At 42.4% G+C, this 115,343-nt stretch carries 106 protein-coding genes, 13 tRNA genes, 3 rRNA genes, 2 pseudogenes and 1 CRISPR repeat array (1 of these 125 only partly in view); of the genes and pseudogenes, 28 read left to right on the plus strand and 96 right to left on the minus strand.

Going from position 1 to position 115,343, the window contains the following annotated elements:
- Together NST31_RS03325 and NST31_RS03330 are read right to left on the minus strand one after the other, a co-directional pair.
- Positions 1-248 carry the start of a dipeptidase gene (locus NST31_RS03325; RefSeq protein ID WP_339163865.1) on the minus strand. Its footprint begins 691 nt before the window's first position, so 248 of the gene's 939 nt are visible here — the first part of the coding sequence; the start codon lies at positions 246-248; its stop codon lies off the left edge, out of view.
- Positions 249-376: 128 nt separating this feature from the next.
- Positions 377-2,767 (minus strand): heavy metal translocating P-type ATPase, encoded by a 2,391-nt coding sequence (locus tag NST31_RS03330; protein WP_321189683.1) that lies wholly within the window; start codon positions 2,765-2,767, stop codon positions 377-379.
- A 229-nt stretch (positions 2,768-2,996) separates the two neighbouring features.
- On the opposite strand from NST31_RS03330, the gene NST31_RS03335 reads away from it, so the two are divergent.
- Both NST31_RS03335 and NST31_RS03340 read left to right on the plus strand, forming a co-directional pair.
- Positions 2,997-3,089, plus strand: a complete 93-nt coding sequence (locus tag NST31_RS03335; protein ID WP_083717573.1) for a YjcZ family sporulation protein — start codon at positions 2,997-2,999, stop codon at positions 3,087-3,089.
- A 100-nt stretch (positions 3,090-3,189) separates the two neighbouring features.
- Positions 3,190-3,492 (plus strand): hypothetical protein, encoded by a 303-nt coding sequence (locus tag NST31_RS03340; RefSeq protein ID WP_077112219.1) that lies wholly within the window; start codon positions 3,190-3,192, stop codon positions 3,490-3,492.
- A gap of 23 nt (positions 3,493-3,515) precedes the next feature.
- Here the strand turns inward: NST31_RS03340 and NST31_RS03345 are convergent, their stop codons facing one another.
- Positions 3,516-3,860 (minus strand): hypothetical protein, encoded by a 345-nt coding sequence (locus tag NST31_RS03345; RefSeq protein ID WP_077112217.1) that lies wholly within the window; start codon positions 3,858-3,860, stop codon positions 3,516-3,518.
- Positions 3,861-4,388: 528 nt separating this feature from the next.
- Positions 4,389-5,801, minus strand: a complete 1,413-nt coding sequence (locus NST31_RS03350) for a SpoVR family protein (RefSeq protein WP_077112215.1) — start codon at positions 5,799-5,801, stop codon at positions 4,389-4,391.
- Between the two features lie 280 nt (positions 5,802-6,081).
- On the opposite strand from NST31_RS03350, the gene NST31_RS03355 reads away from it, so the two are divergent.
- From NST31_RS03355 to NST31_RS03365, 3 genes are all read left to right on the plus strand, one after another.
- Entirely contained in the window at positions 6,082-6,330 is a 249-nt protein-coding gene (locus tag NST31_RS03355; RefSeq protein WP_077112214.1) for a YhdB family protein, read from the plus strand.
- A 127-nt stretch (positions 6,331-6,457) separates the two neighbouring features.
- The gene (locus tag NST31_RS03360; RefSeq protein ID WP_321189682.1) at positions 6,458-6,892 is read left to right on the plus strand and encodes a disulfide oxidoreductase; all 435 of its coding nucleotides are present in this window, start codon (positions 6,458-6,460) and stop codon (positions 6,890-6,892) included.
- Complete coding sequence (locus NST31_RS03365; protein WP_205179262.1) at positions 6,889-7,359, plus strand: thioredoxin family protein; 471 nt, start codon at positions 6,889-6,891, stop codon at positions 7,357-7,359. Before NST31_RS03360 ends, NST31_RS03365 begins: the two co-directional genes overlap by 4 nt.
- 196 nt (positions 7,360-7,555) lie before the next feature.
- Here NST31_RS03365 and NST31_RS03370 read toward each other — a convergent pair whose 3' ends face one another.
- Positions 7,556-7,957, minus strand: a complete 402-nt coding sequence (locus NST31_RS03370) for a DUF5365 family protein (RefSeq protein WP_077112212.1) — start codon at positions 7,955-7,957, stop codon at positions 7,556-7,558.
- A 121-nt stretch (positions 7,958-8,078) separates the two neighbouring features.
- Positions 8,079-8,912 (minus strand): aldo/keto reductase, encoded by an 834-nt coding sequence (locus NST31_RS03375; RefSeq protein WP_077112412.1) that lies wholly within the window; start codon positions 8,910-8,912, stop codon positions 8,079-8,081.
- 341 nt (positions 8,913-9,253) lie between these two features.
- On the opposite strand from NST31_RS03375, the gene NST31_RS03380 reads away from it, so the two are divergent.
- Entirely contained in the window at positions 9,254-10,552 is a 1,299-nt protein-coding gene (locus NST31_RS03380; RefSeq protein ID WP_077112210.1) for an NCS2 family permease, read from the plus strand.
- Between the two features lie 282 nt (positions 10,553-10,834).
- Here the strand turns inward: NST31_RS03380 and NST31_RS03385 are convergent, their stop codons facing one another.
- The 18 genes from NST31_RS03385 to queG form a co-directional block, all read right to left on the minus strand.
- The gene (locus NST31_RS03385) at positions 10,835-12,253 is read right to left on the minus strand and encodes an NAD(P)/FAD-dependent oxidoreductase (protein ID WP_339163872.1); all 1,419 of its coding nucleotides are present in this window, start codon (positions 12,251-12,253) and stop codon (positions 10,835-10,837) included.
- Position 12,254: 1 nt separating this feature from the next.
- Positions 12,255-13,460 carry a dihydrolipoamide acetyltransferase family protein gene (locus NST31_RS03390; protein WP_339163874.1) on the minus strand — a complete coding sequence of 402 codons (1,206 nt, stop codon included), beginning with the start codon at positions 13,458-13,460 and terminating at the stop codon, positions 12,255-12,257.
- A gap of 17 nt (positions 13,461-13,477) precedes the next feature.
- The gene (locus NST31_RS03395; protein ID WP_339163877.1) at positions 13,478-14,476 is read right to left on the minus strand and encodes an alpha-ketoacid dehydrogenase subunit beta; all 999 of its coding nucleotides are present in this window, start codon (positions 14,474-14,476) and stop codon (positions 13,478-13,480) included.
- Entirely contained in the window at positions 14,473-15,540 is a 1,068-nt protein-coding gene (gene pdhA, locus NST31_RS03400; RefSeq protein WP_339163880.1) for a pyruvate dehydrogenase (acetyl-transferring) E1 component subunit alpha, read from the minus strand. Before pdhA ends, NST31_RS03395 begins: the two co-directional genes overlap by 4 nt.
- A 31-nt stretch (positions 15,541-15,571) precedes the next feature.
- Complete coding sequence (locus NST31_RS03405; RefSeq protein WP_077112200.1) at positions 15,572-16,681, minus strand: Glu/Leu/Phe/Val dehydrogenase; 1,110 nt, start codon at positions 16,679-16,681, stop codon at positions 15,572-15,574.
- 219 nt (positions 16,682-16,900) lie between these two features.
- Complete coding sequence (locus NST31_RS03410) at positions 16,901-17,698, minus strand: ABC transporter ATP-binding protein (protein WP_077112199.1); 798 nt, start codon at positions 17,696-17,698, stop codon at positions 16,901-16,903.
- The gene (locus NST31_RS03415; RefSeq protein ID WP_077112197.1) at positions 17,676-18,725 is read right to left on the minus strand and encodes an ABC transporter permease; all 1,050 of its coding nucleotides are present in this window, start codon (positions 18,723-18,725) and stop codon (positions 17,676-17,678) included. The genes NST31_RS03410 and NST31_RS03415 overlap by 23 nt, the downstream gene beginning before the upstream one ends.
- A gap of 22 nt (positions 18,726-18,747) precedes the next feature.
- Positions 18,748-19,740: an ABC transporter substrate-binding protein gene (locus tag NST31_RS03420; protein WP_077112410.1), complete on the minus strand. Its 993-nt coding sequence runs from the start codon at positions 19,738-19,740 to the stop codon at positions 18,748-18,750.
- A 162-nt stretch (positions 19,741-19,902) separates the two neighbouring features.
- Positions 19,903-20,676: an enoyl-CoA hydratase-related protein gene (locus tag NST31_RS03425; RefSeq protein WP_077112195.1), complete on the minus strand. Its 774-nt coding sequence runs from the start codon at positions 20,674-20,676 to the stop codon at positions 19,903-19,905.
- An 11-nt stretch (positions 20,677-20,687) separates the two neighbouring features.
- A complete protein-coding gene (locus NST31_RS03430; protein WP_077112193.1) occupies positions 20,688-21,464 on the minus strand; it encodes an enoyl-CoA hydratase-related protein in 777 nt (258 codons plus the stop codon).
- Positions 21,457-21,762, minus strand: coding sequence for an EthD family reductase (locus tag NST31_RS03435; protein ID WP_077112192.1), 306 nt, complete (start codon positions 21,760-21,762; stop codon positions 21,457-21,459). The genes NST31_RS03430 and NST31_RS03435 overlap by 8 nt, the downstream gene beginning before the upstream one ends.
- A gap of 57 nt (positions 21,763-21,819) precedes the next feature.
- Complete coding sequence (gene paaB, locus NST31_RS03440; RefSeq protein ID WP_077112190.1) at positions 21,820-22,194, minus strand: 1,2-phenylacetyl-CoA epoxidase subunit PaaB; 375 nt, start codon at positions 22,192-22,194, stop codon at positions 21,820-21,822.
- Between the two features lie 492 nt (positions 22,195-22,686).
- Positions 22,687-23,856 (minus strand): sporulation protein YhbH, encoded by a 1,170-nt coding sequence (yhbH, locus tag NST31_RS03445; protein ID WP_077112188.1) that lies wholly within the window; start codon positions 23,854-23,856, stop codon positions 22,687-22,689.
- A gap of 241 nt (positions 23,857-24,097) precedes the next feature.
- Complete coding sequence (locus NST31_RS03450; RefSeq protein ID WP_077112186.1) at positions 24,098-25,993, minus strand: PrkA family serine protein kinase; 1,896 nt, start codon at positions 25,991-25,993, stop codon at positions 24,098-24,100.
- A 344-nt stretch (positions 25,994-26,337) separates the two neighbouring features.
- A complete protein-coding gene (trmL, locus tag NST31_RS03455) occupies positions 26,338-26,811 on the minus strand; it encodes a tRNA (uridine(34)/cytosine(34)/5-carboxymethylaminomethyluridine(34)-2'-O)-methyltransferase TrmL (RefSeq protein WP_077112184.1) in 474 nt (157 codons plus the stop codon).
- An 80-nt stretch (positions 26,812-26,891) separates the two neighbouring features.
- Entirely contained in the window at positions 26,892-27,758 is an 867-nt protein-coding gene (locus tag NST31_RS03460; RefSeq protein ID WP_077112182.1) for an amidase domain-containing protein, read from the minus strand.
- Positions 27,759-28,034: 276 nt separating this feature from the next.
- Positions 28,035-28,433 carry a general stress protein gene (locus NST31_RS03465; protein WP_077112179.1) on the minus strand — a complete coding sequence of 133 codons (399 nt, stop codon included), beginning with the start codon at positions 28,431-28,433 and terminating at the stop codon, positions 28,035-28,037.
- Positions 28,434-28,730: 297 nt separating this feature from the next.
- On the minus strand, positions 28,731-29,867 hold the full coding sequence (queG, locus tag NST31_RS03470) for a tRNA epoxyqueuosine(34) reductase QueG (protein WP_339163888.1): 1,137 nt from the start codon (positions 29,865-29,867) through the stop codon (positions 28,731-28,733).
- A gap of 110 nt (positions 29,868-29,977) precedes the next feature.
- On the opposite strand from queG, the gene NST31_RS03475 reads away from it, so the two are divergent.
- Complete coding sequence (locus NST31_RS03475) at positions 29,978-30,646, plus strand: phenylalanine--tRNA ligase beta subunit-related protein (RefSeq protein ID WP_077112175.1); 669 nt, start codon at positions 29,978-29,980, stop codon at positions 30,644-30,646.
- Between the two features lie 754 nt (positions 30,647-31,400).
- On the opposite strand, the gene NST31_RS03480 is transcribed toward NST31_RS03475, so the two are convergent.
- The 4 genes from NST31_RS03480 to NST31_RS03495 all read right to left on the minus strand — a co-directional run bounded on the left by NST31_RS03480 (position 31,401) and on the right by NST31_RS03495 (position 36,784).
- The gene (locus NST31_RS03480; RefSeq protein WP_077112173.1) at positions 31,401-32,633 is read right to left on the minus strand and encodes a dihydrolipoamide acetyltransferase family protein; all 1,233 of its coding nucleotides are present in this window, start codon (positions 32,631-32,633) and stop codon (positions 31,401-31,403) included.
- 71 nt (positions 32,634-32,704) lie between these two features.
- Positions 32,705-33,739, minus strand: coding sequence for an alpha-ketoacid dehydrogenase subunit beta (locus NST31_RS03485; RefSeq protein ID WP_077112171.1), 1,035 nt, complete (start codon positions 33,737-33,739; stop codon positions 32,705-32,707).
- Positions 33,740-33,743: 4 nt separating this feature from the next.
- Positions 33,744-34,697, minus strand: coding sequence for a thiamine pyrophosphate-dependent dehydrogenase E1 component subunit alpha (locus NST31_RS03490; protein ID WP_077112408.1), 954 nt, complete (start codon positions 34,695-34,697; stop codon positions 33,744-33,746).
- A gap of 233 nt (positions 34,698-34,930) precedes the next feature.
- Entirely contained in the window at positions 34,931-36,784 is a 1,854-nt protein-coding gene (locus NST31_RS03495; RefSeq protein WP_253191895.1) for a sigma-54-dependent Fis family transcriptional regulator, read from the minus strand.
- A 181-nt stretch (positions 36,785-36,965) separates the two neighbouring features.
- Between NST31_RS03495 and NST31_RS03500 the strand changes: the two genes are divergently transcribed.
- A complete protein-coding gene (locus NST31_RS03500) occupies positions 36,966-38,285 on the plus strand; it encodes a Na+/H+ antiporter family protein (protein WP_077112165.1) in 1,320 nt (439 codons plus the stop codon).
- 134 nt (positions 38,286-38,419) lie between these two features.
- Positions 38,420-39,610 (plus strand): MFS transporter, encoded by a 1,191-nt coding sequence (locus NST31_RS03505; RefSeq protein ID WP_339163892.1) that lies wholly within the window; start codon positions 38,420-38,422, stop codon positions 39,608-39,610.
- Positions 39,611-40,064: 454 nt separating this feature from the next.
- Here NST31_RS03505 and NST31_RS03510 read toward each other — a convergent pair whose 3' ends face one another.
- The 43 genes and pseudogenes from NST31_RS03510 to NST31_RS03720 all read right to left on the minus strand — a co-directional run bounded on the left by NST31_RS03510 (position 40,065) and on the right by NST31_RS03720 (position 76,103).
- On the minus strand, positions 40,065-40,841 hold the full coding sequence (locus tag NST31_RS03510; protein WP_339163895.1) for a sulfite exporter TauE/SafE family protein: 777 nt from the start codon (positions 40,839-40,841) through the stop codon (positions 40,065-40,067).
- A gap of 51 nt (positions 40,842-40,892) precedes the next feature.
- Positions 40,893-41,120 (minus strand): sulfurtransferase TusA family protein, encoded by a 228-nt coding sequence (locus tag NST31_RS03515; protein ID WP_077112159.1) that lies wholly within the window; start codon positions 41,118-41,120, stop codon positions 40,893-40,895.
- Between the two features lie 20 nt (positions 41,121-41,140).
- Positions 41,141-42,268 carry an MBL fold metallo-hydrolase gene (locus NST31_RS03520; protein WP_339163898.1) on the minus strand — a complete coding sequence of 376 codons (1,128 nt, stop codon included), beginning with the start codon at positions 42,266-42,268 and terminating at the stop codon, positions 41,141-41,143.
- A gap of 35 nt (positions 42,269-42,303) precedes the next feature.
- The gene (locus NST31_RS03525; protein ID WP_139345659.1) at positions 42,304-42,537 is read right to left on the minus strand and encodes a glutaredoxin domain-containing protein; all 234 of its coding nucleotides are present in this window, start codon (positions 42,535-42,537) and stop codon (positions 42,304-42,306) included.
- Positions 42,537-43,109 carry a sulfurtransferase TusA family protein gene (locus tag NST31_RS03530; protein WP_077112154.1) on the minus strand — a complete coding sequence of 191 codons (573 nt, stop codon included), beginning with the start codon at positions 43,107-43,109 and terminating at the stop codon, positions 42,537-42,539. Before NST31_RS03530 ends, NST31_RS03525 begins: the two co-directional genes overlap by 1 nt.
- Before the next feature lie 81 nt (positions 43,110-43,190).
- A complete protein-coding gene (locus NST31_RS03535) occupies positions 43,191-43,670 on the minus strand; it encodes a DsrE/DsrF/DrsH-like family protein (protein ID WP_077112152.1) in 480 nt (159 codons plus the stop codon).
- Between the two features lie 114 nt (positions 43,671-43,784).
- Positions 43,785-44,048, minus strand: coding sequence for a metal-sensitive transcriptional regulator (locus NST31_RS03540; protein WP_077112406.1), 264 nt, complete (start codon positions 44,046-44,048; stop codon positions 43,785-43,787).
- Between the two features lie 744 nt (positions 44,049-44,792).
- Positions 44,793-45,836, minus strand: a complete 1,044-nt coding sequence (locus NST31_RS03545) for a response regulator (protein ID WP_339163901.1) — start codon at positions 45,834-45,836, stop codon at positions 44,793-44,795.
- Positions 45,837-46,625: 789 nt separating this feature from the next.
- Positions 46,626-47,306 carry a class C sortase gene (locus NST31_RS03550; protein ID WP_077112148.1) on the minus strand — a complete coding sequence of 227 codons (681 nt, stop codon included), beginning with the start codon at positions 47,304-47,306 and terminating at the stop codon, positions 46,626-46,628.
- Positions 47,296-48,123, minus strand: a complete 828-nt coding sequence (locus NST31_RS03555; RefSeq protein ID WP_077112146.1) for a class C sortase — start codon at positions 48,121-48,123, stop codon at positions 47,296-47,298. Before NST31_RS03555 ends, NST31_RS03550 begins: the two co-directional genes overlap by 11 nt.
- 89 nt (positions 48,124-48,212) lie before the next feature.
- A complete protein-coding gene (locus NST31_RS03560) occupies positions 48,213-49,790 on the minus strand; it encodes a SpaH/EbpB family LPXTG-anchored major pilin (protein ID WP_339163905.1) in 1,578 nt (525 codons plus the stop codon).
- 11 nt (positions 49,791-49,801) lie between these two features.
- Positions 49,802-52,591 (minus strand): MucBP domain-containing protein, encoded by a 2,790-nt coding sequence (locus NST31_RS03565; RefSeq protein WP_339163908.1) that lies wholly within the window; start codon positions 52,589-52,591, stop codon positions 49,802-49,804.
- Positions 52,592-53,225: 634 nt separating this feature from the next.
- Positions 53,226-53,492: a hypothetical protein gene (locus NST31_RS03570; protein WP_339163910.1), complete on the minus strand. Its 267-nt coding sequence runs from the start codon at positions 53,490-53,492 to the stop codon at positions 53,226-53,228.
- 57 nt (positions 53,493-53,549) lie between these two features.
- Positions 53,550-53,819, minus strand: coding sequence for a YesK family protein (locus tag NST31_RS03575; protein ID WP_339163912.1), 270 nt, complete (start codon positions 53,817-53,819; stop codon positions 53,550-53,552).
- Positions 53,820-54,721: 902 nt separating this feature from the next.
- The gene (locus tag NST31_RS03580) at positions 54,722-55,072 is read right to left on the minus strand and encodes a DUF2200 domain-containing protein (RefSeq protein ID WP_077112134.1); all 351 of its coding nucleotides are present in this window, start codon (positions 55,070-55,072) and stop codon (positions 54,722-54,724) included.
- Positions 55,073-55,815: 743 nt separating this feature from the next.
- Positions 55,816-57,099: a glycosyltransferase family 2 protein gene (locus NST31_RS03585; protein WP_205179266.1), complete on the minus strand. Its 1,284-nt coding sequence runs from the start codon at positions 57,097-57,099 to the stop codon at positions 55,816-55,818.
- 516 nt (positions 57,100-57,615) lie between these two features.
- Positions 57,616-57,845: a CRISPR direct-repeat array (repeat unit 31 nt; unit sequence GTTTCAATTCCTCTTAGGTAAGATGTCAACA).
- Positions 57,846-57,906: 61 nt separating this feature from the next.
- Positions 57,907-58,047, minus strand: coding sequence for a hypothetical protein (locus tag NST31_RS03590; protein WP_339163915.1), 141 nt, complete (start codon positions 58,045-58,047; stop codon positions 57,907-57,909).
- A gap of 44 nt (positions 58,048-58,091) precedes the next feature.
- Positions 58,092-58,943 carry a metallophosphoesterase gene (locus tag NST31_RS03595; RefSeq protein ID WP_339163917.1) on the minus strand — a complete coding sequence of 284 codons (852 nt, stop codon included), beginning with the start codon at positions 58,941-58,943 and terminating at the stop codon, positions 58,092-58,094.
- Between the two features lie 45 nt (positions 58,944-58,988).
- Positions 58,989-59,795: a histidinol-phosphatase HisJ family protein gene (locus NST31_RS03600; protein WP_339163920.1), complete on the minus strand. Its 807-nt coding sequence runs from the start codon at positions 59,793-59,795 to the stop codon at positions 58,989-58,991.
- A 30-nt stretch (positions 59,796-59,825) separates the two neighbouring features.
- Positions 59,826-60,656, minus strand: a complete 831-nt coding sequence (locus tag NST31_RS03605; protein WP_339163922.1) for a metallophosphoesterase — start codon at positions 60,654-60,656, stop codon at positions 59,826-59,828.
- A gap of 30 nt (positions 60,657-60,686) precedes the next feature.
- On the minus strand, positions 60,687-61,835 hold the full coding sequence (locus tag NST31_RS03610; protein ID WP_339163926.1) for an ABC transporter ATP-binding protein: 1,149 nt from the start codon (positions 61,833-61,835) through the stop codon (positions 60,687-60,689).
- Positions 61,836-61,847: 12 nt separating this feature from the next.
- Positions 61,848-62,675 carry a carbohydrate ABC transporter permease gene (locus tag NST31_RS03615; RefSeq protein WP_077112124.1) on the minus strand — a complete coding sequence of 276 codons (828 nt, stop codon included), beginning with the start codon at positions 62,673-62,675 and terminating at the stop codon, positions 61,848-61,850.
- Complete coding sequence (locus NST31_RS03620) at positions 62,665-63,555, minus strand: sugar ABC transporter permease (RefSeq protein WP_077112122.1); 891 nt, start codon at positions 63,553-63,555, stop codon at positions 62,665-62,667. Before NST31_RS03620 ends, NST31_RS03615 begins: the two co-directional genes overlap by 11 nt.
- Before the next feature lie 85 nt (positions 63,556-63,640).
- A complete protein-coding gene (locus tag NST31_RS03625) occupies positions 63,641-64,933 on the minus strand; it encodes an ABC transporter substrate-binding protein (protein WP_339163929.1) in 1,293 nt (430 codons plus the stop codon).
- Between the two features lie 192 nt (positions 64,934-65,125).
- Positions 65,126-65,887 (minus strand): DeoR/GlpR family DNA-binding transcription regulator, encoded by a 762-nt coding sequence (locus tag NST31_RS03630; protein ID WP_077112119.1) that lies wholly within the window; start codon positions 65,885-65,887, stop codon positions 65,126-65,128.
- Between the two features lie 1,562 nt (positions 65,888-67,449).
- Positions 67,450-68,216, minus strand: a pseudogene (locus tag NST31_RS03635) (transposase).
- A gap of 194 nt (positions 68,217-68,410) precedes the next feature.
- A tRNA-Leu gene (locus NST31_RS03640) sits at positions 68,411-68,494 on the minus strand.
- Between the two features lie 10 nt (positions 68,495-68,504).
- Positions 68,505-68,578, minus strand: a tRNA-Cys gene (locus NST31_RS03645).
- 7 nt (positions 68,579-68,585) lie between these two features.
- Positions 68,586-68,660, minus strand: a tRNA-Gly gene (locus tag NST31_RS03650).
- A 6-nt stretch (positions 68,661-68,666) separates the two neighbouring features.
- Positions 68,667-68,738: transfer RNA gene (locus NST31_RS03655), tRNA-Gln, on the minus strand.
- 30 nt (positions 68,739-68,768) lie between these two features.
- Positions 68,769-68,844 (minus strand) — tRNA-His (locus NST31_RS03660).
- Between the two features lie 5 nt (positions 68,845-68,849).
- Positions 68,850-68,923, minus strand: a tRNA-Trp gene (locus NST31_RS03665).
- A 5-nt stretch (positions 68,924-68,928) separates the two neighbouring features.
- A tRNA-Tyr gene (locus NST31_RS03670) sits at positions 68,929-69,013 on the minus strand.
- A 36-nt stretch (positions 69,014-69,049) separates the two neighbouring features.
- Positions 69,050-69,122, minus strand: a tRNA-Phe gene (locus tag NST31_RS03675).
- A gap of 77 nt (positions 69,123-69,199) precedes the next feature.
- Positions 69,200-69,275: transfer RNA gene (locus NST31_RS03680), tRNA-Asp, on the minus strand.
- Between the two features lie 6 nt (positions 69,276-69,281).
- A tRNA-Met gene (locus NST31_RS03685) sits at positions 69,282-69,355 on the minus strand.
- A gap of 17 nt (positions 69,356-69,372) precedes the next feature.
- Positions 69,373-69,447: transfer RNA gene (locus tag NST31_RS03690), tRNA-Glu, on the minus strand.
- 20 nt (positions 69,448-69,467) lie between these two features.
- Positions 69,468-69,560: transfer RNA gene (locus NST31_RS03695), tRNA-Ser, on the minus strand.
- Between the two features lie 3 nt (positions 69,561-69,563).
- A tRNA-Asn gene (locus tag NST31_RS03700) sits at positions 69,564-69,638 on the minus strand.
- A gap of 13 nt (positions 69,639-69,651) precedes the next feature.
- Positions 69,652-69,767: ribosomal RNA gene (gene rrf, locus NST31_RS03705) — 5S ribosomal RNA — on the minus strand.
- A gap of 231 nt (positions 69,768-69,998) precedes the next feature.
- Positions 69,999-72,929, minus strand: a 23S ribosomal RNA gene (locus NST31_RS03710).
- A 519-nt stretch (positions 72,930-73,448) separates the two neighbouring features.
- A 16S ribosomal RNA gene (locus tag NST31_RS03715) occupies positions 73,449-74,999 on the minus strand.
- The 16S, 23S and 5S rRNA genes sit together here with 13 tRNA genes alongside, the layout of an rRNA operon.
- A gap of 240 nt (positions 75,000-75,239) precedes the next feature.
- Entirely contained in the window at positions 75,240-76,103 is an 864-nt protein-coding gene (locus NST31_RS03720; RefSeq protein WP_077109561.1) for a nucleotidyltransferase-like protein, read from the minus strand.
- A gap of 133 nt (positions 76,104-76,236) precedes the next feature.
- Between NST31_RS03720 and NST31_RS03725 the strand changes: the two genes are divergently transcribed.
- Entirely contained in the window at positions 76,237-76,590 is a 354-nt protein-coding gene (locus NST31_RS03725; protein ID WP_077109560.1) for a YgzB family protein, read from the plus strand.
- A 36-nt stretch (positions 76,591-76,626) separates the two neighbouring features.
- On the opposite strand, the gene perR is transcribed toward NST31_RS03725, so the two are convergent.
- From perR to NST31_RS03740, 3 genes are all read right to left on the minus strand, one after another.
- Positions 76,627-77,064 (minus strand): peroxide-responsive transcriptional repressor PerR, encoded by a 438-nt coding sequence (perR, locus tag NST31_RS03730; protein WP_139345531.1) that lies wholly within the window; start codon positions 77,062-77,064, stop codon positions 76,627-76,629.
- A gap of 324 nt (positions 77,065-77,388) precedes the next feature.
- Positions 77,389-77,859 carry a thioredoxin-dependent thiol peroxidase gene (gene bcp / locus NST31_RS03735; RefSeq protein ID WP_077109558.1) on the minus strand — a complete coding sequence of 157 codons (471 nt, stop codon included), beginning with the start codon at positions 77,857-77,859 and terminating at the stop codon, positions 77,389-77,391.
- A 66-nt stretch (positions 77,860-77,925) separates the two neighbouring features.
- Positions 77,926-78,348: an ion channel gene (locus NST31_RS03740; protein WP_339163934.1), complete on the minus strand. Its 423-nt coding sequence runs from the start codon at positions 78,346-78,348 to the stop codon at positions 77,926-77,928.
- Between the two features lie 246 nt (positions 78,349-78,594).
- Between NST31_RS03740 and NST31_RS03745 the strand changes: the two genes are divergently transcribed.
- Entirely contained in the window at positions 78,595-78,777 is a 183-nt protein-coding gene (locus tag NST31_RS03745; protein ID WP_077109556.1) for a hypothetical protein, read from the plus strand.
- Between the two features lie 769 nt (positions 78,778-79,546).
- Positions 79,547-80,620, plus strand: coding sequence for an aromatic acid exporter family protein (locus tag NST31_RS03750; RefSeq protein ID WP_077109554.1), 1,074 nt, complete (start codon positions 79,547-79,549; stop codon positions 80,618-80,620).
- Between the two features lie 404 nt (positions 80,621-81,024).
- Here NST31_RS03750 and NST31_RS03755 read toward each other — a convergent pair whose 3' ends face one another.
- The 5 genes from NST31_RS03755 to mutY all read right to left on the minus strand — a co-directional run bounded on the left by NST31_RS03755 (position 81,025) and on the right by mutY (position 86,279).
- Positions 81,025-82,770, minus strand: a complete 1,746-nt coding sequence (locus NST31_RS03755; RefSeq protein WP_339163938.1) for an ABC transporter ATP-binding protein — start codon at positions 82,768-82,770, stop codon at positions 81,025-81,027.
- 96 nt (positions 82,771-82,866) lie between these two features.
- Positions 82,867-83,397, minus strand: coding sequence for a DUF402 domain-containing protein (locus tag NST31_RS03760; RefSeq protein WP_077109552.1), 531 nt, complete (start codon positions 83,395-83,397; stop codon positions 82,867-82,869).
- A 630-nt stretch (positions 83,398-84,027) separates the two neighbouring features.
- Positions 84,028-84,291 (minus strand): gamma-type small acid-soluble spore protein, encoded by a 264-nt coding sequence (locus NST31_RS03765; RefSeq protein WP_139345529.1) that lies wholly within the window; start codon positions 84,289-84,291, stop codon positions 84,028-84,030.
- Positions 84,292-84,403: 112 nt separating this feature from the next.
- Positions 84,404-85,153 (minus strand): enoyl-[acyl-carrier-protein] reductase FabL, encoded by a 750-nt coding sequence (gene fabL, locus NST31_RS03770; protein ID WP_077109550.1) that lies wholly within the window; start codon positions 85,151-85,153, stop codon positions 84,404-84,406.
- A 7-nt stretch (positions 85,154-85,160) separates the two neighbouring features.
- Positions 85,161-86,279: an A/G-specific adenine glycosylase gene (gene mutY, locus NST31_RS03775; RefSeq protein WP_339163941.1), complete on the minus strand. Its 1,119-nt coding sequence runs from the start codon at positions 86,277-86,279 to the stop codon at positions 85,161-85,163.
- 140 nt (positions 86,280-86,419) lie between these two features.
- Between mutY and NST31_RS03780 the strand changes: the two genes are divergently transcribed.
- The 3 genes from NST31_RS03780 to NST31_RS03790 all read left to right on the plus strand — a co-directional run bounded on the left by NST31_RS03780 (position 86,420) and on the right by NST31_RS03790 (position 87,953).
- The gene (locus NST31_RS03780; protein ID WP_077109548.1) at positions 86,420-87,400 is read left to right on the plus strand and encodes a metal-dependent hydrolase; all 981 of its coding nucleotides are present in this window, start codon (positions 86,420-86,422) and stop codon (positions 87,398-87,400) included.
- A gap of 212 nt (positions 87,401-87,612) precedes the next feature.
- A complete protein-coding gene (gene sspK, locus NST31_RS03785; protein ID WP_339163944.1) occupies positions 87,613-87,780 on the plus strand; it encodes a small, acid-soluble spore protein K in 168 nt (55 codons plus the stop codon).
- A gap of 47 nt (positions 87,781-87,827) precedes the next feature.
- Positions 87,828-87,953 carry a YpzG family protein gene (locus NST31_RS03790; protein WP_171973778.1) on the plus strand — a complete coding sequence of 42 codons (126 nt, stop codon included), beginning with the start codon at positions 87,828-87,830 and terminating at the stop codon, positions 87,951-87,953.
- 32 nt (positions 87,954-87,985) lie between these two features.
- On the opposite strand, the gene NST31_RS03795 is transcribed toward NST31_RS03790, so the two are convergent.
- On the minus strand, positions 87,986-88,300 hold the full coding sequence (locus NST31_RS03795) for a YfhH family protein (RefSeq protein WP_139345527.1): 315 nt from the start codon (positions 88,298-88,300) through the stop codon (positions 87,986-87,988).
- The gene (gene recX, locus NST31_RS03800) at positions 88,290-89,102 is read right to left on the minus strand and encodes a recombination regulator RecX (RefSeq protein ID WP_339163947.1); all 813 of its coding nucleotides are present in this window, start codon (positions 89,100-89,102) and stop codon (positions 88,290-88,292) included. The genes NST31_RS03795 and recX overlap by 11 nt, the downstream gene beginning before the upstream one ends.
- Before the next feature lie 367 nt (positions 89,103-89,469).
- On the opposite strand from recX, the gene NST31_RS03805 reads away from it, so the two are divergent.
- The 5 genes and pseudogenes from NST31_RS03805 (at position 89,470) to NST31_RS03825 (ending at position 91,594) form a co-directional block, all read left to right on the plus strand.
- Positions 89,470-89,592, plus strand: a complete 123-nt coding sequence (locus NST31_RS03805; protein ID WP_077109565.1) for a YfhE family protein — start codon at positions 89,470-89,472, stop codon at positions 89,590-89,592.
- An 83-nt stretch (positions 89,593-89,675) separates the two neighbouring features.
- Positions 89,676-89,861 carry a YfhD family protein gene (locus NST31_RS03810; RefSeq protein ID WP_077109544.1) on the plus strand — a complete coding sequence of 62 codons (186 nt, stop codon included), beginning with the start codon at positions 89,676-89,678 and terminating at the stop codon, positions 89,859-89,861.
- 297 nt (positions 89,862-90,158) lie between these two features.
- Positions 90,159-90,467 (plus strand): annotated as a pseudogene (locus NST31_RS03815) (insertion element protein); the annotation flags it as partial.
- A gap of 87 nt (positions 90,468-90,554) precedes the next feature.
- Entirely contained in the window at positions 90,555-90,896 is a 342-nt protein-coding gene (locus NST31_RS03820; RefSeq protein WP_339163950.1) for a helix-turn-helix transcriptional regulator, read from the plus strand.
- Positions 90,893-91,594 carry a permease prefix domain 1-containing protein gene (locus tag NST31_RS03825; RefSeq protein WP_339163953.1) on the plus strand — a complete coding sequence of 234 codons (702 nt, stop codon included), beginning with the start codon at positions 90,893-90,895 and terminating at the stop codon, positions 91,592-91,594. The genes NST31_RS03820 and NST31_RS03825 overlap by 4 nt, the downstream gene beginning before the upstream one ends.
- 216 nt (positions 91,595-91,810) lie before the next feature.
- On the opposite strand, the gene NST31_RS03830 is transcribed toward NST31_RS03825, so the two are convergent.
- From NST31_RS03830 to NST31_RS03855, 6 genes are all read right to left on the minus strand, one after another.
- On the minus strand, positions 91,811-92,680 hold the full coding sequence (locus NST31_RS03830; RefSeq protein ID WP_339163955.1) for a DNA-3-methyladenine glycosylase: 870 nt from the start codon (positions 92,678-92,680) through the stop codon (positions 91,811-91,813).
- Between the two features lie 335 nt (positions 92,681-93,015).
- A complete protein-coding gene (gene pdaA, locus NST31_RS03835; RefSeq protein ID WP_339163958.1) occupies positions 93,016-93,813 on the minus strand; it encodes a delta-lactam-biosynthetic de-N-acetylase in 798 nt (265 codons plus the stop codon).
- Positions 93,814-93,970: 157 nt separating this feature from the next.
- Positions 93,971-94,777: a YfkD family protein gene (locus NST31_RS03840; RefSeq protein WP_339163961.1), complete on the minus strand. Its 807-nt coding sequence runs from the start codon at positions 94,775-94,777 to the stop codon at positions 93,971-93,973.
- A gap of 81 nt (positions 94,778-94,858) precedes the next feature.
- The gene (gene cax, locus NST31_RS03845; protein ID WP_077109538.1) at positions 94,859-95,920 is read right to left on the minus strand and encodes a calcium/proton exchanger; all 1,062 of its coding nucleotides are present in this window, start codon (positions 95,918-95,920) and stop codon (positions 94,859-94,861) included.
- Positions 95,921-95,943: 23 nt separating this feature from the next.
- Complete coding sequence (locus NST31_RS03850; RefSeq protein ID WP_339163963.1) at positions 95,944-96,330, minus strand: OsmC family protein; 387 nt, start codon at positions 96,328-96,330, stop codon at positions 95,944-95,946.
- A gap of 406 nt (positions 96,331-96,736) precedes the next feature.
- Positions 96,737-97,591, minus strand: coding sequence for a YihY/virulence factor BrkB family protein (locus tag NST31_RS03855; protein WP_339163966.1), 855 nt, complete (start codon positions 97,589-97,591; stop codon positions 96,737-96,739).
- 156 nt (positions 97,592-97,747) lie between these two features.
- On the opposite strand from NST31_RS03855, the gene NST31_RS03860 reads away from it, so the two are divergent.
- Positions 97,748-99,127, plus strand: coding sequence for a sodium:alanine symporter family protein (locus tag NST31_RS03860; RefSeq protein ID WP_339163968.1), 1,380 nt, complete (start codon positions 97,748-97,750; stop codon positions 99,125-99,127).
- Positions 99,128-99,234: 107 nt separating this feature from the next.
- Positions 99,235-99,456, plus strand: coding sequence for a DUF1128 domain-containing protein (locus NST31_RS03865; RefSeq protein WP_077109534.1), 222 nt, complete (start codon positions 99,235-99,237; stop codon positions 99,454-99,456).
- Between the two features lie 73 nt (positions 99,457-99,529).
- Here NST31_RS03865 and NST31_RS03870 read toward each other — a convergent pair whose 3' ends face one another.
- On the minus strand, positions 99,530-100,312 hold the full coding sequence (locus NST31_RS03870) for a carbon-nitrogen family hydrolase (RefSeq protein ID WP_339163970.1): 783 nt from the start codon (positions 100,310-100,312) through the stop codon (positions 99,530-99,532).
- A 113-nt stretch (positions 100,313-100,425) separates the two neighbouring features.
- Between NST31_RS03870 and NST31_RS03875 the strand changes: the two genes are divergently transcribed.
- A complete protein-coding gene (locus tag NST31_RS03875) occupies positions 100,426-101,598 on the plus strand; it encodes a pyridoxal phosphate-dependent aminotransferase (protein ID WP_339163973.1) in 1,173 nt (390 codons plus the stop codon).
- Positions 101,599-101,985: 387 nt separating this feature from the next.
- Here the strand turns inward: NST31_RS03875 and motB are convergent, their stop codons facing one another.
- From motB to NST31_RS03905, 6 genes are all read right to left on the minus strand, one after another.
- Positions 101,986-102,771 (minus strand): flagellar motor protein MotB, encoded by a 786-nt coding sequence (gene motB / locus NST31_RS03880; RefSeq protein WP_077109531.1) that lies wholly within the window; start codon positions 102,769-102,771, stop codon positions 101,986-101,988.
- Positions 102,758-103,564 carry a flagellar motor stator protein MotA gene (gene motA, locus NST31_RS03885; RefSeq protein WP_077109530.1) on the minus strand — a complete coding sequence of 269 codons (807 nt, stop codon included), beginning with the start codon at positions 103,562-103,564 and terminating at the stop codon, positions 102,758-102,760. The genes motB and motA overlap by 14 nt, the downstream gene beginning before the upstream one ends.
- A 73-nt stretch (positions 103,565-103,637) precedes the next feature.
- Positions 103,638-104,660 (minus strand): ArsA family ATPase, encoded by a 1,023-nt coding sequence (locus NST31_RS03890; protein ID WP_339163977.1) that lies wholly within the window; start codon positions 104,658-104,660, stop codon positions 103,638-103,640.
- Positions 104,654-104,932, minus strand: coding sequence for a cory-CC-star protein (locus NST31_RS03895; protein ID WP_077109529.1), 279 nt, complete (start codon positions 104,930-104,932; stop codon positions 104,654-104,656). Before NST31_RS03895 ends, NST31_RS03890 begins: the two co-directional genes overlap by 7 nt.
- A 22-nt stretch (positions 104,933-104,954) precedes the next feature.
- Positions 104,955-106,652, minus strand: coding sequence for a carbon starvation protein A (locus NST31_RS03900; protein ID WP_339163980.1), 1,698 nt, complete (start codon positions 106,650-106,652; stop codon positions 104,955-104,957).
- A 218-nt stretch (positions 106,653-106,870) separates the two neighbouring features.
- Positions 106,871-107,251 (minus strand): DUF1992 domain-containing protein, encoded by a 381-nt coding sequence (locus NST31_RS03905; RefSeq protein ID WP_077109528.1) that lies wholly within the window; start codon positions 107,249-107,251, stop codon positions 106,871-106,873.
- Between the two features lie 671 nt (positions 107,252-107,922).
- On the opposite strand from NST31_RS03905, the gene NST31_RS03910 reads away from it, so the two are divergent.
- Positions 107,923-108,699 carry a 3-hydroxybutyrate dehydrogenase gene (locus tag NST31_RS03910; protein WP_339163982.1) on the plus strand — a complete coding sequence of 259 codons (777 nt, stop codon included), beginning with the start codon at positions 107,923-107,925 and terminating at the stop codon, positions 108,697-108,699.
- Between the two features lie 157 nt (positions 108,700-108,856).
- The gene (locus tag NST31_RS03915) at positions 108,857-109,795 is read left to right on the plus strand and encodes a zinc ABC transporter substrate-binding protein (protein ID WP_339165471.1); all 939 of its coding nucleotides are present in this window, start codon (positions 108,857-108,859) and stop codon (positions 109,793-109,795) included.
- Between the two features lie 410 nt (positions 109,796-110,205).
- On the opposite strand, the gene hmpA is transcribed toward NST31_RS03915, so the two are convergent.
- The gene (gene hmpA, locus NST31_RS03920; protein ID WP_077109525.1) at positions 110,206-111,426 is read right to left on the minus strand and encodes an NO-inducible flavohemoprotein; all 1,221 of its coding nucleotides are present in this window, start codon (positions 111,424-111,426) and stop codon (positions 110,206-110,208) included.
- Between the two features lie 213 nt (positions 111,427-111,639).
- Here hmpA and NST31_RS03925 point away from each other — a divergent pair, with 213 nt between their 5' ends.
- Both NST31_RS03925 and NST31_RS03930 read left to right on the plus strand, forming a co-directional pair.
- A complete protein-coding gene (locus NST31_RS03925) occupies positions 111,640-112,077 on the plus strand; it encodes an Rrf2 family transcriptional regulator (protein ID WP_077109524.1) in 438 nt (145 codons plus the stop codon).
- Between the two features lie 71 nt (positions 112,078-112,148).
- Positions 112,149-113,381, plus strand: a complete 1,233-nt coding sequence (locus tag NST31_RS03930; protein WP_339163986.1) for an aminopeptidase — start codon at positions 112,149-112,151, stop codon at positions 113,379-113,381.
- A gap of 602 nt (positions 113,382-113,983) precedes the next feature.
- Here the strand turns inward: NST31_RS03930 and NST31_RS03935 are convergent.
- Entirely contained in the window at positions 113,984-114,181 is a 198-nt protein-coding gene (locus NST31_RS03935; protein ID WP_077109521.1) for a hypothetical protein, read from the minus strand.
- A 192-nt stretch (positions 114,182-114,373) separates the two neighbouring features.
- On the opposite strand from NST31_RS03935, the gene NST31_RS03940 reads away from it, so the two are divergent.
- A complete protein-coding gene (locus NST31_RS03940) occupies positions 114,374-114,889 on the plus strand; it encodes an acyl-CoA thioesterase (protein WP_077109520.1) in 516 nt (171 codons plus the stop codon).
- Positions 114,890-115,343: the final 454 nt, after the last annotated feature.

A 115,343-nucleotide genomic window follows, 5' to 3' on the forward strand; every position in this document is an offset into this window, starting at 1 on the left:
ATATGCTTCATCCCATTCTTTTCAACGATGTTTGAATAAAAATAATGCACTTGATCAAGGGCGGCTTGAAATTTTGCCTCTTCTTTCACTTCGGGAGGGACAAAAATGGCGAAACATTGGACTTTAACCTTCCCTAGTTTCATTTTTTCCCTATTGACATCCAGTTTCGGGGAATGCTCAAAATCCAATTTCCCGCTGCTGTTCCACATTTTCCACAATACGTCACAATGAAGATCCACAATATTCATGTCTTTCCCACCTGTTCTGTGTTTTTAATAAAATGATCAGTGTTCAACCAAAGAGAAGCAAAAAACTTGAAAAGGATCAGCGCTACTTTCATTTGGCTTCAAAAAAAGAAACTATTGGCAATAGGCAGTTATAGATGTATTCTTTTTAAACGCAAAGCATTTGCCACAACAGAAACCGAACTGAATGCCATGGCCGCACCCGCAATCCATGGAGCCAGCAATCCCGATGCCGCAATGGGAATTCCGGCTGTATTATATGCCAATGCCCAAAACAAATTTTGTTTGACATTTTTCATGGTAGCTTTACTGAGCTGGAATGCCTTTGATACAAGCCTTAAATCCCCACCCAAAATTGTTATATCCGCGGCTTCAATCGCCACATCGGTTCCAGTATCAATGGCAATCCCAATGTCCGCCACGGCAAGGGCTGGCGCGTCATTCATACCATCTCCAACCATCGCTACGATTTTTCCATTCTTTTGCAATTCCTGAACCATTTCCGCCTTTTGCTCTGGCAGCACTTCCGCGTATACTTGATCAATTCCCACTGTGCTGGCAATCGTATGAGCAGTCCTTTCATTATCACCTGTAAGCATGATGACTTCCAGCCCTTGTTTTTTTAATTCGTGAATGGCATCACGCGCATGTTCTTTTACCGTATCTGCAACTGCAACAATTCCGGCCAAGCGTCCATTAATGGCTATGAACATAACGGTTTTCCCTTTTTTCTCAAAATTCCGCACCTGTTTCGCCTTTTCTTGGTATAACACGAGTTGGTCCCGCATCAGCTTTCTAGTGCCGATTAAAATTTGTTTGCCATCAATATCCGCTTTAATCCCTTGTCCTTGTATTGCCTCGAAGCTTTTGACTGCTTTCGGTTTGACTCCCTTTTCTTGTCCATATGTTACTATCGCATCTGCAAGTGGATGCTCGGAAACAGATTCAGCCGAAACCAAATACTGTAAGGCATTTTGGTGGAAAAGCTCTATATCGGTAACAACCGGCTTGCCAACTGTAATGGTGCCTGTTTTATCAAAGATAACCGCATTTACTTTATGAGCAATCTCCAAATGTTCGCCACCTTTAAATAAAATGCCCGTTTCCGCCCCCTTTCCCGAACCAACCATAATGGCAGTCGGAGTGGCAAGTCCCAAAGCACAAGGGCAGGCAATGACAAGAACAGTAATGGATGCTTCCAGTGCTTTTTCCAGATTCCCCTGGTCTAAAAGGAACAGCCACGCCAGAAAAGTCGCAATGGAAATCGCCACAACGAATGGAACGAATATGCCTGAAATGTTGTCTGCCACCCGCTGAATGGGCGCTTTGCTTCCCTGGGCAGCTTCCACAACTTGAATGATGCCGGCAAGCGCTGTATCTTTCCCGACTTTTGTTGCCCTTATTTGAATCATGCCGTTTTTGTTTACTGTGCTTCCGATCACAACATCGCCCATTTGCTTTTCTACTGGAATCGCTTCTCCAGTAATCATTGATTCATCGACAAACGTCCCGCCGGAAATGATCTCTCCATCAACAGGTATTTTTTCCCCGGGACGAACTACCAAAATATCCCCCGCCTGGACTTCTTCAATTGGGACTTGCCGCTCAAGCCCATTCGTAAGGATTGTTGCATGTTTCGCCTGCAAGCGCAATAAGTGGGATAATGCCTCAGTTGTTTTTCCTTTCGCTTTCGCTTCCAACCATTTTCCAAACAATATGAGTGTGATTAACACCGCGCTCGTTTCAAAGTAAAGATGTGGTTTATATGTTGGGTAAATGAGTGAACGGATGCTTTCTAAAACACTAAAGAAAAATGCCGCGGATGTTCCGAGTGACACAAGCACATCCATATTGGCGCTTTTGTTTTTTAATGACTTGTAAGCTCCTTCGTAAAACGGCCAGCCAATATAAAACTGGACAGGGAACGCCAATGCAAGCTGTATCCAGGGGTTCGTCAAAACATGTGGAACAGGCAGTGCCAGGCCGCCTGGTAAATGAACGAGCATCGTATAGACAAGCGGCAGGGACAGCAATGCTGAAAGCAACAGTTTTTGTTTCTGTCTAAGGTCATGTTCTGATTTGTTACGTTCCGTATTTTCCTTGTTTTGATGCACCTTCGCCTCATAACCTAATGATTTCATTTTATCAATGATATCGGGAGTGGAAATCATTCCTTCCTCCATGTGGATGGATGCCGTTGCTGCCGCCAGATTCACATTAGCAGATCTGACACCCGCCATTTTATTCAATGTTTTTTCGATTCTGGCAGAACACGCAGAGCACGTCATTCCATAAACATCTAAAAGGACCTTATCTGTTTTAATGTCATAACCCAAACCCTTAATTTTATCAACGACATCAGCGGGTGTTAATGTTGTGCTGTTAATGGAAACAGAAGCTTTTTCAAGAGTCAAATGAACGGTTGCTTCCACACCCTCCATTTGGTTCAGTACTGTTTCAATTCTGTTGGAGCAAGCCGCACAAGTCATACCTTCAATGGAAAGATCAAACCGCGTTTTCACAAAATGGGGTCCCTCCTCGAAAATTAAAATGGAATGGATCACAAAATGGACATGGCCAGTCGCCACACAATACCGCATCTTTATCCCATTAATTCTACATGCTATGTCCGCAATCCTTTTTTACCTGCTTTGTCAATAAAATTAGATATTTCTCTCTATAATCTGTCCAGTCGAAGCCTTGCACCTTTACATATGATGTAGGAGATTCGGCATAAGGAGGTGGCTGTCCATGAGTGGAGGATATGGAATGGGTTTTGCCTTGATCGTCGTGCTGTTCATTTTACTAGTAATTGTAGGAACAGCTTACGGTTATGGCTATTAACGGCTATATGATGTAAAAAGAAGCGTCTATTTAGGCGCTTCTTTTTCATGTTCGAGCTTTTTTGGGACATGATAATGTTAAATTGGTTAGGAGGATCGTTATGGAGCATTTTCCAGTAATACATACAAATTTTTGGGATGCCGTTATCGCCGTTCCCGCTGTTTTGGTCGCAACTCAAATCATCAAGCTTTTGCTCCCGATACCCCGGGTGATTATTCCGACAATCGCCACTATTCTTGGATTGATGTTTTCCCTTTTCATCGCCCACCGTTTCAATTTTTGGGGGGCTGTTTTCATGGGTTTGTTCTATGGGAATGCCGCTGTCGGGACATATGCTTCATTAAAAACGACTTGGGAAACATATAGAGCATCCGGAAATAAATACTCCGGTAAACAAATTTGAAAGGAATACAACATGACATTCGGCTAAGAATGGAAACCGATCAACTTCGTTTCTTTTCCCGCTCCCACCGGACGCAGTTGCGGAAAAGCAATAATCGAATCAATATAATCCCATTTAATCAATAAATTCGTCGGACAATTTTTCCTTGACTGGTTTTCCTTTGGAACAGTAGTACCGTCTTCTTCCTGCACTTTTGTATGCTCATAACAGGGGTTTTCAACCCAAATGCCGATTGGCTCCGTATATACGAGCTTGGCAACACACCATTTTTCCGGAAAATAGATCCCTGTAATGGAGCCAGATAAAGATTCAGGCAAATGTTTAAACTTGATCTGGATTTTTTGATTTACATAATTATCTAAAAACATGATCATCCTCCTTGAAATTGGTTCTTTACTTATTCATTCCTTCATTCAAGGAGCTTAAAACACGAAATAGAGGCTGGGGCATAAGCAAATACGAAATAGCAAAAACCGAACAATTCATTTATAGTTGTTCGGGCTATTTGTGTTTAAAAAATCCCTATCATCGCTACGTCAACCTATTTCGCTTTCCTCAGGTCTCTTCAGCTTCCTCGGAAAGCAAAGGTCGCTTTCCTGCGGGATCTTCAGCTCGAGCTATTCCCGCAGGAGTCTACCTATTTTGACTACGCTAAAAGCTTGCGTATGATATACTGGGACAATTTTTCCCGCATGTAAGGTGCCGTATTGAGTGAATACAAAAGGGCTAAGTGGGAGAAAACGGCACCTAAATGCCCGATTGGTTCAACTAACATTCAGTTAGAGCCCTACTGAATGAAGTTTCACTTTATTGTTCGTTTTTTCATCAGCTGATTTAGCTGTGTTCCAGGCTCTCCATCTCCTTTAGAGAAAAGCCCCCTTAAAAACAGCCCCCGCTCATATGAATTTCCGTTGTACGTTCCTGCCGTCATAACTGAATAACATCGAGCGATTTTCCACTACGCTCTCCAAGTGAACGGTTCTTCCCCACAATTGATAAATATAAGGCAGTACTTTTTCCAAATATTTTAGGTCAAGTTCAACTCCCTCATAAGAATGTTTCAAATATAGCTCCCCATTCTTCATATAGTCGCCGTCATTGACTGTAATGTACGGGAATCCGCCGTTTACTCTCATGCTCACAAGCTGGTCGCGGACCTCGGTCCATTTTTTGTCAACAATTTTATAATCCCTTCCTTGCTTTTGAAATAAATACATATCTTCCCGCAATACAAGATCTTTTGTTAAATAATTTCTTAAAAAGGATATATCGGATTCCAGTTCGCGAACTTCGAACATCTTTTCCCGACCCGAATTAGGCTTAACTCCTTGTTTTTTCATTTCTTCGTCCGGATTATTCCATCTTTCTTCAATATCCTCGAAAATTTTCAAACCAAGATAATAAGGGTTGATACTTGTCCTTGATGGCTGAATAACCCCCGCATTCAATTTGGCGAATTCAATTGCCTCATCGCTCGTCAAATCCAACTCACGGATAATCCGCTGATGCCAATAAGACGCCCAGCCTTCATTCATAATTTTCGTTTCAAGCTGCGGCCAAAAATAAAGCATCTCTTCTCGAACCATTGTCATGATATCCCGTTGCCAATCAGACAGCTCCCGGCTATACTGTTCGATAAATAAAACGATATCCTTTTCCGGCTGGGGCGGGAATTTTTTTCTCCGTTTTTTCCTGGCCGGCTCTTCCTTTTTCTCTTCATCCAAGCCCCATAAATCATCGTATTCCGTTACCGGTGTAGTATCTTCTTCCCACTCCTCCTCTTCATCCATCTCCCAATCCAGCACCGGCCGCATCAAAGACGGGTCAATATGCTCTTCAATCGCGAGCACCGCATCCAAAAATTGCTCCACTTCTTTTTTTCCGTGTTCCATTTCATATTGCCTGATTCTCCCTGCTGTCGCCGCCATGCTTTCCACCATATCCCGATTCGTGTTTTTAAATCGAACATTGTTTTTAAAAAAATCGCAATGAGCTAGAACATGCGCCACAATCAGTTTGTTTTGAATCAACGAGTTGGAATCAAGGAGAAAGGCATAACAAGGGTTTGAGTTGATCACGAGTTCATATATTTTACTTAAACCAAAGTCATAATGCAGTTTCATTTTAAAAAATTGCTTTCCGAAACTCCAGTGGGAAAAACGAGTCGGCATTCCGTAAGCGCCAAATGTGTAGATAATGTCAGCCGGGCATATTTCGTATCGCATCGGATAAAAGTCGAGGCCAAATCCACTGGCAATTTCTGTTATTTCATCAATAGCATATTCTAATGTTTTCTCATCCGCACTCATGAATATTCCCTCCTTTTATCCACAATGTATGAAAGACAAGGAAATAACATGAATTACATCCGCCTTGGCCGCCAAATTATTTTCCTCACCAAAAAGAGTAACTTCTCACCAATGATCTGGCGAACACCCAAATTCGGCTATGTCACGTTTTACACGTATTGGCTGGTTCTTATTTTTTAACCGTGGTTAAACCCAAATCCAACCATGTCAAGATTTACACCCCTATATATCCCGGCTCCGCGGATATAATAAAGGCAACTCCTAAAAAGGAGGAAACCAGATGGATTATGATCGTGCCCTTTACTATACGCATCGGTCGGAATGGGATAATCTGATCGTTTTAATGGTTCGTACAAAAGACCATATGCTGTCAAAAAGAATAGAACGCTTTTTACACGCGTATTATTTTTCCCGCGATTATTCCCTGATTGAGCGTCAACTCTACTCACTGCTTCGTTATCTAGAGCATGCCGTTTCTGTTACGGAAGAGGAAAGCATCTTTGAGAACAGCCCCTTGGTTCCCATTTAACTGGCTGCCGCAAGCAGCCGGTTTTTTTAGTAGCCATTTTGGAAAGATAGCGTTTTCATTTACTTTAAACAGTTTTTTCCATTATAATCAAAGGAATACATAAACGATTTTAAAGGCAGTGATTTATGTGGGGAAAAAAGATCAGCGGGAAAATATGATTTTTTTTGCATGGGCTGTAGCTGTCATAGCGACACTCGGAAGTTTATATTTTTCGGAAATCAAGCAATATGAACCGTGCGAGCTTTGCTGGTACCAAAGAATTCTAATGTATCCGCAAGCCATTTTGCTCGGAATCGCCTTGGTCAAAAAAGATTACAAAGCGGCAATATACACATCCGTACTTTCGGGAATGGGCGTGCTTTTATCTTTTTACCATTATTTAATTCAAAAAGTTGATTTTTTCTCCGCTTACTCCCCCGCTTGCGGGCGAGTTCCATGTACGGGGGAATATATTAACTGGGCGGGATTTGTGACCATCCCCTTTTTAGCCTTTATTGCTTTTACACTCATTTTCTCCGTAAGTTTGATTTTATTGAAACAATCGAAAGGTGATGCACAATGAAAAAAGTAGTTATATTTTTAGTCATTATTATCGGGTTGTTTGTCGCGATCGCCATAGTAACAAAAGTGCAGCAGGAAAAGAAGTCTGAAGGCAACGTATATCAAAAAGAAAGCTTGCATCCCACAACAGTCGAATTGTTGGATGATCCGCTGTACCAAAACATCATTTTGCCGGATGAGTTGGAGAAAAAATTGAAAAATAAGGAAGATGTCACCGTTTATTTCTTTAGCCCGACTTGCTCGCATTGCATAAAGACGACGCCGGTAGTTACACCCCTTGCGAAAGAAAAAAATATTGACCTTGTCCAATACAATTTGAAAGAGTTTGAAAACGGCTTTAAAAAATATGGAATTACCCATACCCCGACGCTTATGCATTTCAAAGATGGGAAAGAAGCAGCACGAATGGTCGGCTCCCATCCAAAAGAAGATTTTGCGGCTTGGTTTGATGAACATGTAAAAAAATAAAAGCGCCCATCCTTTTGGACAAGCGCTTGCCAGAAAAAGATTCCCCTGCACTATTCAAACTGGATTCAGTGCAGGGGAGCCATTTTCATGTTCCTGAGACCGTCAGGTTGGACAATCCAAAACGTGTAAACGGCCTTAGCCCCGTGAAAATAAGCCAAAGCCGTTCGGTTGTCTCAACAGCCGAAAAGTGTATGTTTCAAATTAAAAAATCGTTGTATGCAGGCGTAAAAATGCTTAACGAGTGACTCAGCCCTTTTTGTCGTGTGTACTGTGAATATGTGAAAGGAAATGATATGTCATGGCTTTCCAAAATCTTTTTGTTTTTGTAAAAAATACTTTCCAAATGAGGATTATGTGAGTCGATGTTTCTCAATTCCAATAATGTTTTCATGACTTGCAGCGCCGCAATCACATTCAACGCATCCGATGCGCTATTGGGCCAATCTTCAAAAGAAGGTGTTTTCAATATATTCAGTTCGCAAAACGTGTAAATATCATCGTCTTGAAAATAAGAAGGTAAAATGGATGAATAAAAATCGTCAAGCAAACTGCTTATTGTTTCCTTCTGTTCTTGTGTAGCCGCAAATACAACCTTCATATCCGAAAACCTGCCTTATGCTCTGAATGTTCTCCCCATTAGAATAACATATGAAAAGCCTACAGATCGTTGGGAAAGTAAGGTAATCGATTAACAAGCGGCATAGGCGGCCAATCACTAACTAATCAAAGTTAAAATGATCAGGATGAGGGCCATACCTTTCGTCCAGGTTCAATCCATTTATTTCATTCATATCTTTGAGTGAAAGTTCAAAATCAAAAATTTCCGCATTTTCACGGATACGATTGCTATTGATCGACTTTGGAATAATGATGTTTCCGTTTTGCAAGTGCCAGCGCAAAATAATTTGCGCACTGCTTTTTCCGTATTTTTTGCCAAGCGCAACGAGAGAAGGTTCTTCAAGCAAACGTGCGCGGGCAAGAGGCGACCACGCTTCGACAGCAATATCATGCTCTTGGCAATATTCCCGAAGCGGTTCTTGTGTCAACCGTGGATGCAGTTCAATTTGATTAACGACAGGCTTTTCATTACTGCGGACGGCCAAATCTTCCAAATGATGAATTTGGAAATTGCAAACGCCAATGGCCCGGACAAGCTTTTCATCATATAACCTTTCAAGCGCACGCCACGTGTCCACATACTTATCTTTTACGGCCCAGTGAATCAAATATAAATCCACATATTCCATTTGTAATTGATTCAAACTTTCTTCAAATGCTTTCAAAGTGTTGTCATAGCCCTGGTCCGTGTTCCATACCTTAGTGGTGATAAACAGCTCCTCCCGCGGAATTCCAGAATCCTTTACCGCCTCTCCGACAACATCTTCATTTTCATAAATTTTTGCCGTATCAATCGACCTGTATCCGTATTGTAATGCATATCTTATGGCATTAACCGCTTTCTTTTTCTCCTTCATTAAGTAAACCCCAAGTCCGAGGTACGGCATGTCGATCCCATTATGTAATGTTTTTACACTTTGCAAATGTTGAACCATTTCCATCACCCTTTCTCCCATTTTCTTCATTGTATATTGATCCGTTGTATAGTGCTAACTATTTGTTCACATATTTATTTCGACAGAAGCTTTTAACTTTCCCGCAAATAAGCTAAAATAAGATCGTTTGTTAATTTGTTTTAACTCACGATGAGGCCCTTTCATCCAGAGAGAAATATGGATCTAGGTTCCTTTTTCACCATGAGCGGCGCCACTTATCTTTCTTTCGTTGTTCCTAAAATTGTTTGGCGTAAAAGAAACTGACTACACTTCGTTTATTGTTGTTTATATTAATGAGGCAGCCGATAAAAACGAGCTGCCTGATGCACTGGAGGTCACCTATGTTTAAATTAAAGGAAAATCAAACAAATGTTAGAACTGAAATCATTGCAGGAATGACGACTTTTTTAACGATGGTATATATTATTGTTGTCAATCCGATCATCTTAAAAGATGCCGGCGTGCCTATTGATCAAGTGTTTACTGCAACGATCATCGCGACTGTTGCCGGAACACTTTGGATGGCGCTGGCGGCCAATTACCCGATCGCGATTGCTCCGGGTATGGGATTGAATGCCTATTTTGCTTATTCCGTTGTCGAAACACACGACATATCTTATATAACGGCGTTTGCTGCTGTATTTGTTGCAGGCATCATATTTATTATTTTATCCTTGACACCTTTTCGCAAAGTATTGATCGAAGCCATACCTGCAAACTTGAAACATGGTATTACGGCGGGAATCGGACTTTTTATTGCATTTATCGGAATGAGACTCACCGGTCTGATCGTGGCTCATCCAACTAACCTTGTAGCCTTGGGAGATCTTCACTCTCCTCCTGTCTTGCTTGCACTTTTAGGCTTGTTCGTGACAATCGTTTTACTGGCTTTTCATATACATGGAGCCTTGTTTATCGGGATGGTCATCACAGGTTTAACAGCCTTTTTTACTGGCCAGCTTCATTTTGACCAGGGCTTTGTACAAATGCCATCGCTTCCTGAAGGAATCTTGATTACCAACCCATTGTCCGCCTTTAGCGAAGTGGCGGAACATTTTCTTTTTGCGGTTGTCTTCTCTTTTCTGCTTGTAACTATCTTCGATACCACCGGTACAATGATCGGTGTTGCTCAGCAAGCGGGACTGATGAAGGGCAATACTTTTCCCCGGGCACGGCAGGCACTGTTGGCTGACTCTGTGGCCACTACGATCGGGGCCATGGTCGGTACAAGCCCGACAAGCGCCTATATCGAATCTTCATCCGGAGTCGCTGCCGGCGGCCGTACAGGTCTGACAACTGTGACTGTTTCGCTTTTATTTATCATTGCGGCTTTTTTCGGCCCGCTCGTAAGTGCCGTTTCCGAACTGTCCGCAATTACTGCTCCTGCGCTAATCATTGTCGGAAGCATGATGATGGGGGCTATTTCAAAAATAAATTGGTCACAAATTGATGAAGGATTTCCCGCGTTTTTAATTATATTGAGTATGCCTTTAACCTCCAGCATTGCGACAGGCATCGCTCTCGGATTTATTTCTTATCCAATCTTAAAGATCGTAAAAGGAAAGTGGCGGGATGTCCATCCGTTAGTATATATATTTGCTGTCCTATTTTTCTACCAGTTGGCTTTCCTGCCGCATTAAGCTTGCTCCCGACATTCAGAGCGCAGACAACCAATGTTCTAATCATTTTTGCCAACAGCTTGGCGTTTTGGCAATGCCAAGAGGGTTCGGGTGCAGCAAGTTTGTCAACGTCTTTCCGCTCCTTATGCTCACTCGGGAATACCGCCCTCGCCTTCTCATCAAATAGGCAGCATGCCCGCTTTGTAAGAGATACACTTTCGGAGCCGACCTTCTCCTGCTGAGAGGGCATACTTGGTTCCATCCTAAACTATTGGAACTAAAACAAAAAACCTGATCAAATGATCAGGCTTTTTGTTTTAGTTTTTTTGGCGGCTGGTGAATGGCAAGGCCTTTCATTTGTTCAACAGCTTCCAATAAAGATTCGCTTGTGCTCGGATGTGGATAAAATGGAAATAGAAAGTCTTCATCCCTTGCCCCCATCTCCAAACCGAGTACAGCGCTTGAAATAAGCTCGACTGCCCCTTCCCCAATGAAGTGTACACCTAAAAGCCGGTCCGATTGGTCGTCAAACACAACTTTTGCCATCCCCTCCTTATTTTGCGTCAATGACGCGTATCCGTTGGCGGTTAATGGGAAAACCCCCGTCTTAATTGTAAAACCCGCTTCTTTTGCTTCACTTTCGGTAAATCCTGAAAAAGCGATAGGCGGGTCTGTATGGATGACTGTCGGCATCCATGTCATATCAACCTCACCCGTTTTCCCACATGCTATTTCAGCGGCTGTTTTCCCTTGGCGAATTCCTTTTACAGCAAGTAATGGCGGCCCTGTCACATCTCCAATTGCAAAGATGCCTCCCCTGTTTGTTCGACATTGCTCATCCACGACAATAAAACCTTGATCATCCAACTCCACTCCTAGACGGGACACACCCAAGCCGTCCGTGTTGCCCCTAATCTCTTCCTGAGAATAAATATGAGTTCCGGTCACTTCACGCCGTTCCCCGTTGGCATTATTGAAAGTGCATTCAATTAGATTGTTTGATATATGCCAGCGAATATTCTTTACATCAAGGTGCAGATCAATCTTTCTTTTCTTCAGCAGTCTTATCAACTCTTTTTCAATTTCAGCGTCCAAAAAGCCGCTGTCATCTCTTGTGGCAAGAACCGTCACATCACATCCCAAGCCGGAATAAGCGAACGCAGCTTCTAAAACAAGGTAATTCCAGCCGATAAGAAGTAATTTTCCGGGAAGGTTTTCCGGATTAAACAGCTGATAAGAAGAAAGCATCCGGTTAGTTTCATCTTCCTTGATGTATGCTCCCGCAGCAATGATCGCTTGGGAAAATTTGATTGTCTCGTATTGATGCCCGTTTTCCACTCCGATCCTTTCATGATCAAGGAAATAGGCTTTTCCGGTTATGATCTCAATTTTATGTGCTTTACACAGCGCCATGACGCCTTTTCTGAGATTGTCTATGATATTGTTTTTATATTGATGGTAAGTGGATAGTTCAAATGACGGGTCATCAAACAAAAAGCCCAACTCTTTCATTTTTTGCAAGCGTCCGCTTTGCTTGGCCGCATGAACCAATGTTTTGGACGGAACGCATCCTTTATTCAGGCAGACTCCGCCGATTTTTTCTTTTTCTATTATGACAACTTCTTTGCCGAGCTGTGCCGCTCTAATGGCCGCAGTGTAGCCGGCAGGTCCACCGCCGACTACGACCAATTCTTTTTCTTGAACTAGTTCTCCTACGACCATTCTACATCAACTCCAATAACATTTTAGCCGGATTTTCGATTAAGCGGACGAATCGGTTCGTAAATGCCACTGCCATTGCCCCATCGGCTACACGGTGGTCAAAGGACATCGATATATTCATCATGGACCGGATCGTGATCTCATCATTGACAACGGACGGGCGTTTTTTCGCCTTATGAAAAGCCATCAAACCTGTTTCCGGATAATTAATAATAGGAGTGGCGGCAATGCTGCCGAGCGGTCCTACATTGCTGATTGTGAAAGTGCTGCCGGACATTTCTTTCGGGTTCAGCCGGTTTTCTTGCGCTTTTTGAATAAGTTGCTTCATCTCATCATGAATTTGTTTGATGGATTTACGTTCTGTATGACGGATCACTGGGACAATTAGCCCTTCTTCCGTATCAACGGCAATCCCCATATGGCAATGGTTTTTCATTTTGATTACTTCGTTCTCCTCATCCAGTACAGCGTTGAATACCGGAAAGTCCTGCAACGCAATCTGAACCGCCTTAATGAAAAAAGCTGCGACAGATACATGATCTCCTTCTTCCTTTAGTTGCTGTGCCAGGTTTAGGACATTTGTTACATCTGCTTCTTCAAAATGGGTGACATGCGGAATTGTAAACAGCGATTTTGCCATTTTCTCTGCAATGATTTTTCTCCGGCCTTTAAAAGGAACGATGTTCTCCTCTTCTGTTTCCACCCGCCGCGCAGAAGCGGACGCACTTTCCTGAGACACTTGTCTTTTTCCCGCTACTGATTCGTTCGTAAACCTGTAAACATCTTCATCCGTTATTCTTCCGGCTGGACCCGTTCCGGTTACTTCTTCTATATTGACTCCAAGATCACGAGCTATTTTTCGAGTATAGGGTGCGGCCAAAACCAGTTTCTTATTGGCAGGCTTAGTCACTTGGATTTGCACGCTTTTTTTTGCTTGTTCCTCTTCTTTTCTTGTGTCAACGGTTGCAGATTGGCCTGGATCAATGACAAGCAACGTGGTTCCGACAGTAATCTGTTCTCCTTCGGGAACCTTGATGTCTGTGATAGTGCCTTGAGCCGGCGAAGGCAGTTCAGCAGTCATTTTGTCGGTCTGCACCTCAACAAGTGGCTGGTCCGCCTCCACTTTTTCACCAATTTTAACAAGGTATTGGATCACTTCTCCTTCGGTGATCCCTTCTCCGATATCATGAAATTTCACATCGACCAAAAACACTCACCCTTTTCTTAAAAATTGACTGTTGTTTCAATGGCCTTCATTACACGCTCGGGTGTCGGCAAATAATGTTGTTCCAGTGTATAAAATGGGACAGGTACATCAAAGCCGGTAACTCTTTCAATCGGGGCTTTTAAATATAAAAATGAAGTGTCTTGAATAAGGGTAATGATTTCCGTCCCAAGTCCGCTTGTGGCGTGCGCTTCATGAACAATGACGGCTCTTCCTGTTTTTTGGACAGATTCGGCTATCATGTCTTTGTCAAGCGGATATAGCGTTCTTAAATCAAGCACATCACAATGGACGCCTTGTTCCTTCATTTGTTCAGCCGCTTGAATCGCCACTGGAACCATCGCTCCCCACGCAATGACCGTCACATCATTGCCCTCCATTATCCTCTTTGCTTTGCCGATTTCGACCGTGTACTTTTCAGTAGGAACATCTTCTCGAAACGCTCGATATGATCTCATGGATTCTAGAAACAAAACAGGATCAGGATCCTCGATGCTCGCAATGAGCAAGCCTTTTGCATCATACGGACTGGCTGGACAGACCACCTTGATTCCCGGCATATGGGTAAAAAATGCTTCAACACTGTCAGAATGGATTTCAGGAGCGCGGATACCGGCGCCATACGGTGCCCTTATGACGAGCGGAACGGTAAAATGGCTGTTCGTCCGCATCCGAATCCGTGTAACATGAGTCGCGATTTGTTCAAATGCGGGATAAATGAAACCGAGAAATTGCATTTCCACTACCGGAAGCAGCCCGTTTACCGCCATGCCGATGGCGGTGCCGACAATCCCCGATTCACTAATCGGCGTATCAATGACACGATGTTCGCCGAATTCATCCATTAAGCCGTCTGTTGCGCGAAACACTCCGCCATTCACGCCAATGTCTTCACCCATCATAAGCATCTCATGGCGCTCCCTCAACATCGTGCGCAGCCCATCGGTGACCGCTTGAACCAACGTCAATTTTTGAGTAGCCGGTGCCGATACATTCATGAAGTAACACCTCGCAAAAAGTCAAAGTATTTGTTTTTCTGCTCTTGAATCGTCCATGGATTTTCCTCAAATACGTGATCAAATAAATCATTCACATCGGCAGCAGGGAAGGCTTCCATGTCTTTAACCGCTTTTTCAACCTGATCAGCCGCTTCCATTTGAATACTTGCGGCCCACTGTTCATCCCACAAGTCTTCTTTTTTCATATATCTTTCCAAGCGTAAAATAGGATCGCCTTCTTCCCTCTTCTGTTCGCTCAATGATTGGTCACGGTATTTGCTCGGGTCATCTGCAGTTGTATGTGCACCGTAACGCCATGTAACAGCCTCGATCAATGTAGGGCCTTCTCCATTTCGAGCCCGTTCCAACGCTTTTTTTGTTTCAAAATAAACAGCGAATATATCATTGCCATCAAGACGGATGCCGGGAATATCATAAGCTACGGCTTTTTGGGCAATGGTTCTGGAGTTCATTTGCCTTTCGATCGGGACAGAAATGGCATATTTGTTGTTTTGGTTAAAAAACACCACCGGCGCCTTAAATATGCTTGCGAAATTCATCCCTTCATGAAAATCTCCTTCTGACGTAGAACCGTCCCCGAAGTATACAATAACGGCATTGTTCGTCCCTTTGTATTGTTCAGCCATCGCCGCACCTGCAGCATGGGGAAGCTGAGTTGCGAGCGGAACAGCAGGAGGGAAAATTCTTTTCCCGGAAGGGGGGATACAGCCTTCGGCGCGCCCATTCCAATATAAAAGGACTGTTTCAAGAGGAAGTCCAAAAGTCATTGTAGCAGCATGATCCCGGTATGTCGGGAATATCCAATCATCATTTTGCAGGGCCAAGGCACTGCCTACTTGTGAGGCTTCCTGTCCCTCAAACGGGGCATATGTTCCAAGCCTCCCCTGCCTCTGTAAATTAATAGCCTTTCTGTCGAATGTTCTCATTAAGGTCAACTGCCTATATACCTTTCTAAGAAATTCGTCAGATATTTGGTCCCGTATTTCTTCTTTGACCAGCTTCCCATTACCTTGCAAATAAACGACTTTTTCAAAGTTCTCCATGCTTCTCCTCCTTTAGATGATGACACGGATTTTAATGTTTGATTTGCCACTTGGGCGGAACCTTGCGCGCGAAGAAACTATTTCCAGCTTTTCTTGCCGCCAATTTTTGCTCACAAAACCTATTGGCTGCTTCCACGGTGGAAACGCTATCATTTTCCGAGACAATAAATATTTCCATCAATGAATCGTAGATTGCTTTTGTTTTTTGCAATACCCGCTCTTGATTGACTCCGTACAATTCGTCAGCTACTTGAATCAATCCGCCAGCATTCACAATATAATCCGGAGCATATACGATTCCCTTTTCTTGCAGTGCGGCGCAATGACGCTCCTCCTTTAATTGATTGTTCGCGGAACCGACAACGGCTTTTACTTTTAACATGTCAAGCGTTTCATCGTTCAACACGCCGCCAATGGCGCATGGAACGAAAACATCCGCTTCAACTCCGTAAATATCATTTGATGAAACCACTCGAATGGATGGGTTTCCAATGCTCTTTCCATAATCCACCAGTTTGGTGATCGCTCGCTCGTTCAGTTCTGTCACATATAGATCAGCACCTTTTTCCAGCAGCTGCTCTGCTACCTTTAATCCCACTTTACCAAGACCTTGTATAGCATATGTTTGATTACCCAAGCCACTGGAACCGCTTACAAACTCATTGGTAGCCTGAATGCCGTATAAGACCCCAATCGAGGTTGGCACGGATGAATCTCCGCCTCCTCCATACTCCTTTGGAAGTCCAATGATACAGTTTGTTTCTTTCATCGCATGAACAAAATCTTCCGGGGTTGTGCCCATGTCAGTTCCAGTGTAAAATCGTCCATTCAATGATTCTACAAATCTTCCGAAAGAACGGAATAGTTCCGGTGATTTGTCTTTTGCCGGATCACCGATGATAACCGATTTCCCGCCTCCAAAATCTACGTCGGCGGCAGCACATTTATATGTCATGCCCTTCGAAAGGCGCAGAACATCATCCAGGGCATCTTCAAAGGAACGATATGGATACATTCTGCAGCCGCCGGTTGCCGGACCGAGCGTTGTATTATGGATGGCTATAATCGCTTTCAATCCTGTGTTTGGATCATTGCAAACAACTACTTGCTCATGTTCATGAATCTGTTCAAAAAAACCCATCTTGACCTCCCCTTTTTCCGCAATCTCTTTCTGTAAAAAACGAGGATTTGATCTTTATTTACTTTCATTCTATGAACAGTTATCCACCATTTAGTGCATATAATGGATATTTTTTTGGAAAATAATGGTAAAAATCATGTAAATTGGGTAATAAAAATGAGAGAACATCATAAAGAAGCCTCCCTTTTTTATTTAAAAATCAAGAAACGCAAATATCTCCTAACTCGATAATAGCGCCTTGTCACTTGCAAATTGTTCTCCGCGAATCCGCTGAAACTCTCCAAGCAACTTTTCTATTGTTAAATCTTTTTTCTCTTCTTTGTTAACCTCCAAAATAATTTGACCTTTATCCATCATGATCAAGCGGTTGCCAAGATCAAGCGCCTGCTGCATATTGTGTGTGACCATGAGCGTTGTCAAACGATCCTTTTCAACAAGCTCTTTTGTCAAGTTCGTAATGAGCTCCGCTCTTGCCGGATCCAGCGCCGCGGTATGCTCGTCAAGAAGCAGAATAGACGGTTGAGTGAATGTTGCCATTAAAAGCGATAGAGCTTGCCTCTCTCCCCCTGACAACAACCCCACTTTGGCATTTAAACGGTTTTCCAAGTTTAAATGGAGCGTTTCGAGCGCCGCACGGAAAAAGTCCCTTCTTTTCCTGTCGACACCTCTCCTTAAACCGCGCTTTTTATTGCGTGAATAGGCCATCGCCAGGTTTTCTTCGATCGTCATGGATGGTGCAGTTCCAGCCATTGGGTCCTGAAATACCCTCCCGATTAATCGCGATCTTTTATATTCCGGCAGTTTTGTTACTTTTTTGGAACCAATTTCCACTGTCCCGACATCCGGAGTCAATACACCGGAAATCATGTTCATTAATGTGGACTTGCCCGCACCGTTACTGCCTATCACTGTGACGAAATCGCCTTCTTCCATTTCCAGGTTCACTCGATCCAGTGCTATTTTTTCGTCAGGTGTCCCTTCATTGAAGATTTTGCTAATCTGTTCGAGCTTCAGCAACGGATTCTACCTCCTCTTTTCCGGCCGATTTCAAAGCTGCCATTCGCTGGGTGTGCCACTTGGCCTTCCGCTTGTTTGCTCTTCTTTTTTCGATGATTTGCGGCATGACAAGTGCGGCAATAACAATGACTGCCGTAATAAGTTTCATATCCCCTGTATCAAGCAACTTGATTCGCAGCGCCAATCCAAGAACAATTCGATAGATAATAGCACCAGCTACTACAGCCAACGTTGTTCGAACAATTGTTTTCGTACCAAAAATCGCTTCCCCAATAATGACCGACGCAAGCCCAATGATAATCATCCCGATTCCCATACCAATATCAGAAAATTTTCCATATTGGGCAATCAATGCTCCGGAAAATGCCACAAGCGCATTGGAAATGCCAAGTCCAAGAATGACAAGTGAATCCGTATTTGCGGAGAAACTGCGAATCATTCGTTTGTTGTCACCGGTGGCACGAATCGCAAGCCCCACTTCGGTTTGAAGAAACCAGTCGGCAATCAGCTTGATGATAATTGTTACAATTGCCATAAGGATCAATATTCCCCAAGTGGAAGGGATATGCTGAACGCCAATGGATGACAACATATTGTTCAACGCGGCATCAATTCCCAGGTTTTCCCAAAATACTTGAAATTTTGTAAAGATTGTTTCAGAATTTAATAAAGGTATATTCGGGCGTCCGACCGAGTTATCAGAAGTTAAACCCATAATCCGCAAATTGATAGAATATAGTGCAATCATCATTAAAATGCCGGATAATAGCGGGTTTATTTTTCCTTTCGTATGCAATAGTCCCGTGACACAACCAGCCAAAAACCCGACGACCAAGGCAACAGCCGTTGCCGTTGCCGGATGATACCCGAAGATAATCATCGTGGCGGCAACCGAAGCTCCTGTGACAAAGCTGCCGTCAACCGTCAGATCCGGGAAGTCGAGCACCCGGAATGAAAGATATACCCCGAGTGCCATTATTGCATAGATGATTCCTTGCTCTACGGAGCCAAACATTGCTGCAAACATCTTAGAATCATCTCCTATCTATTTATTTGCCTTCGTAAATTTCAGCTTCCCATTCATCTTTAATTTCTTTTCCAATCTTATCCGCAATTTTCTTGTTGACCATTAATTTCAAGTTTTGCGGAGCCTGTACTGGCATTTCGGCTGGTTTGTCCTCTTCTTTTAAAATCTTCACTGCCATTTGTCCAGCTTCATATCCAATGTCAAAGTATTCAAAACCATATGCTGCAAAGCCGCCCTTTTTTAATGAATCCAATTCTCCCACCACTAGTGGAAGTTCGTTGTCATTGGCAACCGAAATAACAGATTCCAATGCGGAAACGACCGTGTTATCCGTAATAATATAAATAGAGTCAGCCTTTCCAAGCAATGATTCTGTTGCCTGCTTTACTTCGGCAGAGGTTGATACGGGTGCTTCTACAATGTTCAAATCAAGATTTTCTTTTTTGATCGTTTCTTTTACGATATTTACTTGAGCGACCGAGTTTTGTTCCCCTGCGTTATAAACCATTCCCACATTTTTGGATTCTAATTCTTCACTAATAAACTTAACAGAATTCGGAATGGCCTCTGGATGGGTGTCAATGGTTCCAGTAACATTAGCGCCGGGCTTTTCCAATGATTCGACCAATTCAGCCCCGACTGCATCCGTAACAGATGTGAAAACGATCGGAATGTCTTTTGTAGCGCTCGCGACAGATTGTGCGCTCGGTGTTGAGTTGGCAAATATCAAATCAACGCCGGCATTTACAAGGTTCGAGGCAATCGTCGTGTTATTATTTGGATCTCCTTGCGCATTTTGTTCATCATATTCCACCTCTAATCCTGCATCCTCCAAGGCTTTCTTAAAACCGTCGTAGGCAGCATTCAAAGATGGGTGGTCAACGAGTTGCGTAACACCGATTTTATATTTTTTTCCTTCTTCCTGCTTTCCATTATTATCTTCTTCCTTCTCTGGGGCAGATGTATTATTGCCACATGCAGCCAATACAAGGACCGCACCGCCAAACAATGCCATTAAACCTTTTTTCCATTTTACGCTCACCTTTGTTCCCCCTCTATTTAAAATTTTATCGCCTTTTTCACACTATGTAAACGGCAATAATTATCGTAATGGTACACTGGTTATGGTAGATAGTCAATAAGTTTGGCAGGTTAATAAACGTGCGGAAGAAGCTCTTTATTTCCCTTGAAAAGCAGGTTTGCGCTTCTCGACAAATGCTCGTACTCCTTCTAGATGATCCTTCGATCTGCCGGCCAACCGCTGCGCTTCCGCTTCCAAGTCAAGCACCTCTTCAAGAGTTGAGTTCCATGATTTCTGCACATTGCTTTTCATCATGGCGATGGCCTTTGTCGGCATGGACACGATCTTATCCAAAAATTCCGATACTTCATGATCCCACCCATCCGCTGGAATCATTCTCGTGACAAGCCCTAATTGATCAGCTTGTTCAGCACTTATTTTTTCCCCAAGCATCATGAGTTCAAGTGCTTTTGCATGGCCAATCATGCGCGGTAAATAGTAAGTATTTCCAGAATCTGGAACTAGACCGATGTGCACGAACGCATTTAAAAAACTGGCCTTTTTTGACACGAGTCTGAAATCCGCAGCCAAGGCCAGGCTGAATCCCGCTCCTGCTGCCGTACCATTCACTACCGCAACAATCGGCTTTTGGCTTGCGGCCATTTTCAAGATAATCGGGTTGTACCGATTGGTAAGCAGCTCCCCATAATCAAAGGCGGCATCGGCTTCCCCCAAGTCTTGTCCCGCGCTGAAAGCACGTCCCGCTCCCGTAATGACGATTGCCCGCACATCATCATCTTGATCTCCTTTTTCAAAGGCGCTCAGCAATTCGGCGTGCATTTGGGCATTGAAAGAGTTCAATTTATCCGGACGGTTTAACGTAATCCATGCGGCGGATTTCCTAACTTCATACAAAATTGTTTCAAACATGGCAACCTCCATTAATATCCTTTAAAATCAGGTTTTCTTTTTTCCATAAAAGCTTTCATGCCCTCTTTTTGGTCTTGGGAAGAAAATAGCAAATAGAAGTTCTTCCGCTCAAAATACATCCCTTCTTGAAGTGGATAGTCTACCGCTTTGTGAACGGCTTCTTTGATCATTCGAACGGCGAGGGGGGGCTTTTCAGCCAGTTTTTTTGCAAAATTCAACGTTTCTTCAAATACAGTGTCAGCAGGATACAACTTATTGACGACCCCAAAGGATAGGGCTTCTTCGGCTGACATCATGTCGCCGCTCCAAATCCATTCAAGCGCTCTTGTCTTTCCAAGCAATTTAGTCAACCTTTGCGTGCCTCCGGCACCGGGCATAACCGCCAGGTTTACTTCCGGAAATCCAAACTTGGCATCGCTTGCGGCATACATCATGTCGCATAAAAGAGCAAGCTCAAAGCCTCCGCCTAAGCAATAGCCGTGTACTGATCCAATAATTGGCGTTTTAATTTGGGCAAGGCGGTCCCAATCGGCAAATTGATTCAATAATTCCATCGAGATTGTATTCTCTTCCGCCATTTCATCAATATCCGCCCCAGCGGCGAATGCCTTTCCTTTCCCGGCAAGCAAAATAACCCTGATCCGCTCTTTCCGATCAAATCGTTCGAGAGCCTCCAAAATCTCTCGAACCATTACTCTGTTTAGGGCGTTCAATACATTTGGGCGATTGAGCCACACAACCCCGACCGGGCCTACTTCTTCTGTTAAAATATGTTGATAATTACTCATTAACTTCCTCACCAAACATAAATGTGACAAGGTTGCCGGCGAATTTCATGACATCCTTTCCAGAAGCTTTTGATTCCTCTGTTTTGGACGCCTCTTTAAATGCTTCTTTACTATCATAAAACATTTCACACATCAAATAATACGGACTTTCTCCCATCGGCGATCCAGTAAATTTTGTCACGTTGACTTTGCGGAGTCCGGGAATTTTTTCTGTCAAAGGCAAGTGCGTTCCAAAATAGTATTGATCAAACTCCTCAGGGTCTTCCGGCTTTTTGAACAGTGCAACCATTTTAAACATGTACATATCCCCTTTCATAATGTGCTTTTTATTAAAGGCAAAGCCTTTAAAAACGTTTTATGGCTGGCGCTTTTCTTTGTGAGGGCGGTCTTCCGCCCATGACATGATTTCTTTTTCATCGAGCATTTTTTGCTCGTACTGGCGCCACTTCTTTCTTAAATATCCATAACCTTTCGTCAGCCGGTAATCTTTGTTGTCAAGCCTTTGAACAATGTCCCGCTCCTCCGGCTTCATCCTTCGGATGTCCGAGCGCTTTACCACCCATATATCCACTACGGGCTCCCTGCGCATGAAATTTTCCTGAGCCATGATAAATGCCATATCGGCATTCGGGGCCAACAAGCTGAATTGATGCTGAAAGTCCCCTTTATGGCTTCTCTTGCTGAAAACCTCGTATACATCATAAAAATCATCTGTTTTCCCGCTGTCCATAGTTGTTTCTCCTCCTCACGGTGCATGATTTTCGGAAAAGCGATCCTTTTTTGTTTTTTCGGGTATTTCTGCCGTCTGCTTGAGGTGGTGGTTCCCTTACTGGCTGTCTAAGTTGGCTTTAACGGAGGATCCTGCCAAAATGATCCCGAAAAAGGAAATCCACTTCATTTTTGGCAAGCTGTCTTTCATGATTTTTCCAGTAATAAACGTTAGCATGTTTTATATGGGATTTCGTTTGATAGCCAGTTGAGTGTTTATGGGTGGGTCTGCGCCTCTTCCGACTTCATAATATTTTAAATTTACAGTTTTGTAAGCGTTTAACAATTGACACACAGCGAATTGGGTATAACAAAATAATTCAAGTAGCGTGAAATGTCGTTATATTATTTATTTTAAGGATACTTTTTATTTTCTCCGCTGTCAACTACAAAATGGGCATTCCAAAAGAAAAAAGAGGAAACAACATCTTGCTTCCTCTGATGACTTCCATATTTACATATAGCTGTTTTCAGGCTTCTTTCGGAAAAAGCTTTTCATTGCGTGATACACGTCCGCCTTTTGCTTCAAAATATAATAATAAAACTTTTCATTTTTAATATTTTTATAAGCCGACATTAACGTGGAATTGCGCTGATACTGATTTACTTCACCGTACCCAAAAATATTTGACTTCTCCATCAGTTCATTCACGAGCTTTACACATCTTGCGTTATCCGATGTCAAGTTATCTCCATCGGAAAAATGGAACGGATAAATATTGTATCGCTCAGGATCATACTTATCCGATATGACCTCCAATGCCTTTCTATACACGGAAGAACAAATTGTTCCGCCGCTCTCTCCTTTGGAAAAGAAATCTTCTTCGGATACTACTTTTGCTTCCGTATGATGGGCAATAAATTCAATAGAAACCTTTTCATATTTCGTCCGTAAAAAACGGGTCATCCAGAAGAAAAAGCTGCGCGCCATATACTTTTCCCATATTCCCATCGAACCGCTTGTGTCCATCATTGCAATGACAACTGCATTGGATTCCGGTTTTTCAATTTCATTCCATGTCCGGAATTTCAAATCTTCCGGAAATATCGGGTAAAAATCCGGTTCTCCTTTCATGGCATTTCGTTTAAAGGCTGTCATCATTGTTCTTTTCTTATCAATATTGCCCATTAACCCTGTTTTGCGCACATCGTTATATTCAATATTCGTCACTTTGTTGGCATCTTGCTCTTTCCGCTGTAAATTGGGAAGCTCAAGCTCCTTGAATAACGCTTCTTCCAAATCCAGCATGGATACTTCCGCTTCGTAATAGTCTTCGCCCGGCTGGTCACCTGCTCTTTGCCCTCTTCCCGGACCTGATTTTTGTGACCCTCCATCTCTGGCAACAACGTCACCAACTTGACTATCTCCGTCTCCTTGGCCAACATGTTTGTTTTTATCGTAATTATAGCGAATTTTATATTCATCCAAAGATCTGATGGGAATTTTTACAACATCGCTGCCATCGGACATAATGATACTTTCCTCGGTAATCAGGTCGGGCAAATTATTGCGAATTGCTTCCTGTACCTTTTCTTGATGGCGCTGTTGATCATCATAACCTTTCCGATGGAGGGACCAATCTTCTTTTGAAATAGCAAATTGGTGAGACATTGACTCTGACATGATTACGACGCCCCCCTTTAATGGTTTTATTAAACATGTGTACCCGAAAATCCGTGTACAATCATCTTTAATTATTCTATCTTATGCGAAATCGCAAATTTATTTACTGCTAGTTGTAAGAATGGGACAAAGATTTTTCATGCAGGACTGCTTCCTATCAGGTATACGGTGAGTTTGAAATAAAAAGAAAACCCCATCCAGTTATTGAACTTGTCGGTTCATAATGGAAAGGGTTGATGTTTTATCGGTTTAGCAAGCTTCCCACGTAACGAAGAAGTTCGTTGGCCGAAGTTGAGTTATAACCATGTTCGTCTATTAAACGGGCTACGACTTCATTTATTTTCTTCAGTTGCTGTTCATCCGGCGTTTTGGCTGAAGTTGTGATTTTTACAACGTCCTTCAGATCGGCAAACAGTTTTTTCTGAATGGCTTCCCGCAGTCTCGCGTGTGATCTGTAATCGAAGCGTTTGCCTTTCCTTGCCAATGCCGAAATACGTATTAATATTTCCTCCCGGAAAGCTTTCTTCGCGTTTTCGGAAATACCGATCTGCTCCTCAATCGAACGCATTAATTTTTCATCGGGGTTAATCTCTTCTCCGGTAAGTGGATCGCGCAACTTCGATTTATTGCAAAAGGCTTCCACATTATCCAAATAATTATCCATCAATGTTTTTGCGGATTCTTCGTAAGAATATACGAAAGCTTTTTGAACCTCTTTTTTCGCCAGTTCATCATATTCTTTTCTCGCAAGGGAAATGAAGTTTAAATATTTTTCCCTAAGTTCATTTGTGATGGACGGATGTTGATCCAGCCCTTCTTTTAACGATCTCAACACATCCAAAGCGTTAATCGAAGGAATATTTTTGCGGATAATGGCTGATGAGATCCGGTTGATGACATATCTTGGATCGATTCCACTCATTCCTTCATCCTGGTACTCTTTTTTCAGCTCGTTCAAGTCAGATGAGTTATATCCTTCCACATTTTCCCCGTCATACAGGCGCATTTTCTTTAAAAGGTCAATATCTCCTCTTTTTGGCTCCTTTAATCTCGTTAAAATGGTAAACATGGCCGCTACCCTTAACGTATGGGGCGCTATATGAACGTCGGCCACATCGCTTTCACGAATCATCTTTTCATATATCCTTTCCTCCTGGGATACCTTTAAATTGTACGGAACGGGCATGACGATGATCCGTGAATGAAGCGCTTCATTCTTTTTATTTGAAATAAAGGACCGATACTCAGTCTCATTTGTATGGGCAATAATGAGCTCATCTGCCGAGATAAGCGCGAATCTCCCCGCTTTAAAATTTCCTTCTTGTGTTAACGACAAGAGATGCCACAAAAACTTTTCATCACATTTCAGCATTTCCTGAAATTCCATAAGCCCACGGTTGGCTTTGTTCAACTCGCCATCAAATCGATACGCCCTTGGGTCTGACTCTGAACCATACTCTGCAATGGTGGAAAAATCGATGCTGCCTGTCAAGTCGGCAATATCCTGTGATTTGGGATCAGATGGACTGAACGTTCCAATACCAACCCGCTTATCTTCAGAAAAGAATATCCGCTCAACTAGCACATCTTCAATTCTGCCTCCGTAATCTTCCTCCAAACGCATGCTATTTAGCGGGGACAAACTTCCTTCCACCCGAATGCCGTATTCTTTGTAGAAATCTTCCCTTAAATGCTGTGGAATTAAATGGAGTGGATCTTCGTGCATCGGGCACCCTTTGATTGCATATACAGCGCCGCCATCTGTTCTGGAATATGCTTCAAGTCCCCGCTTCAACATCGTAACAATGGTTGATTTTCCACCACTGACCGGCCCCATCAGTAATAATATTCTTTTCCTTACATCAAGACGTTTCGCTGCCGGATGGAAATATTCTTCAACCAGCTTTTCCAAAGCTTCTTCTAACCCGAACATCTCATGGCTGAAAAAGCGGTATACTTTTTGTCCGTTTACTTCTTCGACCCCCGCATCCCTGATCATGTTATATATACGGGAGTGTGCCGACTGAGCAACCCATGGTTTTTCCTTGAGTAGTTTTAAATAATCTGCAAAAGTTCCTTCCCACTTTAGTCTCGCTTCATGAGACCGATATTGTTCAATTTTTTTTAGTATATCCATAAGGACCTCCCTGTTTTGCTTGATGAGGAATGATTAATTAAACCATATGCACCCTGGTGCTTGAACATGCTTAATTAAAGGTATGTCAATAAATGTTCGGTTGTGAATAAACCGTTTCAACATTTCGCCATAAGTTTCATTCACATTACAAAAAAAATGGGATATAATAACGGAAGGACTACTTCTGGAAAAGGAGGCTTACATATATCTTATGAAAACAATTTTGATTTTGGGCGTATGCATCGCATTTTTGGCAGCCATCTTTACTTCAGGTTACGAAGATAAGCCGGGAGTTTACAGAAAGTAAGGTTGAAAAATCCCCCTTCACTTTGAAGGGGGATTTCTTATTGCAAGTTTGGATAGCCCTGCTGCCGAAGTGCTTCATATACAAGAATTGCGGCAGTGTTGGACAAGTTGAGAGCCCGAACATTTTCCGTCATCGGAATTCTCAAGCACCGCTCTTGATGTTGTGCCAACACATTTTTTGGCAATCCGGATGATTCTTTTCCAAAAATAAAGTAATAGTTTTTATGAGGATCGTTATATTTGAATGCGGTATGGGGATGCTTTCCATGTTTCGTTAAGAAAAAATGCTCGCCGTCTTCATTTGCCGCAAAAAACTCTTCCAAAGAATCATAATAGGTGATGTTTACAAACGACCAATAATCAACACCCGCCCGTTTGAGCATCTTGTCATCCGTTGAAAAACCGAGCGGACGGATCAAGTGTAATCGTGCATCGGTAGCGGCACATGTCCGAGCAATATTTCCAGTGTTTGAAGGAATTTCTGGCTGATATAATACAACGTTGATTGGCACTGCTGTTCACCTCAATTTTTGCTTACCGTGACATTATACCACCACTATGAGGACAATGAAAAGGGCTATGACCTTTTGCGCTAACTGTCATCCACAATCGTAAACATTTTATATTGAATGTTTGGCGTATATGCCGAGGAGTCCTCGTATGCCCAATATCTCATCCGGCTGTTATACGTATGGGCGTTTACAAGGGGCATACCCGTTGCGTCTTTTCCCGTCACAATCGTATTGTGGTCAAATCTCCCGTCTCCCTGGAAGTCGTAACAAATGACATCACCAAGCTGAAGTTCAAGGGGATCGTGTACCTCCTTCGCTCGTAATCCGGTCCGTGAATGCTGCAAATACGTTTTTAGAGCGTTTGCCACAGACCAGCTGAAGCTCCAATTTCTGTTGCGATACCACCAGCCATTGCTTCTGTTTGGATAGCCTCTCATCGGTGCTCCACCGGCATGAAGGCATTGGGAAACATAATTTGTACAATCCACTTCAAATTTGATATATGCGGGGTTGTAATCGTTCCACCATCTTTCCGCATAGCGAACAGCCTCTAAACGGTCATAATAATACGGGATCCGTTCGCTTTCCTCTCTTTTCCAACCTTCATCCATATTTAACGTCTCCGCTCTGAACTCAACCGGAACCTCACCATCTTCGCATATGCGGTCATTATAAAATGCGGCTTTTCTTTTTTCCACCTCCTCTTCAATATAAAAGTACCCGCCCTGTTTAATCATGTATTTAAAATGAAAATGATACAGTAAATAATCCATCCCCTGTTCCGATGTTTTCTCCTTTACTTGACCCACCGCATCCACTTTGACGATCTCACATTTGCGGTTTGCCAAAGATTGCAATTTTTGATTCACTTTATCATCCTTTGATTTTTTCCTCCCCGCATACTCCTCTACCCTTTCTTCCAAAATATGCTCTAAACAATTTCTCACTTCATCCCTCCTCGCTCATATATATGGGAGAAACACCTTCTTTTTTCATTTCATTCCACAGAAAATTTACAAGCGCATAGATTACCTTGGACACGAGCATGTTTACTCGTTTTTTCAACGCATAAAAAAAGAAGATGAACTTGAGAAAATACACCTGCATGAAGGTGCTATGTAACAATAAAAAATGGTTCCAACCATCAAAGACCGACGGTTGAAACCATTTCTGCATATTTTTGGCCAGTTATATCTCAACTTCTTTTCATCCTATATATGAATTTACTTGTTGTCGTTTTCACGTTGTTTTGCGCGGGCATTTCCGCCTTTTTCGCCAATGTCTTCATAAAAGCCCCTATCATGATTTTCGGAAGTTGCTTCTCCGCCTTTGCGGCCTATTTCTTCATAGAAGTCCCTGTCATGATTTTCGGAAGTTGCTTCTCCACCTTTGCGGCCGATTTTCTCATAGAAATCCTTGCCATGATTTTCGGAGGTTGCTTCTCCACCTTTGCGGCCTATTTCTTCATAGAAATCTCTGTCATGATTTTCGGAGGTTGCTTCTCCACCTTTGCGGCCGATTTCTTGATAGAATTCCTTATCGTGTGTTCTGGCAGTTTCTTCTCCACCTTTTCTTCCGGCTTCTTCTAGTGTCATTTTGTCACGCTTGTTGTTGTCTGCCATCGAGAATTCCTCCTTGAAAATTTTTTCTCTTACAGTTCTCTATGTTCCCGCTCATTTGAGTATAAAACATTTTTTTCAAAAAGAATCATTTAAGGAGGCAAACATTCAGTGGAACAGTCAAATGTGAATAGGTGGAGCCATTTGCAAAAATGAAAAAGCAGGCAACTGATGCCTGCTTACATGTCATTGATCTAAAAAACACGGCGAGCGCCCAAAAGCATAAGATCAGAAAACTGCCTAGTTGTCCTTATTGCGATAAAGACATGTTCGACGCCTCATCACTTGCCCGCTAATTTGTTATTGTTCATTCAACAAAAGTAAACCTTTTTGTATTTCTTGTTGGACGTCACTGTTTTTTTCATGGTCACGTGCCGTTAAAAGGGCAGTTCTTGCTTTCTCTCCTCCAATTTTCCCAAGGGACCACGCCGCCGTTCCCCTTATTTCAGGACGAACATCTTCTTGTAAGACCTTGATTAAATCATCTACCGCCTGTTCTTCCTTAAAATGGGCGAGCGCCAGTATGGCATTCCGCTGAATGGGCTTTTTTCCTCGCCAAGAGCCTGCCATTTTGCCAAATTTCTCCTTAAACTCACGATTGGATAGTTGAAGAAGAGGCTTAAGAAGCGGCTTGGCTGTTTCGGGATCTGGCTCCATTTTCGGATGGAAACGATTGTCAATCCCTTTATTTTTCGGGCATACCGTTTGGCACGTATCACAACCATACAAACGGTTACCAATTTCTTCCCTGAATTCATCCGGCAAAAAGCCTTTTGTCTGTGTGAGAAAGGCGATACAGCGCTGGGCGTTCAGCTGCCCAGGCCCAACAAGAGCTCCCGTAGGGCATGCTTCCAGGCATTTCGTACATTCTCCGCACTGGTCATGCAGCGGTTCATCCGGTTCAAAAGGCAAGTTTGTAATCATTTCACCCAAATACACGTAAGAACCAAATTCCGGCGTAATAATGGAGCAGTTTTTCCCGCTCCATCCGATTCCTGCCCTTTCAGCCACTGCCCTGTCCACAAGCTCTCCGGTATCAACCATCAGCTTACATCGCGCTTCGCTTACTTTTTCCTTAATATAAGCCGCCAATTGTTCCAGTTTTTCCCGGACCAAAATATGGTAGTCGATTCCCCAAGAAGCCCGACAAAAAATCCCTCTTCTTTCCCCGCGTTTTCCGCGTGGAGGGTTTGTCATTTTAGATGGGTAGGCGAGCGCAATGGCAATAATCGAGCGCGGTTCTTCAAAAATGAGTTCCGGATGAGTGCGCTCATCAATATTTTTATGTTCAAACCCGGACTGATAGCCGAGAGCTTCCTGCCTCATTAACAAATTTTTCATTTCAATAAACGGGTCGGAAGCGGCAAAACCGATTTTGTCAATCCCGATCTGCTTGCTATATTCGATGATCTCTTCTTTTAGTTGGCCATAATCCAATTGCGCCCCTCCTTTCCATTACAAGTATCCGTAAGCAGCCCTTATTACTTCCATACAGCAAACTCATTATTATGATAAACTATTTTTAACATTAGTTGGAGGTGTAAACGTTGGAAGTTGTAATAGACGAAACGTTGCGTGCAGCCGTTCCACAAATAAAGTTCGGAATCATTCACTATGAGGATATTACAGTCGGAGATTCCCCGCAAATGTTAAAAGGAAGGCTTCAATTATTTCAAGAGTCGCTCTTTTTTGAGCTGGAAGATCAAAATATAAATGAGCTCCCCGAAATAAAAGATTGGCGCTCTATTTTTAAAAAGCTTGGAAAAGATCCTAATCGGTACAGGCATTCGGCTGAAGCCTTGTATCGGCGAGTCAAAAAACAACAATACATAACATCCATCAATTCAGCCACTGATTTAAATAACTTTTTCTCTTTAAAATATCGGATTCCACTCGGCATATATGATAAAGAGTTGATACAAGGAAATGTAGTCATTCGTAAAGGAGCAGAAGGAGAAAGCTATGAAGGCTTAAACGGACGGCAAAATAATGCGGAAAACTTGCCCATATCCGCGGATGATGCCGGCCCATTCGGCAGTCCGTTCGTGGATGCAAAACGGACTGCCGTTTCCGCCAATACGACAAGAGCTTTGCAAATTGTCTACCTTCCGCTAATGATAGAAACAAACGATGCAATGAAGCTGGTTGAATCGTTCGCATCTATGTTCACCCATATCAATGGGGGAACTGCCCACACCGCCATCCTTGCAGACTAAAAGGAAAGTCTTTCACCCAGGCGCTTCCACTGGCTATTATCATTTTAACTACATTGGCTTCGAACTTACACAAAAAACGCAGTGCTTCGTCCTTAATTGGAACGAAACACTGCGTTAGTAAGAAAATATGTATGAGAGCAAGTGATGGGATTGAAACCCACAACAGCCAGCGGCTGCCCTCGCATACATCATTGCATGCACAGACTATTATACAAAATGCGACAGCACACGGCAATGGATGTCACAGAATGTTCAATTTTTCACAAAATCTGTCACCGGCAGTTACGGCAAGACTTCAACCAATAGAGATAAATACCAGCGATGCAGGTCACCCTATGTTTCCACCGGATGTGGCGTTCTTAATCTGCGAACCTCTTGGTTGGTTTCCCCCCACCTCTTCGAGCTTCCTTTTGGTTTAAGATAGGCGTCTTTCTTCCAGTGAATCCGAGATAAAGCGGCTGCATCAGATCCAGCCACTTAGGCTATCGAGAAACCTTAGAAAGCTTCATCACGGCAAATTCATCCCCACCTTTGGGATTTACTCGTCTTTCTCGGGGTTTACTAGCGACTTTTTTCACTTACTATCCACTTCTTTGATTTATTCACGACCTTTGGAAAATACTATCCACTTTTTTGATTTACTCGCCGATTCCAGGTAATTACTCGCCTCTTTTTCGATTTACTCGCGGCTTTTGGGAATTATCATCCGCTTTCTCTACAAGCTGAGCGGCTGTATCCAGCCGCTCTATTCTCGTTATATCAACATTTGATACGGTTTTTCAAGATTGTCCTTGATGAGGTGAAGAAAACGGCTTGCTGGTACTCCGTCAATAGCCCGGTGATCGAAGGTTAAACTGAGCGGCAGCATGCTTTCCCGTTTGACTACTTCTCCAACGAATACCGGTGTGTCAACAATAGAGCCTACGCCAAGAATCCCCACCTCTGGTGGATTTAAGATCGGTGTGAAAAACTCCACTCCTTCCGCACCGAGGCTTGTCACTGTAAAAGTAGAACCTTTCATTTCCTCCGTCTCAAGCGTTCCTGCTCTCGCTTTTTTCCCCAAGTTCTTAATTTCGTTGGAAAGCTGAAATATGGTGTGCTTTTCCGCATTCTTTATGACGGGAACGACAAGTCCATTATCCACGGCAACAGCAATTCCCAAATGAACTGAATGATACGTTTTTATTTGCTCCTCCTCATATGTACTGTTCATGATTTTATGATTTGCTAATGCCAATACTGCTGCCCGCGCGATGAAGTCAGTCATCGTCAACTTGACCTTTTTTCGGCTGCTCGTATCATATTGGTCGTTTATTTTTTGGCGGAGTAAAAGCAATTCGGTGACATTTGCCCGCATATGAATGGTGAGCTGCGCACTTTGCTGGAGGCTTGTAAACATTCTTGACGCAATCACTTTTCTCATGCCGGAAACTTGCTTGACTGATATTTCATTTTGCGCCTGCTTATCTGTAGGATGAACTGGTTGTTTTTCAACTTTCGCTTTTTTCTTTTCGATTGCTTTTTCAACATCTTCCCTTGTCACTCTTCCTTTTGGCCCGGTACCAGAAATTGTATGGATGTCAATGTCTTCTATTTGGGCGAGCTTCCTTGCCGCAGGTGATACTCTAAGTTTTAATGGCCTGGCGACCGGCTTATGGGCCGGAACTTCTGCCGCTTGAATAGTAGCGGCTGTTTCTTGGCGCTGTGCCGTTTTTTCCTCTTCGCTTGCGGCTGTTTCCATTTTCTCCCCGGGCTGTCCGATATAGCCGATCGCTTTCCCGACCGTTACGGTTTCATCGACATCGGCGGCAATTTTAAGCAAAACGCCATTATCCGGCGCTTCAATGTCTTTTTCGATTTTATCAGAGGAGATAACTGCAACCGACTCTCCTTTTTGAACCTGTTCCCCCTGTTTTTTCAACCATTCCACAACTGTCCCTTCTTCCATGCCCATTCCTAGCTTTGGCATAATAATTTCTACAGCCAACAAAATCGTCTCCTTTCTAAAATCAGCGTGCCACGTAATGACACGCTGAATATGTTTTGTAAATGGCCTCTTTATATCGTGACGATCGTTTCATCACCGATCATTTCAGCGACGACTTGCAGTACTTTTTCTGGTGAAGGCAAATATAAATCTTCCAACGCGGGTGAAAAAGGAACCGGACAATGCGGTGCCGTAACCATTTTGATGGGCGCATCCAAAAAGTCAAAGCCTTTATCAGCCACTAATGCCGAAATATCGGTTGCCGCGCTACAACGCGGATTTGCTTCGTCAATAATAATGAGACGATTTGTTTTCGCAACAGAAGTTAAAATGGTTTCCTCATCAAGCGGTGACAAACTTCGCGGATCAACTACTTCAGTATCAATTCCCCTTTCCGCCAATTGGTCGGCTGCTTTCAGCGCTGTATGGACTTGTTTGCCAATGGCAACAATCGTCAAATCTTCCCCGGCCCGCTTAATATCCGCTTTTCCAATTGGGATCGTGTAGTATTCTTCATCCACTGCCCCTTTCATACTGTAAAGTGTCTTATCTTCAAAAAAGATGACAGGGTCATCATCAAAGATCGCTGAGAGGAGCAGCCCTTTCGCATCGGCAGGAGTAGATGGTACAACAACCTTTAATCCCGGAATATGCGTGAAAATGGCATACAAACTTTGTGAATGCTGGGCGGCTGCCCGAAAGCCCGCTCCATGCATCGTTCGAATCGTAAGCGGCACTTTCGCCTTTCCTCCGAACATATACCTCAGCTTCGCGGCCTGGTTCATGACTTCATCAAGACAGCTTCCGATAAAATCGTTAAACATTAATTCCGCGATCGGACGAAGCCCTGTTGCCGCGGCTGTAACAGAAGCACCGATAAAACCCGCCTCGGCAATAGGCGTATCCAATACCCGGCTTCTGCCAAACTCCGTCACGAGCCCTTTTGTTACGCCCATCACGCCTCCCCATGCGTCTTCATCCTGTAAATGATCCACTTCCGCTCCGCCCGCCACATCTTCTCCCATTAAAATAACTGTCTCATCCCGTCTCATCGCCATTTTCATAGCTTCATTCAAGGCATCTGCATAAGAAATATTCCTTGTCATTTTTTCACCCCCATCCATTTTCGTAAGCCACATAAACATCTTTTACCAAGTCATTTGCAGAAGGAAAAGGGCTCTCTTCGGCAAATTTGACTGCCTCATCGATTGATTCCTTCACCTGTTTTTCTATACCGTTGAGCTCCCCATCCGTTAACAATCCGTGTTCCGTTGCGTAGTGGCGGAACAGTCCGATCGCATCCAATTCATGTAAATGCCGCTTTTTCTCATCCTGCTTTTTATACGTCTGGGCATCTCCTTCAAAGTGTCCATAATTGCGGTACGTAACGCATTCGATCAATGTGGGGCCTTCTCCTCGTCTTGCTCTTTCCACCGCTGCTTCTGCCGCTTGATAGACGGCCATCACATCTTTTCCATCCACAGTTTGTCCGGGGATATTGTAAGCTTTTGCTCTATCCGCGATATTGGTGCAGCTAGACGCATAATGGAATGGGGTAGCTTCCGCGTAACCATTATTTTCGGCGACAAAGATGACCGGCAATTTCCAAATGGCGGCAAGGTTGATCCCCTCATGGAAAGTCCCGTGATTGTTTGCGCCATCACCAAAAAAGCAGACAGCTACAGCATCGGTTTTCTTTATTTTAGCGGTTAATGCCGCTCCAACAGCGAGTGGAAAACCACCGCCAACGATTCCGTTCGCTCCGAGCATTCCTTTTTCAACGTCGGCTATATGCATAGAGCCGCCTTTTCCCTTGCAAAGCCCCGTTGCCTTTCCATAAATCTCCGCCATCATCGCATGTAAGTCACATTCTTTGGCAATGCAATGGCCATGGCCCCGGTGTGTACTCGTAATGCTGTCACTTTCGTTTAAATGGGCACAAACCCCGACTGCCACCGCCTCTTGTCCGGCGTATAAGTGTACAAAACCCGGCAACACCCCCGTTTGAAAAATGTCATGGACCCTGTCTTCAAATTGACGGATTTCACACATTTTTTCATACATCCATCTGGCCTTTTGCTTCGTCAAACCGGCAGATACCGATACCGTCACATTTACTCCTCCTATCTTTTTGAAAGAATGGGTAAAATCACTACTTACTATAGTTAATATTGCAAAAAATGTGCCAACTTTAAAAATAACGCGTTTATGGGGTTTTGCACGACAACCTGAACCAAGCGGCCAACTTGCATTAGAATAAATGAGACTATGTATCATTTTGTCTCACTTTTTCCCACCTAAAGATTCAATTTTTTTAGTTTTCTATAAAAAGTGCTCCGCGGCATGTTTAATTGAGCAGCGGCTTTTGTCACATTTCCGTTGGCTGCGATAAGTGCTTCTGCAATTTTGGATCTTTCCATTTGCTCTCTGAAAGTAAGTTTATCTTGTAGTGAATTGTCCAAAGACGGTGGCAGTGTTTTCTTGGGGCTTAACATTGATGAGATCAATTCGAGGGTCGGTTGACTAGAACCGGCTTCCACATGGAGCCGATCCAAACAGTGAAGCAATTGTCTGATATTCCCGGGCCAAGGAAAGCTTTGCAAATAGGCCACCACTTCTTTGGGAAAATGGATGTGCCAGTCATTCTTTTGGCCATAATCCTTTATGAAGCAGGGAATATCTTCTATACGTTTTCTTAATGGAGGGAGTTCGATCGGATAAACAAAAATTCGATAAAATAAATCTTCCCGCAGACTTCCTTTGTCCACCATCTCTTCCAAGTCGCGGTGCGAAGCAGTGATGATCCGTATATCAACATCGACTGGTTTGACACCACCCAAAGGTATAACCTTCTTATCTTCGAGGACTCTTAGCAATGCAATCTGCATTTCTTGGCTAATCTCGCCAATTTCATCCAGAAAAAGTGTTCCGCCGTGTGCCTGTTCAAATTTTCCCTTATGACCGCTTCGTTTGGCTCCTGTAAAAGCTCCACTCACATATCCAAACAGCTCGCCAGCCATTAAATCTTTTGGAACAGCACCGCAGTTGACGGGAATAAACGGGCCGGATGTACGAGGACTGTTTACATGAATGGCGCGAGCCAATAGTTCTTTTCCTGTTCCCGTTTCTCCTGAAAGATGAACCGGTATGTTGGTTCTGCTTGCTTTTTCCGCTTGTAGTAATGTCTTTTGAAATGTTTCACTTTTCCCTTGGACTCCTTCATATGTAAATGTCGAACGAATTTGCGACAAAAGTTTCGGAATCCTTTTTTTCAGGTGAATATGATACCCAATTACGGAATCTTGTTGTTGAAAAGAGTATAGAGGCTTTTTCCTTGCTATTGAAAAACCCTCTCCTTTTACATCGGATAGTGTTAATTGATGCCATTTGGGAAGCAACTTTCGCATGGAGTCTGTTACCCAAACGAGTTTTCCTTGGTTATTGCAAATGATTGTAAGGGAATGTGAAAGCTGAATGAGCGAGGCATGCTTCAGCAATTCCAACTCTCTGGTCCGGGCATCAGCAACAAGCCGCTGCTCAATGGCGTAAGTTGCGGCAATGACAAATGGCAGCATCTGCTCATCTATTCCCAAGCGAACCGGGTAAGAAGTATTCAATATTCCCGCCATTTGGCCGTCCGCGTTCCAAATGGGTGAAGAACAACAGCCCCACGAATGGGAAGCAACAGCATAATGTTCAGCCCCTACAATTTGAATCGGCTCTTTGATCCGCAGAGCTGTGCCAATTGCGTTCGTTCCGACCTCTTCTTCTGTCCATTTCACGCCTTCGATGAAATGAATGGATTTTGCCTTATGCAAAGCCATTTCGTGACCATCCATAAAAAGGACGTAGCCTTCCGGGTCAACTAGCAAGAACACCGCCCTTGTGTGATTAAAAAAAGGCAGCAAGTTTTTCAGAACCGGGAGAGCCGTATGTAGCAATTTTTTGTTTGCTTTTTTACGTTCTTGAAACTTGTCATTCGTCAATATTGTCTTTCCTTTACCGTAATAAGGATTAATTCCTTTCTGACGGCAAAAAAGCCAAGATTCGGAAATTCTTTTGTTGATTCTGCTGTCATCCAATGCGCCTTCCTTCACAAAGCGATCCCATACAGAACGGTTTAGCGCGTCTCGTACATCCAACAATACCACCTCGCATTTCTCATTTTTCTCGTTATTAACCATTTCGCTTTATTTGGAAAAATTCCTTTCTTTGCAATCAGAATAGCTAGAAGATTTTTGTCTGCTAAAGAAACTTTAACTGATTTTCCATTGACATTTTTAAGCTGTACTAGGATGATAGATAGGGCAAAAGTAGAAAAGAGGTGCATCTATGCTTACCAATGCCGTCATTGTCAGTGTCATCGTGATGGTTGCACTTAGTTTAATGCGGGTAAATGTATTGTTTGCAATCACCATAGCGGCCTTAACAGCCGGTTTAGTGTCGGGGTTAAATTTCTCTGATTCTGTTAACTTGATGGTTTCAGGTATGGGGGGCCAAGCAAATACAGCCTTTAGTTATATATTGCTTGGAATGTTCGCCGTCATGATCGGTTTTTCAGGTATTACCACTTTACTTGTACAAAAAATGCTAACCATTTTTAAAGGGAAAAAAATAGTCCTCGTCCTCACCATAGCGGGGATTGCCTGTTTATCGCAAAACGTCATACCGGTCCACATCGCATTTATTCCTATATTAATTCCTCCTCTCCTTGGCTTATTTGACCGTCTCAAGCTGGACCGACGAGCAGTGGCTACCGCGTTGACGTTTGGATTAAAAGCTCCTTATGTGATGATCCCGGCTGGTTTCGGACTCATCTTCCACGGTATCATCCGTGACGAGATGATTTCCAACAAAATGGACATTTCCATGACGCAAGTTGCCGAAGCCATGCTAATTCCCGGATTGGGCATGGTCGCGGGATTGTTCATCGCCATTTTTATTTCATATCGGAAAGACCGGGTGTCCAAACCTGCGGAACAAATGGATTTTCATGGAGCTGACAAGGTAGAAGAAAATCAGCTGCCGGCCTCTTGGAACATCACGCATACGTTTACGGTAATCGCCATTATCATGGCACTTGTCGTGCAAATAGTTACAAAATCTCTTGTTTTAGGTGCGTTATCCGGAATCATCATTTTATTCCTGACAAGAGTCGTTCCATTTCGCCGGGGCGACCGGGTTGTTCAGGAAGGAATCGGCATGATGGGAATGATCGCTTTCGTTATGCTGATCGCGTCAGGATATGCCCATGTGTTGAAGGAAACCGGGGAGGTGGATGATTTGGTGGAGAAAACAACCAGCATGGTTGGCACCTCTCCTTTCGTCCTTTCCTTCTTCATGCTGCTTGTCGGTTTAATCATTACAATGGGAATTGGTTCATCATTTGGAACGATTCCAATATTGGCCGCTTTATATGTGCCGCTTTGTGCGGCGGCAGGGTTGTCTCCGCTGGCAACAGCAGCTTTGATCGGTACGGCGGGCGCACTTGGGGATGCGGGTTCACCTGCCTCTGACAGTACGCTTGGACCGACATCCGGATTAAATGCCGATGGCCGTCATCACCATATTTGGGATACGTGTGTACCCACTTTCCTGCACTATAATATCCCTTTATTTATTTTTGGCATGATAGCAGCCCTCATGTTGTAGCTGACAAACAAAACCGCTCTAGCACAGGCTGGAGCGGTTTTTTCATTCCTATATTTTTCAAAAAACATTGACATTTCACCGGTGATATTGTTATATTAAATAGCTATGGTTTTTTACATGAAAGGGGGATTTTTATGAATCCGCAGCAAAGAAAAAAATTATTTATCCTTATGGTCAATATGTTTATCGCCATTGGGAGTTTTGGAATTATTATTCCAATTCTGCCAGCTTATCTTATGTCCATTGGCGAAAGTGGGATGGCAGCTGGATTCATGATCGCCATTTTTGCTGGAGCACAATTTGTGATGTCCCCCTTTGCGGGAAAATGGACAGATCTTTACGGCAGAAGAATCATGATCATCGCCGGACTTAGTGTTTTGGCCCTATCCATGTTTATTTTTTATTTTTCGCATTCCATTGGGGTATTGTATATTTCCCGCGCGATCGGCGGAGTTGGGGCAGCGCTTTTAATTCCGGCCATTTTTGCCTACGTCGCCGATATCACCACAATGGATCAACGGGCAAAAGGGAACAGCCTCATTTCTGCCGCCATGTCGCTTGGTATCGTAGTAGGTCCGGGCATCGGAGGCTTTCTGGCGGAATTCGGCTTAAAAATGCCGCTGCTTGTCTCGGCGATTGTCGGAGTCATAGCAGTGATTTTTTCATTGATCGTCTTGAAAGAAAGCAGGGAAAACAAGGACGTCTCCGTTCCAAAGGATAATGATCCGATGTTTCAAAAGCTTGCCAAGTCGATTCACAAGCCTTATTTCATCCCACTTGTCATTACACTTGTCATGAGCTTTGGATTGATGGCCTATGAATCTATCATTGGTTTATATATCGATAATGCTTTTGGCGCATCTCCACAAGACATTGCCATCATGATAACAGTCTCGGGAACGATCAGCGTCATCGTGCAATTATTTGTTGTGGATCGTCTTGTCAGACATTTTGGCGAAGGTAAAGTATTAAATATGTTTGTCTTTGTCGTGGCGGCCGGCTTTTTATTTTCTATGTTCGCCTCGACTTATATCCTGTTTTTTGTCATTACCCTTATTATTTTTCTTGCAACTTCTATTTTAAGACCGGTCCTGAATACCCTTATTTCCAAGCGGGCTGGAGATGAGCAAGGATTTGCCATGGGAATGAACAACGCTTATATGAGTATAGGAAACATACTGGGACCGACGACAGCGGGGCTCCTCTACGATTTCCACAATATTTACCCATTTTTGCTCGGTTTTGCCGTTCTCTCCTTGACAATGGTTGTTTCAGTCATGTGGCAAAAGAAACAAAGCATCAAATCTGCACCGGCTCTAAAATAGAGAAAGGCTGCTTTTCCTATTTTCATAGGAAAGCAGCTTTTTTATTATGAAAAATATTCTTTCAAAAAGCAAAAAAAGAAATGCTCATGCGCCTGCCCCATCGGTAATAGACAGAGCATCCAGGTGCTAGCGTTGTGACATGGACGCCCCCGAGATGACTCTATGACGGACTGCACATTGGACGTTGTGCTAGGAGATGCGCCGACAGGCAAGGAAAGCTTTAACACGGCAATAATCGTATGCAAGAAATGCGTGAGCTTCGAGGACGTAGCACTTATAAGCAGTGGAAACTTCAATACAGGAAGGATTCAAGGGTAATTGTTAATAGTGAGAAAGTTTGCAACTCTGCTGCGGCTGATGAATTTGCCTCCTCCCCGTCATTGGCTTGTGCTTGCGGCCTGGCTGTACGATTGCCGCTGGCTCCAGCAGTTGTTGCCTTTTTCAACTGGTGATTTTAAAAAATATCAACCCATATTTTAATGGCTGTCGCCAATATCAACACAGCCAAAATGACCTGCAATACTTTTGTGTTTACCTTCTTTCCTGCAATCGCTCCAAGCGGTGAAGCAATCAAACTTGCAACGATCATAATAAGCGCCGGAAAATAATCCACTTGACCCGTTGTCACCTTTCCTACAGTTGTTCCGATTGAAGAAATGAACGTAATGGCCAAAGATGAGGCAATGGTCATGCGGGTGGGAATTTTTAACACAACCAGCATGATAGGCACCAATAAGAATGCGCCCGCGGCCCCTACAATCCCGGCTCCCAGGCCGACAATAAATGCCAGCAATGCCGCCAGCCATTTATTGAATGTCACCTGATCAAAAGGAGTGTCATCAATTCCTTTTTTCGGTATAAACATCATGACCGCGGCAATCAAAGCCAATATGCCATATATTAAGTTAATGCCGCCTTCAGACATCAATTTTGAGCCATAACCGCCGATAAAGCTCCCGATTAAAATACTCATTCCCATATATCCAATCAAAGACTTATTTAAGTAACCGCCTTTTCGATAGGCCCATACACCGCCAATTGTTGCGAAAAACACCTGAACGGCGCTGATTCCGGAAACTTCATGGGCGGTGAATGCCGCCAATCCAAATAGGGGTGGAATATATAAAAGCATCGGATATTTAATGATAGAACCGCCAATTCCCAGCATTCCCGAAATATAGGATCCGATAAAACCAATTAAAAAAATGACAATGATAAATGTAAAATCCATTGTTCAACCCCCCCTTAAGAAAAAGGGAACCAATGCGGTTCCCTCCATTTGTCAGGCCTTCTTAATCCAAAATTTGAAAACACCATTTTCTTCTTCTTGTTTGAACAGTTCATGACCGCTAGATTTTGACCATGCGGTTAAATCGCTTTTGGATCCTTTATCCGTTGTATGGATTTCCAATATTTGTCCAGTCTCCAATTCATTCATCGCTTTTTTGGCTCTAACAATCGGCATTGGGCAAGCTAATCCTTTTGCATCTAAAAACTTTGTTGTTTCCATTTGTCATTCCTCCTAATATATTATCGAACCGCACAACGGTTTGGACCAATTTCCATTTCTCGTTGTTTGTCAAGGTCGGGAGTTATTTTTCCCATATTTGTTTCACGGATTTCCTGATAAGCATTTGGCTGGGGAGGCAAGTTCTCCGTTACCAGTTTCCTGAACTCTTCTTCACTTTCCACATTCAAACCATGATTTTCCGCAAAAAGGGTTCCCAACTTTTCGGAAACACTTCCATCTTCATTTAATTCATCCATGATCATAAAGTGGGCGGGCAAAACAATCAGCTCTTCAGATAGGCTTCTATATCGCGAATACAAAGTTTCCCGAAGGTCGCTCACCCAGTCTTGGGCCAATCCCGCAAGGTCGGGTCTTCCGATTGAGTCTACAAATAGGATATCGCCTGACAATAAATATTGCCCATCTACGATAAAAGATGTAGATCCAATCGTATGGCCGGGAGAATAAAGGGCATGGATATCTATTGCGGTATTGCCCACAGTAATCACGTTTCCATCTTCCAAAGGCTGATAATCAAACGTCACCTCTGCAGCATCCTTGGGCGGAAGCCAGTACAACGCTTCTGTCTGCTCTGAGATGGTTCTTCCTCCAGAAATATGATCGGCATGAAGATGAGTGTCGAGCACATGAGTAATCTTCGCATCTTTGCTTTGCGCAAAATCAATGAACACATCTGCCATGCGGGTTGCATCGATAACTGCTGCTTCACCGTTGGAAATAACCATATATGACAAGCAGCCTTTTCCGATCCGGACAAATTGATACATTTCTCCGCCGCCTTTCAAGTCTCCGATTTTTACAGGCTCCAAATGTTCACTCCACGCCTTCATGCCACCTCGGAGGTATGATACGTCCAACCCTTGCTCTGACAACATTTCAGCAACCATGATTGATGACCCTTCTTTTGCACAAACAACCAAGACTTCTTTTTCTTTAGGAATTTTATCCAGAATGTCCTCCACACCATCAAGCAGTTCAAAATAAGGAATGTTTAGATGTGCAATATGTTTCCCTTCAATCTTCCAATCCTTAAAATCACTTTCATTGCGGACATCCAAGATAAACAGATCCTCATTATTCAAAATTTTGTTTGTGACGTCCTTAGGTGTCATTGCTGTTACTGTCATTTTTACCCCTCCCGGTATATTTTTTATCAAAAAAACTACTTTCGCAATGTTGCCATAATGCTATTCGGATCAAATCCGATAATCCATTCGCCATTGATTTCGGTTTGCGGCACACCCATTTGGCCTGTCGTATTGATTAGTTTCTGCATTTGTGCAGGATCTTTTTCCACATTCACTTCATTAAAAATGATTCCTTTTTCTGACAAAAAGTTTTTTAGCATGACGCAATACGGGCATCTTGTCGTTGTATATATGGTGACAGACATGATTATTGACCTCCTTCCGTTTCTCCGGTCCATTTACTCATACCCGGTATGACATTAAAAACGTTGTGAAATCCTTTATCTTTCAACTTTTTCGCTGCCAAATCGCTACGGTTGCCTGTACGGCATATGACGAAAATATCCTGGTCTTTCCTTAGTTCATCCGCCCTTTCATCCAGTTCTCCCATTGGAATAGAAACAGCTCCGGGGATATGGCAAGAGGCATATTCCACTGCTTCCCTTACATCGAGTACAACAATAGACTCATTGGCTTCCATTTTTTCTTTCAGCTCATCGTTGCTGGCAATATGGGGGTACTTTTTCCCATCTGCTTCGTCATGAGTATGCTTTTTGAGAAAATGCTTCAACACACCATTCTCTTCTAAAGTACCCAAGTATTGATGGCCTGTGCTTTCAGCCCAAGCTTTTATATCGGCTTGTGATCCTTTATCGGTCGCCTGAACCTCAAGTACCTTGCCGGGCTCCAATTGGTTGATCGCTTTTTTTGTTTTAACGATTGGCATTGGACATGCCAATCCCTTTGCATCTAGGATGACATCTGCACTTATTTTATCCATCCTTATACCTCCATTTGTATATTCAGCTTTCTAGCCGCCAAATCGTTGAAAAAGATACTAACGAGAATATGGTTTATAGCATTAAATAAACAGATTGACATGGCCGATTTCGGCATCCGCAAGATAGGCGGCAACACCTGCGTATTCAATTCCATCCAAGAGTTCCTCTTGCTGCAAGCCAAGTAAATCCATCGTCATCGTACACGCAACTAACTTAATGTCCTGCTCTTTAGCCATTTCAATTAATTGCGGAAGCGGAACGGCATTATGCTTTTTCATAATATTTTTGATCATTTTGGGACCAACCCCGGCAAAGTTCATTTTGGAAAGCCCCATCTGGTCGGCACCTCTTGGCATCATCTTTCCAAACATTTTTTCCATAAACCCTTTCTTCACTGGAATGCTTTCTTCTTTTCTCAATGCATTCAACCCCCAAAAGGTATGAAAAATAGTTACCTCATGATCATACGCCGCCGCACCGTTGGCAATGATATAAGCTGCCATTGCTTTATCGTAATCGCCACTAAACAAAACGATCGTTGTTTTCTTCTTCTCCGTCATTGTTCACCCTCCAAACTATATACCCCAAAGGGTATTAATAGTCACAAAAAAATATTTACCTTTACCCCTATGGGTATTATAATCACAAATAAAAATGATGTCAACCGTCTTTTTTTAACGGCTGCGCACCAACAAGTCGACTGCTTCTTTGACCAATGCTTCCGTATCCGCATCACCACTTGCCTTTGCCAATTGAACACATTCAACCAAATTGGAACTGACGATGAGGCCGATGCTCCGGTCAATCGCAGATCTGGCTGCAGATAATTGGGTGATGACATCTTTGCAGTCTTTGTTTTCTTCCATCATCTTTAAAATCCCTCTTAACTGCCCTTCGATTCGCTTTACCCTGTTTTTTATCTGCGCATCATATTTCAACATACTCCCTCCTTCCAAAAATCATTTTTTATTGAACTTAATATTGATTATATACCTGCACGGGTATATTGTCAAACAGCCATGTTTTATAACGGATACGTTTCGCGCTTTGGATTAACATTAAGGATAATAATCTCTGCGACAACAGCCTTGATAAGCTTTATCTCCACCTTCTATATATTCTTTCTTCAAACATTTTTCTCCAACGTACTAATACAGCTCCCTTTAGATTCCGAAATCGGATGATTTAGTTGAAACAAAAAAACTTTACTCGTTTTTGCAAGAGGAGTTACCATTGCATTATTTGCATGCTCGGCTCATCTTCCCTACGAGAAAAAATTACTTCCGTTCTCCTTTGTTTAAAAAATGGTATTCACAGCTTAAAACGTTAATCTTTTGAAGCTTTCGAGAATATTAACTTCAATTATTCCATTGCTCGTAGCAATCTCCCCTTCAAACAATGGAAGAAAAGCAATGACGATTACTTAGCTTCTACAACCAGTCCAATCATCATTGCTCCTCACTTCATGCTCGCTATCCGATCAATCCGGCGTCTAAGATCACTTTATCGCTCTTGATTGTCATTGCGTATAAATCGGCCCTTATCTTCATCGAAATAGCCGTGGCCCGGCCTTTACCCGACTTTATAAATCAAGAAATGTATTGAGTGAACGACGTTCGCTTTTCCCAGTTTTCGTACCATCTTTGTATATCTTCCCTGGGAAGAGTTCCATATTCCTCTTGCTACATTTTCTTTAAGTGCGTATATTCTTTTTTCACCGAATCGCGTTTCTTTAATGCATCATACAACTGCATCAGCATGAAATAACTATCTTCTTCAAGTGGCTGAATCTTTTGCACACGCAAATAAAGCAAGATGGCTTCAGTATAATCTTCATTAAAGATAAAATAATCCGCCAACCGTTTGATATGGCTTAACCAAATCACTCTTAACCGCTTTCGTTCATTATCAGCCCATAAATAATCATCTTTGTCAAAGTAATCGCCTTTATACAAATCAAGTGTTTTTATGTACTCTGGAAGCGTTTCTCTTGTCAAAAACGATAACCTTTTCATTCCGTTTTCCCACTCTTCAACATCTACACGCACATCATTCAGTTCCAGCTTATAGCTATTTTCGGAACTAATAATTTTAATCGGGAAGTCAATGGATTTCAAAGTCTTCCGAATTTGATAGACAGTAGAATAAAGTTGGGTGAATCCATCTTTCCAACCGGCATTCGGCCAAAAGTATTCCAGCAGTACATCCTTGCGTACAAATTGCTCGCGATGATGTATCAAATAAGCAAACAATTCCCGAGCTTTCGTTGTTCTCCAATAAACATCTATCATTTCGGGTTTTTTTCCGTCCATTTTAAAATGAAGTTTATTAAAACAACAAACCATCGGTGAAGCAGCTGTTTTTTTCCCAGTCAATTCCAACAGTTGATCAATCGTTTTAAGCAATCGTTTCTGCCGAATCGGTTTTACGATATAATCCGCAGCATTGATTTCAAATGCATCTACTGCATATTCATTATGTGCTGTTACGAAAACAATCTTGACACTTGGCATCAACCTTTGAATTTTCTTCGCTAAATCCATCCCGCTTATTTCAGGCATTTCGATATCGAGAAAAACAGCATCAGGGTGGTTTTTTGTTATTTCTTCCAACCCTTTATAGGCATCATTGTATTTCCCGATAATTTCAATTCCGCCGATTTCATCCAACTTTTTCTCCAAGAACTCTAGAGCCAATGATTCGTCATCAATAAGTATTACTCTCAAGCAAAATGTACCCCCTCTAATTATATAGTACTTTTTTACCATATCAATATACCCATTTTTATCCAAAATGAAACTTTAGACCTACTTTTGTGAGTCTGAGATTGGGTGACATATCATGAATCACTAGCAATACACTAGTTATTTTTGAACTTCCGTATAAGTTCTTTTGAAAAAGTGTCAAACAGATAAAATCCCTATTGCGCATCACATTTTCTATTTGCGTTAAACATGTACGGGTAGACTAAGGAACGACGATAGTAAAAAAGTTGGGTGGTTGGATGACCTAAGTAACTTGTGGAGATCAAACATTGTGATAGTATAAACGAAACGGTTAACAAAGTTGAATGTATTTGGATCAACTTACATGATTTGTCCGGTTGAACAGACAACAAGAAAACGCAGCTTCGGCTCACCCGTTAGCAAACGAATTGGAAGCCTGCATATTGTAAGAGTTCGACACTTTTCCGGGAAAAAAAGTTGCCGCTGATCAATTGTGCCCAAGTTTTTTAAAGAGCTTCTCATCATTGATTAGATGCAGGAGCTTCAACTCTTAGAACTGGGCATTTTTGTTATAAGGAGGGTTGTGTCCACAAAACCCTTTAACTATGAAAAAAGTAGTGAATACACATCATTGCGAACTGTCTACCACCTCCATTGTAAAGTATTTTTTTTTGTTATACTAGTAAAATATTGAATATTTTTATTATTGCGAATTGATATTATTGCTTTGGAACAAGCCAAAATCAACCATTTCTCCTGGGTTTAATGATGTTCTCGGGCGGTAGCATCTTACTGATCCCGCTCACCTTGGATCAACAATCGCTGATAATCATAGCGATAGGGATGACACGTTAATAACGTCGCCAAATCCCTATTTTCTTCCACTTCCAAAGAGTCCGTTTCGTGGGGCTCAATCACCTCTTGATTAAATACACGGTAGGTTAATGTTTCGTTCATCGTATGAATGTAAAATACATCGCCGTCATGCAGTTCATCTATATTTCGAAACATCGCTTTTGTTCCCATTCCACGATGGCCGGCCAATACGGTATGTGTATTTTCCCCGCCAAGCGGCAATGAAGAACCTTCCACTTGGCCAATTCCTTTGCTTAACACTTCCTCTGATGAACCTAAATAGATCGGTATCACTAATTTGAGCTTCGGTATTTCAATGGCTCCAAAAATATCATCATTGCCAAAACCGAGGCATTCATTGAATGCTGTCAACTTTTCTTGATTGTCCCCCCACGGATCACGAAAGCCATCCAAATCATAATAGATTTCTTTATTACACTTTTGAGCCCGTGCCATCAATTCATTGATCTCGTCATCCGATAAATGGTCCAATCCGCTTTGAAAGTTCTCCACCTGACTCTTTTGCAGATAGCCATTGACGAGTTGCGCGATATGCGGGTAACCCAAAATAAGGAGGCCAATAAGAAATAAGAACATAATACCTTTATGTTTCATCGGTCGCCTCCTTCTTCTTTTTCCTTCGGTAAATAAAGTAAATAAGGGAAAGAAGAACGAGAGCTGCCAGCACATACACATATACAGGTACCCCGTCGTTTTCACTTGCTTGTTTTTCCTCTGGAGAATAAGGTACACGTTTCCCCTTCACCAACAACCGGTGTGTATTGACCATATATGGTTCACACGTCAGCAAGGTGACGATATCTTCATCCTGCTTCATTTGCAGCCAGTCTGTTTCATGCGGCAGCACGATGTCAACATCAAACACTTCATAGGCCATTTTTTCATCAAGCACTTGGATAAAAAATTTGTCGCCAAACGCTAAAGAATCCAAATTTCGAAACAGCTTTGAAGTAGGCAGCCCCCGGTGGGCCGTTAAAACGCTATGTGTCCCCGCTTTCCCTGTAGGTAAGGAAGAGTTTTCCAAATGGCCTACCCCTTTCGATAAAACCTCTTCGCTTGTGCCATGGTATATGGGAAGCTGGATATTGATTTTAGGAATGTCTATGCTGCCGATGGCGGGCCCAACATTCAAGGCATCATAATAACTGTTATTCCCGCGTCTTTCATCCGATTTGGCATCTTCCGAAAAAGGGTCCACAAAATCCAATTGTGAATCGGCTAATTCTTCGTTATGTTGATCGGCTTTCTTCTTTTCCGCCTCTATTTGTTCCTTATCCATCTTTTTTACTTTATCGCTATAGCCATGGACAACGGATTGGTGCACTTGTGTAGATAAAATATTACTTATCATAGGATAGGAAAAAATGCCTAATCCAATAAAAAATATGGCTATGACGATTGCTTTTTTCATCGCTTTCCCGTCCTATCGTAAATAAATTTTATTTTGGCATTAACAAATAAATGGGAGAGAAATCATTCCCTCTCCCACTTATTACGCTTTTAACCTACTTCAGCACCCGATTTTCTACGACGTACATAAAGAACGAATGCCGTAACCATCAATGCCAATCCGATAAGCGTAAACAGAGTTGTACCGATACCGCCTGTTGTTGGCAGCTCCCAATCTGTTTTGGAGTTATCGACCGTGATCGTTTGCTCATGGTTGCTTTTATCAACTGTAACGTCAATCGGCTTTGTTAATTTACGGTAACCTTCCGGCGCTTTTGTTTCTACTAGTTGATATTTCCCGTAGTCAAGCTCCTTGAAAGAAAGCTCCCCATTATCATTCGTTACACCGCTTTTGATCACATTACCTTCTAAATCGCGAAGTTCAAATTCCGCACCCGCCAGTCTTTTTTGAGAAGACTTATCTTGCTTAATGACTGTCAAATAACCCGCTGTCGGATTAACAGGTGTTTCATCCGTTTCTTTATGCCCGTCATTTCCATGCTGATTTTCAAAGTCGATGATCGCTTTGTTATTAATCACTTCATTAGGCGGCGCATCTTCTGCGATTTTTGCCTTGAAAGAAATTTTCATTTCTTTCACGCCTTCAAGTGCGGCGAAATTGTTCACTGTCCATTTCAATGTTTGGCCGCTTTGCTCAAATGTCAGGGCGGATGGATCAACACCTTCAACCGTCCAGCTTCCATCGACGTAAGATAATCTGTCATCCAACACGTCCGTAATTACAAATTGTTTGTATTTGTGAATATCGCCAGGGAGTGTGTTTGTAATCGTATAAGTGACTTCTTCTCCACGGTTCATATCACTTTCATCGACTTCTTTTTTCGGTTCGGGAGATTTATAGTTATCAATATTGACCTCTACAATTTCCCCTGTTGTTGTTCCATCTTCTTCAAATTTCCCGCTGTTTTGAATAGAGAACGGCACATTTTGGCTGCCTAATACATAGCCGTCTTTTGTCGCGACTTCTTTAAAGAAATAGTCGCCATAGGCAAGACCGTCAATGCGAATTTTTCCATCTGCGTCTGTTGTGAAAGTACCTTCCACTTGTGTGCCGTCTTTGTGATAAAGTTCAAATACCACGCCATCTAATGCTTTATTCGTGTCACCATCCACTTTCGTCAGCTCAACAGCTCCGCGGATTGTTTCGTTTTTCGGATAAATGTGAACATCATAGTTTAACGTGGATCCGTCTTTACTTGTCATCGGAATATCGACATAAAACGTATCCGGATTTAAATTGACATGATCTGGACCACCCGTTTCAACAACTGAATAGCGGCCCAAAGGCAATTTTTGTGTTACCTCGCCATTTGCATTTGTCGTTAACGTATATTCCGCCCCATCGCTTACTTCCGTCCAATTTTCTCCATCATAAGAATGTGTTTGTTTTACTTTGTATACAACTCCTGGCAACGGCTTTCCTTTAGGATTTTGGCCAGAAGAGCCATCTGGTTCGCCCTGTTCAGTGCCAGGCTCCTGCTCATACTTATGAATCGTTAATGTCCCCGACGTCCGGTCTTCTGCACTGGCAAATCCTGTCGGCAGAAGTAAGCCAAAGATAAGTAATGCGGTTAATATTCTATAAAACCCCGATACTGTTTTTCTCATGTTATTTCCCCCTATAATTTGTCTTTCGTCCTACGCCTTGCATTTTTAAAGAACAACCAAAAGCATGCGCCTGCCATCAGCAGGATGCCAAGTCCATAAAATCCAAGGGCACCGATGCCCCCCGTGTCCGGAAGTGTCCAATCGACTTGCGTATTTTCCACTGTTTTTTCAACATGCAAATGCTCTTTCGTAATGTCCACCTTGATCGGATCTGTTAATTTTCGATAGCCTTCTGGCGCTTTCGTTTCAACAAGTGTGTACTCGCCCCAGTCCAGATGATCAAATAGGATGATTCCGTCTTCTCCTGTCGTTTTCGTGGCGATCAAAGTGTTGTTTGCGTCGTACAATTCAAATGTCGCGCCTGCAAGAGCTTTGTCATGATCATTTTTGTCTACTTTCTTAATTGAAAGCGAACCCAGTTTTTTCTTATACACATAGATGACGGTTTGCTCTTCTTTTGTAAAAGTACCCTCTGCCGGTGCGCTATCTTGGTGCATCTCTTTAAACTCATAACCGGGAATCTTTTTCTGCTCCGTGGTGTAAGTTTCACCGATTTTTCCTGAAAGAATCTCTTCTTTGGCGATTGGATTTCCGTCTTCATCGACGTACTTTACTGTAATATCACCAGCTTGCAATTCCTCGGTTTTTACATATCCAAACCAAACCGTTTGTTTTGGATTTGCTGCGGTCAAACGGACATTCGTCGGATTTTCCCCCACATGAAGCGTATAACCGGGAACATGATTAGCCGGCACCGAGTATGTTTCATTAAACTTTAACTCTTTGCTTCGATTTTCTTCATGGAAGACATCATAAAACTGCTCTGCTTCTGCCGGGCTTGCAACCACATTGCCATTGCGGTCAATCGGTTGGCCATCAACATTTACACGGTAGCCCTTTTTAACAATTAACCCTTTATCGATCCCGGCTTCCGGGATTGGAAAAGGTTTTGTTGACGGCTTTCCGCTTGGATCCGTGTAATTCAAAGGCGTATCGCCATTCGTAGGATATAGAACGTTTCCTTGCGGATTTTTATCCCAGTCGATCGTGATTTTGTATTTCAGTCTGTATACCTCATCCTCTTTGATGTCTCCCACATTCCACGTGAATGTTTCTGTTGCATCATCCCATTTGACGGTTCCATGTGAGGCTGTAAAATTCTCACCGTTATAGCTGCCGTCTTTAACAAGATTAAACATCTCGCCCATTGGATCGGTAACAATAGCATTTGTTGCCGCATAATGGATTTTAGCCGCGATATCTTCAAAGATTTCGCTTAAATCATCTTGGCCGCCGAGGTAATAGCCTTTATTCTGACTATTTTCAAGCACGTACGTTGCATTCCTGTTGCGGCCAACTTCGAGGCCGACTGAGTAAATGCCGACTCCGGCGTTCATAATATGCTTTGCTTCAGATATTGTAGCGATTCCGTTTGTTTCGACGGTATGACCATTGACACGGTAGCTGTACCACCCTAGATTGTAGCCCCCCCCTGAACCGATGATCGTATTGTAATCAAAATTGGACAGGATAAAGCGATATTTATTCTCAGGCCATGAATAGGCTGATGCATTACTGGCTTGAAAGCTGTACGTCGGTTCACCATCACTTAATACGACGATAATCTTTTGATCTGCACTGCTTCTTGCAAGCATCGTTTGTGCTTGGTGAAGCCCGGCTTGAATATTCGTGCCGCCTGATGGCCAAACACCATTAATCGCGTTTTTTAATTGTCTTTTATTGGAATATCCGGAAAAATCCTGATTTATGGTGGCTTGATGATTAAATGAAACCAATGCGATTCTTGTCGAAGAACCTTCCAATAATAGATTGTCAACAAATTCATTAGCCGCTTGTTTGGCTTTTGACAATCTCCTTCCTAGCCCCATACTGTTTGATTTGTCCAGTACGAGCACTATATCAGAACTCGTTTTTACATTTTTCCCTTCAATCGCTAACTCAACTTCCCATTCGGCATATGTACCGGTTGGAGTAGCGTCTTTCATTAACTTGAGAGAGCCTGGAGCAGGCCATTCACTTCCACTTTGCATTCCTGCTAAAGCACTTGGCCTTGCCGTTGATAAAAATGGAGGATGGGGTTTCCCTTCTATCTGCTTTACATCCTTTTCTTCTGGACCCGAGTTTTCTATTTTGGGCTTTTCTTCTGGAGGCGAATTCTCTACTTTTGGCTTTTCATGTTCAGTTTCTTTACCGGCTTCATTACTTTCTTTCTTTTGATCTGAAGAGTCTTGATCTGGCGTTGTTGGTTTTTCCTGATTCTGATTTGCAGGTTTTTCCTCTTCAGCCACTTGCCCATCATCGTTGATTACTGAACCTTCGGAACTTTCTTTCGGCAACGTTGTTTGATCAGACGCTTCGAATTGGCCATCTGGAAAAGTCGCAAGCGCTTGAACTTCATAGATTGTTTGTTTTGAATCTTTGATGTTAGTTACCAGTTCCAACTCAAATGCTTCACTTCCAGCCGGTGTTTTGATGTCGTAACCATCAGCTGTTTTTTTGATTTCAACATTCTGTATTTCCGTTATAGAACCATGAGTTAAACCTGGACTAAAGCTTATCTTTGCGCCGATTCCGTTATTTTCTTGGCCAGAAGCATTCATCACAACGTGCCATTTGATCGCTTCCTTGCTTTGATCGACTTTTTTGACTTCGATTCTCCCGTTACTTTCCCCATGTCCTGCGCCTAAAGCTGGATTCGCAAAGGTTGTTGGAATTGGGACAAGTAATTGCAAAATCAATAACATACTAAAGAGAATCGAAAATCCCCTTAATTTTGTCAAGCAGTTTCCCCCTTTCCCATATGATTGGGTCCTTTATGGAGCTTATTGAAAACAAATAACCCAATGGAAATAAATCAGATGCACATATTCAATAACCGGTATATTTCTGGTCAATTCATATACAGCTGATAGCGTTTCCAATTAGGAAAAAGGTCACAAATAAAGCAGGAAAAAGAAAAATCTGGCTGTTTTGTCATTACAACGCCAAAGCAAAATGTCCCATATCTGATCAATTTCTGTACATTTCATGTACAAATCGGTATAAATAGAGGCTGAAAATAAAGCAGAGAAAGAGCAATGTGGTTTTTTACTTGTTGTTACGGTACAAAAAGCGAATACAACCCTTATATGAATTTTTTCTAGGCTAAAGCAAGCTTGGCTGATTCGAAAAAAGCATTTATGGTGGAAAAACCCGCTGGAGGAGCACCATAGAATCATGAAGAAAGAATGGCAGTAACATCTGAGAAGCGGAGGAAACAAATGGAACGTCAAGGTGGTTTCCAAATCCGTAGGGAAAGTTATTGAAAAACGCAAATTGATCGCGCGTCCTAACAAATCGCCCCTTTTTCAACCACTAAAAAAACCATCTTCACTTAGATGGCTTTTTTAATTAGTTATGATTGATTTTCATTTGTCATGCAGCATTAACGATTGCTTGTCTTTTTAACATTGTCAAATACAAAAATGGCAGAAGTTTGCCTATAAAAGAACCTGTATCGTCCGCAAATGCGTACAAAAACACCCCCATCATGAACCAACCATCCGGGATGAATAGGTATGAGTAGATAATAAATAAAACCGATCCCACCGTAGGAACGATCGCCGGCAATAAATAATATATTTTTTGCGGGAATTTTTTAATGAAGTAATACGAAGGTATGTAGAATATCATAATCGCCATTAAACCAGCTAAAACTTTATCTTCCCTAAAAAACCGACTCGAAGCAAAAGGCAATCATCAATAGCCTTTTTTCTTTTTAAAGGCCTCATAAAACGTTAAAACAATTAACGAAATGAAAGCCCCCATAAATAACGCTAAACTGAAAACACCGAGCCCCATTCCTTCCCAACTTCCAATTGAAAAACTAATAATCAATAAAATGATACTCAACGCTAGTACGATATATGGTAATATAAGGCTTTTTCTTTTGAATACAACAAGGGAAACAATAGTGGTCAAAAAAGCGATCATCATTGTCATTGTCATAAAGCTGGGAATGCCGTTCATGGTCAATTCTCCTCTCAAATTTAAAAGGGCCTTGCTCCCGCCGATTTTACTCCGATAACAGAGCCTCAGAGAAAGTTCAAAGATGGAAAAAGAATACGATTTTGTATGATATAAGGCATTTTACGAAAAAAGATTTCCATATGGGCCCTTTCATGAAGACAGCTCCCTCAAAGGTTATCATTCTTAAAAACTTCCAATATCTTTGCCCATGCTATCACACTGTTGGGGGCCCTTGACACTCTTCAAGATCCCATTTCAATTCAGTCCATAAAACCGTAAACTTTTATGCAGAAAATAAGCTGTCAATTCCGTCCAATAAGGTGCTTATTTTTATACAGGCTTTCATCACCCATTTACGTAGTTCAACAAACAAGAAGCATAATCACCGTTAACTGTATAAAACGTAATTTTCCTATTGAGATTCTACAAGTTCTATATGAAGTACATCACTTCTTGTGCTGAAAGGGTACAGTAATGAGCAACCGCGACTGAATCGTATGCTCCCGCAAGTATGCTGCTCGGCGCCGTCCATCAGCTTTTTCATCAGAAAAACCGTTCCACATGCCTTCGATATCCTTTCGGCAGCTAACAAGCGATGCTACTGCGAAGTCAAATTGGAGATTCGCACAACTGCCGCCTTCCTTCGTTCGCCTGGATAAAACGTCATCTCTCCGGACGACGCGTAACCGCCGTTCACTCCCGGCACAGCATGAACAAAGTCAGCCGTTACAGCTTGGACATGATTAGGATCATCGAAAAATAGTGGAGAAAAAAATAATTACTTATAATCGCCTCATAGCCATAAATCCGATAACAAAACTCATTTGGCTGAAGTTTCAACAACAAAAACACCGATTCTTTTTAGCTTCAAATGGGGAATCAGTGTTTCTTATGTTTCATTATTATTTTCGCAAAATCTTCTCCATCGCTTTTCCCTTTGCTAACTCATCGATTAGCTTATCCAAATAGCGAATTTCCCGCATCGTTGGTTCTTCGATTTCTTCCACTCGGACGCCGCAGACAACCCCTTTGATCAAAGCACGTGAAGGATTTAATTGGGGAGCTTCCGCAAAGAAGGTCTCAAAATCTGCATGTTTTTCCAGTTGTGCTTCTAACCCTTCCTGGCTATACCCTGTCAACCAGCAGATGATTTCATCGACTTCTGATTTTGTACGCCCTTTTTTCTCTGCTTTCGTAATATAATGAGGATAGACACTTGCCACACTCATTGTATAAATCCGATGTTTGGTCATATTACATCCTCCCTTACATGGTTTTTTTACTATAGCAAGAAAATTAGTCATGTTCAAACGAAGCAGCCGTCAATTATTTATTCAAATCCTGCATTGATTTCCAGCGAAATACCCGATGATTTTTAAACAAATTGCTCTCCAAAGCGCCGAGCATCATTGATCATTCTTTGACACTGATGTTATTGGCCGCCCGATATGAGCCAATTGGACTAAAGCGGGCAGGGTGTAATCGTTGCTTTTGGAAAAAGAAATTTCCCCCATCACCTAACTCACATTACGGATCTTTAAGTTTCAAAATTTTGGCTCTGACATGTAATGAAATTAGGATCCAAAATCCGCCGGTGGCTCTTCAAAAGGATATCCTATTTATGATTGAAGGTCACCTGGATTCTTGGAGAAACCCGCTCTCTCCTAATCGATTTACATACCGCTTTTCCTCAACAATATTCATTCTTAGCTTGCGGTGTAGGCCCATTTTATGAGACATGGGCGATTATCGCTTGATCATACTCGGATTCAGCTCCCACGTGCATTATGTATTTTTGATAAAAAACACGCCTTCAATCGGCGTGCTTCATATTATTATGTTATAAGCCGAAAGGGCTAACCGCATGGCATTAAGGCGCCCTTTTACACTGACAGATCGCACCCAGATGATCAAAAGCTGCGGTTATCTGAAGATGGCGACATAATGTTTGTCATAACAAACTTTAGTTGAGATCACCACAGTATGGCAAATCATATTACCTTACATCGTCAAGAGATTTTGCAACTGTGTGAGCAATCGGTTTCCATTCTACATCCTTAAACAAGGCGACGACCGCAATCGGCAAATAGGTGAACATAAACAATGGAAAAGTGATCGTGTAAGCAATTTTTTTCCATCCAGAACAATGAATTTTTCTCCACTCCGTCAAAGTTGTCATAAAACCAATCATGAATAGTATTCCATAAAACCAGAAAGCGGATTTTACCATTGCAATGGTCGTTGTCTGAACAATCCTTTTTTCATCAACAAATTCAAATAAGCCTGCTAAGTAAAAAAATACATTAACGATAATGCTGATGCTGGAAAAGAGTATGGCCGGCATGATTGTCATGGTCATGTCATAACACGAAAACCAGTTGCTCTTTCCTTTAAATATACAACCAATTAATGCTCTTCCATATTTCGAAAAAACTTGATAAAATCCTTTGGCCCAACGTAATCTCTGATGCCAAGACTGGCTAATGGTTATTGGCTGCTCATCATAAAACATGGCATTTCTACAGTATCCGATTTTTTCACCCTTAATAATTTGCGAAATGGAAAATTCAATGTCTTCTGTAAGAAGATGGTAATTCCAACCACCATTATCTTTAATCAGATCAGCATGCACCAAAAATCCCGTTCCAGAAATGGCACAACTAGCGTTTAAGACCATTCTGGGAAGATTAAGATATTCAGCTTCATGCAAAAACCAAAGAGCATAGCCTGCAGAAATCCAGTTCTGATCATAGTTCTTAGAATTTCTATAGCTTGTGATCACCCTGTATCCTTGATTAAATGTTTTGTTCATCTCCATTATATAATGCTCATCAAGGAGATTGTCCGCATCAAACACAAAATAACCTTCATACTTTCTGGACGCATATTCACTTTCAATGATTTTGATCATATAATCCAGCGCATATCCCTTTCCAACCTGCGTTTTATTAAAACGCTCCCTCACAATAGCTCCTGCTTTCTCGGCAACCCTGGCTGTATTATCGGTACAGTTATCTGCTACTACGAAAATATCAATGAAGTTTTCGGGATATTTCTGATTTTTAATACTTTGGATAAGCTGTCCGATGACAAGCTCTTCATTTCGCGCTGCAATAATGACAGCGTATTTGTTTAATACATTGCTATTCCCGGAATGTTCACCCTTTTTGGCCTTGAGGGCAACAAACAAATATACAAATTTATACGAATACAACAATGTAAATAAAACAAACATGATTAAATTAAAATCATTAATAAAAGTTGATATAGGTGCGTCCAAGCTGATACCTCCATGATTTATCATAGTATTTTTAACAGAAGATTCTTCTATTTCCCAATGACTCACATGATCGTGGAGGATAGTGAAAATAAAAATTGAAGCATCTAGTTATACGGCATAATAGCATGGTGCCTTTCTTTTAGACGAATGATCGTTTCAAACAAAATGCTTCGAGATCCAATCATGATCCCTTAAAGCAAAAGTATATAACAAAAATTCAAATCCCAAATAAAAATTATGTTAAGAGTAAGTAAAAATTTCCGCAATAAAAAAACCTATCGCTCCAATAGAATGATAGGCAAGCATCCTGATTTTTATAAATACACGTCTGATCAACAGAAACCCAAGGGGAAGGACGGGCTGGGACATAAGCAAATACGACCGTACAATTCATTTATAATTGTTCGGTTTATTTGTTAAAAAAATCCCTATCATCGCTACGTCAACATATTTCGCTTTCCCCAGGTCTCTCAGCTTCCTTGGAAAGCAAAGGTCGCTTTCCTGGGGGATCTTACGGTTTCAATTCCTCTTAGGTAAGATTTCAACAATGCCAGCCGACAGTTCGACCGCCAGCTCCGTTGAGGTTTCAATTCCTCTTAGGTAAGATGTCAACATTGGCCAATGAATGGAAAGGATTTAAACATTGGTCGTTTCAATTCCTCTTAGGTAAGATGTCAACATTAAGGGATTGGAAAAAAGATTATGATTCAGTTTCGTTTCAATTCCTCTTAGGTAAGATGTCAACCCCAAACAACATGCCTCTTACCATCTTATTGTATATCACATACTTCGCGAAAATAAAAGTGATTATTTTCCAAATAGTTTCGCTTCATTGTGTTTACTGCCTTTTGTCCCTTGTTGGTTTGTCGTCGATCCCGCGGGTTTGGTGTCACGAGATGGATCGACGACAATGGGTGTTTTTTCATGATACAACATCAAGCTTGTCATATATCGCTGCTCATTCTTTGGCCAACAGTACTCCTAGACGATTTTCAGAACACTTTCCCAGTTTCTGTAACTGGTTCTTGAATCTCTACGAGCAAGTTGCGGTCGGATTCTTCTCCATGCGGTTGCTCGATAGGGACAAATCCTGGTATTTTTGTGTTGACAATCGCGATCTGCTCCATAAGCGTCTCGTCATCAATCGAAATCATGTCGATATTCACTTGGCCGTCCTTGATTTCTACTACTCGGAATGCGGGAGCATCCAGGCATGCAGCGGTTTGAATGTAATGCCAACTACCTTGCTGAACAATTGAGTTTACATGATTGTGACCACAAAAGTAAAACCCTGCACCTCCACTTTTATTCAATAGTTCTTTCATGCCTATCTCCGGATGAATCGATAATTTATCGATGGTAGAACGCGCAGTCGTATCATAAACAGGATGATGGGCGAAAACAAAGACCGGCTTGTCGTTCGATTTTTCTAGTTGAAATTGTAGCCATTGTAGCTGTTCTGCATCAATTTCCCCGCCCCAGTCATCCCGATTCATTTCTTTGGTCGTGTCCAGAAAAATCAGATTCGCTTCATCCGTATCAATCGCCTGGTAACGCTGCTGTCCGGTCACTGTCAAAATGTCGCTTTTGGGAATAGATAACGCATCATGGTTGCCAAGCACGTGGATAAAATTGCGGCTGCTGTCCATCCGATTAAGCACATCACGAAACTCCTCGGGATACCCTTCATGCGTAAGATCTCCCAATGAAATATGATAATCCGCATCGATTTCCCAAAACGCATCGATCAAGACGCTAAAAACTTTTTCTCTTGCTATACACATTTCTTCAGTGCCGTCCCCCATGCGCGAATAATGAAGGTCTCCCATTAGAACTAGTTTCATTGTCAATCCACCTTTTACTTATTTTTCATCGCCATCAATACGTTTTTAAACGATTTTTATCGTTTCCGGCTGACGGCTGGTAAATGTATAAATATATTTGAATCCTGCTTCCTTCGCCATATCCAAAGCTGTATCCAAATGATAGCCAACAGTGCTAGCGGCATGCGAATCTGAACCGATCGTTAACACTTCTCCTCCCAACTCCTTATATAATTTTAACACTTTCATAGAAGGCAGGGGCTCATTTAACGTCTTTTTGGCAAATCCAGAAGTATTAATCTCTATACCGATATTTCTCTCAATCGCTTTTTTAAAAATCTCTATTAAGCCTTCCTTACATACATGAAAATCATATGTCCCCAAATAATCCACGTCCACCGCATATCGTTTCATCAAATCCAGATGTGCCACTACATCAATATCGGCATTTGAAACTAATTGGTACACCTCTTCAAAATACCTTTGATAAAGTGATTCAGGTTCTTTATGGACCATATAAGATCGAATGTCTTGATTTTCAATATTGTGTACAGAGCCCAGTATAAAATCCAGCGGAAGCCCCTGTAATTGTTCATGATATGTTTCTTGCAATAAATGCGGCTCACATAATTCAAGTCCAACTTTTATCTTCAGGCGCTGTCCAAATAGATGCCGACATTGTTCAATTTGTGAAAAATAACGTTTAAAATCCATATGGCCATAGGTTATCGCCTGAGGATTCACCGAGAAATGCTCTGTAAAACAAATTTCGTTAATACCTTTCTTGATCGCTTCTTCGCATACCGATTTCATAGATGCTTGAGAGTCAAATGAATTGTCTGTGTGATGATGATAGTCAGTTAAATACATCATATATTTCCTTTCAAAAAAATGAATGATTGATTATCGTCCATAATGCTTGATTGTATGCCTTTCATGCTCTTCATGTGTTAAAGCCCAAACAACATCCTCTTGCGGATTTACATAGATCGGATGTGAAAAAATCTCCCGGTCGCGAAGTGAATAGTAATTATAAGAAACCCGGTTTGTATAATTCACCATTTCTTTTGAGTTATGCACACCGAACGCTAGACTCTCAATGGAAAATTGAGGGATGCTCCCGATATAATTGATGCCGGGTAAATGGAGATGTCCACTATGAATGCTGATAACGTCGCTGTTTTTAAGAATATCAAATAAGCGATCAGACACTTCTGTTGTTTTCTCGCCATTCCATATTAATGGGTGATGCATAAATAATAATGAGCCGGCTTCTGATTTTTCTTTTAAAATCGCTTCCAGCCAGTCTAACTGCGCCTCTGCTACATATCCCCCATGCATATGATCAACGGACGTATCTAAAAAAATGAGGCGATAGCCGTTCATCGCTTCCACATAATCCAGTGAAGTTGATTTATTTTCGATATGATAAAAACCTTCATAGTAATTTTCTTTATCATCATGATTTCCTAAACAATAAAAGACAGGGAAGTCAGACGGAATTTGATCTTCCACAATTGACTTTAACCCCCTATAGTCTTCCGCACTTCCATCATGTACAAGGTCACCTGTGATGGTAATAAAGTCAATGTCTCCAAAATTAATATGTTGAAGTACTTCGATCAGATTTTCTGCCGGGTCTTTCACTCCTTTAAAAACTTCTTCCAGCGGATCATTGATATAATGATTTCTAAAATGAGTATCGGACAATTGAATAAATGATAAGCGATTCATGTGCATCCCCTTTTTTCTCATTAGATGTTTTTATTGTAAAACTTCAAGCAAATGTTCGTCTGTTCCACTCGCAACTTTCTTTTTCCGAATGATATTTTCGGGATAACCCAAATTGTTCTCTGTTGCTTTATCGAACAAATGAATTTCATCCATCGTTATATTTACGAATACTTCTTCACCAGCTTTGAAAATATTAAAAGCCTCTATCGCGACTATATTTTCTCCTTCCACATCTAAATGAATCGCAAAATTGCTTCCCTGGTTTTCTGAGTGTTTCACTTTTGCGCGTATACTTCCTGCTTGCGGTGATTTCGTTAAATGAATATGTTCAGGACGGATACCTAACACGATTTGATGATAGGTACTTTTTTCCACATAATTCTTCCAATCATCACTGAGTTGTAAAGATTGCTTTCCAATAGTTAAAAGACCGTTCATATAATGGACATTTTCCAAAATATTTGTCGGAGGATTGCCGATAAATGTAGCAGTAAAAATATTGGCGGGCCGATGGTACACATTTTCCGGGGTATCGAGCATTTGCAATTCCCCTTTATTTAATAAGGCAATCCGCGTACCGAACGTCATCGCTTCAATCTGATCATGTGTCACATACACCATTGTTTGTTTATATTCATGATGAATATCCATCAGTGCTTCACGGGCGGAAATTCGCAATTGGGCATCTAAATTGGAAAGTGGTTCATCCAGTAAAAAATAATCACTATTCTTTACGGTGGATCTTGCTAAAGCAACCCTTTGTCTTTGGCCCCCGGAAAGCTCACTCGGCTTCCTGTCATAGTACTGTTTTAATTGCAGAAATTCAGCAGTGGCATCCAGCCTTTTTTCAATTTCATGTTTCGGTACCTTCTTCACTTTCAGCGCATACGTAATATTTTCTTTAACCGTCATATGCGGATATAAGGCATAATTTTGGAAAACCATTCCAACATTGCGTTTTCCAGGCGGAATGTCATTTACCCGCTCATTTCTCATATAAAGGTCCCCATCAGTCACCTCTTCCAGACCGGCAATCATTCTTAATATCGTTGATTTTCCACAGCCCGAAGGCCCTAACAACACTAAACGTTCACCTGAATGAATTTCCAAGTTTAAATTGTTAATAATCACATGATCTCCATAGGATTTTTTTACATTTACAAATTTAATATTTGCCATTACCGATTCCTCCTATTTAATTCCAGATGCTGTAAATGTTCCAATAATATATTTTTGGAAAATCAGATAAAGCAATAGTGGAATGGACATTGTAATCACCGACACCGCCATGGCTACCGCAAAATTCGTACCGCCTTCGGAACTGATAAACATCTGGAGTGCCAAGGGCAGCGTATAACTTTCTTTTGATTTTAAAATCAATGAAGGCCACACAAATTCGTTCCAAGAATTCACGAAAAACCAGATGCCAACAGAAGTAATTTGTGGGCTTATCAGTGGTAACACAATATCTTTCATAATTCTAAAATGGCCGATCTCATCCAACTTCGCCGATTCTATTAACGAATAGGGGATGGATCTCATCACTTGCGTTAACAAAAAAATTCCCACCGCATCCGCAACTTGGGGTAAAATAACACCTGCGATATGATCTGTTAACCCAACTTTAGACAACATGATATAATTCGGAACCATCGTTACAGTAAATGGAATAAAAATAGTTGCAATGAATAGAAAATACAAAGGTTTCTTTCCTGTAAAACGGAAGAAAACAAGCGCATAGGCTGCTAAAAAAGATGTTACTAATTTTAATATCGTTACCGTGGTCGCAATCGTAAAATTGTTCATAATGATTTTGAACATCGGTAATTGCTCAAATAATTGATTGTAGTTTTCAAAAGTTGGCGCAGTTGGAAATATCGCCAACACATTATCATAAACATCCTGTAAACTTCTAAACGATGTTCCCAATGCAAATACGATGGGCATAAGCCAGATCATCACAATGGCAATAAATACCCCAGTCCAAATAATAGAAGGCAATCTACTCTCAATTTTCATAGTGGACCCCTCTTTCTACAAATCGAAACTCCAACACGAGAAGCAGGACAAACAATAATAATGTGAGCATTGAAAGTGCAGCAGAAGTCCCCGTGCTGTAAACATCAAATGCATGGTGATACGACTGATAAATCAAGTTTGAACTTGCCGAATCAGGGCCTCCCTGAGTGATGACTTTTACCGGAGTATACACATACTGTAAACCTGTTACGATCGTCATAATCAGAATATAAACACCCGTGGCGCTGCTCATCGGCACGACAATGTCCTTTAAAATTCTCCAACTTGGAATATTATCAAGCTTTGCCGCTTCGATGACTTCGCTAGAAATACCGGAAATAGAGGCATAAAGGGTGATAAAATTATAACCAAATACTTTCCATGAAGTAATCAAACAAATAATGAAAATAACAAGACCTTCTGTTTGGCTCCAATTTGGAATGGATAACCCAACATATTTAGCGATTTGCGCTACCGGCCCGGAAATAGGGTTGAGCATCCATGTTGTTAAGATGGAACCGACCACTAAGGATATAAAGGAAGGCAGGAAAAACGCCGCTTTAAAAAAGTTTTTAAATTTGCGTACTAATAAATGAAGGACGAATGCAAAAATATACGGGACAACAAAGTTTAACATTAACAAAACAACGATATACCAAAAAGTATTCAGCAATACTTTATACGTGGTGGCATCTGTTAACACTTCAACATAATTGGCCAACCCGACAAACTCTTTAGTAGGTGCGATCATATTCCATTCAAAGAAGCTTAAATAAAAGGTGTATAACGTCGGCCAAAGCACAAATAAGCTAAAAATCAATAAAGCAGGTGATAATAGCAGGATTGTTTTCCATTGTATCTTCTGAAGATGACTGTACATATGAACCTCCAATTTCGTTCTTACAATGTAATAATAGGAAAATAGGATAAAATCATTACCCTATTTTCCTACAGTTCATACACTATTATTTTGTTAATTTATTAATCGCTTCTTGAGTTTCTTTTAAATCCTTTTCCACATCTCCCCCGCCCAAAATACGGTCTCTCATATCAATCAGCATTTGTTCTGCTTCAAGTCCTGAATTTCCCGGGAATGGGGCCCACGGAATAAGATTTTCTATTGTCGCATAAGCCGCCGCCATCATATTATCTTCTTCAATTAAAGCCACCAGTTCTTTATTTTCCGTTGCGTCTGTCGTTTCTGGAAGATAACCGGTACCTTGTGTCCAGGCGGCAACACTATCTGGTTCATATAAGAATTTCATAAATTCCCATGCCCCTTTTTGTTCTTCTTCTTTTTCAGCCGTAATGGCCAATAAAGAACCTCCGGCTGGAACTTTTAATTCCTTTCCTTCAAATGTAGGAGATGGGACTGCCATCGCTTCAAAGTTTCCATTTTCAGTCACATTTTTTCTTTGGGCGACAGTCAAATGAGCCATACCTACATCACCGGAAACAAATGCCTGCTGGCCTTCGTCAATGCCAATATGCAAAGCACTGCCGCCTTTAATCAAATCTTGATAAAATTTGTATGTTTCGACTCCCTCTTCACTGGCAAAGGCCGCTTTTCCGTCGGCAATTGTTTTGCCGCCATTACTTTCCAGCATTTGTTGAACGTTCCAAGTATCTGTAGGCTCAGCTATATACAGCCCTTTTTTCCCAGTGACTTCCGTTATTTTTTCGGAAGCTTTTGCGACTTCTTCCCATGTATTTAATTCGCTTGTCTTGATGCCTGCTTCATTTAAAATATCCATATTTAAATAAAGAATTGGAACACTTAACGAATATGGCAATCCTACTTGGGAACCATCATTGTTAACAGCTAATTCCAAAACATTGTCTAAGAACTTTTCTTTTACATAGTCTTTATCATACGGAAAATACTTTTCGATGATCGTTTGCGGCTCTGTATATTGAAAGTTGTTAGAAAAATACTCTCGATAAGACCAGCCAATTTGCACAACTGCTGGTGAGTTGCCCGCAGCGACCGCGGATTGCAGGTTTTGCATTAAGCCTTGGTACATTCCCGGGTTATATACGCCCTTAACAACAATTTTATCTTGTGATTCATTAAACTGATTAATTAATTCAGTAACCGTTTTTCCTCCTTGTGTCTCTGCGTTTGGATACCAATACTCAATAGTAACTGGATCTCCCTTGCCAGACTTGCCTTCTTTAGATGAATTACACCCGGTCAAAAAAACGGCTGCCAAAACAACGAAACCTAATGCTAATGTAAAAAGCTTTGTTCTCATCATGATGCCCCTTTATAATGATCTTTTCGAAAAAGTGGATACCTTATGCAGCATACTCGCAAGCGCATAATGAACTATTTGTTGCCACCTTTTCCAAGTGTTCCGTTAGTTAGTGTAAGTATTGAAATGTATGGCGACTTATGCCATTTTCATTTTTTAAAATCCATGCTACACCACCTTTAACAGACTGATATCTCAAACCGTATAAACTGTGATGCCACTATCTCGAAATGGCTGAAGGTCAAACTCTGACGCTTCCTTCCCAGTAATCAGCGTGTGGATCGAACTATTTGGAGCTACCGTATGGAGCGAAAGTTTCCCGATTTTGCTATGATCAGCAACCACAATTATTTCCCTTGCCGCCTTGATCATCCCTTGCTTGGCAGGAACCACTCGTTCATCAGGATGCATCAAGCCATATTGCGGGTGCAAAGCAGGCGTTCCAATAAACGACTTTTCAACATGCAATGACCTCAGTACATGATCCGTGAACATGCCATTCAGAAAAAAACTGGACGAATATAGTTCTCCACCAGTCAAAATCACCTTCACTCGGTGGGCATCACGCAGTTCTGCCGCGATATTTATGTCATTCGTCACTATTGTAATATCATTGCGGTGTAATAGATGTTTGACAATATGCAAAGTAGTCGTACCCGAATCGATTATAATGCTTTCCCCATCCTTCACCAGACTGGCTGCCATTTTTCCAATTCTCATTTTTTGATCCGAGTTCAGAGTGGTCCTTTCCGTAAAAGATGGCTCTTCTTGAGTCCACTGTTCCATAATGACTCCACCATGCGTTCTTTTTAGTGTGCCATTTCGTTCAATTTCAGCCAGATCCCGGCGGATTGTTGCTTCGTGGACACCAAACTGTTTTGCAAGCGCAGCGATCGTCGCCGTTCGATTCTGCCGGACATATTCGATGATCCGCATCTTTCTCTCGATAGGTAACAAAGACTTTCTCCCTTCGCACACATTTGCACAAAAATATTATTATTTGTGTTTTTTTGTTCATTTTGATTATAGTTCGGGATTATTAATACGCTATTTTTCTATGATGAAGAAAATGTAAAGAATGCGAAAAACATGTATAAAAATGTCGAAAACAGAAGAAAAATGATCCGTTGCCCAATTCACGATTTTGAGTGATCAATTTTTTGCAAAACCATTTGACCAAAAAAAACGTTGGAAACAATATTCCAAAGCCTTTTGTCACATGGATGCGTTTAAGCTCAAAAACAAAATGTCAATCATGCAAAAGTGTTTAAACACAAAAAAGCCGATTAAATCTTTGCAAATTCAATCAGCATATAACAGTTAAAACAGATGGTTACCATGTGACGAAGACATCAACTTCAGTACGGTAACCGGCTTTTGCGGTAAAGGTTGGAAGTGAGTGCGAGATATCGTTTCTCCTTCTATGAATCAGCAGCAAACTCAAGTTTTATTAATGAAAGAAACGAGAATATGTTTTTGTGAGCAAGTGAGGGGGAGAGCCATAGTGGCTGTCCTGGAGAACGAGTACATTTGATTAACATTAAAAAAGCTCATGTAGAAAACCGATTAAAGACCATCTGAATAAAATTCTAGTCATTGATCATTTACAGAATACACGCAGCTCTTCTTTCAGTTAATTGATATTCGTTATGAATAATATGATATTTACGACAAACAAAAACTTCAATCTTTAGATAAAGAAAGCCAAGTTCGATTTTCAAACACTAGCAACAATTTGCGTGGATTCATATTGTTTACATGATCGCTAACCGAGAGACTCCGAGTAAACAAGCGTTAACATGTTGAGCAGTATATGAAGAATCCCCCTTTCATATAAATGAATGAATGTCACCATTTGCCCTTAAAAGTTCGAGGATAGAAAAAGGAGTACCTCTCCAAATATCGAAAAATGAGCAAGTAACAGGCCTGTTCAATGCCGGCTATGATATTGAGCCAATCTGTCAGCAACTGGCGGATCAAGAACATGCAGAGTGTCATCCCATATAACCACGAGTAAGAGGAAATGATCGGCCTTAATGGAATTTCGCGACTACAACATGTCCTTGTGCGTTCTTATTTCTATCGTTACGACAGCTACAATACAAAATACAAGACACTGAAATATACACACAACAAACAAAGAATATGCGACGTGCCATTAACACGCACTCATATAGAGTGCGACCTGGATGATTACATTATGGACGAGCATCCAGAATTATTTCAATCCACGCACTCATATAGAGTGCGACAGCGAAAATCTCCTAATAAAAGGAAAATCATTCCCTAAATCTAGTAGGATAACCTGTTTTTGGGGATATTTCGCCTATCTTCTTTTCAATTTTACCATATATTTTCGTATTATACTGGGTTTTTTTGGTGCGGGTCCCCCGGAGATTTTATGTTCGCTTGGGGTCCGCAGCAAAGTTTACGTTCAATTTTATACAAACTGACGTTTCTCTTTTTAATTAAAATGGTTCTATGTCAAATGTTGGAGTGGGGTGAGATAGAATCTCACTTTACCCAACATGACTTCCAATTTTTTTATACTTATGTAAAAGAAGTATTCTTGCTCTTCCCCTTAGGAAGTTCCTAAATCCAAAGGCGTTCCTCTTCATGACTTTCGTTAGGTTATTAATTCTCTCCAAAAAACCATTTGAGTAAAAAGCTGTTTAGTACTTCTGTCTGCCAGTTTTTGAATGTACGGATAGCCTTCTCAAATTCAGGAATACCATCTTGTTCTACCTTCCTGTAAAAATCCATTAATCCTTTGTCTCCCCATCGGCAATAATCAATTGATATTTTCCTTCCTTTGTATCTCCCTTGTACTCATCGATGGCGATCACCCTGGGCAGTTCTTGAACCTCTGTCATTTCCTTTACGGCCAAACTGTCAAATCTGCGCATGACAGTTGATATGGAAACGCCAAACTGCTGGGCAGTTTCCTTAAATGTCTTCGCTTGCACGATCCGAACGGATACTGCCCGATTACATTCGTTAGAAAGCCGTTGATATCGATGATCAAAAGGATTCCTCCGCAAACCGCTTCCCGCACGAACAGGCATAGTGGCGCTATTTGTAGAAGAGGGACGTCAACCGTTCAAAACACTTCAAATGCTGATCTTTTGAATGCGATAATCATGAACTTTCTTAGTCCTTTCACCACAGCTTGGACACTTGTGGACCTTAACATCCATTTCTATATACGGTCTTCCACTTCTTCCACTTTTGTGATCAATACATCTTCAAGGTCGGGATTGTTATGGTAAAATTCACTTGCACGCAACTCCAATCTTTTCTTGCTTTCTCGTCAATTCAAGTATAAAAGAATTGGATGTTTGCGTGTATTTTTTTACGGGCAAATTGTGTGGAAACCCCAACATTTAGTATAGAGCCTAAAACGAAAAAAAACTCATAAACATTGATATATCAACGTTTATGAGCCTTTTCTCACTTATCTGACCTTAATTTTCTTAAAAATACCTGAGGTGGGATTCGAACCCACAAGCCCGTGAGGGCATTGGATTTTGAGTCCAACGTGTATGCCAGTTCCACCACTCAGGCGTGATAAAATTGGAGGCGGCAACCGGATTCGAACCGGTGGTAAGGGTGTTGCAGACCCGTGCCTTACCACTTGGCTATGCCGCCAAGGTTTTGGAGCGGAAGACGGGGTTCGAACCCGCGACCCCCACCTTGGCAAGGTGGTGTTCTACCACTGAACTACTTCCGCAATATACTGGGCTAGCTGGATTCGAACCAACGAATCACGGAGTCAAAGTCCGTTGCCTTACCGCTTGGCTATAGCCCATCGTTAGTTAAATGATACTATAAATATAAATGGGGCGACTAGTGGGAATCGAACCCACGAGTGTCGGAGCCACAATCCGATGCGTTAACCACTTCGCCATAGCCGCCACTTTGGCAGGGGTAGTAGGAATCGAACCCACACTGGAGGTTTTGGAGACCTCTGTTCTACCGTTAAACTATACCCCTAATCATGGTGGTGGGGGACGGATTCGAACCGCCGAACCCTGAGGGAGCGGATTTACAGTCCGCCGCGTTTAGCCACTTCGCTACCCCACCGAGAAAGTAATTATCTGGTTAGTTAGTTTTAGAAGGTGGCTCAGGACGGAATCGAACCGCCGACACAAGGATTTTCAGTCCTTTGCTCTACCGACTGAGCTACTGAGCCGTATATCATTTAAACGATGACAATTTTTAAAAACGCTCATCATCAGTATCTATGCAACAAGTGGATGGTATTAAAAATGGCGGTCCCGACGGGAATCGAACCCGCGATCTCCTGCGTGACAGGCAGGCATGTTAACCGCTACACTACGGGACCTGTTGATTGCGGGGGCAGGATTTGAACCTGCGACCTTCGGGTTATGAGCCCGACGAGCTACCGAACTGCTCCACCCCGCGACAATGAAAATAAAATATGGTGACCCCTACGGGATTCGAACCCGTGTTACCGCCGTGAAAGGGCGGTGTCTTAACCGCTTGACCAAGGGGCCGTATATATAAAGAGCTTATATGGCGGAGAGCAAGGGATTTGAACCCTTGAGACGGCGGTAGCCGCCTACACGATTTCCAATCGTGCTCCTTCGGCCAGCTCGGACAGCTCTCCGTATGGCTCCGCAGGTAGGATTCGAACCTACGACCGATCGGTTAACAGCCGATAGCTCTACCACTGAGCTACTGCGGAATAATATTGTTTTGCCCGGCAGCGTCCTGCTCTCACAAGGGGAAGCCCCTCATTACCATCGGCGCTGAAGAACTTAACTTCCGTGTTCGGGATGGGAACGGGTGTTGCCTCTTCGCTATCGCCACCAGACAAAAACAACGACATCTTTTATTATAATAGGTTTTATGTATATTTCAAGAGTTTTTTCATTCTCTCAAAACCGGGATACATGAGAAGAAGTCCGAGAACCGTTTTTGTTCAATCCAGCTCCGGACGCTATCGCTTTGCGTCACTTCGCTTCTTCTGGCAAAGTCGATTGACTTTTCCGCCAGAAGCTCCAGTGAGCTGCAGCGATGGACAAGCGTCCTGCGCTTTTTATATTTGATTAAGTCCTCGATCGATTAGTATCCGTCAGCTCCATGTGTCGCCACACTTCCACACCGGACCTATCTACCTGATCATCTTTCAGGGATCTTACGTTGCCTGGCAAGCCAGACAATGGGAAATCTCATCTTGAGGGGGGCTTCATGCTTAGATGCTTTCAGCACTTATCCCTTCCGCACATAGCTACCCAGCTATGCCTCTGGCGAGACAACTGGTACACCAGCGGTGCGTCCATCCCGGTCCTCTCGTACTAAGGACAGCTCCTCTCAAATTTCCTGCGCCCGCGACGGATAGGGACCGAACTGTCTCACGACGTTCTGAACCCAGCTCGCGTACCGCTTTAATGGGCGAACAGCCCAACCCTTGGGACCGACTACAGCCCCAGGATGCGATGAGCCGACATCGAGGTGCCAAACCTCCCCGTCGATGTGAACTCTTGGGGGAGATAAGCCTGTTATCCCCGGGGTAGCTTTTATCCGTTGAGCGATGGCCCTTCCATGCGGAACCACCGGATCACTAAGCCCGACTTTCGTCCCTGCTCGACTTGTAGGTCTCGCAGTCAAGCTCCCTTCTGCCTTTACACTCTGCGAATGATTTCCAACCATTCTGAGGGAACCTTTGGGCGCCTCCGTTACCTTTTAGGAGGCGACCGCCCCAGTCAAACTGCCTGCCTGACACTGTCTCCCAACCCGATCAGGGTCGCGGGTTAGACGGTCCATACAGCCAGGGTAGTATCCCACCGTTGCCTCCACGGAAGCTGGCGCTCCCGTTTCCATGGCTCCTACCTATCCTGTACAAGCTGCACAGACAGTCAATATCAAGCTACAGTAAAGCTCCACGGGGTCTTTCCGTCCTGTCGCGGGTAACCTGCATCTTCACAGGTACTATAATTTCACCGAGTCTCTCGTTGAGACAGTGCCCAGATCGTTGCGCCTTTCGTGCGGGTCGGAACTTACCCGACAAGGAATTTCGCTACCTTAGGACCGTTATAGTTACGGCCGCCGTTTACTGGGGCTTCAATTCGAAGCTTCGCCTAAGCTGACCTCTCCTCTTAACCTTCCAGCACCGGGCAGGCGTCAGCCCCTATACTTCGCCTTGCGGCTTCGCAGAGACCTGTGTTTTTGCTAAACAGTCGCCTGGGCCTATTCACTGCGGCTTCTCAGGGCTATTCACCCTAAAAAGCACCCCTTCTCCCGAAGTTACGGGGTCATTTTGCCGAGTTCCTTAACGAGAGTTCTCTCGCTCACCTTAGGATTCTCTCCTCGCCTACCTGTGTCGGTTTGCGGTACGGGCGCCTATTGCCTCGCTAGAAGCTTTTCTCGGCAGTGTGGAATCAGGAACTTCGGTACTTTTTTTCCCTCGCCATCACAGCTCAGCCTACACGGTAAGCGGATTTGCCTACTTACCGGCCTTACTGCTTGGACGCGCTTTTCCAGCTGCGCGCTTGCCTTATCCTCCTGCGTCCCTCCATCACTCAAACGGCAATGAGGCGGTACAGGAATCTCAACCTGTTATCCATCGCCTACGCCTTTCGGCCTCGGCTTAGGTCCCGACTTACCCTGAGCGGACGAGCCTTCCTCAGGAAACCTTAGGCTTTCGGTGGAAGGGATTCTCACCCTTCTTTCGCTACTCATACCGGCATTCTCACTTCCAAGCACTCCACCGCCTCTTTCAAGACGACTTCGCCGCGCTTGGAACGCTCTCCTACCATTGCTATTGCAATCCACAGCTTCGGTGATACGTTTAGCCCCGGTACATTTTCGGCGCAGAGTCACTCGACCAGTGAGCTATTACGCACTCTTTGAATGGTGGCTGCTTCTAAGCCAACATCCTGGTTGTCTAAGCAACTCCACATCCTTTTCCACTTAACGTATACTTGGGGACCTTAGCTGGTGGTCTGGGTTGTTTCCCTCTCGACTACGGATCTTATCACTCGCAGTCTGACTCCCAAGGATAAGTATTTGGCATTCGGAGTTTGTCTGAAGTCGGTAACCCGATGAGGGCCCCTCGTCCAAACAGTGCTCTACCTCCAATACTCTCACCTTGAGGCTAGCCCTAAAGCTATTTCGGAGAGAACCAGCTATCTCCAGGTTCGATTGGAATTTCACCCCTACCCACACCTCATCCCCGCATTTTTCAACATACGTGGGTTCGGGCCTCCAGTCAGTGTTACCTGACCTTCACCCTGGACATGGGTAGATCACCTGGTTTCGGGTCTGCGACCTCATACTCTTGCGCCCTATTCAGACTCGCTTTCGCTGCGGCTCCGTCTTTTCAACTTAACCTTGCATGAAATCGCAACTCGCCGGTTCATTCTACAAAAGGCACGCCATCACACACGCGGTGCTCTGACTACTTGTAGGCACACGGTTTCAGGTTCTATTTCACTCCCCTCCCGGGGTGCTTTTCACCTTTCCCTCACGGTACTGGTTCACTATCGGTCACTAGGGAGTATTTAGCCTTGGGAGATGGTCCTCCCGGATTCCGACGGGATTTCTCGTGTCCCGCCGTACTCAGGATCCACTCGGGAGGGATCGACGTTTCAACTACAGGGCTGTTACCTTCTTTGGCCGGCCTTTCCAGGCCGCTTCGTCTACGCCGTTCCTTTGTCACTCCACTTTGAGTGTCCTACAACCCCGAAAGGCAAGCCTTTCGGTTTGGGCTCTTCCCGTTTCGCTCGCCGCTACTGGGGGAATCGATTTTTCTTTCTCTTCCTCCGGGTACTTAGATGTTTCAGTTCCCCGGGTATGCCTTCCATTCCCTATGGATTCAGAAATGGATACTGCCTCATTACTGGCAGTGGGTTTCCCCATTCGGAAATCTCCGGATCAGCTTGCTTACAGCTCCCCGAAGCATATCGGTGTTCGTCCCGTCCTTCATCGGCTCCTAGTGCCAAGGCATTCACCGTGCGCCCTTATTAACTTAATCTTTTTTCGGTCAACGATTAGCATCGAATCTCTGTGTCAGCTCCCTCATTCACGTCATCACGCACTCGTAGTGCGCTCTGGTGCTCATTCGGTCGCTTCCTTGATCTTCTCGCTTCTCGTTGCCCTTTGGTTTTTGCTCAAAAATAAGCAACGCTCGTTTTTTCGAACTGCTTGCTTCTTTTCGCCTAACCTAAAGGTTTTACACTTCTTATGGTTGCTCCATAATGGATCATCCATAAAGTGAACGATTCTCGGTTTGTTTCTTCTCATGTTATCCGGTTTTCAAAGAACGAAGCTGCTGACTTCCATCACGTCATGTGATTGATCAGCGCCTATGCTTCATGCAGCTTTGCGACGAGGTGAAGTTCCTCGAACACGCTGTGCCGCAAGTGAGCACATGTTTTGAGAGTTGTTTGACCTCTCAAAACTAAACGAAACGAAAGCGTCAATTCGTATCTATTGGAAATGTCCAGTTGCGGCTCCTGCCGAGCAGTCGCCTCCACATTTCAATTATCCTTAGAAAGGAGGTGATCCAGCCGCACCTTCCGATACGGCTACCTTGTTACGACTTCACCCCAATCATCTGTCCCACCTTCGGCGGCTGGCTCCAAATGGTTACCCCACCGACTTCGGGTGTTACAAACTCTCGTGGTGTGACGGGCGGTGTGTACAAGGCCCGGGAACGTATTCACCGCGGCATGCTGATCCGCGATTACTAGCGATTCCGGCTTCATGCAGGCGAGTTGCAGCCTGCAATCCGAACTGAGAATGGTTTTATGGGATTCGCTCCACCTCGCGGTCTCGCGGCCCTTTGTACCATCCATTGTAGCACGTGTGTAGCCCAGGTCATAAGGGGCATGATGATTTGACGTCATCCCCACCTTCCTCCGGTTTGTCACCGGCAGTCACCTTAGAGTGCCCAACTTAATGCTGGCAACTAAGATCAAGGGTTGCGCTCGTTGCGGGACTTAACCCAACATCTCACGACACGAGCTGACGACAACCATGCACCACCTGTCACCGATGTCCCCGAAGGGAAAACTTTATCTCTAAAGCGGGCATCGGGATGTCAAGACCTGGTAAGGTTCTTCGCGTTGCTTCGAATTAAACCACATGCTCCACCGCTTGTGCGGGCCCCCGTCAATTCCTTTGAGTTTCAGCCTTGCGGCCGTACTCCCCAGGCGGAGTGCTTAATGCGTTTGCTGCAGCACTAAGGGGCGGAAACCCCCTAACACTTAGCACTCATCGTTTACGGCGTGGACTACCAGGGTATCTAATCCTGTTCGCTACCCACGCTTTCGCGCCTCAGCGTCAGTTACAGACCAGAGAGCCGCCTTCGCCACTGGTGTTCCTCCACATCTCTACGCATTTCACCGCTACACGTGGAATTCCGCTCTCCTCTTCTGCACTCAAGCCTCCCAGTTTCCAATGACCCTCCACGGTTGAGCCGTGGGCTTTCACATCAGACTTAAGAAGCCGCCTGCGCGCGCTTTACGCCCAATAATTCCGGACAACGCTTGCCACCTACGTATTACCGCGGCTGCTGGCACGTAGTTAGCCGTGGCTTTCTGGTCAGGTACCGTCAACGCATCGGCAGTTACTCCGATGCGGGTTCTTCCCTGATAACAGAGTTTTACGATCCGAAGACCTTCATCACTCACGCGGCGTTGCTCCGTCAGACTTGCGTCCATTGCGGAAGATTCCCTACTGCTGCCTCCCGTAGGAGTCTGGGCCGTGTCTCAGTCCCAGTGTGGCCGATCACCCTCTCAGGTCGGCTACGCATCGTTGCCTTGGTAGGCCGTTACCCCACCAACTAGCTAATGCGCCGCGGGCCCATCTGTAAGTGACAGCAGAGCCGTCTTTTATCCTTTCTCCATGCGGAAAAAGAAATTATCCGGTATTAGCCCCGGTTTCCCGGAGTTATCCCAGTCTTACAGGCAGGTTGCCCACGTGTTACTCACCCGTCCGCCGCTGACTAAAAAGGAGCAAGCTCCTCTTTTGTCCGCTCGACTTGCATGTATTAGGCACGCCGCCAGCGTTCGTCCTGAGCCAGGATCAAACTCTCATGTAAAAGTTTGGTTAGCTCATAATTAAAGCTGACTAATCAATTATTGATTGACGTTTCGTTTCGTTCAGTTTTCAAAGATCAAACTTTCGCTTGCCGCTTTATAGGCGACTTTTATATATTAACATATTGAACATCATTATGTCAACATGTTTTTTAATTCGTTTTTTGTCGGCTGTTTATCAGCGACGACTACTAATATATCAAACAACGTTTTTTATGTCAACAACAAATTTTAAAAAACATCTATCCAGTTTGATAACAGCGTTCATAGATCCCCTTTAAGTCCGTTTCCACTTGGACCGGGACAATAACACTTCTTTCAATTAAGTAGTCAAACAGAATGCTTAAGTTTGCTCCGTAGTGTTTTGTTTGGGGATGTTGGACAATTTCTTCAAATCTCCAGAGAGGCTTCTCTTGCATAACTCCCAATAAGTGTTCTGTTCCTAAAGGAGTTTTCGAGTATATTAAAAATTCACTTGCCAAATATAACAGCTCTAGCCTTTTATCAATCGATTCGTTCCCAAGAACCAGCTCCTCATACAACTTTAAAATTTCTGGTTCAATTTGCTTGATCTGTCTCCAAACGGCCGAATCCGGTAACAGCCCGCTCTCTATAACAGCTATCTTTCCCAGTCGATAAAGCGCATATACCGCATGATGAAAAGCATGAAAAAATTGATCTTTCTTGAAAAAACTTTTTCCTTCTGTAAAGCTTTTGATTAATTCGGCAAATTCCAGCCCAATCGTTAGTTTTCGCTTTTTCGTCATTAAGCTGTGCAAATCATTTTTCAAGCACTCCATATAACGGTCACGGTCAAATAATATATGCCCTTCATGCCATATATCTATCAACTTTAGCTGTGAACCGGGCAGCGTCCATTCTTGTAGCCGCTTTTCATCAATAATGTAAAAAGCAATTTTCTTTTCCTGGAAGTTGTAGTGCTTAATTACTTCCAGCTTATCCTGCCAGACTTCAACGACTATCACTATTACATCAAACATATCCATGGCCGTCAATAATCTGTCTTCTTTTTCAATCATTATTATTCCTAATGTGGTGGATTTGGAAGCATATTGTTCAAATAATGGCCGCAGGATATCCTCCATTATCATTCCTCCAAATAAAAATTGATTTCGTAATTGTTTCGACGATTTGATGTGATTTTCCTGCTTTTTTCAATTATATACACTTTGCTAGGCCTTTTTTATGGTATAGTGTATTTTTGGGAGGGCTGGTAATATGGCAAAAAAATATTCAAGTAAAATAAACAAAATCCGCAGTTTTGCGTTAAGTTTAATTTTTATCGGATTCATCATTATGTATGTAGGCATTTTCTTTCAAAAGCAGCCGATCCTCATGACATTATTTATGTTGTTGGGCTTATTGGCCATTATTGGTAGTACAGTGGTCTATTTCTGGATTGGAATGCTTTCCACAAAAGCTGTTCAGGTAATATGCCCAAATTGCGATAAAGCGACAAAGGTTCTTGGACGGGTAGATATGTGCATGCATTGCCGTGAGCCGCTCACACTTGACCCTGAACTTGAAGGAAAAGAGTTCGATGAAAATTATAATCGAAAAAGAAATAAATAAATGAAAAAGATCGCCTGCTTTTATACGGCGATCTTTTTAGTGGTTTTGTCGATTTTGGCACTCGGGACAGACTCCGTAAATTTCCATTCGATGGGTCCCAACTTCAAAACCCGTTACATGTGCAGCAAGCTGTTCTACTTCATCAAGACCGGGATAATGGAAATCAACAATTTTTTCGCATTTTTCACATATGATATGGTAATGATCCGTTGTTACAAAGTCAAAGCGGCTGGATGCATCACCATAAGTAAGTTCTTTAACGAGCCCGACTTCCTTGAAAACCCGCAAATTGTTATAAACAGTAGCAACACTCATATTTGGAAATTTACTTTCAAGAGATTTATAAATATCGTCAGCAGTCGGATGAGACATTGACTGAATCAGGTATTCTAAAATCGCATGACGTTGAGGTGTAATCCGGACCCCTGTTTTTTTCAACGTATCAATTGCCTCTTTTAACTGGTGTTCTGACATCGCCATGCACCTCTTTTCTTATAAGAAATTGATTCTCTTTTTATAATCCTTATAATTAGTGTACTAATTGATATGACGTTTTGTCAATGATTATCATTGTTTTCACTATAAGTATACTCTTTTTTAAGCTGTTTCATGTCCTGGTAATCGGAAACCAATGAAAGCAGATTGGTTTTTAAGTGCTGGAAACAACAAAAAAGGACTGCTACTGCAGTCCAAAATGAATTTTTACTGAGGAGGTATGCCCTGTAATGTTACTTTATGTATTTGAACTTAACTTGAATGGACAAAAGCCGTATAAAATCGAAAAATGGGCAAATACATTTACGATAAATGATCTTTGATGTACTGCAGGGCTTCTTCCACGTGCCCCTTAACCTTTACTTTTCTCCATTCCTTGGCGATCCTGCCCTCTTTATCGATGATAAAAGTTGAACGCTCAATTCCCATATATTCCTTGCCAAAGTTCTTTTTCAACTTCCAGACACCATACTTTTCCGCCACTTCGTGGTTGTCATCGACGAGAAGCAAAAATGGCAAGCCATGCTTTTCAATAAACTTTTCATGCTTGTCCAACGGATCGGGGCTGACTCCCAAAATGACTGCATCAAGCGTTGCGAAGTCTTCATGCATATCTCTGAAGTCACATGCCTGCGTTGTACATCCAGGTGTCATATCTTTAGGATAAAAATATAAAACGACGTTTTTCCCTTTAAAATCAGATAAGCTAACTTCCTTCCCATTGCTTGCAAGCAATGAAAAATCCGGAGCCATTTCCATTTCTTTTACTGTCATAAAATCGCCTCCTGTCATGATCATCTCTTATAAGCCTACACAAAATTAAAGACAAATACAATTATTCTAATTTTTACCCCGAGAGGCAGGATCAAAATCAACAAAGGTACGAACAACGAAGGCAGCCGGAATCGTATAACCAAGGAGTGCTTCAATGATGACAAGGAAGCGGCCGATACCAATGGGAGCGACATCCCCAAAGCCTACGGAAAAAAGGGTGACGGCACTTAAATAGATGGAGGTTCCCAGCCGGGAAAAAAATGATTGTGGGGCAGAAGAAGCTGCGGCATCATAAAGAATCCGATAACCTTTCAATTCCAGAAGGAGGTAAAGCATTCCGAAGCCGACCATGATAACGGCATATGTGATTGCCAGAAAAATGAAATTTTCAAAAGACACTTCTTTGAATTTGAACCTTGTGGGGAAAAATAGCATTCTAAGAGCCATCAATATACAAATGACAACTCCTAAAAATAAAACGTACCACATCCCCATCAACTCCTTTAACCCTTGTCTTTCATCTTACGTTCGATTATTTATTGCTATGACGCCCGTTGAAGAATCATCAAAATCATTGCGTGAAGATCACTTGCATACTAAAATATATGAAGGATTTTACTTCTGAGGGTATCAATTTTACATAAAGAAGCACTAATCACGGGAGGATGAAACAGCCTTTCCCGCGCTTTTAAAACAGTAGAGTGCGGTACGCCTGCCGATTACGGAGCCTATATAATGGAGATTGATTACTTAGGAGCCATATACATTACCGCCCTTTCCCATCCTCATGTTGCCAAGGTTAGCGACGAAACAGGAGTGTTGTTTGAAGTGAACTTTGCACAAATGCTGAAAAATGACTCCTTCACTGGACAAAGCTTGGGAACAAAAAGCAGTTATGTCCACAATCCGGAAGCATGAGCTTTAAGTTATCATGGTCATTTTGATCTCGCACTCGTTGTGGAAGGGTCAGGTTCTTAACAATTTTAGCATGCCTCCTCCGAGGAGTTATGATCATTACTGTTCAATCATATTGAGGAGTTGAACATGCCATGAAGCCTGAGCAGTGAAAATAGCCAGCTGTTTTGATTTCAGATGATGGCTGGAAGCTATGGATTGGTGATTCTAAAAACGGATTTCTTGAAAAAGTAAATGAAATAGCACATGATCATGAAGCACTCGTGATTTATAATGAGGTGATCTCTCTTCCCTTTATGTATGGATGGTGTCCAAAACGAAGATTTGGCTGCCACGGGAAAAATGATCGGCACGGACTTGCCGGTCGGTGGTTATGGCGGGAAAAACAATAAAAGGTGTCGCTTCCTTGGTTCTGCTCGGGGGCAATCGCCGGAAACCCGCTTCCATTCTTTCAACAGAATTGCTTGTTTGGAAATTCCTCAAAAGAGGTGGATATAAGTAAGGACTTGGCGCCTCCTTGAAGATAGGATTTCAGGCAGAAAAACCGGCGATCGTCTGAAAGGCGCACACCCGCGAAAAAGAGATATATGATGAACAGGCAGAAAAAACATGTGTCAACTTCTTCAAACTTCTGCCTCGGGAAGCCATACAAATAAGCCACTCGCATAGGATATAATGGATACCATTTCCTATGTGGAAAATGCTTTTAAAAAATTGAAATGAAGGAAACGCTCGTAATAGCGATTTTCCTAACAGAAAGGAACTATTGAATATGAAGCTTGGTGCCCGCATGTTAAAAACGGGAATAGCCATTACGTTATCACTTTATATCGCTCAGCTTCTTAATTTGCAACCAATTCTGTTTGCAGGAATAGCAGCTATATTTGCAATCCAGCCGACCATTTATCGTTCGTACTTATCAGTTGTGGAGCAAATACAAGGAAATATTATTGGTGCTTTACTGGCCATCGCCTTTACCCTGCTGTTTGGGAATCATTTGCTGATCATCGGACTGGCTGCGATCGTAGCGATCGGAATCATGTTAAAGTTGAAGCTGGAGAATTCGATTAGGCTGGCGCTCGTTACGATTATTGCCATTATGGAAGCACCGGTTGATGAATTCCTGTACTATGCTTCTTTACGTACATTTTCAATTTTTATTGGTATTTTAAGTGCTTTTGTCGTCAACTTGATCTTCCTTCCCCCCAAATATGAAACAAGACTTTTTCAAAGCATTTCGGAAGTAACGGAAGACATATTAAAGTGGCTTAGACTTACGACGAGATTCGCCTCCGAAGACGAGCTTTTAAAAGAAGATATTGAAACAATCAAAAAGAGATTAACGAAAGTAAATCAGCTGTATTCCATGTATGAAGAAGAACGGAGTTATTTTAAAAAAACAGATTATGCCAAACTCCGCAAACTTGTCCTCTACAGGCAAATGATCCAAGTGACACAAAAGAGCTATGACATCTTGAAACTCCAGCATAAATATGAGAATATCCTACTCCAGCTTCCCGAAACGCTTCAAGTGGAAACACGGGAAAGGCTTGATCTCTTAATGAGCTATCATGACCAGTTGCTCTTGAAGTTTATCGGACGGGTCAAACCGGAAGCAGAGCTTGATGATGTTCATTATGGCGAATCGAGCAGGGACCAGCTGCGGGATGCCTATTTAGCCGAAATTCGCAGAGATAATATAGAAGATGAATTTCAGCCTTACCATTTAATGCGGGTGCTGACCGCGATTATTGAATATGAAGAACAATTGGAGCAACTGGAAAAGTTGATCCGAACTTCTCAAACATTCCATGAAGACGAAACCCAGGTGACATTACCTTCATAATTTATATGAATCAAATAATGCAGTTCATGAATTTAAATAAAACTTCGGGCAGCAGTGGTTGGCCTAAAGGGGGTGGATCATGCAAAGGGTGCCGCACAATGTGGTGCCCCTGAGTCTTGCGGACCTCCAGAAGCAAAGGCTAAGATCGAAAGCGTCATATTGGCAAGCTCAGACAGCAACATCCCACACTTTTTTCTACGTGGGTAACATGCATCGAAGCTCCTCATCCTTTATACATCTTTGTGACCGATATCCTTGAAAAACAATGCGATGTGTCGCAGTCGAAGCTTTTTTCTATTGAATCGGGTGTTTACAAGCGGAGGGTGGTACTACCAGTTCATGCTGGATCTCATAAACAAAATGATACACATAAAAAAACCGGAGGTTCTCTTCCTCCGGCTTTTTCATGCCAACTGCTGTACTTGGAAAAGGGAGTAGTAATGCCCTTGCCTTTTCATAAGCTCTTCATGCGTTCCCACTTCAACAATTCTTCCATGCTCAATCAATACAATCCGGTCGGCATGTGTAATCGTTGATAGTCTGTGCGCAATGACAAACGTCGTTCTATTTTTCGCCAATTCATCAAGGGCTTCCTGGATTAAATGTTCACTTTCCAGGTCAAGAGCCGATGTTGCCTCATCCAATATAAGTATAGGCGGATTTTTTAAGAAAACCCTTGCGATGGCAATCCTTTGTTTTTGTCCACCGGACAATTTCACGCCGCGTTCTCCGACAGTCGTCTCGTACCCATTGGGCAAATCCATGATAAAATCGTGTGCATTGGCGGCTTTGGCCGCTCTGATCACCTCTTCCTCGGTGCTGTCAGGCTTTCCGAGCAAAATATTTGTTTTGACCGAGTCGCTGAATAAAATATTGTCCTGTAAAACAACTCCGATTTTATCGCGCAAGCTGCGTACTTTCAAGGTTCGGATGTCTATTCCATCCAGCAAGACTTTCCCTTTCGTTACATCATAAAAACGCGGAATCAAACTGACAAGGGATGATTTTCCTCCTCCACTCATTCCAACAAGCGCAATCGTTTCCCCTTCCTTTACATCTAAGTTAATGTCTCGAAGCACGAGCTTTTCCTTTTCACTATAGGAAAAAGAAACATCATCAAAACGAATATTGCCCCGGACTTCTCCTACTTCCACCGCACCCGGTTCATCAGCAATATCATATTTGACATCGGCTAACTCGAAAACACGATCCATCGACGCAATCGATTGGGTAAGTGTAGTAGAAGAGTTCATTAACCGGCGAAGCGGATTATACAATCGTTCTACATATCCCATAAAGGCAACCATCGTACCGATCGAGAGATTTCCATGAATGACCTGGTACCCGGCATAGGCGATGACAATGAGCGGGGCAATATCCGTAATTGTATTGACAACAGCAAACGCTTTTGCCGTCCAGCTCGTATGATTCAGCGCTTTTTGCAAAAAGTTTGTATTATTTTTATCGAATTGGGTTTGTTCATGGTCTTCAATTGCAAAACTTTTAATAACAGGCATCCCTTGGACCCGTTCGTGCAGATAACTTTGGACCTCGGCCAACGCTTGGGAACGCTCCCTTGTCAATCTCCGTAAATTTCCAAAGAAATAGCGTACCGATAACATATAAAGCGGGAATACGGCAAGCGATACAATTGTGAGAGGTACGTCAAGTGTAAACATAATGGCGATCGCGATAAGGACTGTAGCCGCATCCAGCCACAAGTTCATCAACCCGGTAATCACAAAGTCCTTTGTTGCTTCGACATCATTAATGACCCTGGAAATCACTTCTCCGGAACGAGTGTTTGAATAAAACTTAAAACTCAGCTTTTGAATGTGCGTGAACAGCCGATCGCGGATATCATACAATATTTTGCTCGCGGTCCATTGCGCAAAATATTGCCTGTAATACTCAACAGGCGGCCTTATAATAACAAATATGAACATCATAACGGCCATCGTGATAAACAATGTGGATGTTTTTTCATCGGCACTCAAATGATTGGCAGTAATGATATCATCTATCACATACTTCATTAAAAAAGGAATTAACAGCGGTATCGCGAATTTAATAATTCCTATAAAAAGTGTTCCAATAATTTTCCAACGATACGGCTTTACGAAAGCCAAATACCTTTTAATGATCCCCATGCGACTCCCCCCAAAGAAGGGCAAATGCCCTAATTTCTGATGTCAGCTTCTTTTTGCCAACAATAAATAAAGCCTGCCGAGAAACGCCAACAGGGATTAACTTAAATATGTTAAATAGCGATCATACCAAATATCAATAAAGTCAGCGGAAAAGGGCCCCTTCCCCTGCCTGATCCAGCGTACAAGCTTATCCACATTTTTTTTCAAGATATGATCGATTACATCCGGATATCCCATCAACTTTCGGTTGTGTTCATACTCGTCTTCGTCCAAAAGGGTAAAAGTCATGTCAGGAAATACTTTTATATCCAAGTCATAGTCAATATATTTTAATGCTTCCCGGTCATACACAAATGGCGAGCCGAGGTTGCAATAGTGGTAAATACCGTCATCTCTGATCATCGAAATAATGTTAAACCACAAGTCAGAATGAAAGTAACAGATTGCAGGTTCACGTGTCATCCAAGTCCTGCCATCCGCTTCCGTTACGAGTGTTCGGTCGTTTCCGCCGATCACCATATGATTTGTCGCCTTTAACACTTTAGTTTCGGCCCAAATCCTATGTAGGCTGCCGTTGTGTTTATAGCTTTGTATTTGAATATTTGATCCTTCCGCGGGAATATCCATCGTCTCCCCTACTTTCTAAATAAAAAAGAGCGCACCGTAATAGGAGCGTCTCACACCACGCGCCTCATATTAAAAAATGCCTTTTACATATAATACGATAAACTATCCGATACTATTATAACGGTTTAAGCACATTTTTAAAACTGAAGGGCTTCTTAAAAAGAGCGCGAGTCGCGTACCAGACAACAAAAATTTTCCAAAAAACGGCTTTTCTACTTTCCGCGCAAAGCTGCCGACTTACCATCATAAACAGCATCTTTGGATGTACTGCTTTCTTTCCTACTGCTTAACTTGAACCGCTGACCGCGGTCTTCCTCACCACATATTCAATTCGCGCTTTTACTCGCCCGCTGATATGCTGACGATTTTTCCTTACTCTAGAGCCGGCACTTGCTTGGACCTCCTGTACGGGGGCAGTCTCAATCGTCGACAAGTCCTGTCGCTTCGCCCGAACTTCAATGTCCTATTCGGCGCAGGCCCACTCGGCGACGTCCTAACGTTTCGCCTGAACTTCAATGTCCTGTTCGGCGCAGGCTCAATCGGCGCCTCCCAGCACAGCATAGAAAAATGATACAAAAAATGAGCGGCTGCTCTTCATGTGAAAAGCAGCCGCTCACTTACATATATGCGTTACTGTCCGGCGTTTTGGCCTTTGCGTGCCTCAGCACGTTGGTTTTTCTGTCTTACTTGTTGTGCATCAGTTTCGCTGGCGAACTCAGCGCCAAATTGGCCTTGTTGTTGGGCACCAGCTGATTGTGCGTTTTGTTGTTTTACCTTTTGCACGTTTGTTTCGCTCGCAAACTCAGTGCCAAATTGGCCTTGAGCGCCCGCAGATTGTGCGTTTTGCTGCCTTACTTTTTGAACGTTTGTTTCAGATTGGTTTCTTTTAGCCATCATTCTCACCTCCACGTTTCTTAATGTAACCAGAGGTGTAAGTTGTTATCCAATTTTTTTGGCAAAAATAAAAACCAATCCGCCATACACGTACCAAATTTGGATAAGTATTTTAAACGAGGATAGAGCGGCCTCCATCAACGATAATTGTCTGGCCCCTGATCATGGACGCATCATCTGAAACGAGAAACATGATCGTTTTGACGATATCATCAATTTCGACCATGCGTCCTGCAGGTGTATTTTTTCGGGCGTCTTCCAACAACTCCTCGCGATTCGGGAAATGTGTCAATGCATCCGTATCAATAGCCCCCCCGGATACGGCATTCACAATAATATTTTTCGGGGAAAGCTCCACCGCCAAATAGCGTGTCAATGCTTCAACGGCGGCTTTTGATACTCCGACTGTTGTATAATTTTCTAAATATCGAATGGAGCCCAACGAACTTAGGCTGACAATTTTTCCTCCACCATTTTTTTCCATTAACTTTGCGGATTCTTGGGCACAAAAAAGCAGTGCTTTACTGTTAATATTCATTGTCCAATCCCAGTGGGATTCTTCAAGCTCCATTGCCGGACGCAAAACGCCGGATGCCGCGTTATTGATCAATACATCCAGGCGTCCAAACTCTTCCGAAATCTTTTCAAACATCGCTTTTATTTTGTCAACATCTCCGACATTCGCCCGCGCGAGCAACGCCTTTCTTCCCAGCTTTTCAATCTCTTCAACCGTTTCGAGGGCGGCTTTTTTGCTCCGCGCATAATTTACTACTATGTCGTAACCTTTTTCAGCCAAAGCAATGGCGGCAGCTTTCCCAACTCCCCTGCTGCTACCTGTAACGAGTGCTACTTTATTACTCATCTAAATCCTACCTTTCGTTTTCTCTTTCGTATTTTACATGGCTTTTATAAGCCTGCCAAATTTTTTGGTGGGAAACAGGAAACGCCAACTCTCCCATTTCCTCCTCCGTGACAAATCGTATCCGCTCATCCTCCTCCAGTCTGCCATTTACCACTTTTCCGGAAAAAGCGGAAATCGTCCATCTTAAATGGGTAAACACATGGTGAACCATCGTAAAAGACTCAGGAGTAACCTCTGCATCAACCGAGTACTTCGTCATCAAAAAGTCTTGAAGCGTTTCATATGGCTCCAGTATAGGGCGCGTTTCAATATTGGGGAATTCCCATAAATTAGCTAAAAGCCCCTTCCCAGGCCTTTTGCGAATCAGGAATTCTCCTTTCTCATTTTGTAAAACAATTGCCACCAATTCATCGTGTCTTGTATTTTTTTTGCGGGTCTTAACAGGAAGTTGATCCTGGACTCCTTTTTCAAAAGCGGAACAATGCTTTTGCACCGGACATAAAAGACATGCAGGTGATGTCGGCGTACAGACAAGGGCCCCTAGCTCCATTAACGCTTGATTAAAGTAAGAAGGATTCGGCTCAAACATCAATGCTCGAGCACATGCCTCAAACGTTTTGCGTGAAGCGGGGGCAGCAATATCCTCCGTAATCAATAAAATTCTGGATAATACCCGCATCACATTTCCGTCTACCGCTGGTTCAGGTATTCCATAAGCAATGCTTAATACCGCACCTGCGGTGTATGGACCGACTCCTTTTAATTTTAAAATTTCTTCTTTTTGATCCGGAACTTTTCCCCCGTAATTTGCAACCACTTCTTTTATCGCTGAGTGCAAATTTCTGACACGGGAATAATATCCAAGACCTTCCCATATTTTAAGAATAGATTCTTCGTCCGCTTCCGCGAACGATTCAATCGTCGGAAATTTTTCCAAAAAACGCTGAAAGTAGGGAATGACAGTTTCTACCCTCGTCTGTTGCAGCATGATTTCCGAAACCCATACTTTGTAAGGGTCATTGTCTTTTCTCCACGGAAGATCCCGTTGTTCCGCTTCAAACCAACTAATAAGATCTTGTTGAAATTCTTCTACTTTGGGCATGTTTATTCTTTCGGTTAAAGCCATCTTCAAACCCCTTTATTCATGATTATTCCTGCTTTTTTTAGGGAATAGTATAATGACAATCATACTGCGCCTATTGCTTTTTAATTTTAAAAAGAATATGATTGACAAAGAAAGAATCCCTTCACGAAGGAGGACCTAGATTGGACACAGCTACCCATGTTGTGATGGGATTTGCAATCGGCGGGCTAGCCACACTTGATCCAGTTGTGGCACAATCTACTGTAAATACTCAGAGCGTGCTCGTTGCTGCAATTATCGGCTCGCAAATTCCTGACATAGATACACTTTTAAAGCTCCGGAATAATGCGGTGTATATCCGTAACCATAGAGGCATTACCCACTCGATCCCCGCCATTTTTATTTGGTCGGTGGTCGTAGCCGCTTTCGTTTACTTCTTTTTCCCGGAAACAAATTGGCTGCACTTGTGGATTTGGTCACTCGTCGCCGTGTTTATGCATGTGTTTGTGGATATTTTCAATGCATACGGTACACAGGCATTGCGACCTTTTTCCTCAAAGTGGGTTGCCCTTGGGATGATCAATACGTTTGACCCTTATATTTTTGGCCTGCACGTGGCCGGCATTCTAATATGGCTGCTCGGTGCGCCTCCCGGATATACATTCCTTATTATGTATGGGATCATTTTCCTATATTATATTCTGCGTTTTGTCATGCAGCAAATGGTCAAGTCCGCTGTGTTAAAAACAGTTCCGGATGCTGAAAGAATCATTATTGCATCTACAATGTACTTTAACCAATGGAGAATTGCCGTCACTGCCAAAGACTATTATTACGTAGGGAGAGCCTACAGGCGGTCGATTACAATTTTTGACAAATTTAAACGGATTCCCGTTCCGGACACACCTGTTATAAAAGCGGCCTTACAAGACAAAAATATTTCAGCCTTTCTATCATTTTCACCGGTTTATCGCTGGGAGATAAAAGAATACAATCAGTATACCGAAGTGCGTTTTATTGATCTCCGGTATCGCAGTAATGGACATTATCCATTTGTTGCCATCGTCAAGCTTGACGAGGACTTAGAATTGATCACATCTTATACCGGTTGGGTGTACAGCGAAGAAAAGCTGAGAAAAAAACTACAGGTTGTTACCGATTAAGCACACAGTGTTAGGCACTGTGTTTTTTTATGGCTCCTCATTTCCTTTTCTTTCCTTTCGTTATGGCTCGTCCCGCAAAACGCCCACACATAAGTATGAATTTTCTTCCAACAGCAAGATCGGGCCCAATCGGGTCCGTATTTTTTCTTAGTCCCCAAGCCATACTACCGATAAGCGGATGGATGTCCGCGCTGTTGGGAGGTGAATATTCATTGCGCAACAAAGCAAAACACTTTCCATATGAAAACAAAAATCAGTTGGATTTAAACCCCCGTGCTAAAGCAATATATGCTTCAAAGCGGGCGGACGGAACGATCAATACGACCCCGCAAGCAAGAATGAGGGAGTCCGGAGCAAGGGATGAAAGTCGAAACTATTAGGGGTGTTTTATTTGCGAAAAAAAGACCTTACTCATTTAAACCGAAATCTGACACCTTTCAACAGAGGCTGGTATAGGCCGAAACATAGTGATTCCCAAGTGAACGGCGAAACTGAACAAACACAGCAGATGATCATCACCGAAAAAGATGCCGTCAAAAGATACAAAAGATAAATAAATGAGCACAGCGGACTACGCTGTGCCCTTTACTTCAACAAAGATATTGGCAGGGCTTCTTCTTTGCCGGATCCTCCCAAACGATACCCCCATGCAAATACACCGTTCAAATAGTCAATTTTAAAATAGCTTCCGGGATCGCCGTCTATGCCATATATAGTGCCTGGTTTAAAGTCGGCTGGGTCCAATAAGTACGCTTTTGCCATCACCGCTTTGCGTTCCAAAACGGCAAATTGGTTCACCATCCCCATTTGCTCCGCTTTACGAGCTTCTTCCTTCACTTTCGCTATTTCGGCTTTCAGCTCAGCTTCTGTCATTTGGCTATATCTTTTTTCATTCTCCATTTTCGGCATCCTCCGCATCTTTTTCTACATAACGGATAATCAAATCCATTGCAAACCCTTTCCGATACAAAGCCTGTTTCATTCTTTGTTTATATTCGTAACCGGAAAATTTGCTGAATCTCCTTTTCGCTTTGTCGCCTTCTCTTACGATCGCTTCCCACTCTTCATCTTCATCTTTTTCAATAGCAATCTTATTCATGGCTTCGTTGATGATCTCAAAAGGAAAACCTTTGGTTGACAATGCATACTCTACTTTTTGCTTTCGCATTCGTTCAGACAGTTTATGGTGTTGTTTGGCGAATTTATTGCCCAACACAATCGCGTTTGCTATTTGCTGGTCTCGTGTATATTCCTCCATTGCCGCTTCGAGTACGGGTTCTTTGATCCCTTTTTTTAACAGTTCTTGTTGGATGACAGCAGGCCCTTTTCTCCCCATGTTCATGGCCGTCCGTACATAAGCTTTGGCAAATTCCAGATCATCCGTCAATTTTTCCTGTCTTAATTGATGTAAAACGGCATCAATAATCGAATCATCCCACTCCTTTTTCTGAAGGTGGCTCCGTATTTCCTGTTCCGACCGCATGCGAAAAGACAAAAAGCGCAAAGCCACATGAAAAGCTTTTCTGATTTCATCTGCGTGTTGAATTTGTGTGATCTCCAAGTCCGTTATCTGCTTTCCTTTTTTTAACTGAAAACGAATTAGTACATCTTCATCGACGCTGAAAGCATACTGTTCGTCGAGGAAAATATTGTACCGCGCCCCTTTTTGCTTTTGGGTAGAGATTTTAGTAATAATGGGCATATTTTTTCACCCTCGTTCCATAAGCTATATGTATTTTAACATAAAGTGAAACTTCCATCAGCGAAAGACTTTTTATTGGCAGTCTCCGCCAGTGGCATTTTTCGCGCTGACATTGCTGTCAAAGCTTCCCTTGTCTCAACCCGTACATTCTGCACATCGAAAAGACTTCGGGGCATGTGGTGTGTCGCTGCGGAAGTTTTCCTTTTTATTGATCTGACCTAACCGGGCTTTTACTGGCAATTGTTCTTTTAAGTTTGAGGTCGAATCTAGCTGCCCATTCAAGTGGATAAATATCCATATCTATTTTTGTATGAAGCCAATGAATGAAGGCAAAAATGATTACCAAATGACTGGAGGTGCAGGGGCATTGAAAAAAGGCAAAGAGTTCAAATCGAAAAATAAACTTTCTGCGACCCAGGAAGTCCTTTATCAACGAGAATTTAAACGAGCCGACCGGGCTGGCGGATATGTTGAAAAAGAACGAAAATAATGAATGAAAACCGGTGAAAAAGCGGCGGCTACACATAATATAAAGGCGGGCCAAACCTGCAAATAACGAAAGGGGAGTTCATGATGGGACGTGCACATAACCAAAACCAGCGGGACAAAAACAAGCAAAAACTTCCGCAGGTGCCGAAAAATGAAAAAAGTGACGGGCAGGATATCGAATTCTCGCAAGAATTAGCCGATCACGAGGATATAGAAGCCCAATTGAGATCCAAGGCAGCAGACAAACGTGCCCGAAAAAAGCGGACATGATATTGATTTTTAAGGAAAGGGTCTGTCTTTAACGGGTTCGGTTGCTGGGGAGAAAACAATAAAAAACATATTAATTAGAGACACAATTCGCATATGAATTGGCGTCTCTTTTTTTATTGATATACCAAAGTTTATCTCGAATTTTCTTTCATCATCTTTACGCTAAATTGTTATTAAGTCGGACACCAGTCACAAGAACTTGTGAAATTTTAGGAATTGGACGAGGAACTTACTACGATAAGTTGGAATGGCTATATCGAAGATGTTGGAATTTCTAGAAAAACACGAGACTAAACCTTGGAGCCGAAAGATGTTGCGTCATTAATAATAAATGTTTATGACAACGCTACAAACGCCTTTATTCAACAGATTCGAAGAAGGCTATCTATTTTGGAAAGACCATTGACCACCGCCCGTGGCGATGGAAAAAGTTATATCTATTCAAATTTCAATCCAAAGTATGCACAGATGGCAATCACTATCCTTCGAACGTATTACAATTTTTGTTTCCCTTTTACATCAAACGGAACAAGGGAGACTCCCGCGCAACGATTGGGTATAACAGATAGAACTTTTGATTTGAAAGAAATAATCTATCCAAGATAGATCGCTAATAATTAGCGATGTTTTTTTGAAATAATACCTTGTATTATTAGGTATTATATTTTATAGTATGGTTAGGAGGCGGTGTATTTGGAAATTAACAAAGAGGTTTTAAAAGGTCATATTGATACGATCATTCTCTCCTTGTTAAGAGATGAGGATATGTACGGATATGAAATTGCCAAGTTTGTTCGAGAAAAGAGCGAAGAACAATTCGAATTGAAAGAAGGAACACTTTATTTATCATTAAAGCGCCTAGAGAAAAACATGTGGATAGAGTCCTATTGGGGAGATGAGCAAGGACCAGGAGGAAGGCGGAAATATTATCGATTAACTCCATCGGGTGAAGAAGGATTAGAACAAAAGCGCAAAGAATGGGAATTTGTTAAAAATATGATTGATTCGTTTCTTGAAAGGGGAGAAAAAAATTGAAACAAGTTGAAGAGTACGTTAACAAGGTTTATCGGAATGCGAAAGGCAACAAAGATGAAATCCAAGATTTAAAAAGTGAAATGAAAAGTCATTTGCTCGAATCCGTTCACGAATTAATATCCGAGGGAAAAACGGAAGAGGAAGCTGTTGAAATCGCCATTGAACGATTTGGTAAAGAGAATGAACTCCGATCACTGATAAATCAGGTATTTCAAACACAAAAAACATTTGGAAAAAGGCTATTAAATGCTGGATTAGGTATTTTTGTTCTTTCATTAATCTTCTTTATTATTACAATAATCCCAATCAATGATATTCACAAAGAACAAACTGCTATTGTTAACGATATCCTTGAAATTATTCCGACAGATGGGCAGTTGTCTGAAGCGAATAAAATTGAGATAGAAGAAATTTTGGAGGGTGCGAAATTTTCTGTTGGGACGGCGGTAGTTAAAAACTACTCAAATGGAGATGAGGTCATATATGAATACACAACGTACGATAACCCTCTTATGAGTAAATTATACAGCTCATATTACTTTGGTTCGGGATCGCATGGTGTATTTATTGAATCAAAGGATTATTCATTTTTAGGATTATTGGTGTTGTTAGTCGGTGGAACAACCTTTGTGCTGTTTGCTATGTTATGGGCAATAATTAAAGCATACAATAAACAAAAAACTAAAATACTTAACTAAACACGTTAAATATGGATATTAATATATCATTAATTGGTAAGTTTAACCAATTACACAAAATTTTTTACATTCTCAAACGCTCGGATTTTCTCTGAGCGTTTTTGCTTGCTATTTAATATGCTGATTCATTGCTGAATTCCATGCTAATAAGTTTCCGAATTCTATTGTTATTAGCATTTTTCTCCTCACCAACCAAACCCGTTAGTCTGCCTTTCCTTACTTTTTTTCAATGCTTCTCCATAAATATAAAGAGGCGTAGCTCAAATATGGTTCCCAGTTTTTTATATAACCACCAATCTCATCCGGGCTTGGCTTACGCTCGAGCTGAAACAGCTTTTGCAAAGCCTTTTGCAGCCCTATATCCGCTTTTGGAAAAAGATTATTCCTCCCCAATCCAAATAATAGAAAGCTTTGGGCTGTCCAAGGCCCTACTCCCCTTAACTTGACCAGCTCAGCAATCACTTCCTGATCGGGCAATTGTTTTACATGCTCCAAATTTACATCACCATTGGCGATTTTCCTTGAAATATCGATCAGATATTCTGCTTTACGCTGGCTCATCCTCAGCCTGCGAAGATCATCCACTTTCAGCGCAACAACTGTTTCCGGCAAGGGAAAAAACGGCACGCCGTCTACTTCAAGGCCGTATGTTTTAACAAATTGCTCGGTTAAAGAAATCGCCAATTTCATATGAATTTGCTGGTGAATGATAGAGCGCATAATGGAAGCATAGAGAGAAAACTCCAGAACAATTGGTGTACCCCGATGTTCAGAAAAGATATCGCTAAGAACTGTATCGGAAAAATAGCGATGAATTTCATCAAGCGGCTTATTCCATTGAAAAACTCTCATCACTTCGGCAATGATTTTTTCTTTAGTATTGATGTTTTTTCCTTTCAATTTAAATACAGGTTTTTCGGTTGATCCTATCGCCTGAACATCAACCACTTCCGCATATGGCTCATAAATCGGGACCCGTATAAGCCTTTTTTCACTATCAATCATATGGAGAGGATCCATGGCAAGCCTGTCCAACGCCAAATCAAAATTGTACGGCCCCTCAATCTGAACACGCTCTTCCCACATATAGCCCCCTCCTTTTGTTTGCTTTATTATATCTTAAAAAAGAAAAAGCAGCTTCTTTAGCCGCTTTAACCTTCATCATTATATAATTTTCCTCATCATGAATGATTTACACTAGTTTCAGGCTTGTACATTCCACCAAGCTGTTCCTTCTCTTCATTTTGAAAACCGACAGATTCCAATCATCCATTTCTGCCTAGTTGTTAAAGTCCTTGTCTTTCTTCCTTCGACACGCTGGGATTCCACCTTTAAAGCGCTTTTCGTTTTCTCGGTTCATCATTGGATAATAAATTTATAAAGCGCCTGACATAATGACTAATAAGAATTTATTGAAAGACCTACTGGGAAATCAATGGATTCTTCATTTTTTCATGTGCGATATAGTCATCCAGGCTTTTAAACGTATAACCCCTCTTTTTCAGATCGCCAATGACTTTTTCCAAAGCGTCGGCGTTATCCTTGGAGACTGTATGAAGAAGGATCACCGCACCTGGATGGACTTGCGACATGATGTTATCGTATGCATATTTCCATCCTCTTTGCTGATCCGTTTGCCAATCTTTGAATGCCAATGACCACAAGACATGGTAATAGCCTGCTTCCTTGGCAACTTTTAGGGTTCTTTCGCTTAAAATTCCCCTTGGCGGCCTAAGATACTGCATTTCAGTCTGTCCGGTCAAAGCAGCTGTTTTTTCTTTCACCATTTCCAGCTCTTCTTTTATTTTGTCATCACTTACCTGTGTTAAATCGGGATGGCTCCAAGAATGATTCCCAATGATATGTCCTTCCTTTACCATCCGTTTGGCCAGGTCAGGAGCGCTATCTAAATAATGGCCGGTAACAAAAAAAGTTGCCGGAACTTTTTCTTTTTTTAATACATCCAAGATTTTACCGGTGTAGCCATTTTCATATCCATTATCAAACGTCATATATAACACTTTTTTATCTGGGCTTCCTTTATAAAAAGCGTCATATTTATTCAGCAATTGTTCATATTCCTGTCCGGCATCAGCCTGCTTTTCTCCGCTTCCCTTTTTAAACCCCCAATGAATGGGCGTATTGGATACTGCATTCACCTCGTGTCCATAAAGAAAGAAGAGAAAAAAAAGTGGCAGCCACATCGCCAAGCGTTTCATTCACACACCGCCTTTCAATCTTTTTCTTATATTTTTTCCATTGCAGGGATTTTATCCATGCCATACCTTTCCAAATGTTGTAGTTCATGGCGGAGGCGGCAAGGACAGAGCATCTTGACAAGATGTTGATAGCAAAAAAGAGAGGCTTCTGCCCCTCCTATTCCCTCGTTTCAAATGAAAAGCTTAAATGATCCTGAATCGGAATCCAGGCGCCGATTTCTTGTGTCGTCACATTTTTTACGACTATTTTTTGTTTCGTACCTTTTAATAATAAGTATACTTCGCCATAAGTCAGCTTTCCTTTTTCGCTTACTGCAGGTGCATATGCATATAAATACCCTACGCGAGTGGGCGGAATGTTGTAAACATGCGTATGTTTCGTTCCGGCACCGATGAGTGTTTCAAATGAAAGCGGCAAATTCACTTTTTCACGCGCTTTTTCCTGCATCATTTTTTGAACGTCTTCGGGGTGGGTCACTTTGGATGTCAAACCGCCCTTGATTGTTTTTTGGGATTCCTGTACATAATGAATTTGATAATTGCCTGTTCCGCCCCGGTTATCATAAAAATTTGTATTGATTTTCTGATATTTCCAGTTCGGGTCCGTCTCTTCCGATTCATAGTTCAATGCCCATTCTCCCAGAAAAATAGTGGCCCTTGCTCCGAAAGAAAGAGGAGACTTTGTAACAGCCGATTCATTCAATATACGAATCAGATTGGGATTTTCAATTTTCACTTTGGAATTCTCCAGCAATTCTTTCGTAAACTTGCTCGGCGCCAAACGAGGAAGCTCGCTGGAAGGGTTTGAAATGGTATTTTCTTTTCCTATATTCACTACGGATGAAGGGATTTCAAAGGTTGCTTCTTTACGCGATTCAGGCTCCTTTGCAGCCGTTGCCGTAATAGGGCCCATTGCCAGGACAAAGGCTAAAAGCAAGAACATAATTTCATGATGCCGTTTCATGGTGTTTTTACTCCTTTCATCTTAAAAGCGGCGTTATGTTGATGCGTTTATTTTTTCCTAATTGCCCCGGATTATCCACCCCTACAGCAAATAAAATCCAATACCCATAATTAAGTATGCCGCAAGCATCGTTAATCCTTCAAACCAGTTCGATTCCCCGTCGTTTGCAATAACGATCGTCAGCAATACGGCAGTGGCCATTGAAACAAGCTCGGGTACTGTAAATACGAGCGGCATCTCTTGTTTAAAAAACAATGAGATCAAGACAAGAACAGGTGCTACAAACATGGCAATTTGCAATGTAGAGCCAATCGCAATCTCTACGGCTATATCCAATTTATTCTTGTAAGCCATAATAATGGCCGAGGCATGTTCGGCTGCATTACCGACAATGGCCACAATGATGACCCCGATAAATAACTCGGACCAGCCAAACTGTTCGCCCACAGCCTCAAATGTATGAACAAGCCGCTCAGACACATACGCAACGGCCAACGTTGCCAGCGCCAAAATGAGCATCGCCTTTCCTTTTGACCATTCGGGAATTTCTTCCTCATGAGCCGCCTCTTTTTCCTCCCTTGTCATATACACCCCACGATGTGTAACAAGCTTGAAGAAAAGCGCAAACATATAAAGGATGATCATGATAATGGATATGCCAATGCTTAACGTCATTTTTTCCCCGGGGGTCATCTTTAACGTAAATAATTCCGGAATCATAAAGGCAACGATCACGGCAAACATGAGTAAACCCGCGTTATGTCTTGCGTCGTACACATTAAACATTTGCCTTTTAAACTTCAACCCGCCTACGAAAAAAGACAATCCTCCAACTAAGAGCAAGTTTCCGATGACCGAGCCTGTCAAGGAAGCAAGGACAACATTAATAAGTCCTGCCTTTAATGCGAAAATGGAAATGATTAATTCAACAGCGTTTCCAAACGTCGCATTTAAAAGCCCGCCAATCCGGGGTCCTGCCACAATAGCCAAGCTTTCCGTTGCTCGCCCCATCACGCCCGCCAAAGCGACGATCGTCAGGCAATATACGCCGAACATTGCCGTCCCTGGCCATTGCAAAAATGAGCCGATAATAGAAAGCGGAAGCCCTATAGCAATGACAATTAAAATGATTTTATTGACCATCCACTGATCATCCTCCTTCAACTTTAACTATCGATGATTTCGTAAGTTTTACATACTTCGATGGAATCAATCACAGATTGAACCATTGCACAATTTTTTGTTGTCAGTTCTAAGGCTTTTGCTATTTTTTCATCACTCAAATGAGAGCCTTTGATTTTAAAATGCAGGGAAACTTTTTCAATCCGATTGGCCATTTTCAGATTTCTTTCCGCATCGGCAATAATTCGAATATCGTCAACCTTTAAACGCATCTTTGTCAATATGGTGCGCAATATTCCCCCGCTGCATACAGCAAGTGAAGAAATTAACAGTTGATACGGCCGAAAACCATTTTCCTCATTCCCCGAAATATCAAGCCTTCCGTAGGGCAATTCAATGTGAAAACCTTCCGTCTTCATTTTAAATTCCATTTTTTTCTTCCCCTTTCCAAAATAAAACAAACATGATTTGAAAGCATTATACCAACTGGCAGTTGGCTTCAAAAGACATTCATCTGTAAGAGGCGCTTCTCTAATCTCTTACCGAATCCGTAAATGAAGCTTGAAGAGCATGGCGTTTCAGCTGGCATTGCCCCTAGCGAATTGTCAATGTGAGCTTTTCTCTCCTTCACGATGTGAAACCGGAAAAATTCTCCATCAACCTTGTCATTTCCAGATTGAAACTTCATGAATAAACAAACGGGAAGTCCGATTGCAGTAAAACAATCAAAACTTCCCATGTCAAAAAACAGCTTGTTGTTATCAAGTTTACTCACGATTTTTAGTATCCGTCTCCTTACTTTGCGAGTTCCGCGTTGCCTGCTTGTCAAGCGGCTCTTTAATGAATTCGATTTTCCTTTTTTTCTGTAAAAAAAGAGTTGATCTCCCCGCCGACCATAATAATGATGGATGAAAAATAAAACCATAACATCAAAATGATAATACCGGTTATGCTCCCGTAAGTCGCTGTATAATTTCCAAATGTTGAAACATAATACGAAAACCCGAGTGATACGACGATCCAGCCAACCGTTGCAAAAACAGCTCCTGGCACTGCTGATAGATACTTGATCTTGACATTGGGCGCCAGATAGTACACGGCCAGAAAAACGACAAATAATATGATGGGACTAAGTGTCCAGCGAATAATTCCCCAAACTTTTAAAAAGTGCTCCGACAGGCCGAGAAAAGAAAACATAAACAGACCGATTTGTTTTCCAAAAACAGGAAGAAGCAATGCCAAAATAAATACAAAGATCATGGCAATTGTCAAAACGACCGACAATCCCCGTGCAATAAAGAAGGAGCGTTTTTCCTCGACCCCATGTGCCCGATTTAAAGATTTCATCAAGGCATTCATTCCTTTGGAGGCTGACCAAATCGTAGCAATAAAGCCGATGGAAAGAAGCCCGCCGCTTCTATTAGCCATAACATCCGTCAATGTATCGTACATGAACGTATATGTCTCTTCTGGCGCAAAATCTTTTATCAGGTTAAAAATGTCTTGTTGCGTTACCGGCGTATAAGGTAAAAGAGTAAACAGAAAAATTAACATGGGGAATAAGGACAGCAGGAAAAAGTAGGCCAACTGGGCTGCAAGCCCTGTGACATCATTATGTTGAATCTTTTCCATTAATGTATTTACAAATCTGATGATTTTCTTGCGATTATTTCTGGCTTTCACTTTATCCATACCGGACACCTCTCCCGACCACTTTATCTGCCTTATGTTTACCTTTTTGGAGAAACTATAAAACATTTTACCAGATCCCGAATGAACTTGACATTCTATTGATCTTTTTGCAGAATGAGAGCATATGAGTTTAACAGATAAAAAAGGAGGTTGTGTATGAAAGCGCCTACATTCACAGACAAAATTTCTAAAATTCTGGAGACAATCAGTGGTTTTGTATGGGGATTGCCCCTTCTCGTACTCATTTTGGGAACAGGGATTTTTCTCACTTTTCGGATCGGATTTTTGCAGCTCCGGCTCCTCCCCTATTCTTTAAAGCTTGCTTTTAGCTTCAAGCAAGATAAATCTTCAAAAGGAGACATATCCCATTTCCAGGCTTTAATGACTGCTTTAGCAGCAACAGTCGGAACAGGAAATATTGTTGGTGTTGCAACGGCGGTCACTCTTGGAGGTCCGGGAGCAGTTTTATGGATGTGGCTTTCCGCCCTTTTCGGTATGGCAACTAAATATGCAGAAGCGGTTCTTGCCGTAAAATATCGGATTGTTGATACAAATGGAGAAATGTCGGGCGGGCCCATGTATTATTTAGAGCGCGGCCTGAAACAAAAATGGCTCGGGGTTTTGTTTGCCATTTTTGGCGCTATTGCCGCATTTGGTATAGGGAACCTTGTCCAGTCCAATGCTGTTTCCAATATCGTTAAAACAACTTTTGGAATTAACGAATGGATTACCGGAATCATCCTTGTGATTTTTGCCGGCCTTTCCATTATTGGAGGAATCAAAAGTATTGGAAAAGTCACAGCACTTTTTGTCCCTTTTATGGCCTTGTTTTATGTTATGAGCGGACTGGCAGTATTATTTATGAATCTTGATTTAATTCCTACCGCTGTTTCCGTTATTGTTTCAGATGCATTTTCAGGACAAGCCGTTGCCGGGGGCGCAATTGGAGCCGTTATTCGGTACGGCGTGGCCCGTGGTGTATTTTCTAATGAAGCAGGCCTTGGTTCTGCACCTATTGCAGCCGCAGCAGCCAAAACGGATATGCCGGGCCGACAAGCGCTCGTGTCAATGACACAAGTTTTCATTGATACGATTGTCATCTGTTCAATCACCGGAATAACCATTGTCATGGCAGGTTTGTATAAGGATGGTTCAATAGCTGCCGGAGACTTGACTTCAGCATCCTTTGAAACTTTCCTGGGCCCTGCCGGATCGATCATAATTGCTCTTGGGCTTCTATTCTTCGCCTCTTCAACTATTTTGGGTTGGTCATATTACGGTGAAAAATGTTTTTCTTACCTGTTTACTGCCAAAGCAATTATTTACTATAGAATCGTATTTGTAAGTGCCATCTTTATTGGAGCAGTCACCACCCTTGATATCGTCTGGACGTTTGCCGACATTATGAACGGCCTCATGGCGATTCCCAACTTAATTGGATTGCTGGGTCTTTCGGGTGTAGTTGTTTATGAAACAAAGAGAATCATTAATACGATCAAGGAAGAAAAACAACAACTGAAAAGAAATTCGGCTTGATTCAATCCCTGTCTTAATATGGAGATCATATTCATAATCTAGTTGACAATCCTTTAAGAGAATGGAATCATTGGATTATCATAATTCAAATCAGGGAGATGACATCGGTGGATTTATCGAAAAACAAGCCGCAAAACATTGAATATATGCTCAACCAAATTACAGAAAAACTGCGCATGGTGAATACGAGTGCGGTAAAAGCAGAGGCGATCAATGAAGAGTTATACGAAGAACTCTGCGAAATCTATGAAATGGTCATGAAAAAAGAACACTTCACTCCAAACGAAATGGAAGCTATCGCCGAAGAGTTGGGGAGACTGCGAAAATAACGCCTTTCTCATCTGCTATTCCTTCCTCAGACGAAACACACCCAAAAGCACGCGCAGCTTTTGGGTGTTTCATTTAATAAAATTCCGGTCTCCGGTCATCAAAAACAGGAATTCTTCCACGAATTTCATCAATTAGTCCAAGATCTACGTTTCCTGTCAGCAGCTCCTCGCCTTCACCGCCCTCGGAAATGACTGTTCCCCAAGGGTCGATGATCATAGAATGCCCCGCAAATATGTTATGGGGATCGCGGCCAACCCGGTTGCATGCAACGACATAGCTTTGGTTTTCGATGGCGCGTGCCTTTAATAATGTTTGCCAATGATCCAACCTTGGAAGCGGCCATTCGGCAACAACAAACAGGACCTTTGCTCCGTTCAAAACAGGTTTGCGCAGCCATTCCGGAAACCTGATATCATAACATATAAAGCTCCCTGCTTCCTCTCCATCAACCGTAAATCTTGCTTCATCCTCGCCCGCAATAAGATACTTATGTTCATCCATCAATCGGAACAAATGAAGCTTGCTATATTCATGAAGCATTCTTCCATTTTTATCGACAATATACATTGTATTTTTTACGCCATCTGCTGTTTGTTTCGCAACCGATCCACCTACAATATGAAAGCGATGTTTGACCGCCTGTTCCTTTAAAAATTGGCGCGCGTCTTCACCTTCATAATGGGCAATTTCGTCCAATCGTGTCAAATCATAACCAGTAGTCCACAACTCCGGAAGCACTACGAGCGTGCACTCTTGTTCAGCAGCTTTTTCAAACCATTGTTCAGCCCTTTTGTAATTTTCTTTCGGATCGCCAAATGCAATATCCATTTGGATAAGGCCCACTTTCCACTTCATGAACTGTTCTCCTCCTGTTCATTCTTGCCTGTTCTTTACAAACATACCATTAAGGGGTAACATTTTGAACTATATAGATAAAAAAATAGAATTATCTTAAAAAAGGTGATGGAATGCTTACATTTGAACAATCTCAATTACTGAAACATTTACCGACGCAATTTTTTGCTTCACTTGTGGAGAAGGTTAATCACATTAAAGCCGAAGGACATGACGTCATTAATCTTGGCCAGGGCAATCCGGACAAGCCGACGCCTGTCAACATTGTGGAGCGTTTAAAATCGGCTGCCGACAATCCGAATAATCATCGATATCCGCCATTTAGAGGCAAAAGGAATTTAAAACAGGCTGCCGCGGATTTTTATAAGAAAGAATACGGTGTTGACCTTGACCCCGAAAAACATATCGCCATATTGTTTGGAGGAAAGGCCGGACTGGTAGAGTTGCCGCAATGTCTGTTAAATTCCGGGGATGTCATGCTTGTGCCCGACCCCGGTTATCCCGACTATTGGTCTGGAGCCGCGCTTGCCAATGCTAAAATGGAAATGATGCCCCTTATGGAAGAAAATGATTTTCTTCCTTCCTATGACCTTATACATAAAGAAATTGCTGATAAAGCGAAGTTAATGATATTAAATTATCCCAACAATCCGACCGGCGCAGTTGCTGATATCGGCTTTTTCGAAAAAACGGTAGAGTTTGCGGCCAACCACCATATTTGTGTCTGCCATGATTTTGCATACGGCGGGATCGGCTTTGATGGAAAAAAACCAGTCAGTTTCCTGCAAGCAGCGGGTGCAAAAGACATTGGCGTCGAGATCTACACGTTATCGAAAACATTTAATATGGCGGGATGGAGAATCGCTTTTGCAGCGGGAAATCCATCTGTTATCGAAGCGATCAATCTACTGCAGGATCACTTGTATGTAAGCCTGTTTGGCGCCATACAAGATGCGGCAGAAGAAGCCCTTTCCAATACGGCCGAAGCCGCAAAGCAAATGAATGATATGTACGAACTTAGAAGAAATGTTTTCATTTCAAGCCTTCATGAAATTGGATGGCATGTCGATGCACCGAAAGGTTCCTTTTTCGCATGGCTAAAAGTTCCTTCCGGATATACCTCAGAGTCATTCGCGGACCTCTTACTTGAAAAGGCCCACGTAGCTGTAGCACCCGGAATCGGCTTCGGCCAATATGGGGAAGGTTATGTCAGAGTGGGGCTCCTTACATCTGAAGAACGTCTTCAGGAAGCGGCAGCACGTATACGTAAGCTTGGAATATTTTAACTCCTACTCATCGAAAATGTACATTTACATTAGTTGCATACTCAAGCTATGATAGCGATTTTTTTAACACAATAGGGGCCGGGACATAAATTGAAAGCTGATTCATATTCGTAAAAATCGTGAGAAGAAAACCGCGTGAAATCAAGGTTTTTAAACTTGATTCCATGCGGTTTGTTTCATGTTTACAGGGTTTTGTCCAAGCCCCTTGCTATTTCGTATTTGCTTATAGTGAATACAAGAGAAAACGGCACCTAAATGCCCGATTGGTTCAACTAACATTCAGTAGGAGCCCTACTGAATGAAGTTTCACTTTATCGTTCTTTTTTTAATCAGCTGATTTTGTTGTGTCACTGGCTCAAGTAGAATGCCGGCATTAACTGCTTCTGCTTATTGCGTTTCTTCGGTATATGGTTGAATGAGCACTTCCACTCTGCGGTTCTTTTCTCTGCCTTCTGCTGTATTATTATCAGCGATTGGTTGAAATTCCCCAAAGCCTTTGGCACTGAATAGCTGTGGGTCCAAGTTTTCGTTTTCCAGAAGGACTTTCATAAAATTGACCGCCCGCATAACGCTCAATTCCCAGTTTGATTGAAAATTCGAGTTTTTGATCGGAACATTGTCGGTATGGCCGCTAATGATGACGCTTCGCGGCACCTCCATTTCAAGCAGCTTTGCCAACTCTCTACCCGTGTTCTTATCTTCTTCCCGTACGGTATCGCTCCCTGACTGAAACAGTACGCTGTCATTAATTCTAATAAGGAGCCCCTCTGCAGTGAGTGAAGTCGAGAATTTATCTTCGTAACCATTTTTTTGAATAAAGCTTTCCACTTTTTCCCGGATGGCTTCCAGTATTTCCAATTCTTTCTCCATCTCTTGGATAGCCTTTTCAGCGGCTTCCTTTTCTGCTTTATTATAGGCGTCCCAATCGGATGGGACATCCGCACTTTGTTCGCTGTCTTCAACCGGCTGTTGAAACTCGACCGGACCCGTCCCGTTCATGAAGATACCGCTAAACACTTGGGACAAGTGGCTAAACCGTTGGGCATCAACGGAACTAATCGCAAATAACACGATGAACAAGGCAAGGAGCAACGTTAATAAGTCGGCATATGGCAGTAGCCAAGCCTCACTCATATGCTCTTCGTCTTTTCTTCTTTTTTTACGCCTCGACATTTTGGGCCACTTCACTTTCATTTTCTACAAATAAACCTTTTCGTTCTGAAGCCGGAAGATGTGATGAAAGCTTTTGTTCAATGATGCGCGGCGCTTCACCTTCTAATATGGATAGAATGCCTTCAACCATCATTTCCTTCAATTTGATTTCTTCATGCGTTTTTCTCTTTAGCTTATTGGCGAATGGGTGCCACAACACATAACCGGTAAAAATCCCGAGTAAAGTGGCGACAAACGCACCTGAAATGGCAATTCCAAGTTCATCGGTATTTTCCATATTGCCCAATGCAGCAATTAATCCGATAACAGCTCCTAGAACCCCCAGTGTAGGTGCATACGTACCCGCTTGGGAAAAAATAGCAGCGCCGGCTGCATGCCGTTCTTCCATGGCATCAATTTCATCCGAAAGGACATCACGAATATAGTCGGCATTTTGTCCATCAACGGCCAAAATGAGTCCTTGCTTTAAAAACGGGTCATCAATCTCGTCCAATCTCGATTCTAGCGCCAGAAGCCCTTCCCTTCTCGCTAATTGGGCCATATCGGAAAACAAAAGAATAAGATCTTTTGGCTTTGGCATATTTTGCTCTTTGAAAATAATTCCGAAAAGCTTGGGTATCCTTTTGATTTCCGAAGAAGGGAAAGCGATAATCACGCTTGCAGCCGTTCCCACCAAGATGACGAGGATGGCAGCCGGATTAATCAACGCTGCTATATCTACTCCTTTTAATATCATGCCTGCCCCAATTGCAATAAATCCAAGGACGACCCCAGTCAATGATGTTTTATCCATTTATTTGCTTCACCCTCAATAATTGTCTTATCCTTTATATCGGACGGTGAAATCAGATGTTAAGTACAAAAATCTAAACGGTTCCTTTATTGGTTAAGTTTTCCATTAAAGGAGCAAGCTGGTTAATTTCATCAATTCCTTTAATATCAGAGGACTGCATCGGAATATATATCTTATTGAAACTGGAAAATTTTTCTTCTATTTCTTTTACATATATTTTTTCTTGCTCTCTTCTCTTTTCCAAAAATGTTCCATCCGCTTCTTCGGGCAATACCCGGTTAATGATGATTCCTCCAACTTTTATATGGTATTTTTCCAAAATGCCCATCGCCTTTTCAGTTTCCAATATCGGGAGGCGTTCCGGATTTAATACGAAATAAAAAGTCGTTTTTTCCGAGTCCAGCAATAATTTTTTTACCATGGAAAAACGGTGCTTCCTTCTTTGCAACAAATGATACACTTGATCAGCCGGCTCTTCCTCCCGAACGCCGGCTATATTGTTTAACATGCGGTTCATTTCCTGAGACTTCTTTCGTTGGGCGAGCATGCCTTCCATCCACACTTCCATCAAATCAGGCAGCGAAAGGAGTCTGAGCGTGTGGCCTGTCGGAGCAGTATCAAAAACGATATGATCAAAGTTTCCCTCGGCATCCAATATAATTGTTACGAGCTCATCAAATAAAGCAGCCTCATCTGCGCCGGGTGAAGCTTTTGCAAAATCTACCTGTCTCTCTACCTCTTTCCACATTTCGGGTGCGGTTAATTTTTCCAAATTGCCCTTCACTTCGTTGATATAACGGTTACTGGCACGTTCGCTGTCCAACTCCATGACGGATAAGCCCGGAGCAATTTGCTGCTCGGAACCGGCATCCACTTCTAGTAAATCCCCCAAAGAATGAGCGGGGTCAGTGGAGACGAGGAGTGTCTTATGCCCTTTTTTGGCCAAAGAAAAAGCAAAGAGGGCGGAGCAGGTTGTTTTACCTACTCCACCTTTACCCCCAAAAAAGGATATGTTCAATTGTCTTTCGTTTTGTTTCTCATTGCGATTGTCTTCTTGCCGGCTATCCCCATTCCTGTTCCTTAACCATCTTAACAACAGCGAAAACCTTCCAGTGGGGATTTTTCCATCCCCATTCTTGTATGCCATTTATGGAAGTCTTCCAGCATAAACGGCATTAGTTCAAGCGTGTAAAAAGAAGCGGGATTGGGTAGGCCGAGCATTTCCGACATAACAAGCAGCTTAAACATATCGTCTCTCCGCTGAATTTCTCGCTGCATCGTTTGACGATATGGAACATAGTACATTTCACGATAGAAATGTTTGATTTCCTTTAAAACACTTTTTAGTTTTTCGACATGTATGTTCATGATTTGACCTCTTTTACGTGTATTATTTGGAAAGCGGAGGCGCGGGTGGAATCCTTGACTGCATTTCCCTTCTTACCGCTGCAAGTCCTTCAAGGATCAGCCAGATATTCAAAGCAAGAATAAACGTTCCAACTATTACGAGCAATGTATTTCCGGCTTGAATATAATTGGCAATGTTAATGACCATGCTGACTGTGGTAGCTGTAACAACAACGATGAGCGGAATGAGCGAGTAAATATAATTTCTTCCCATGCGCCATAACAAAATGGTCAAAATAAGCAGCGACAATCCGGCAGTCAACTGGTTTGTCGTACCAAATAGCGGCCAAAGAACCATTCCACCAGCCCCTGGGTTGGAAGGATCGGCAAGAAACGCGAGCGCAACACAGCTCAAAAAGGCCACGACAGTACTCACATTGGCATTCTTTAACGGTTGAACGTTATATTGCTCACCAATTTCCGATAAAATAAAACGCTGCAATCTCATGGAAGTATCAAGTGTCGTTGCGGCAAATGCCACAATCATGATGGAGATGAATGTCGTTCCAATCACTGGTGAAATCCCCAAACTGGAGAGGAAGTGGCCTGCACCAGTTACAAATGCCGCTGTTCCCCCGGCACTGGCCGCAGCCCAAGATTCATAATGCTGGCTCCATGCGTCAAAAGTGGCAAACCCGGCGGCCGTCGCCATGATCGCAGCAAGTGCAAGCATCCCCTCTCCCACTGCGCCAAAATATCCGACAAAACGGGCATCCGTCTCTTTATCAAGCTGTTTGGATGACGTTCCCGAACTCACCAGTCCGTGGAATCCGGAGATCGCACCGCAAGCAATTGTCACAAATAATAAGGGTAAAATCGGCGGAGTGCCTGCCGGAACATCCGTATTAAAGAATGGGGCTACAAAATCCGGGCGTGTCACGAACAAGCCCAAGTAAATGATAATCAACCCCAAGAACAGCATGTGTGAGTTGATATAATCACGCGGCTGAAGCAATAGCCATACTGGCAGCCTTGAAGCAACCGCACCATAAATCAGCATAATGATGACCCACCATGCGCCAGGTGACATTCCGAGCATCGCCTCCGGCAAAGGGAGGGGAACATTGGCCCCGATTAAAATAAATACAAACAACAAAATAAGTCCGATAATGGAAGGCCAAAGCAACTTCGTTCCCCGTTTGTATACTAGAAAACCTATGGTGATCGCTACGGGGATTTGCAGCCAATATGGCAGAACACTTTCGGGAAATGCAGTAAACAAGTTGGCGATCGTGACAGCGAAAACGGCATTCACCATAAGGAGCAAAAAGAAAATAACCAATAAAAACAAACCTTTTGCCCGTGTTCCGATCACCGAGTTTGTAATGACCCCAACAGATTTTCCTTTGTTTCTAACAGAAGCCCACAACGTCCCAAAGTCGTGAAGCCCGGCAAAGAAAATCGTGCCTAGCGTCACCCATATAAGAGCAGGCCCCCAGCCCCAAATCATGGCAATTGCAGGCCCGACAATTGGGGCGGCACCAGCGACTGAACTAAAATGATGTCCCCAAAGAACAAAACGGTTCGTGGGAACATGATCCACCCCGTCTTTAAACTCATGGGCAGGTGTCACAAAATTCGGATCGAGCCGAAAAATCCTTTCCGACAAAAACTTCGAATAATAACGGTACCCCAAATAAAAGAGAATGAGAACTGCTATCGTCGTTATTGTAGGACTCACTTTCTCCCCTCCTATTTAAAATATTCTGAAAAGATATTATATAACAATAATAGACTTTTTTCAAGCATGTCTCACTTTAACATGCTGTTTCTATACGCTCTCTAAAACCATTGAGTAAAGACGTATTCTTGAAAAAAGCCAGCCTTGACTAAAGGGCAACCTGATTTTAAAGAAAAAACGTTCATAAAGAAAAAACAGCCGGTCCGCAAACAGGCTGGTTAGTCTCCAAAAAACTTCTTTTCTATTTTGTGTTCATACTTTTTGAAAACGGATGAGTTTGTTTTTATACGCTTTTTCGCTAGGAGGCTGTTATAATTCAATAATTTTTCGTTTAACTTTTTCCGTAGTTGTTCTATCTCCAACTCATCTTCGGAACGGCGGATAAGATCCTCGATTGTCATTAACTCTTTTTTAACGTCCATCTCATCCGGTGAAAAGCCGGCATTTTTCATAACGCGGTACGCCATTCTCAATTCTTTGGGAATGCCCTCCAAATTTTCCTCCGGAAGAGGCTTTCCAAAGCCGGGAAGCTCGTCAAATTCACCTTCCTCATATGCCTTGCGAATTTTTTCTTCCGAAATGTTGGTGAACTTGTCCAAAATACAGCCTCCTTTCCCTTCTTATCGTACGAATGATATACCCTTTTTATCCGTTTTTCTTTCGAAGAATACATCACTGCTGGCAAAGCTTTCATCGAAATGATCAAAGCCCCATTGATCATTCCGCAAACAGACTATATCCAACCACTGAAAATATCCAAATCCTCGAAAGAAAGTCACGCTTTTTTCTTTTTGAGACGACGATTGCAAATCCTTCGTTGTAAGATAATAATAACATTAGAAAGCAAGCTCGTACTATTGGCATGTTCAGTGAAGGTTGCCCGCCCCGCATGAAATGGTTCATGCCGACGTTAGCATCTTAGTCTGCGAATCCCATCCCCACTGCCGAGAACAAAAAAGCAAAGCCAGAAAACGTCCTGTTGGACAATTCAGGTAGCCATGCTCGAAAAAGATTACGCTTTTTCTTCGAGTTGCCGCCGAAGCTTTCCTTGTCCTGTCGTTTCGCTTTTAACAGTACTTCCTGTACGTCTTAGAGCCTTTGTAATTGACATCCTTTAGAAAAACACGCGATGTGTCGCTGTCTTTTTCTTGTCCTGCCGGCCCGAACGATCGTGTTTTACTGGCAGTTGACCCCAAAAAAATACTTTTCTATTTTACGATAACTGCCAGTTCATGCGAGACAAATTTATCATTATAAAGAAGGTGTGTTTATGGATAAAAAACAGATTGTTTTCTTAACAGGTGCTGCCCGGGGCATTGGATACGAAGTTGGAAAAGTTTTTGCCGAAAATGGCGCAACAGTTATTCTATCAGATCTTCATGAAGGTCACGCTAAAATGGCCGCAACTAAATTGAAAGAGCAAGGGCTGAATGTATTCGGGATCTCTTGTAATGTCAGCAATGAGGAAGATATTGAACAGGCACTAAAAAATACGGTTGATGAATTCGGCAGACTTGACGTTTTAATGAATAATGCCGGGCTTCAGCATGTTTCGTTTATTGAAGACTTCCCAACGGAAAAATTTGAGCAAATGTTGAAAGTGATGGTAACCGGGCCCTTTATTGCGATTAAACATGCTCTTCCGGTTATGAAAAAACAGAAGTTTGGCCGCATTATCAATATGTCTTCCATCAACGGTCTAGTCGGCTTCTCGGGAAAAGCGGCATATAACAGCGCAAAACACGGCGTGATCGGTCTGACAAAAGTGGCAGCCCTCGAAGCGGCCGAGTATGGAGTTACAGTCAATGCACTTTGCCCTGGATATATCGATACACCCTTGGTTCGAAATCAACTGAGTGATTTGGCAAAAACGAGAAATATCCCTGTAAACAAAGTACTGGAAGAAGTCATATACCCTCTTGTCCCCCAGAAAAGACTGCTGGATGTTTCTGAAATCGCGGAATACGCTTTATTTTTGGCGAGCGACGCTGCCAAAGGAATTACCGGCCAAGCGATCGTGATAGATGGAGGATATACCGTCCAGTAAAATGAAAATGGGCATAAATAATATGTGTCGTGCTGCTTTTTCCTCTTGCCGTCTTTGCATTTTTATTATATAATATCCAAATCGTAATCATTACGATTTACGATGTGACAATCTTTATCCACAGTTATCACCAGAAAGGAAGATTCGTATTTTGAGGGTGAAAATATTTCCTGTAACGGCATTCTTATTGTTCGTATTATTTTTATCCGGTTGCAACGGCGAAGCGGCAGATGATCAAAAGGAACAAAATACTGTAACGGTTTATACAACCATTTATCCCATTGAAGATTTCACAAAAAAAATTGGTGGAGAACATGTCAATGTTAAAAGTGTCTACCCGGTGGGCGCAGATGCCCATACGTTTGAACCGACAATGAAAACGATGATGAAAGTGGCCGATTCCGACTTGTTTATTTACAATGGGGCTGGCCTCGAAGCATTTGTCGATAAATTGAAAAGTTCTTTGAAGGATGAACATGTGACAACCGTTGAAGCAACTAAAGGCATTCCATTCATCGACGGTGGACATGAACATTCGGAAGACCACGAGAATCATGAGAAAACAGACCATCATACAGATCCGCATGTTTGGCTCGATCCTACTCACGCGATCACAATGGCCGAAAACATAAAAAACGCGCTTATAGAAAAAAAGCCGGACGCAAAAGCCGATTTCGAACAAAACTACGAACAGTTGGCAAATCAATTAAAAGAGATTGATATAGAACTGAAGCAAACCGTGGAGTCGGCGGACCGTAATGTAATATTGGTTTCCCACGCTTCCTACGGCTATTGGGAGCACCGCTATGGAATAAAGCAAATCACGATTACCGGTTTAAGCCCTGAACATGAACCATCCCAAAAGGAGCTGCAATCCATTATTGAAGAGGTAAACAAACAGGGAATTCCGTTTATTATTTACGATCAAAATCCACTGACAAGAGTAACGGAAACCATACAAAAAGAAACCGGGACAACGCCGCTCACTTTGCACAATCTTGAATACATCACAACTGAAGACGCCAAAAACAACGAAGATTACTTCTCCATCATGAAAAAAAATATTTCCAATTTGCAAAAAGCATTGTCGGAATAACAACTAGCGACGGCCTAATGGCAGATTGACATTTTGTAAGAGAGATACGAAAGTACAGGTTAGCTTTCCACGCATCGTAAGAAATGTACAGAAATACACGTTAGCTGCCACTCCGTCGTAAGAAATGTACGGAACTACACGTTAACTGCCACTCCGTCGTAAGAAATGTACAGAAATACACGTTAGCTGCCATGCGTCCAACCTTCATTTCCATCGTAAGAGACAAGGGAACCGGGCGCCTTACATCCGCCGCGCGTTTTTGACTTGGGTAGGTACCGTAATGGCATATACGGTTTTTTTCAGTCCAACAGCAAGGGATAACTTGATTGGCGCAATAAAAATTTGAATCGAAATGCATAAAAAAGAGCAAGGGGCTGATGAAGCCGGATCCTTGCTCTTTTCATATATTATTAAACAGCAGTTTTATTAGTTTGCAAGCTCATAGCCGGACCGAAAAATTCATAGCGGATATTGTCTTCGGTGATGCCGAGATCTGTTAGCATTTGAACGACATTTTTTAAGAACGGAACCGGCCCACATACATAACAAATCGTATCTTTTGTAATATGTTCCTTCAAAAATTCTTTTGTTATATAGCCGCTAAAATGATGTCCTCCAGTTTGATCAAATGGGTGTTCATAGCCGTATAAGAAGCGCCCATGTTCCAGTTTGTCAACCATATTTTTTACCTCGTCACGGAAAGCGTGAACACCTTCGTGTCTTGCTGAATGAATAAATGTAACATCCCGATTTTCATTACTTTTTGTCAAAGTTTCCAGCATGCTCATCAGAGGCGTAAGTCCTACTCCCCCACTAATAAAAGCAACTGGTGCCGTTTCTTCCATATTGAATGTAAAATCACCTGCCGGAGCGCTTGCTTCAATCACGTTACCAACATTGATTTTTTCATGCAAATAATTGGATACTTTCCCGAATGGTTCCTGGTCAGCTTCCTTTTTAACCGAAATGCGATAATAATCATTTCCCGGAGCGCATGACAAGCTGTATTGGCGATTTAGCGCATATTTTTCGCCGGGGATCTGAAGCCTAACGGTAATGTATTGGCCGGGTTCGAAAGAAGGGAGTGCTGTTCCGTCTTTTGCTTTCAAGTAGAAGGAAGTAATTACATCACTTTCTTTCACTTTATCAATTACTTCAAGCTCCTTAAAGCCTTCCCAACCCCCTGGCTGTTCCGCTGATGTTTTGTACATGTCCGCTTCAATGCCAATGAATGCTTGGGCGATCACCCCGTAAGCTTCTGACCAGGCATCGATGATTTCATCAGTTGCTGCATCCCCAAGCACTTCCTTGATCGCACCGAGTAAGTATTTTCCAACAATTGGATAATGTTCTGGTTTTACCCCGAGACCTCGGTGCTTATGGGCTACTTGTACAACTTCGGGAAGGACGTTTTCCAATTGGTCGATATTTTTGGCCGCAGCATATACCATGTTCGCCAAAGCGGTTTGCTGCCTTCCTTGAGATTGATTTGCATGATTGAAAATATTCAATAATTCAGGATGATTTTTGAACATATTTTTGTAAAATACTGAAGTAATGGTAACACCATGTACCTCTAACACAGGAGCAGTTGATTTGACCACATCAATCGTTTTTTGGGAAAGTGCCATTTTTCATTCTCCTTTTTTAAAAAGATGTATTTTAAATGTATCTTTAAGTATACAATAAAACATAGCTGACAACTACACAATCCCTTTTTTCGATGTGTAAAAAAGCTGCCATAATACAGACTTATTTTAGCCACAAAACATGTATTTTGAATCCATGTTTTGTAATCAAGCTTATTTTTTATAAAAATGATAAAATTAAAATGGGTGATCATGATGAGACTGACAAATTATACGGACTACTCATTGCGAGTTTTAATATATTTGGCTTCCAAAAAACAAGACGAGCTGTCCAATATTACGGAGATTGCGGAAGCGTATGGCATTTCTAGAAACCACTTGATGAAAGTCATTCATGAGCTTGGAAAAATGGGGGTTATTCAAACAATCCGCGGGCGTAACGGCGGCATAAAACTGGCACTACCTCCTGAAGAAGTCAATATTGGGAAGATTGTCAGACAGACCGAAGATGACTTTAATCTCGTGGAATGTTTTGGAGATGGCCCTTCGAATTGTGTTATTTCTCCGGTATGTGGTTTAAAACATGTATTGAATCGTGCCCTCTCCTCCTATTTGGCTGTTTTGGATGAATATACTTTGGCAGATATTATTCGAAATCCATATGATTACCGGGAACTCCTTGGAATCAAATAACGGATGAATTGGTTTGTCCTGCCAATATTGGTATGATAAAAATACATTTTTATCACAAAGGAGAATGTTGTATGAGTCATTTTCAGGAACAGCTGGAAAAATACGCGGAACTGGCAGTCAAAGTAGGAGTTAATATTCAAACAGGACAGACGCTTTTTATTAACACTGCTTTGAACAGCGTTGATTTTATCCGGCTAATCGTCAAAAAAGCATATGAGGCCGGGGCAAAGAATGTCATCGTCAACTGGAATGATGACATCGTTTCCCGTTTAAAATATGATCTGGCTCCAGACGAAGTTTTTCATGAGTTTCCAAAGTGGCGGGCAAAAGAAATGGAAGAGCTTGCTGAGCAAGGTACCGCTTTTATGTCGGTGGTCTCTTCCAGTCCCGACTTGCTGAAAGGCGTAGATCCGAAGCGCATTGTCAACTTTCAAAAGGCGGCGGGAACTGCTTTGCACAAATACCGCCAATATATCCAATCAGATAAAATAAGCTGGACCGTCATTGCCGCCCCTTCCGCGGATTGGGCCAAAAAAGTATTTCCGGATGCTCCTGCTGATGAACAAATTGATAAACTGTGGGAAGCAATCTTTCAAGCAACGAGAGCAGATCAGGAAGATCCGATTGCTGCGTGGAAAAAGCATGATCAATCGCTCCATGAAAAAGTGGATTATTTAAATAAAAAGCGCTATAAACAGCTTCACTATAAAGCCCCTGGGACAGACTTGACGATTGAACTCCCCGAAGGCCATCTCTGGGTCGGAGCAGGCAGCACAAATGAAAAAGGCGATGAATTTATGGCCAACATGCCAACAGAGGAAGTATTTACAGTGCCTCACAAGTTGGGGGTTAACGGTGTTGTAACGAATACGAAGCCGCTCAGCTATGGCGGAAACATTATTGACGGTTTTACCCTTACCTTTGAAAAAGGAAGAATTGTCGATGTCAAAGCGAAGGAAGGCGAAGAAATACTAAAAGGACTGATCGAAACAGACGAAGGCTCCCATTATTTAGGCGAAGTGGCGCTCGTACCGTTCAGCTCCCCCATTTCCCAGTCAAACATCTTATTTTACAACACCCTGTTTGACGAAAATGCCTCGAACCATATTGCCATCGGAAGCGCTTATGCTTTTTGTCTTGAAGGAGGAAAAAACATGAGCCAGGCAGAACTGGAAGCAAAAGGGCTTAATACGAGCATAACCCATGTTGATTTCATGATCGGTTCAGACCAAATGGACATTGACGGCATTACAGAGAGCGGAAAGCGTGAACCTGTCTTCCGCAACGGAGAATGGGCATTTTAAACACCCTATTATACCTGCCATGACCACCCGCGGATACTCTTATCAGTTATCCGCGGGTATTTTTCTCTTATACGCGGGTATTTCTCCTTATACGCGGGTATTTTTCTCTATACGCGGGTATTTTTCTCTATACGCGGGTATTTTCCTTTATACGCGGGTATTTTCCTTTATGCGCGGGTATTTTCCTCTATACGCGGGTATTTTCCTCTATACGCGGGTATTTTTCTTTATACGCGGGTATTTTCCTCTATACGCGGGTATTTTCCTCTATACGCGGGTATTTTTCCTCTATACGCGGGTATTTTCCTCTATACGTATTTTCCTCTATACGCGGGTAGTATTTTTCTCTATACGCGGGTATTTTTCTCTATACGCGGGTATTTTTCTTTATACGCGGGTACACCGCGGTTTGTCTGCTGCTTATTTGCCACCCGCCAAACCGCCAATATGGGCTGCAGCGTTGCTTTCCACCATCCACTGGAAAGCAATGCAAATATTACATAAAAAAATCGGGCTGATATGCCCGATTTCCCAATTCTTTCCACGATCTGTTATGTTTCGTCAATTTATTGCTCTTTGGAAACAACTCTACTTTCGCCTCATTAATAATAATCCAGTTCTGTTTCCCAGTTGTAGCCATCATCCCCAGTAGATTCCTCTTGACCATGGAAACGTATATCTCTCATTCCCGGTGCGCCTTCCTCTGTCTTTCCTTTGACTACTAAACGATCATCCCAACGCCTAATGAGCAATGTGCCATCCGGGTTACATCTGATTTTCTTCGTCAGCTTGTCCATCATGACATCTCCCCCTATCCATAAATTGATTCCTAAAATAAAGAGACAAGAGACGTCCATGGCCGATGAAGGTGCAAAGCATATTTAACAATTCCCGTATTTTTATATACTTAAACTTCTTTTTTGAAAAATTTTTACCTAGCCTGAACACAATGATATAATATGATCAGTTTTGACTACTTAGAGGTGATTAGGATGGTTGAGCAACTTGAAAAAAAGATGAGAGAAACAATAACAATTAAGACAAGCCATGTATCACCGCCTGATACGAATCATCACGGCAATTTATTCGGAGGAAAATTAATGTCCCATATTGATGACGTGGCTTCTATCGCAGCTACCAAATTTGCCAGGAAACCCGTCGTAACAGCTTCAACAGATTCAGTTGATTTTTTTAAACCCATCCGAATTGGAGATGCCGTTACGTTGGAAGCAATTGTCACCAGGAGCGGACGGACTTCGATGGAAGTGTTTGTCAAAGTCGTTTCCGAACATTTATTATCTGGAGAAAAATCCATTGCGGCTTTTTCGTTTCTAACATTCGTTGCTTTAGACGAAAATGGAAATCCGTCCCCTGTTCCAAAAGCAGTTCCCGAATCCGAGGAAGAACGCTGGCTTCATGAAACGGCCCAAACTCGGGCGGCCCACCGTAAAAAAAGAAAAAAGGAAAGCAAGGAATTAGCCGAATTCTTCTCAAAGATTGCATTATAATACAGGCGACCTTAAGCCATGCACATGTCAGTTCCTTATGATGTATGATTATCTTTTTGGATTGACGGAGCCCTTCCGGTCTCCTCTTGCGTTTCGCATTATTGGTTTAACCTTACAACTACTAACTGCCAGAGAAACCAATCGCATTTGATAGCGAACTATCCCTTCGTTAGTATTTTGCGACAGACCGATTATCATTGGCTGGTCGGTAGCTCTAGCTCCAGCAACCAGCCTAAAACAGAAGAACAAAAAGAGCCCGAACGTAAAAGGGACCGGGACAGAACCCTGTAAAAATGAATATACCGCGTGAATTCAAGTTTGAAAACCTGGTAAGTACCTCTTGATTTCACGCGGTTTTATTCTAACGATTTTTACGAGTATCAATCAGCTTTTAACTTGTGTCCCAGCCCCAATTCCATTCATCTCATGCCATACACGTCGACAAGCATCTGAA

The sequence above is a fragment of the Siminovitchia sp. FSL W7-1587 genome, assembly GCF_037963795.1.
In the GTDB taxonomy this organism is placed as follows: Bacteria; Bacillota; Bacilli; order Bacillales; family Bacillaceae_C; genus Siminovitchia; species Siminovitchia thermophila.

Excerpts from the sequence above, each read along its gene's own strand:
- recX (WP_339163947.1), bottom strand. The coding sequence starts at position 89,102 with ATGCCCATTATTACTAAAATCTCTACCCAAAAGCAAAAAGGGGCGCGG.
- motB (WP_077109531.1), bottom strand. The coding sequence starts at position 102,771 with ATGTCGAGGCGTAAAAAAAGAAGAAAAGACGAAGAGCATATGAGTGAG.
- NST31_RS03555 (WP_077112146.1), bottom strand. The coding sequence starts at position 48,123 with ATGAAAAAAGCAATCGTCATAGCCATATTTTTTATTGGATTAGGCATT.
- NST31_RS03385 (WP_339163872.1), bottom strand. The coding sequence starts at position 12,253 with ATGGTCGTAGGAGAACTAGTTCAAGAAAAAGAATTGGTCGTAGTCGGC.
- cax (WP_077109538.1), bottom strand. The coding sequence starts at position 95,920 with ATGGTCAATAAAATCATTTTAATTGTCATTGCTATAGGGCTTCCGCTT.
- hmpA (WP_077109525.1), bottom strand. The coding sequence starts at position 111,426 with ATGGCACTTTCCCAAAAAACGATTGATGTGGTCAAATCAACTGCTCCT.
- NST31_RS03515 (WP_077112159.1), bottom strand. The coding sequence starts at position 41,120 with ATGGAAACAACAAAGTTTTTAGATGCAAAAGGATTAGCTTGCCCAATG.
- NST31_RS03450 (WP_077112186.1), bottom strand. The coding sequence starts at position 25,993 with ATGGATATACTAAAAAAAATTGAACAATATCGGTCTCATGAAGCGAGA.
- NST31_RS03380 (WP_077112210.1), top strand. The coding sequence starts at position 9,254 with ATGTTTAAATTAAAGGAAAATCAAACAAATGTTAGAACTGAAATCATT.
- NST31_RS03435 (WP_077112192.1), bottom strand. The coding sequence starts at position 21,762 with ATGTTTAAAATGGTTGCACTGTTCAAAAAGCCGGAAGACCCTGAGGAG.
- NST31_RS03725 (WP_077109560.1), top strand. The coding sequence starts at position 76,237 with ATGGCAAAAAAATATTCAAGTAAAATAAACAAAATCCGCAGTTTTGCG.
- NST31_RS03615 (WP_077112124.1), bottom strand. The coding sequence starts at position 62,675 with ATGAAAATTGAGAGTAGATTGCCTTCTATTATTTGGACTGGGGTATTT.
- pdhA (WP_339163880.1), bottom strand. The coding sequence starts at position 15,540 with ATGGAGAACTTTGAAAAAGTCGTTTATTTGCAAGGTAATGGGAAGCTG.
- NST31_RS03830 (WP_339163955.1), bottom strand. The coding sequence starts at position 92,680 with ATGTGGGAAGAGCGTGTTCAGATTGAGGGGCCGTACAATTTTGATTTG.
- NST31_RS03875 (WP_339163973.1), top strand. The coding sequence starts at position 100,426 with ATGCTTACATTTGAACAATCTCAATTACTGAAACATTTACCGACGCAA.
- NST31_RS03600 (WP_339163920.1), bottom strand. The coding sequence starts at position 59,795 with ATGATGTATTTAACTGACTATCATCATCACACAGACAATTCATTTGAC.
- NST31_RS03755 (WP_339163938.1), bottom strand. The coding sequence starts at position 82,770 with ATGGGGATCATTAAAAGGTATTTGGCTTTCGTAAAGCCGTATCGTTGG.
- NST31_RS03415 (WP_077112197.1), bottom strand. The coding sequence starts at position 18,725 with ATGTTTGCAGCAATGTTTGGCTCCGTAGAGCAAGGAATCATCTATGCA.
- NST31_RS03765 (WP_139345529.1), bottom strand. The coding sequence starts at position 84,291 with ATGGCTAAAAGAAACCAATCTGAAACAAACGTTCAAAAAGTAAGGCAG.
- NST31_RS03500 (WP_077112165.1), top strand. The coding sequence starts at position 36,966 with ATGCTTACCAATGCCGTCATTGTCAGTGTCATCGTGATGGTTGCACTT.
- NST31_RS03420 (WP_077112410.1), bottom strand. The coding sequence starts at position 19,740 with ATGGCATTGTTTGGCGGTGCGGTCCTTGTATTGGCTGCATGTGGCAAT.
- mutY (WP_339163941.1), bottom strand. The coding sequence starts at position 86,279 with ATGGCTTTAACCGAAAGAATAAACATGCCCAAAGTAGAAGAATTTCAA.
- NST31_RS03795 (WP_139345527.1), bottom strand. The coding sequence starts at position 88,300 with ATGGAGAATGAAAAAAGATATAGCCAAATGACAGAAGCTGAGCTGAAA.
- NST31_RS03940 (WP_077109520.1), top strand. The coding sequence starts at position 114,374 with ATGGTTGAGCAACTTGAAAAAAAGATGAGAGAAACAATAACAATTAAG.
- NST31_RS03580 (WP_077112134.1), bottom strand. The coding sequence starts at position 55,072 with ATGACCAAACATCGGATTTATACAATGAGTGTGGCAAGTGTCTATCCT.
- NST31_RS03850 (WP_339163963.1), bottom strand. The coding sequence starts at position 96,330 with ATGGAATTTAAAATGAAGACGGAAGGTTTTCACATTGAATTGCCCTAC.
- NST31_RS03720 (WP_077109561.1), bottom strand. The coding sequence starts at position 76,103 with ATGGAGGATATCCTGCGGCCATTATTTGAACAATATGCTTCCAAATCC.
- bcp (WP_077109558.1), bottom strand. The coding sequence starts at position 77,859 with ATGACAGTAAAAGAAATGGAAATGGCTCCGGATTTTTCATTGCTTGCA.
- NST31_RS03935 (WP_077109521.1), bottom strand. The coding sequence starts at position 114,181 with ATGATGGACAAGCTGACGAAGAAAATCAGATGTAACCCGGATGGCACA.
- NST31_RS03490 (WP_077112408.1), bottom strand. The coding sequence starts at position 34,697 with ATGTATGAAAAAATGTGTGAAATCCGTCAATTTGAAGACAGGGTCCAT.
- NST31_RS03510 (WP_339163895.1), bottom strand. The coding sequence starts at position 40,841 with ATGGATTTTACATTTATCATTGTCATTTTTTTAATTGGTTTTATCGGA.
- NST31_RS03855 (WP_339163966.1), bottom strand. The coding sequence starts at position 97,591 with ATGGATAAAGTGAAAGCCAGAAATAATCGCAAGAAAATCATCAGATTT.
- motA (WP_077109530.1), bottom strand. The coding sequence starts at position 103,564 with ATGGATAAAACATCATTGACTGGGGTCGTCCTTGGATTTATTGCAATT.
- NST31_RS03740 (WP_339163934.1), bottom strand. The coding sequence starts at position 78,348 with ATGTGGTACGTTTTATTTTTAGGAGTTGTCATTTGTATATTGATGGCT.
- NST31_RS03895 (WP_077109529.1), bottom strand. The coding sequence starts at position 104,932 with ATGAACATACATGTCGAAAAACTAAAAAGTGTTTTAAAGGAAATCAAA.
- paaB (WP_077112190.1), bottom strand. The coding sequence starts at position 22,194 with ATGGACAGCGGGAAAACAGATGATTTTTATGATGTATACGAGGTTTTC.
- NST31_RS03575 (WP_339163912.1), bottom strand. The coding sequence starts at position 53,819 with ATGAACGGCATTCCCAGCTTTATGACAATGACAATGATGATCGCTTTT.
- NST31_RS03745 (WP_077109556.1), top strand. The coding sequence starts at position 78,595 with ATGGAGATTGATTACTTAGGAGCCATATACATTACCGCCCTTTCCCAT.
- NST31_RS03405 (WP_077112200.1), bottom strand. The coding sequence starts at position 16,681 with ATGGGTTTTTTTGAACAGATTCATGAACATGAGCAAGTAGTTGTTTGC.
- NST31_RS03610 (WP_339163926.1), bottom strand. The coding sequence starts at position 61,835 with ATGGCAAATATTAAATTTGTAAATGTAAAAAAATCCTATGGAGATCAT.
- NST31_RS03425 (WP_077112195.1), bottom strand. The coding sequence starts at position 20,676 with ATGTTTGAAACAATTTTGTATGAAGTTAGGAAATCCGCCGCATGGATT.
- NST31_RS03340 (WP_077112219.1), top strand. The coding sequence starts at position 3,190 with ATGGAGCATTTTCCAGTAATACATACAAATTTTTGGGATGCCGTTATC.
- NST31_RS03560 (WP_339163905.1), bottom strand. The coding sequence starts at position 49,790 with ATGAGAAAAACAGTATCGGGGTTTTATAGAATATTAACCGCATTACTT.
- yhbH (WP_077112188.1), bottom strand. The coding sequence starts at position 23,856 with ATGTCAGAGTCAATGTCTCACCAATTTGCTATTTCAAAAGAAGATTGG.
- NST31_RS03530 (WP_077112154.1), bottom strand. The coding sequence starts at position 43,109 with ATGGATAAAATAAGTGCAGATGTCATCCTAGATGCAAAGGGATTGGCA.
- NST31_RS03605 (WP_339163922.1), bottom strand. The coding sequence starts at position 60,656 with ATGAATCGCTTATCATTTATTCAATTGTCCGATACTCATTTTAGAAAT.
- NST31_RS03430 (WP_077112193.1), bottom strand. The coding sequence starts at position 21,464 with ATGAGTAATTATCAACATATTTTAACAGAAGAAGTAGGCCCGGTCGGG.
- NST31_RS03810 (WP_077109544.1), top strand. The coding sequence starts at position 89,676 with ATGGGACGTGCACATAACCAAAACCAGCGGGACAAAAACAAGCAAAAA.
- perR (WP_139345531.1), bottom strand. The coding sequence starts at position 77,064 with ATGTCAGAACACCAGTTAAAAGAGGCAATTGATACGTTGAAAAAAACA.
- NST31_RS03595 (WP_339163917.1), bottom strand. The coding sequence starts at position 58,943 with ATGAAACTAGTTCTAATGGGAGACCTTCATTATTCGCGCATGGGGGAC.
- pdaA (WP_339163958.1), bottom strand. The coding sequence starts at position 93,813 with ATGAAACGCTTGGCGATGTGGCTGCCACTTTTTTTTCTCTTCTTTCTT.
- NST31_RS03930 (WP_339163986.1), top strand. The coding sequence starts at position 112,149 with ATGAGTCATTTTCAGGAACAGCTGGAAAAATACGCGGAACTGGCAGTC.
- NST31_RS03625 (WP_339163929.1), bottom strand. The coding sequence starts at position 64,933 with ATGATGAGAACAAAGCTTTTTACATTAGCATTAGGTTTCGTTGTTTTG.
- NST31_RS03365 (WP_205179262.1), top strand. The coding sequence starts at position 6,889 with ATGAAAAAAGTAGTTATATTTTTAGTCATTATTATCGGGTTGTTTGTC.
- NST31_RS03910 (WP_339163982.1), top strand. The coding sequence starts at position 107,923 with ATGGATAAAAAACAGATTGTTTTCTTAACAGGTGCTGCCCGGGGCATT.
- NST31_RS03535 (WP_077112152.1), bottom strand. The coding sequence starts at position 43,670 with ATGACGGAGAAGAAGAAAACAACGATCGTTTTGTTTAGTGGCGATTAC.
- NST31_RS03505 (WP_339163892.1), top strand. The coding sequence starts at position 38,420 with ATGAATCCGCAGCAAAGAAAAAAATTATTTATCCTTATGGTCAATATG.
- NST31_RS03395 (WP_339163877.1), bottom strand. The coding sequence starts at position 14,476 with ATGAATGTATCGGCACCGGCTACTCAAAAATTGACGTTGGTTCAAGCG.
- NST31_RS03370 (WP_077112212.1), bottom strand. The coding sequence starts at position 7,957 with ATGAAGGTTGTATTTGCGGCTACACAAGAACAGAAGGAAACAATAAGC.
- NST31_RS03345 (WP_077112217.1), bottom strand. The coding sequence starts at position 3,860 with ATGTTTTTAGATAATTATGTAAATCAAAAAATCCAGATCAAGTTTAAA.
- NST31_RS03570 (WP_339163910.1), bottom strand. The coding sequence starts at position 53,492 with ATGGCGATTATGATATTCTACATACCTTCGTATTACTTCATTAAAAAA.
- NST31_RS03620 (WP_077112122.1), bottom strand. The coding sequence starts at position 63,555 with ATGTACAGTCATCTTCAGAAGATACAATGGAAAACAATCCTGCTATTA.
- NST31_RS03925 (WP_077109524.1), top strand. The coding sequence starts at position 111,640 with ATGAGACTGACAAATTATACGGACTACTCATTGCGAGTTTTAATATAT.
- NST31_RS03840 (WP_339163961.1), bottom strand. The coding sequence starts at position 94,777 with ATGAAACGGCATCATGAAATTATGTTCTTGCTTTTAGCCTTTGTCCTG.
- NST31_RS03760 (WP_077109552.1), bottom strand. The coding sequence starts at position 83,397 with ATGGATATTCCCGCGGAAGGATCAAATATTCAAATACAAAGCTATAAA.
- NST31_RS03335 (WP_083717573.1), top strand. The coding sequence starts at position 2,997 with ATGAGTGGAGGATATGGAATGGGTTTTGCCTTGATCGTCGTGCTGTTC.
- NST31_RS03550 (WP_077112148.1), bottom strand. The coding sequence starts at position 47,306 with ATGAAACATAAAGGTATTATGTTCTTATTTCTTATTGGCCTCCTTATT.
- NST31_RS03520 (WP_339163898.1), bottom strand. The coding sequence starts at position 42,268 with ATGACAGTAACAGCAATGACACCTAAGGACGTCACAAACAAAATTTTG.
- NST31_RS03350 (WP_077112215.1), bottom strand. The coding sequence starts at position 5,801 with ATGAGTGCGGATGAGAAAACATTAGAATATGCTATTGATGAAATAACA.
- fabL (WP_077109550.1), bottom strand. The coding sequence starts at position 85,153 with ATGAGTAATAAAGTAGCACTCGTTACAGGTAGCAGCAGGGGAGTTGGG.
- NST31_RS03485 (WP_077112171.1), bottom strand. The coding sequence starts at position 33,739 with ATGACAAGGAATATTTCTTATGCAGATGCCTTGAATGAAGCTATGAAA.
- NST31_RS03375 (WP_077112412.1), bottom strand. The coding sequence starts at position 8,912 with ATGGTTCAACATTTGCAAAGTGTAAAAACATTACATAATGGGATCGAC.
- NST31_RS03860 (WP_339163968.1), top strand. The coding sequence starts at position 97,748 with ATGAAAGCGCCTACATTCACAGACAAAATTTCTAAAATTCTGGAGACA.
- NST31_RS03750 (WP_077109554.1), top strand. The coding sequence starts at position 79,547 with ATGAAGCTTGGTGCCCGCATGTTAAAAACGGGAATAGCCATTACGTTA.
- NST31_RS03355 (WP_077112214.1), top strand. The coding sequence starts at position 6,082 with ATGGATTATGATCGTGCCCTTTACTATACGCATCGGTCGGAATGGGAT.
- NST31_RS03590 (WP_339163915.1), bottom strand. The coding sequence starts at position 58,047 with ATGACAAGCTTGATGTTGTATCATGAAAAAACACCCATTGTCGTCGAT.
- NST31_RS03870 (WP_339163970.1), bottom strand. The coding sequence starts at position 100,312 with ATGAAGTGGAAAGTGGGCCTTATCCAAATGGATATTGCATTTGGCGAT.
- NST31_RS03465 (WP_077112179.1), bottom strand. The coding sequence starts at position 28,433 with ATGGCAGACAACAACAAGCGTGACAAAATGACACTAGAAGAAGCCGGA.